Source organism: Mycobacterium paraterrae (assembly GCF_022430545.2).
In the GTDB taxonomy this organism is placed as follows: domain Bacteria; phylum Actinomycetota; class Actinomycetes; order Mycobacteriales; family Mycobacteriaceae; genus Mycobacterium; species Mycobacterium paraterrae.
This window is the reverse complement of the sequence record NZ_CP092488.2, coordinates 2104220-2219562: the sequence shown is the minus strand read 5'-3', so window position 1 is coordinate 2219562 and position 115343 is coordinate 2104220. Positions and strand designations below refer to the sequence as shown.

Genomic DNA, 115343 nt, shown 5'->3' with positions numbered 1-115343 from the left:
TGAGCGTCGGCCCGCCGGCGTCGACGAACGTCGCGACGTCGACACCCTGCCGATCGGCATACGCTGCAACCGCTTTGGCGCCCAAGTCGGTCGCGGGAGTCAGCCGCGGCAGCACCGACACGAATCGAATGCCCAGCCCGGCCCGCTGGGATTCGATCGCGGCGTAGTCGGCGATGAACTTGACCGCGGCCTTGGCGCCCGCGTAGCCGCCGCTGAGAGGTGAGCCGTTGATCGCGGCGCCGCTCGACATCGCGATCACCGAGCTGCCAGGCGCCAGCGGACGCCGCAACGCCACCCGGCTCCAGTGGAATGCCTGTGCGACATCGACGTTCCAGTTCTGGCTGAAGCTCTCCCACGTCTGGTCCTGCAACGGACGCATGGCCGGACTCGCTCCAGCGCACAGCACCAGAGTGCGCGGCCGGTGCTCGTCGATCAGCCGTTGGGCGACTTCGGGGTCGGCCGCGTCGGCGACGACCGCGGTGAAGCGCTCACCGAGTTCGCCGATGGGTGTCCGCCCGCGAGCGACGCCGACGACGTTCGCCCCGGCGCCGGTCAACGCGGTAGCGATCGCACGTCCGAATCCGCGGCTCACGCCCGTCACGACCGCCGTCGTCCCGGCTAGTGAATCGATCTGATTTCCAATGTGATTTGCCATAGTGCTTCGATACGGCGCGCGTCCGGAATTCATCGCTTCGTTACTGCTTCGCGTTCGCGAGCAGCGCCGCGTACAGGCGCTCGAGTGTTCTCGCTGGTCCGTCGTTCCAGCTTTCAGCCAACGGCGCAGTAAACGGATCGGGAAATATGTCCTCGTCGCCTTGTTCCAGTCCGTCAAAGATGGCTCGCGCCACAGCTTCCGGGGAGCTTTTCGCTATGTCGAGGCCCCGAGTCATGTCGGTGTCGACGGGCCCGGTCAGGACGGCGTGCACGCTGACGCCCCGTCCGGCGAGAAGAGCACGCAGCGACTGCGTCAGGTTGAACGCGGCTGCTTTCGAGAGCGAGTAGGCGGGAATGAGCGGCAAGGGAGCAAGCGCGTTCACCGACAGGTTGTTGACGACGGCTCCACCGGAACGAGTCAGCAGGGGCAGGAAGGCCTCGATCATCCGGTAGGGGCCATAGAGATTGACGGCAAGATGGCGTTCGAGGACGGAAAAATCAGTGAGGTCGTCATACAGCGCCAGTCCGGCGTTGTTGATCAGCACGTCGAGCGATTCGACTTCGTCGGCTGCGCTCTGAATCTGCGTCGCGCTGGTCACATCCAAGGCCAGCGGTTCGACCCGTTCATCTGGGTGGCTCAGGGGCGCGCGGGTGCCGACGTACACGCGCGTCGCGCCTCTTCTCAAGGCTTCCTCGACCAGCGCCCGCCCAATGCCGCGATTACCACCGGTGACCAAGACCGATTTGTCGGCGACTCTCACCATGCTGACGACCTCCTTCGATTGCATGCTCGAAGATGCCGGTGCACCACGAGCGCGGCACCACGTCCGCACCGATTGAGATACGTCGCACCGGCGCGATTCATCGCTGCGCGGCCGATGAATTCCCCTGGCGCGGTGTATCTGTACTGAAGTAGGTGTTCCACAGCGACAAGAAAGAAGCGATCGTGCCCGTCCAGGAGGACTTCATCGAACAGGCGGCGCCGTTTCGCGGCGAGCTGATCGCGCACTGCTATCGCATGCTCGGTTCGGCGCACGACGCCGAGGACCTCGTCCAAGAGACCTACCTGCGCGGGTGGCGTGGCTATTCCGAATTCGAGGGGCGGGCAGCGCTACGGACGTGGCTGTACCGAATCGCCACGACCGCCTGCCTGCGCGCACTCGAGAATCGCGCCCGCCGCGTGCTACCCGCCGGGCTGGGTGCCGGCTCGGAAGATCCGGATGTCGAACTCGACGGCCCGGGCGGCCACTACCAGTGGCTGGAGCCGCTGCCGGACCTGAAGACGCCGGAGAACACGGTGGGCGTGCGTCAGAGCGTGCGGCTGGCGATCGCCACGGCGCTGCAGGAGCTGCCCGCACGCCAGCGCGCGGTCCTGATTTTGCGCGACGTCGTCCAGTTCAGTGCCGCCGAGGTCGCGGAGCTTCTGGACACCACCCCGGCGTCGGTCAACAGCGCGCTGCAACGGGCGCGCGCCCGCCTCGCCGAGGTGGCGCCGAGCGAAGACGACGCGGGCGAGCCGGACGACGCCGAGCGTCGCCAGCTCCTCGACCGCTACTGCGCGGCCTTCGAAAACGCCGACCTCGCGGCTCTCACCGAACTGCTGCAGACCGACATCCGGCTCGAAATGCCGCCGCTATCAACCTGGTTCACCGGCCGTGACGCCGTCACCCGATTCCTGGCCCGGCGCGCCTTCGCCGAAGCCGGTGACGTGGTGCTCGTTCACACCTCCGCCAACGGGCAGCCCGCCGTCGCCGAATACCGCCGCGCCGCAGACGGTGTGCTGCGGGCGCACTCCATCCACGTCCTCACTCCGGGCGCTACGGGCATCGCGCGCATGGTGGTCTTTCTCGACCCGGCGCTGTTTGCAGTGTTCGATCTGCCGCCGACACGTTGACTGGCGTTTCGACGACGGGCGGCGAGTTATCTGCTTAGCTGAAGTGCCGGGGGCCGAGCGCGCATGAAGGAGTCAGTGTGTCTCTCGCAGAATTCCTTTCGCGGCGGGCGGTGGTGAGTACCGTCGCGGTCGCGGCGCTGCTCTCCTCCGCCGGGCAAGCGGCAGCCGACCCGTCGCCCCGACCACCCAACTGCTCGGCGGCCGACGTCGCCGGGGTCGCGGCGGGAGTCGCCTCGGCGTTGACGACCTACCTCTACACACACCCCGACGTGAATGGGTTCTACACCGGGCTCCAGGACCAGCCGAAGGACCAGATCGGCGGCCAAGTGCAGGACTATTTCAGCGCCAACCCGCAAGAAGAGGCGGACCTCGAAGCGATTCGGCAGCCGATGAAAGACATCCGCGAGCGCTGCCACTGGACACCGTTGCTCGGGCAGGGCGCCGCATGAAAATCTGGATCGCCGCGGCGGTGGCGCTGACAGCCGTCGCTTCCAGCTGCGTCGTTCCGGTGACCGGTGTGGCGAACGCCGATGTGTGCGCCAGCGTCGGCAGGCGCGTCTCGGTGAGCGGATGCACGAACCTCGCCGAGCCCCCGCCGCCGGGCGACTATGCGCCGCTGCCGGGGGATTTCCCGCCTCCTCCGCCGCCGCCGAACGTGAATGTCTGCGTCGGCGTCGGCCGTCGCATCCACGTCAGCGGCTGTACCTGACGAGTTTCGTCGCTCGGCTCGACTGTGGCCTAACACGTACGCTCGTCTACTAACGGGGGATGTCAGCGTTTATCCCCATTTCGTCGTATCGCCGCTTCAGCTCAGGCGGCATCGATCGACAACGTAGACGTTGCGAAGGGTGAGTCATGAGGGTGCCAGGTGTAACCGCCTTGGTCGGCGGTGTCGCCGGTGGAGCAGTACACGCGCTCCAAGCCGGGGTGCAGGGCGTAGCCACGACTACCAATGCAGTGCAGACGCTGACCGCTCCCGTGTTCGACACGGTGACCCACTCGACCGCACGCGTGCTGGGCTCCGGCCGGCCGAACGGCAAGGAGCGCGCTTCGGCGACCGTGCGCTGGCAGAGCGGACGACGAGTGCACCTCGACCTCGACCCGTTGCTCCCGTTCCCTCGCTGGCACGAGCACGCCGCGGTCGTCGAGAGCCCGGTGCGGGCCCTGCCTGGTGTCGCGGCTGCCCACGTCGAGGGTGCACTGGGCCGCCTGGTGGTGGAATTCGCGGAAGACGCCGACACCGACGTCGTGCTGGAAACCGTCCGTGACGTGGTGAACTCCGCGGCCTCCGAGCTCTCCGCGGCCGGGCGCGAGCCGCAGACTCGCGTCGCGCCGTTCGCCGACCCCGGCAACCCGCTGGCGGTTCTGGTGCCACTGGCCGCGCTGGCCTTCGACGCGCTGGCGGTCGGTGCCGCGGTCACCGGCTGGGTCGTCAAACTGCCCGCCGCGCCGAAGACGACCAGGGCCGCGGCGGCGCTCTTGAAGGACCAGCCGCGCGTTGTCGCGGTGCTCGAGTCGCGGCTCGGGCGAGTCGGCACCGACCTGACGCTCGCGGCGGCCAGCGCGGCGGCCAACGGCATGACCCAGGCGGTCGGCACACCACTGCTGAACGTGGTGGAACGCGTTCTGCAGATCTCCGAAGCGGAGGCGCACCGGCGACGCTGGCGCGACCGGGAACCACAGCTGGCCTCCCCCAACCGTCCACAGGCACCGGTCGTCCCCGTCATCTCCTCCGCTGGCGTAGCCAAAGCTCAGTCGCCACAACATAATTGGGCGGCAGCGGCCGCCGGTGAAGCATCGCACGTCGTCGTCGACGGATCGATCGACGCGGCCATCGACACCGCGAAAGGATCAATGGCCGGGCCGGTCGAGGAATACGTCGACTCGGCAGCCAACGGTTCGCTGATCGCGGCTGCCAGCGCGCTGGTCGCCGGCGGTGGTCCCGAGGATGCCGCGGGAGCGGTGCTGGCCGGGATTCCGAAGGCCGCGCACATGGGCCGACAGTCGTTCGCCGCGGTGCTGGGTCGCGGGCTTGCCGACGACGGGCAGATGATCCTCGACCCCGGCGCCCTGCGCCGCCTCGACCGCGTGAAGGTCGTCGTCATCGACGGCGCCGCACTGCGCGGTGACCACCGGGCGGTGCTGCATGCCCGCGGCGACGTCACCGGCTGGGACGACGACCGGGTTTACGAGGTCGCCGACGCGCTGCTGCACTCGGAGCAGCCGCCGGAACCCGACCCAGACGAACTGCCGGCCAACACCGCGCGGCTGCGCTGGCTGCGCGCCGAGGGTCCGTCGGCCGCCCCCGCTCAGGGGCTCGAGCACGCCGACCTGGTCGTCGACGGCGAGACGGTCGGTCATGTGCAGGTCGGGTGGGAGGTCGACCCGTTCGCAGTGCCGCTGCTGCAGATCGCCAACCGCACCGGCGCCCGTGTCGTGCTACGTCACGTGGCCGGCACCCAGGACTTGGCCGCAAGCGTCGCCGCCAGTCACCCCAGCGGCACGCCGCTGCTGAAACTGGTCCGCGACCTGCGGGCCGACCGCGGTCCGGTGCTGCTGATCACCGCGCTGCACCGCGACTTCGCCTCCACCGACACGCTGGCCGCGCTGGCCATCGCCGATGTCGGTGTCGCGCTCGACGACCCGAAGGCCGCCACGCCGTGGAGCGCCGACATCATCACCGGTACCGACCTGGCGGCCGCCGTGCGCATCCTGTCGGCGCTGCCGGCCGCACGGCAGGCCAGCGAGTCGTCGGTGAACCTCGCCAAAGGTGGTACGACGCTGGCCGGCCTGCTGCTGGTAACCGGCAACCCGCAGGGGCCCACCAATCCGGTGGCGATCCGCCGCTGGCTCAACCCGGTCAACGCCGCCGCAGCCAGCGCATTGGTGTCGGGGGCGTTCGCGGCGACCAGGGTGCTGCGCCAGCCTGACCCCACCCCGCAACCGCTGACCGCCTGGCACGCCCTGGACCCGGAGATCGTCTACGCCCGACTGGCCGGGCGGACCCGCCCGCTGGCCATCGAGCCGGGAATGGCCGGTTGGCGACGCGTGCTGTCCGATCTCTCCGACAGCCCGATGGTCTCGCCGTTGCGCGGCCCGGCTCGCGAGGCGGGCCGGCTGCTGGCCGCGACCCGGGCCGAGCTGTCGGATCCGCTGACCCCGATCCTGGCCGTGGGCGCCGCCGCCTCGGCGATCTTGGGCAGTAACGTCGACGCGCTGTTGGTCGGCGGCGTCATGGCGGTGAACGCGCTGATCGGCGGATCGCAGCGGCTACGCGCCGAGGCGGCCGCCGCCGAGTTGTTCGCCGAGCAGGAACAGTTCGCCCGCCGCGTCGTCATCCCGACCGTGGCGACGGCGCGACGCCGACTGGAGGCAGCCCGCAGCGCTGAACGCCTGGTCACCGTCAACGCCTCGGCGCTGCGACCCGGCGACGTCATCGACTTGGCCGCGCCCGACGTGGTGCCCGCCGACGCCCGCTTGCTGGTGGCCGAGGACCTCGAGGTCGACGAGTCACTGCTGACCGGTGAATCGGTGCCGGTCGACAAGCAGGTCGATCCGGTCGCGGCTGCCGACACCGAGCGGGCCAGCATGCTGTTCGAGGGCAGCACGATCGTGGCGGGGCATGCCCGGGCGATCGTGGTGGCCACCGGTGTGGGCACCGCCGCGCACCGGGCGATCTCCGCGGTCATCGACGTCGAGTCCTCGGCCGGCGTGCAGGCCCGGCTGCGGGAGTTGACCGCCAAGGTGTTGCCGCTGACCCTGGCCGGCGGCGCCGCGGTGTCGGGTTTGGCGCTGCTGCGACGGGCCACGCTGCGGCAGGCGGTGGCCGACGGGGTCGCGATCGCGGTGGCCGCCGTGCCGGAGGGTCTGCCGTTGGTGGCGACGCTGTCGCAGCTGGCCGCCGCGCAGCGGCTGTCGACGCGCGGCGTGCTGGTCCGCGCCCCCCGGACCATCGAGGCGCTGGGCCGCGTCGACACCGTCTGCTTCGACAAGACCGGCACGCTCACTGAGAACCGCCTGCGCCTGGTGCTGTCGGTGCCGGCCGCGACCAGCCCGCAGGGGCCGTTCCCCGGGGTGGCCGACCCGGAGGCCACCCGGGTGCTGCGGGCGGCCGCGCGTGCATCCTCGCAGCCGCATGAGGCGCAGGGCCATGCGCACGCGACCGACGAGGCGATCCTCAAGGCCGCCGAATCGTATGCCGGTAGCACCGATCCCGAATGGGATCTGCTCGCCGAGGTCCCGTTCGAGTCGAGCCGCGGCTTCGCGGCCTCGATCGGCACAGTGGATGGCGACCCGAAGCAGCCCGTGCTGATGCTGAAGGGAGCCCCGGAAGTCGTCTTGCCGCGCTGCACGTTCGCCGATCCGCAGTCCGACCTCGACCATGCGGAAGCGCTGGTGCACACCCTCGCCGAGCAGGGCTTGCGGGTGCTCGCAGTGGCGAAGCGCAGCTGGGACCGCGCAACCGACGACGACGCTACCGATGCCGACACGGTCGACGTGGCGGCCCAGGGCCTCGAATTGATCGGCTACGTCGGTCTGGCGGACACCGCGCGCCCGTCCGCGCGGCCCCTGATCGAGGCCCTGGTCGACGCGGACCGCGACGTGGTGCTGATCACCGGCGACCACCCGGTGACGGCCCGCGCTATCGCCCGTCAGCTCGGTTTGCCGGCCGACGCCCGGGTGATCACCGGCGCCGAACTCAACGGCCTCGACGAGGATGCCGCCGCGAAACTCGTCGCCGACGTGCAGGTGTTCGCCCGAGTCAGCCCGGAGCAAAAGGTACAGATTGTCGCGGCGTTGCAACGCAGTGGACGGGTGACCGCGATGGTCGGTGACGGGGCCAACGATGCCGCCGCGATCCGGATGGCCGATGTGGGTATCGGGGTCAGCGGCCGCGGTTCGTCGGCCGCCCGCGGCGCCGCCGACATCGTGCTGACCGACGACGATCTGACCGTCCTGCTGGACACCCTGGTCGAGGGCCGCGGCATGTGGGCCGGCGTGCGGGACGCGGTGACGATTTTGGTCGGCGGCAACGTCGGCGAGGTGCTGTTCACCATCATCGGGACCGCTCTCGGTAACGGCCGGGCCCCGGTCGGCACCCGGCAGCTGCTGCTGGTGAACTTGCTGACCGACATGTTCCCGGCGCTGGCCGTGGCCGTCACTCCGCAATTCGAAGAGCCCGACGCCGACGAGTACGAGACCGAAGAAGAGGCCGTCGAAGCCCGGCGCGCCTATCAGCGGTCGGTGCTGACCGGACCGACGCCGTCGCTGGACGTTCCGCTGATGCGCCAGATCATCACCCGCGGTGCCGTTACCGCCGTCGGCGCCACCTCGGCCTGGGCCATCGGACGCTGGACGCCGGGCACCCAAAGGCGAACCTCGACAATGGGATTGACCGCGCTGGTCACCACTCAACTGGCCCAGACGCTGCTCACCCGCCGCCACAGCCCGCTGGTGGTGGCGACGGCGCTGGGCAGTTCGGCGGTGCTGGTCGCCATCGTGCAGACACCGGTCGTGAGCCACTTCTTCGGTTGCACCCCGCTGGGGCCGGTTGCCTGGACAGGCGTCGCCGGAGCAACCGCGGGCGCCACGGCGCTGTCGGTGCTGGCGCCCAACTTCCTGGCGAAAACCGCTGGAATGGTCCAGCCTGAACTGGCGGAGGCCACCGCCGACGCCTAGACAGGTAGCGAATTCGCGTTTTGTCCAGACAACGGTGGGCACTCCCAGCAAGATCAACACGCAGAAGTGTTGGCGACAGGTAAAGGGAAGTCCGATGGCCGAGAAAAGTGCTAACCAGGCGAACAACCTCGCGCAGCTGTTTTGGCAGCGCGTCGACAAGTCGCGAGACCGCGAGGCGTTTCGCTTCCCCGAGAACGGCGACTGGACGTCGGTCACCTGGCAGCAGGCCGCCGAGCGAGTCGAAGCGCTGGCCGCGGGCCTGCTCTCGCTCGGCATCGAGCCCGAGGACCGGGTCGGCATCGCCTCGGCCACCCGGCTGGAGTGGATCCTCGCCGACCTGGCGATCCTGTGCGCCGGCGCCGCCACGACCACGGTCTACCCGAGCACCAACGCCGAGGACACCGGGTACATCTTGGCCGACTCCGGATCCAAGGTCGTGTTCGCCGAAGACGACACCCAGCTCGACAAGCTGACCGAGCGGCGAAGCGAACTGTCCAACCTGACCAAGGTCGTCCTGATCGACGGGACCTCCGACGACGACTGGGTGATCACCCTCGACGATCTGGCCGACCAGGGCGCGAAATACCTTGCCGAGCATGCTGACTGCCTGCAGAAGGTCGCCGACGAGATCAAGCCCGAGCAGCTTGCGACGTTGATCTACACGTCGGGGACCACCGGCAAGCCGAAAGGTGTTCGGCTACCGCACAAGTCGTGGGTTTACACCGGCGACGTGATCTCCGGTATGGGCCTGCTGGACGAGAACGATCTTCAGCTGCTGTGGCTGCCGCTGGCGCACGCCTTCGGCAAGGTGCTGATCGCCACCCAGGTGGCGTGTGGTTTCGCCACCGCGATCGACGGTCGCGTCGACAAGATCGTGGAGAACTGCGGGGTCGTCAAGCCGACCTTCATGGGCGCCGCGCCGCGCATCTTCGAGAAGGCCTACAACAAGATCATCACCCAGCAAAAGGGCGCCAAGGCCGTGCTGTTCGGGTGGGCGTTCGCGGTGGGCAAAGAGGTGGCCCGCCGGCGCCGCGAAGGCAAGTTCGTCTGGCCTCATCTGGTGTTGCAGCAGAAGCTGTTCGACGGCCTGGTGTTCGCCAAGATCCGCGACGTGTTCGGCGGTCGTATCCGGTTCTTCATCTCCGGCTCCGCGCCGCTGAACCGCGACGTGGCCGAATGGTTCGAGGCAGCCGGCGTGCTGGTGCTCGAGGGTTACGGGCTCACCGAGTCGTCCGGCGCGGGCTTTATCAACCGGCCCGACAACTACAAGCTCGGCACCGTGGGCTTGCCCTTCGAGGGCACCGAAGTTCGCATCAGCGACGCCGGCGAGGTGCAGTTCCGCAGCGACTGCGTGATGGCCGGCTATCACCACCTCGACGAGGCCACCGCCGACACACTGAAGGACGGCTGGCTGTCCACCGGCGACCAAGGCAAGCTGGACGACGACGGCTTCCTGTCAATCACCGGGCGGATCAAGGAGCTGTTCAAGCTGTCCAACGGCAAATACGTCGCACCGCCGGCAATCGAGGCGAAATTCGCGACGCTGTGCCCGTATGCCAGCCAGTTCATGGTGTTCGGTGAGGGCAAGAACTTCGCCGCCGCGCTGGTCACCCTTGACGAGGACTCCATCAGCGGCTGGGCGAAAGACCATGGGCTGGAAGACAAGTCGTACGAAGAGCTCACCAAGTCCGACGCAGTGCACGACATGATCGAAGAACACGTCAAGAAGCTCAACGCGAGCCTCAACCGGTGGGAGACGATCAAGAAGTGGGCGGTGCTCGACCACGACCTCTCCGTCGACGGAGGCCAGCTGACGCCGTCACTCAAGGTGAAACGCGGTGTGGTGGCGGAGCAGAACAAGGAAACCCTGGATGGCTTCTACTCCTGAGTCGGTCGCCTCGCAGTCGACGCAGGTGCCCGACGCCGCCAACGCGGCGCCGCCGGGACACCTGCTCCGGACCCTCGAGTGGCGCACCGGTCTGGAGTACGCGTCGGCGCGCCTGGCCATGCGGCGCATTGCGAGCTGGCAGCACGGAGACGGGCACCCGGTGCTGGTGCTGCCCGGATTCCTGGCAGGCCCGCTGTCGACCGATTTTCTGCGTAATGTGTTGCGCCGCTGGGATTATCGGGTCTACGACTGGGGCCTGGGCACCAACCTGGGTTACCGCGCCAGCATGAAGGAGTCACTGCCCGCGCGCCTGCATCACATTCGGGAGCGCAACGACGGGCGTCGGGTCAGCCTTGTCGGCTGGAGCGCCGGCGGGATCTACGCCCGAGAACTGGCCCGTGGGCTTCCCGACGACGTCCGGTCGGTGATCACGCTGGGCTCACCGTTTCGCGGCAACCACGAAGCCAGCACGGCCTGGCGGGTATGGCGGTTGCTCAACCGCGGGTCCGGGGCCACCGAATCGGTCTCCCAGCGGGCTCTCGACCGGCGCGCGCGACCGCTGTCGGTACCGACGACCTGTATCTACAGCAAGTCCGACGGAATCGTGGCGTGGCAGTGCTGCACGAGTGTGCCGGCTCCGCAGACCGAAAACATCGAGGTGCGCAGCAGCCACCTGGGCTACGGACACAACGTGCAGACTTTGTCGGTGATCGCCGACCGGCTCGCCCAACCGGAAGATGGCTGGCAGCCGTACCGGCACTGACCTACCGGTTAATTGCACGCTAAAACCGTTCGCAGCGAGGCGGATTGACGGGATGGCGATTGCCCGGTCGAGCGAGACTGCGCCATGATCGACGGCATGGCCGACACCGACTTCTCGCTGCTCGACGTGCCGCGACCGCACCCGGTTGACGAGCCGGAGGCCTACCTGCGCGCCGCCGTAGCCTGGCATTTCGGCGAGCAGACCGGGAGTGTTTTCTGGCTGCGCGCGGCCCGCAGCTTCGATTTCGACCCGCTCACCGACGTCAACACCTTCGCCGATCTGCGGCTGTTCCCGAATCTGTTGAGCGAGTTGCGCACCGAGCCGGTGGCGGACCTCATTCCCCGCGGGTATGGGTCGCCCCCTCCTGTGCCGCAGATTTTCGAGTCCGGTGGAACTACCGGTGCGCCCAAACGGACTGTCCAACTGCCGGATTGGTGCGCACAGGTAGTCCAGTGGCAGACCGAGGACTTCGCCGACGGCGGATTCCTGCGCGGTCAGGACTTCCTGTGCATGATGCCGAGCGGCCCCCACGGCGTCGGCTTTTTCTCCCGGCTGGTCTCCGAACGACTCGGGTCGGTATTCCATGGGATCGACTTGGATCCGCGCTGGGTCAAGAAGCTGGTGGCCCGCAACGCCGGCAGCGAGATGGACGGTTACGTCGACCATCTCGTCGAACAGGCCGTGCACGTGCTGACCACCCAGCGGGTCGGCAACCTGCACACCACCCCGCCGCTGCTCGAGGCGATGGCCCGCAACGACGACGTCGTCAACCTGCTGAACGAGAAGATCGGTTTCATCCTGCTCAGCGGTGCGCACGTCGACGTCGACACGCTCGACTTGCTCGCCAGCATCTTCCCTGACACCACGATCACGATGGCGTTCGGCAGCACGATGATCCTGTCGCAGGCCATCACCCGTCGCGTCGACGGCAACGGGCCGTTCGTGTTCCATCCGCGCAGCCCCTACGCGACGTTCTCGGTTGTCGACCCGGATACCGGTGAGCAGGTGCCCTACGGCCAACGCGGGCAGGTGATCATGAACCATGTCAGCAAGGGCATGTTCTTGCCGAACAATCTGGAACGCGACAGCGCCATCCGGCTGCCTGGACTCGACGGGCAGATCGGCGATTCGCTCAGCGAGGTCCGCCCCGTCGCCGCCTTCGAAGGTGAGCCCGTGATCGAAGGCGTTTACTGACATGGCGGGTGATACCGGCGATCTGATTGCGATCGACGCGCTCGGGCCGGACGGCGAATACCGCACCCGCGGCCGCGAGTCAGTCATCACCACCGACGGAGTCACGATCGCGGAGCTCGCTCTCGCGCCGCCGCTGTATGTGGCGCGCGCGATCACGGCTCAGCGCAAAGCCCGCCCTCTGCCGGCCCATGAGCGCCAGGCCGCGCTGGTCAAGGCCGCCGACGTGTTCACCAACGGCGTGATCGCCGGACTCGACTTCGACGCTTATACCGTTGCGGCCAGCCGCATTTCGGGCGTGCCGATATCAGTCACCGCTGCCGCCGCGCGAAGCGTCGCCGAGGGCGTGGCGTCCGCGTTCGCGGCGCTGGAACCGGCCCGGCCGTCGGGTGCCACGCTGGAATGGCGGGACGTCCGCTCAGGTGGCGCGGTCTGGGCCCGACGGGGAAACGTTTTCGCCGTACTCGCCTCCGGTAACGGCCCGGGCGTGCACGGGCTCTGGCCGCAGGCGCTGGCGCTGGGCTACCGGGTCGCGGTGCGCCCGTCGCGGCGTGAACCGCTCACCGCGCACCGCCTCGTCCATGCGTTGCGGCACAGCGGATTTCGGGCGCACGATGCTGTCTATTTGCCCACCGACCATCGCGGCGCCGACGAAATCATCAGGTCGGCCGACCTCGCAATGGTCTACGGCGGACAGGACGTGGTTGACAAGTACGCCGGCGACGCGACGGTGTTCGTCAACGGGCCGGGTCGGGCGAAGATCCTGATCACCGCCGACCAGGATTGGCACGATTACCTCGACGTGATCGTCGATTCGATCGCCGACCTAGGCGGGTTGGCCTGCGTCAACGCCACCGCGGTGCTCTACGAAGGCGATCCTGCCCCGCTGGCCGAGGCGATCGCCGAACGCTTGTCGACGATCGATCGCGACCTCTTACCGGTCCAGACCGTCGACGCCGCAACGGGTTTGGCGAGCGGCCTCACCGCGGTGGCCGCGGGCACCAAAGCATTGCTGGGCGCCGATCAGGTCGTCGACCCGCTCGGTGACGGCTACGCGGCGCTGCGTCCCGCGGTGCATCTGCTGGGGCAGCCGGACGTCTCCAGACTGAACGTCGAGTTGCCGTTTCCATGCGTGTGGGTAGCGCCGTGGTCGCGCGCCGACGGGATTGTGCCACTGCGACATTCGCTGGTGGTCAGTGCGATCACCGGTGACGACGACCTGGTCGAGGATCTGCTGACCGAGCCGACGATCGCCAACGTCTACGGCGGGCGGCATCCGACGCATTACACCGCACCGGAAATCCCGCACGACGGTTTCCTGGCGGATTTCGTGATGCGCACCAAGGGCATGATTCGCGACTAGCGGCGGCCGTAACGCTGGTAGAACTTCTCGACCCGGCCCTCGGTGTCGAGGGTCCGCTTGGCGCCCGTCCAGAACGGGTGCGAGTCGCTGGAGACCTCGACCACCACCAGCGGGTAAGTCTGCACACCGGTCGGGGTATCCCACTCGATCGTGCGTGAGCTGGTGATCGTCGAACGGGTGAGGAACCGCGCGCCGGTGTTGGCGTCCTGGAACACCACCGGCCGATAGTCGGGATGAATGCCGGGCTTCATTCAGGTTCTCCTTTGCCTTGACGGTGAGCCGAGAATTCGCCTGCCAAATCGGGCATTTCGTAACAAGGGTCCTGATGCCAGTCACCGAACGGATCGTCGTAGCCGCTCCACGAGTCCGGTTGTGCCAGTTCGTCGTCGGTGAGTAGCGCACCCTTCAGCGCCTCGGCGATCACGGACGGGTCGGCACCGCAGGCCAGGATCGTCATCGACGTGTGCCGGTCGCCGAATCGGTGCTCCCACATCAGATCCGCGAAGGCGCGCCGGTCCGGGTCGACGTACGCGACCTCCGACGAGGTCATGGCCGCCAACCACTTTCCCGCCGACGCGACCCGCAGCCCACCGCCGGCCGACTCCAGCCACATCACCTGATCGCCGCGGTTGGCCAGCCAGAGGCGTCCGCGGGCGCGGATCACACCGTCAAGCAGTGTGTCCACCGCGGCGTGCAAACGCTCCGGATGAAACGGGCGGCGGGCGCTGAACTCGAGGATCCTGATCGCGCCCTCCGCGGCCAGCGGGGGCAAGCCGGCCAACAGCGGCGCATGCGGCTGATCGCTGCGGCCGCGGCGCGAGTCGCCCTCGAGATGCGCGAGCGCCATCTCGACGCGTTCCACGCCGACGGTGATCCTTGCGCGGGGAGCCAGTCGTCGCAGGACCGCGAGGGTGGACGGGTCCGGGTGGTTCACCACCAGCAGGTCGGCAAACTCAGCCTGACCGACCACTACCTGCGCCACCGTGCGCCCGTCCGACAGTCCATCGTCGCCCAGCGCCTGCCCCAGCCAGTCAACGGCGTCGACACAGGTCACCACCCCGGCTATGACCACGTCGCGGGCGGCCGGGCCGTCGAAGAACCCGGGCCCCACCCGGACCCGGGTGTGGTTGATCGCCCAGCAGATCGGCTCGGGCTCCAGCCACGGCGCCAGCTGCACGACGATCCGCTCGACGTCGTCGCGACGGTGCATCTTTCGCAGCAGCACCAACAGGTCGTTGCGGATCGTGCAGGCCACGCAGCCGTGCGCCAACTCCAGCGGCTCCTCGGTGATCACCAGATCGCCGTCGCGCAACCTGGCGATCGTGCGGCGCACCACCTGGCCGTCGAATCGGTGCTCGACGACGACCGTTCCCGGTCGACGCAGCAGCGCGCCCGCCGCCGCGTCGGTTCCGTCCTGACCGACGACGAGAACCACCGGTGTCCGCATGACACTCCTTCTTGAAAACGATTTTCAATAATGTGGTTCACACGCTACAGTCCCACGCAGATCTTGTCGAAAATCATTTTCATTAAGGGAGGCTCGCATGTCCGCACGCTGCCAAGTCACCGGTCGGTCGGTGGGTTTTGGCAACGCGGTGTCACATTCACATCGGCGCACCCGACGCCGCTGGACGCCGAACATCCAAACCAAGACCTACTACCTGGCTTCGGAACGCCGACGAGTCACCTTGCGGGTCAGCGCCAAAGGCATCAAGGTGATCGACCGCGACGGCATCGACGCCGTTGTCGCGCGCCTGCGTCAGGCGGGTGAGCGGATCTGATGGCGCGCAACGAGATTCGCCCGGTCGTCAAACTGCGATCCTCCGCCGGTACCGGCTACACCTACGTCACCCGCAAAAACCGGCGCAACGACCCCGACCGGCTCGTGCTCAGAAAGTACGACCCGGAGATCCGCCGCCACGTCGATTTTCGCGAGGAACGCTGAATGGCAAAGAAATCCAAGATCGTCAAGGATGAGCAGCGGCGCGAGATCGTCGCGCGCTACGCCGAGCGACGAGCCGAGCTCAAGAAAATCATTCGTTCGACACACAGCACCTTCGAGCAACGCCTGGAGGCTCAGCGTGCGCTGGCCCGCCAGCCCCGCGACGCCAGCCCGGTACGGTTGCGAAACCGCGATGCGGTGGATGGACGTCCCCGAGGACACTTGCGCAAGTTCGGACTGTCGCGGGTCCGGGTGCGCGAAATGGCCCATGGGGGCCAACTTCCGGGTATCCGTAAAGCGAGCTGGTGATGGCCGGGAAGTCGAAGCGTAATCGTCGCACCACGCTGGCCGAGGCCAAGCCGGCGAAGAAGAACGTGTTGAAAGCACTGGGCGTGGAACGGGTGGACTATAAGGACACCGCACGGTTGCGGCTGTTCATCTCCGACCGTGGCAAGATCCGGTCCCGCCGCGTCACTGGTTTGACGGTGCAAGAGCAGCGGCAGATCGCGACGGCGATCAAGAACGCTCGTGAGATGGCGCTACTGCCGCCGAAATCGACCTGAGCGCGCTAATCACTCGAACTTTCGCGCGCTGCCGTCGATCGCGGCGCAATCTAGCAACGCTGCGCCTAGTCGACGTCGCCGATCATCTTCTCGTTGAAGGCGGGGTAGAGCTCGTCGTAGGCCCCGTCTCGCTCGGCGTACCGAAAACCCTTGGCGCGCTCCACGACAATCTCGTCGGCGTCGGGTTTGGTTTGCAACAGCATCATCGTTTCGGAGATGAAGTCGTCGAGCGGCATCCCGCGCGGGTCGAATCCGCGCGCGCCTTGCAGCGCGGTCTGCACCCGCGGCGGAATGATCTCGATGACCTGAACATCGCTGTCGCGCAGCTGAAAACGAAGCGACTGGGTATAGGAGTGCAACGCCGCCTTGCTGGCGCAGTAGGTCGGTGTCAAAGCGCTCGGCATGAACGCCAACCCCGATGTCACATTGAGGATGGCCGCGCGCGGTTTGCCGAGCAACGCATGCAGCAGTGCTGCGGTGAGCCGGATCGGACCGAGCAGGTTGACGTTGATCGTCTGCTCGGCCCGGCCGGGCCCACCGGTGACCAGATTCTCGACCCACTGGATGCCGGCGTTGTTGATCAGGACGTTGACGTCCGGATGGTGGTCCTTCAACTTGATGGCGAATTGCCTGATGTTGGCGGCGTCGCCCTGGTCCAGCGGCAGGTATTGGATGCCCGGGTTGGCCCGCGCAACCTCTTCGAGCGGTCCCGTACGGCGACCGGCGATCACGACCTCGTTGCCCAGCCGATGAAACGCCTCGGCCAGGCCGCGGCCGATGCCGGTACCCCCTCCGGTGACCAGAACGGTGTTACCCGTCAACTGCATGCTGTGAGTTCCTCTCGTCGTGTCCGATTACCTGCATCTTCGCGGTAGCGCAGCCGGGAGGCGACCACTGAAGCCAAGACGGCCGAAACGTGTCGGTTTCCTGATCTAGCCTGTAGCGGTGGCGCAGTTTCCGCGGACTCGCTACGCCAGCTGCAGCGAGGTCGACATCGCCTATCAGACACTGGGCGATGGGCCGACCGACGTGCTGGTACTGCCGGGCCCGTCTATCCCGATCGACACTATCGACGCCGAGCCGTCGATGTACCGCTTTCATCGGAGGCTGGCCTCCTTCAGCCGAGTCATTCGCCTCGATCAGCGCGGGGTCGGCATGTCGTCGCGCGTATCACAGGACGTCATCGGTCCCGAATTCTGGGCCAAGGACGCCATCGCGGTGATGGATGCGATCGGGTGCGAGCGTGCAACGGTGTTTGCTCCCGGGTTCGCCTCGATGACCGGGCTGATCCTGGCCGCCGACTATCCAGAACGGGTGAGCAACCTGGTGATCGTCAACGGCGCCGCCCGGACGCTGCGCGCCGACGACTACCCGATGGGATTCGAGATCGTCGAGGATCTGTACACGACAGTGGCAATGGAACCGGACGCTGTCGACCAGGGCTTCGACATGCTCGGCTTCATTGCGCCCAGCATGGTCGACAACCACGCATTCCGGTCCTGGTGGGACATGGCTGGCAACCGCGCGGCGCCACCAAGCATGGCCCGCGCCATCATCCTGACCGTCCGGCGGTCCGACGTCCGCGACACGCTGCCCCGCATCACCGCACCGACGCTGGTCGTGCACCGGACGGATTGCGACTTCTGCCCGGTCGACAACGGCCGGTACATCGCCGAACGCATCGCCGGGGCGCAGTTCGTCGAGCTGCCGGGAGCCGACGCGCTGTACTGGGTCGGCGACACCGCGCCGATGCTCGACGAGATCGAGGAGTTCGTCACCGGCGTGCGGGGCACCTACAGCGCCGAGCGGGTGCTGACCACGATCATGTTCACCGACATCGTCGGCTCGACTCAGCGGGCCGCGCAGCTCGGCGATGCCCGGTGGCGAGACCTGCTGGACAACCACGACACGATGGTGCGCCACGAGCTGGAAAGATTCGGCGGCTTCGAAGTGAACACCGCCGGCGACGGATTCGTCGCGTCCTTCCCCAGCCCGAGTGCCGCCATCGCCTGCGCCGACTCCTTGATCGAGGCGATTCGGGTGCTCGGCATCGAGATTCGGGTGGGCATCCACGCCGGCGAGGTCGAAGTGCGCGGCGACGACGTGGCCGGCATGGCGGTGCACATCGGCGCACGGGTCGCGGCGCTGGCCGGGCCCAGCGAGGTGCTGGTGTCGTCGACGGTTCGCGACATCGTCACCGGTTCGCGCTACCGATTCGCCGACCGCGGCGACCACGACCTCAAAGGTGTGCCCGGCCAGTGGCGGCTGTGCGCGCTCGAGCGTACGCGCGCGACCGTCACCCGCTAGTTCACAGCGAGTTCCCACCTGGCGTGGCTACGCTGGTCAGCATGCCGCCGCGACTGAATTTGTTCACTAATCGCCAGCGCGCCAACTCTTTTGGCGGAGCCGCAGAAAACTATGACGCCTACCGGCCCCGCTACCCGGATCAGTTGATCGAGGACGTGCTCGCACCCCGCGCGCACCGGGTTCTCGAGGCCGGTGCCGGAACCGGAATCGCCTCCATGCAGATGATCGAGCGGGGCGCCGACCTGCTGGCCGTCGAGCCCGACGCCCGAATGGCTGACGTCGCGAAGGCCAAGGGGATTCCCGTCGAACTTGCGTCGTTCGAAGAGTGGGACCCGGCTGGCCGCACCTTCGACCTGGTGGTGTTCGCGGCGTCGTTCCACTGGGTGGACCCGGCGCTGGCCTTGCCGAAGATCCGCACCATACTCAACGACGGCGGCAAGCTGGCGCTGATCTGGAACCGGCTGCGCCCCACACATCCCAGCCGCGCCGAATTCGAGGAGATCTACCGCGACTACATGGACCTCGAAACCCGCAGCGGCGACGGGAGTCCCGGCGAGGTCGTCGACTTGATCGCCGCACACGGTTTCACGGTGACCAAGCGGGAATACCCGCACGACCTGCACTACTCCGCTCAGCATTGGGTGGACATCGCCTTCACCTTCTCCAACCAGCTGCTGGTCCCCGAGGACAAGGCGGCCGAGCTACGGGCGCGGCTGATCGAAAGGATCGGCCCCGCAGGGGTATCGGTGGGCGGCGACGCCGTGGCTATTTTTGCGACACCGATCTGACTACACCGGGAGCGTTGTCCCGGTTTCCTTTTCACCGAACTCGAACACTTTGGCCGCCGTCTCGTAGTCGGCCGCCAGCGCCGATCGGCCGACCAGCACCGGGCCGCCCTTCAGCCCGAGCCGGCCGTCGACGCCCACATAGCTGCCTGGCGGAATCGGCTCACTGATGCAGTACAGCGTCGGCGCGGCGCCTTGCTCGATGTCGTTGCCGAACCGATGTGCCAACGCCGTGACCACGCGATGGAACCCCGCCATCATCGGTTTGTCCGAAACCTGCGACAAGTTCGACGACACCCAGCCCGGGTGGGTGAGTTGGGTGCTCACCGGCGAATGCGCCTCCCGCAGCCGATGATCGAGTTCGAGCCCCCACAGCATCACCGCGAGCTTCGAGCGCGCGTAAGCCGGATACGCGGCCCACTTGTGCGAGCGCAGGTGCATGTCGTCCAGGTGCAGCGTCGCCGACCGGTGTGCATCGGACCCGACGTTGATGATCTGCGAGCGCACTCGGGGCAGCAGCAGGTTGGTCAGCGCGAATGGACCCAAAAAGTTTGTGCCGAGCGTCATTTCGAAGCCGTCGACGGTATCGGTGCGATGCTGAACGACCGCTCCGGCATTGTTGATCAAGATGTCGACGTCGCCGTCGAATTGGTCGGGAAACGCCCGTACCGATGCGAGGTCGGCAAGATCGAGCTTGGCAATGGAGGTCGTGCCACCGATCTCGGCGGCCCGCTGTGCGCCCAACTGCGGGTTGCGAACGGCTAGGATCACGTGCGCACCCGCGCGGGCCAGCAGACGGGCGGTGCCGAGTCCGACGCCGTTGGTTGCCCCGGTCACGATGATGCGTTTGCCGGCCAGGTTGCCGAGACGGCTCGGCGACCACGATGTAGTCACCCGCTGACCCTAGCGTCTGCGACCTCGTGAGGTGGTGGCGATCGACAGCTCGGCGTGGGCTGCGCACGAACGCAGGACCCCTGCAGATTGCGGTAATCAATGCGTAAACCATTGCCTTACTCAATATTTCGTCAAGACGACCCTCCCGCCAGCATTGAGCAGGGCACTCGAACAGCTCGTCGACCCACCGGCCGAGTCCGACGTCAGACCGGCGGAGCGCCTTCGCGTACGCCGCCGTACATGCCCCGGCGCACGATCAGCGGCATGACCACGCGCTCGACGGGCCAGGACGGTATGCGGAACGCCTGACCGGTGGGCAGGAAGACTTCCAATCCGTCGGGCTGAATGCCGAGGACTGAGCCCCACCGTCGGCCGGGCGCCCGGTAGCTATGCAGCCGCCTCCCGGTCAGCGCGGCGTGGACGTTGCGCGCAACGAGGGCGTCGCCGCGGTTGCGGGCCGAGCTGCGCAGCGGGTCGGTAGCCGCGACATCTCCGGCGGCGAATACCGCCGGATGCCCCGGTGCCCGTAATTCGGGGGTGACGCGGACGAATCCGCCGTCGTCGAGCAATTCGCGTGGCAGCCATTCGGTGTTCGGTCGCACCCGCCCGATGGCCCAGAGCACCGCGTCCGCCGACGAGGCCGGCTGCCCGCTGCTCCAGTCGACGCCGCCGCTGGTGATTTCGTCGCCGGAGAACCCGTCGACCAGTGCGGCGCGGTGGCCAGGGTGCAGCCCCACCCCGAGCTCGGCCAACCGGCGGCTGATTCGCTGCCAGATCCGCGGGTGGTAGTCAGCCAGCGCCCGGTCGCCGGGAAAGTAGAGGTCGACTCGCTTGTCCGCCCAGGTGGTCGCGAGGTTGACCGCGCTGGTGACGGCTGCGGCGCCGCCACCGACGACAATCACCGACGCGGCGCTGGCGAGCCGCTCGTGGTCGGCGCGCAGACTGGCCGCTACTTCGGCGGCCGACTGCAGGGTCGGGCGGCGCCAAAAACCGTTGGTGACGCCGGTTGAAATGACCAGTGCGTCGTATCCCTCCACGAACGGGTTGCCGTCGCCGCCCTGTCCTGCCACGGTCTGCTCGGCCAGGTCCATACCGGTGAGTGCGCCTTGGATGATTCGGACCCGGTCGAGCCGCCGGAACCGGTCGAAGGAAATCCAATAGTCGCGGGCCCAGTCACGCGGTCGCGCCAGCCGGACGCCTACCTCCTGGCCGCTGACCAGGCCGGGCTTGACCGAGATGCCGACGACGTCGAAGTGCTTGGCGAGCCGCATCGCAGCCAGGATGCCCACATCGCCCAGTCCCGCGACGACGACCCGCTTGCGGCCCATAGCCGCGAACTGTAACAGGTTCTAGTTCAGGGCACTCAGCACTCGGGCCGGGCCCAAGGGGTGCTGTAGAAAGTTTCCGCCGACGTAATGGCCGTGAAGTCGCCGATATCGGAGACGTGCTGGCTACACTTCGGCGTGTGATGCCGCCCACCACGCCTTGGGGAAACGAATACGGGCAACTGCCGCAACGGCTCCGGATGGCCAGCCGTCTCGCCGGGCGTCGGCAAGCGCGACGACTCAGTCGTCGTTTCGCGCGCGTGGGTGTGAGCACATCGCCGGACCGCCTACGGCAAATGCTGGCCGGCTCCCCGGTCGCCCGTGCCGAGGTCACCGATTTCACGTTCGCGATGATCGCGACACAGTATCGGCGGGACCAGTTTCGGGCGCGGGTGCGGCGGATGAAGCGCCGCGGAACTCGCTCGCTGCTGTTCGTGGGCATGGTTCTGGTGACGCTCAATTTTTTGTTCTGCATGGCGTGGGCGCTATTCACTCTGACGCTCGAAACGTCGCCGCTCTGACGTGCGTGCCGCTTAGCTGAACTCCGCATTAATTGCGTTGCGATCGCAACCAGACCGGGAATAACTTCCCAGGCGTCGTGGTCGTGTCTGATCGCGACCACGGGAGGACTGGAGTTCATGAACGCGCCACACGGATCATCAGCCTTGCTGTCGAGGCCATCAGCTAGGCCGGCTGGCGTGGACTTCCAATTCGGCGCGGTGCTGGCGGTGCTGCTGGTGACCGGCTGGGTCGCCAATCATTTCGTCGCACTGATGCCGACGATCAGTGACCGCCAGCACCTGAGCATGGCGACGCTAGACGCGATCTTTGGCATCTACGCGGTGGGATTGCTGCCCGGGCTGCTGATCGGAGGCAAGGCATCGGATGTGTTCGGACGGCAGGCGGTGGCGCTGACGGGTTCGACGACCGCGGTGATCGGCACCGTAGCGATGCTGCTGTCCCAGCAGCCGGATGTGCTGTTGATCGGGCGCCTGGTCGTCGGGGCCGGTGTGGGTCTGGCGATGACGTCAGGCACCGCGTGGGCGTCAGACCTCCGCGGTACCGCGGGCGCGGCGACGGCCGGAGCTGTGCTCATCTCAGGCTTCGCGATCGGACCACTGGTTGGTGGCTTGATCGCGGGGGCCGCGCGACCCGGGGTCGAGCTGTCGTTCGCGTTAGCGGCGATTCTCGTTGTGATGGCGATGGCGATCACGATCGTGGCGACCAGACGGACAGCCGCGGTGCCGGCCACCACGTCGGGAGCGAAAGGCAATGTCGCACAAAGCCTCTCCGTTAGAAGAGCTCTGAGTTGGGCGATGCCGCTGGCACCGTGGGTGTTCGCGTCGGCCACCCTGGGATTCATCACGATCCCGTCGCGGGTTCACACCGAGCTCGCCGCACCCGTCGCCGCTGGGCTCGCCGCCCTCATCGTCAATGGAGCGAGCGGCATCATCCAGATCATCGCTCGGGCCGGCTCGTGGGGTCCGTGGGCAGGGACCGTAGGTGCGGGGCTGGCAGCGCTGGCGTATGCGCTGATCGCAGTAGCTCCGACCGCTATGACGCTGCCGCTGGCGCTGCCGCTGTTACTGATCTTGGGCTGCGCGTCCGGGCTTTCACTGCGTGAAGGCCTGATCGACTTGGAAGCCGCTGCACCGCAACATGTTCGAGGTGCGTTGACCGGTGTCTTCTACTCGACGACGTATATCGGCTTCGGCCTGCCGCTGCTGCTGACCACCGTCGGAATCGACGGATCGCACCTCATCCTCGCCGCGATGGCGGTGCTCGCGGCAAGCGTGGCCACCCTGCGGACGATGCGACTACGCCGAGACAGCCACCGGAAGCGCTGATTCCGGCCTCAGCGACCGGACGCCGGCGACCGGAGTGGGCCCATTGCCCATCACGCTCAGCCCGGCGAGTCGACGCCAGGAGCGGATCGCGTGGCGGGTGACATCGACCACCCGTGCGACGCCCGTATCAATGTTGGCCAGCCGGTGCGCGCGCAACGCGTTGCCGGTGACGGCATCCAAGGTGTTCCAATCGTCGGTCTCGACGAGCGACGTGGACTGGCAGGCGGCTCGCACCGCATACAATTCCGCGCCCTCGGCGGCCTCGCAGGCGGCACGCCCCGCCTTCGCCGCGCCGTCCCAGCTGACAATCGACGGCACGTCACCGGGCACGAAATTGCGGTGCAGCTCGGCGATCTCGGCGATGGCATCGGCGGCCGCGCCACGGGCGTAGCCGAGCACACCCCATGGCGGGCTGGTCAGCAGCTTCGTCACCCAAAGGTGCGTGATGGCGTCGGCGACCTCGGCGGTCCCGACGGTCAGCCAGCCGAGGTCGAGCACCAGCAGGCTGTTCTCCGGCGACAGATAACCGTCGGGTTCGGCAAGCATGTCGTTGCACAACTGCACGAACGACGCCAACGGCCGCGCCGATGTCGCCGGGAAGTCGGTGAGCTGCTCGTCGCCATTGATGTACGAAATCACGTTCATCGCACACCCTTTGCCCGATCCGGGCTGGTGCGATCCCCGCGCGAGTCGCATCGGGCTGGTAATGCGGTCGAGGTCCATCTGGGGTACTTCCTTCAGGGTTCTCGAGCGTAACGACCTAGGTCCTTGAGACCGCCAGCTTAAGCCAGGTCAGTCCGTCAGCGGCCCCGACACACGACGGACACGCTAGGGCTACAACTCGTCGGAGAAGTCGGCGGTGATCCAGCGGTCCGGCCGAATGGTGAACAGGATGCCTGGCTGATCCGCCATGCTTTGGACAAACGCTCGACCGCCTTCTTCGCCGAGGTAACGGATCGCGATGGCCTCGCGCACGTCCAGCGGGGCCGGCGTGACGGTGTCGACCACAGTGCCCTCGACGACCACGTACTGATACGGCGGCTCTTCGCGCTGCACCGCCAGGGTCACCGCGCCGGCCTGCTGGATAAGCCTGGTCTTGCGGGCGTTCACCCCGGTGTTGACCAAGATGTTTCCGCCGGGCGTGTAGCCGTACCACATCGGCACGCTGGCGGGCGGTCGCCCGTCGGCGGCGGCGACCGACAAGATCGCGACGTGCTTGTCGGCGAGAAATTGTTGACGCTGGGTTTCGCTAAAGGCAGCCATGGCCCAGTCCAACCAGTCCGTGCGCGGTACCTATTCCCCCAGCGCCAGGATCAGCTTGCCGGTGTTCTCGCCGCGGAACAGCTTGAGCAGCGTCTCGGGAAAGTCGGCTACATCGCCGTATTCGATCTGCTCGTGGGAACGCAGTTCGCCCCTCTTGAGCCATTTGGCTAGTTGCGCAACCCCTTCCGGGTACCGATGCGCGTAGTCGAAGATGACGAACCCGGTCATCGATGCGCGCGCGACCAACAGTTGCATGTAGTTCGCGGGTCCGCGCGGCGTGTCGTTGTACTGCGACACCGCCCCGCACAGCACGATCCGCGCCCCGCGAGCGAGCCGGTTCAGGGCGGCCTCGAGGGTGGCTCCGCCGACGTTGTCGAAGTAGACGTCCACTCCGTCGGGGGCGTGGACCTTGAGTTCTTTCCGTAGGTCGGCGGACTTGTAGTCGATCGCGGCGTCGAATCCGGCTTCTTCGACGAGCCATCGACGCTTCTCCTCGCCGCCGGCGATGCCGATCGCGCGACATCCTTTGATCCGGGCGATCTGCCCGACGATACTGCCGACCGATCCGGCCGCCCCCGACACCAATACGGTCTGCCCCGGCTCGGGCCTGCCGACGTCGAGCAGGCCGAAATAGGCGGTCAGCCCGCTGATGCCAAGGGCGCTGAGGTAAACCGGCGCCGGCGCCAGTGTGGTGTCGACCAGGTTGACATCGGTACCGTCGGACACGGCGTAGCGCTGGACTCCGAAAATGCCGGACACGTGCGCGCCGACCGGGAAGGCGGGGTGTCGGGATTCGACGACTCGGCCGACACCCAAAGCCCGCATCACCTCGCCGATTTCCACCGGCGGCACGTAACTTCGCCCCGCATTCATCCACGTGCGCATGGCGGGGTCGATTGAGAGGTAGCTGACCTGGACCACGAATTGTCCATCGTTCGCAACACGTTTGGGCTCTTCGACGATATCGAAGTCCGTTGCCTTCAGCGTCTCCTGGGGGCGCGCGGCAAGTCGGCATTGCACGTTGACGGTGGTCATAGGGCGGTCTCCTGAGGGGTTGGGATGGTACGAGCGATGTCCGCGGCGCAGGCCAGGGCGATGCGGCCGGCAGGGTCCTCGGCAGTCACAGGAATCACCGCAACGGTGTCGGCTCCGGCATCCAAGTAGGCCCGTATCCGATCGCCGACCTGTTCCGGCGTGCCCAAAGCGGCTAATTCACTGGCCAATTCGAGCGGGATCGTGCCCGCCAGCTCCGCCCGCCGGGCGCCCGCCCGGGCGCGCTCGACCAGCTCGGTGAATCCGAGGTCGCAGAACATCTCGCCATAACCTGGCGGGGCGAGGTAGACCGCGAGCTGACTCGCGAGTTGATGCAGTGCCGCCGCACCGGGCCGCACGGCGACCGGCACCCACGCCGTCACGTGCGGCGGCACCCGACCCGTCGCGGTGGCCCGCCGGTCCATCTGCTCTCGAATCCGTGCCACGCGTTGCGGTGATGCGAGATTCAGTACCAGCTCGTCGGCGCACTCGGCAGCGAGCCGCAGCATCGACGGACCGAATGCTCCGACGCCAATCGTGCAGTGCCGCAGGGGATTCCGTAGTCGGAAACCATGACTGCGGACATAGCGACCGTCGTAGTCGCCACGCTCGCCGCGCAGGATGGGGCGCAGGCACTCGATCGTCTCCCGCATCCTTCCGACACTGTGCGACCAGTCCCGGTCATGCCAGCCAGAAACGATAAAGGGACTTGAGGCGCCCAAGGCGATGTCAACCGGCACGCCGGTGACGCCGGCAACTGTGCTGGCGCCCAAAGCGATCGAGGCGGGCGTTCGCACGCTGATCGGCAGCGGTCCGATCCGCAGTCTCAGACCGGGGGCACGGGCGCCAATGGCGGTGGCCAGCGCGAAAGCGTCGAACGTCGCCATCTCGCCGATCCAGAGCCCGTCGAGTCCGGCCGCATGGACTGCTTCGGCGATCTCGAGTGCCTCCAGGTCGGGCCGGTCGAGCCAGAACGGCAGGACTGCCTCGATCGGAGATCTCACAGCATCGCCGCCTCGCTGGCCTGACCCAGTAGTATGCGGCCCGGCAGTTCCCGCGACGCCTCGTTCACCTGGAAGTGCGCGGTGGCGGTGAATGCGTCGCGCAGCCGTCGTTGCAGCGGTGCGCCGTCGTAGATGGCGCTGCCGCCCGCCAGGTCGTACATCGATCGCACGATGTCGGCCGAGACACGCGCCCCGTGCGTTGCGGCGAGTCGCAGGCGAGTGCGTACCGTCAACGGTATATGCGGCCCGGCTTCAGCTGCCGCCCAAGCGCTTTCGATGGCTTGGTAGTAGCCAGCCCGGGCGGCTTCGAGTGCCGAGTCGGCCGTGGCGACCGCCGATTGAATGGTGGATCGCTCGGCCAGTGTGCGGCTGGCGGCCACACCCTTCTTGGTCATGGCCAGCTCGACGAAGTCGTCGATCGCGGCCCGCGCGTTTCCCATCGCCGCCGCGGTGATGCATGCCGCGAAGAATCCGAACGGCGGGAATCGGTACAGCGGTCGGTCGATCACCGGGCCGTCGAAGATCGACAGCACGCGCTCGTCGGGGACGAACACGTCGTCGGCGACGGTGTCATGGCTGCCGGTACCGCGCAATCCGAGTGTGTGCCAGGTGTCGAGGATGTGCAGTTGCCCGGTCGGCAACGCGACCACAGCGGGCTTGTCGTCCAGGATGCAACCGGCGAACAACACGTCGGCGTGGGTGATCCCGCTGCAAAACGCCCACCGCCCCGAGACCACCACCCCGCCGGCCACGCGGTGCGCCCTACCCTGGGGCGCCCACACCCCGGCTGCCAGTCCGCGGCCGCCGCCGAACAACTCGGTACGGCTCGCGGGCGGCAGATAAGCGACGAGCAGGGTGCTGGTGATGCCGATCGACACGCACCATCCAGCCGACGCGTCGCCGCGCGCCACCTCCTCCGCACAGCGCAGCGCTGTTCCCGCCGGCAACTCCAGCGCATCGACCTCCTGCGGCGCCCCGGCCCGCAGCAGCCCCGAATCACGCAGCGCCTCAACCAATTCGGTCGGCAGCCGGCGCTCAGCGTCGATGCGTTCGGCCATCCCGCGGGCCAGGTCGGCGAGCTGGCGGGCGCGGGAAAGTACGGGCGCGGTCATGACGTCGGTGTCCATACGTCCTCGCTTTGCACAGGCGTCGTGGTGGTCCGGTCACGTTACCACTACCGGTTTATTTTTTGAACCGGTACATTGGGTGAACCATGGACTACCCGGATCTGTCCCATCGCTTCGAGGGGGAGTCCGTCGCGCGCACGCTCGAGATCGTCGGGGAACGCTGGACGCTGCTGATCCTGCGTGAAGCGTTCTTCGGCGTACGTCGGTTCGGCCAGTTGGCGCGCAACCTGCAGATTCCTCGCCCCACCTTGTCGGCCCGCCTGCGAACCCTTGTCGACAAGGGCCTGCTGGAAAAGGTCCGTTACGCAAGCGATCCCGACCGCCACGAATATCGGCTGACAGACCCTGGCCGCGACCTGTTCGCCGCGATCGTCGTGCTGATGCAGTGGGGCGATCAGCACTTGCCAGTCCCCCAGGGGCCGCCGATCGTGCTACACCACCAACCGTGCGACCAGACCGCCGTCCCGGTACTGGTCTGCGCGCACTGCCAACAAGAGATCACCGCGCATAACGTCACGCCTGAGCCGGGTCCCGGCTTCCGAACGCGCGAGTCGGCGGCTCGAAAGTAATCGTTGATCCATCGGGGAATTGAGCCGTCTCGCGACCCGTTGCTCCAGCAATGGTCGTGAACACAAGCCGGCACCATCGTGAGAAGACACTGCTCGGCGCATGAAATTCCTGCTGATCACGCTGATCACCCACGTCCCCGATCCGGTGTCGGGTGAGAAGAAGAGCCCGGCCGAGCGGTTTCGTGACGTCGTCGACAAAGCCGTCCTGGCCGAGAAGTTGGGCTTCGACGGCTTTGCGGTCGGCGAACGGCACGAGGATCCGTTCATCTCGTCCTCGCCGCCGGTTGTGCTCAGTCACATTGCCGCCCGTACCACGACTATCAGTTTGTTCACCGGTGTGACGACGCTGAGCCTGCTCGACCCGGTGCGCGCATTCGAGGACTACTCGACGCTCGACAACCTATCCGGCGGCCGTCTCGAGCTGATTATCGGCAAGGGCAACGGCGCCGCGCAGGCCGAGCTCTTCCACGTCACGACGAGCGACCAGTGGGAGCGCAATCGGGAAGGGTACGAGTTGTTCCGGTTGCTGTGGCACAGCGACGATGTGACGTGGGCGGGGAAGTTCCGACCGAACTTGGTGCACGCGAGGGCGCTTCCCCGTCCGCTGCAACCAGGCATCCGGATCTGGCACGGCAGCGCGACCAGTACCGACTCTGTCGACTTGGCAGCCCGCCATGGTGACCCGATCTTCTCGGCCAACGTGAGCAACCCGGTCGAACCGTATGCCGCTCTGGTGCGCCACTACCGGGAGCGGTGGGAGTTCTACGGTCACCGGCCGGAGGATGCACTGGTCGGCGCGGGAACGGCCGGCTTCTACGTCACCCGGACGTCGCAGGAGGCGGTGGCCGCCTACCGTCCGACGTTCGAGGCGCGACTGGCCTTAGCGCGCCGCGCCGGGATTCCGGTGGTGTTCGACTCCCTCGACGATTTCATTCAGCGGAGCTCCGCGCTGGTCGGTAGTCCCGAACAGGTCGTCGACAAGGTCGGCCGGTACCACGAGCACCTCGGTCACGAGGTGATGCACTTGAGCGCGGATGCGGACGGGTTCACAGCCGCTCAGCAACGTGAAAGCTTCGAGCTCTTCCAGTCGGACGTCGCACCCGTTCTGCGGCAACGCATTCCGAGCCGCCCACTCGTCGCGCAGCGAAATCGCGCGACCACCAGGCGAGACCAAGCGGCAAGCTAGAACCGAAATACGTTCACTTCCAGGCGAACACCGGCTGCTCGAACTCGTCGACCGGATCGTCGCGGCCATCAAGGCACAGCCAGCGAAGCTGCAGCAACACCGCACCTGTCGGCGCATGAATGAGGTCGTTGCCCAGCGGTATCTGGACGACGGGCCGCGAGCTCTCCGGAATCGATATGAATCGCGGTGAGTCTGAACGCCGCAACTGGTGGAGGCCTACCCGATAGACCGCCACCACTTCGTCGGGTGCCGGTTGCGGATTCAGTCGACCTCCACCCCAGATGACGACCGGGGTAATCACATATCCAGATCTGGTCGGATAATCGTCGAGCAATCCCAACACGTTGGCCTCGGCGAGCTTGATCCCGACCTCCTCGTCGAGTTCACGCAGTGCCGCCTCAACAACCGTCTCCCCCGGATCCAGACGCCCTCCCGGAAGCGCCCATTGCGCGGGGTGCGAGCTGAGTCGAGATGTCCTGCGGCACAGCAGGAATGCGGCGCCGCCCGACACGTCGACCATCCGGCCGTCGAGCGATTCCGGCATCGGGCGTCCCGCGATCCAGTCTTCGACGGGCGCAGGATCGATCCGGTCCTCCCCGACCTCCGAGTCCACCAACAGCACCGCGACGGCCGCGTGACGCTTCACCGGATCGTCCACGACGCGACGGTCGTGCCCGGCGAGCCGATCACGGATCTGCTCACGCAGCGCCTCGTCGTACGGGACCGTCATCGCTCGAGCCTAGGTCTTATTCGACTCGTGCGTAGTGACTTAACTAACTCCTTCCGCGATGTCCCCGCCACCCCCTGGCTAGGTATTGTTAGCTATATCTAGCGACCGGGTGGGTGCTTGTCCTGTCGGTCGAATGCAACGCGAGGCGGGCGTGACGACAACAACGCAGGTACCGACGACGCGTTCAACGGCGACCGTTCTGGTGGTGTCGACCGCCGCCTTCCTGGCAAGCCTTGACCTGTTCATCGTGAACATCGCTTTTCCCGACATCCGACAGGCCTTCGGCACCGCCGATCTCGGAGCGATGTCATGGGTGCTGAACGCCTACACCCTCGTCTTTGCCGCATTCATGAATCCGGCGGGCCGGCTGGGCGATCGGTACGGCCATCGCAGGATTTTCCTGGCTGGACTGGTGGTCTTCACGTCGGGCTCGGCCACTTGTGGCCTGGCGGGTTCGTTTCCCATGCTGGTCGCATCCCGCGCCGTGCAGGCCCTCGGTGCGGCGATGCTGATGCCGAGTTCGCCGCGCTTTTGTTGGCCGCGGTCCCCGCGTCCCGGCGGGCAGTCGCCGTCAGCACCTGGTCGGCCGTGGGTGCGACGGCTGCGGCGCTCGGACCGCCAGTTGGGGGGGCGCTGGTCCAGTTGTCCTGGCGCTGGATCTTTTTCGTCAACATCCCGGTGGGGCTGCTGGCCGTGGTGGCCGGGACCGTCGTGCTGTCCAGGGCCGCCGGAACCGGTACCGGTGTTCCAGACCTATTCGGCGCACTCAGTTTGGTGGTCGGTGTCGGGGCGCTGGTGTGGGCACTGATCGAGCTGCCGGTGGTCGGTCGCAGCACCAGCGCTATCACCGCGGCGGTAGTCGGCGCTGTCGGAGCAATGGCGCTGGCTGTGTGGCGTTCACTGCGCCATCCATCGCCGGCCGTCGACCTCGCCGCCGTGCGGGTGCTGCCGATGTGGTCGAGTTGCCTTGCGCTGCTGGTGTTTTCGGCAGCGCACGGGGCGATGTTGCTGAGCGGGGTCATGCTGCTCACCACCGTGTGGGGTATGCCGCCGGCGGCTGCCGGACTGTGCCTGGCGCCGGGTCCCGTCATGGTGGTCGTCGTCTCGCCGCTGGCCGGGCGACTAGTCGGCAAGATAGGTATCGGTTGGGTCGCCGCGGCGGGAGCAGGGCTTTACGCCACCGGGATCGGAATTTGGTTGTCCACCATCGGGACGACACCGCACTATCTGGCCGACTACTTTCCCGCTCAGTTATTCACCGGCGCCGGAGTGGGGTTGGTGTTGCCGAGCCTGTCGGCTGTCACCGGACTCGCCCTACCGGCCGACCGGTGGGGGGCCGGGTCGGCGGTCACGAATACCGCCAGACAGCTGGGCATGGTGTTGGGCACCACCGCGTTGACGATGCTTTACCAGCCCGGCGTCGACCTTGCCGCCGTCCGTCGCGGGTGGGTGTTCGTCGCCGCGGCGGCCGGCACCGCCGCGCTCATCGCCGCCGGATTGGCCGTCCGCTGGAAACCCGCAAGCGGCGAGTCACGACCGGCGCCCAGCTGATTTACTGGTGGGGATGGCCGATATCACCATGCTCATCCTCGACGACCACGACTGGTTTCGCGAACAGTTCGCCAAGCTCGACGAGCTGCAGGCGCAGACACCGGTCAATCGGCACGCGCTGATAAGGGTCTGGCGCCCGCTAGCGGACAAGCTCGACGTGCATGCCCTGATCGAGGAGAAAATCTTCTACCCGCAGCTGCTCAAACGCGGCGGTGACGACGCCGAGGGCGAGACGCTCGACGCGATCGGTGACCACAACGACATCCGCGACGGCGTGCGTGATGCGAACGCCGCAGAACTTGCGACCGATGAGTGGTGGGCGGCGGTCGGACGGACCAGGGTCGCCAACGACGATCACATGGCCGAAGAGGAGCGCGAAGGCCTGGCCGACTTCCGGCGTCACGCACCGATCGGGCTACGCGAGTCGCTCGGGGCTCAGTACCGGGAGTTCATGGCCGAGCATCCCACGACGCGAGGACTGCCGATCGTCGACCGCGATCCGCAGGGCTACGTGCAGGAGCATCAGGCGGACTCGCGAGCGGCGCGCACCGACTTCTCGCTCGGCATCGGCAGCCTCAAGGGGGAATAGCCTATCGAGCGACACCGAACTCGCCTGTGCCGCCGACTGTTTCGTGGCGCACCTTCAGTTGTTTGAGGGTGGCGCCTGTGGTTGGTAGGGGGTGTACCACCACCATTGGGCGCGTTCGCCCAGTGGTCCGGGGTAGGCCGGGACGTCGGGTGGGGGTTGTGTGGGTGTGTGGGCTAGTGCGGCTCCGCTGAGCGGGTGGCCGTCTTCGTCGGTGACGGTGAGGTTGGTGGCGGGTCCGGTCAGGGTGATGCCGCCCTGGTGGTGTAGGCGGTGGTGATAGGGGCAGACCAGGACCAGGTTGTCCAACTCGGTGGGGCCGCCGTCTTCCCAGTGCTGAAGGTGGTGGGCGTGCAGGCCGCGGGTGGCCCCGCAGCCGGGAACCACGCAGGCCCGGTCGCGGCGCTCCAGCGCGCGGCGCAGCCGCCGGTTGATCACCCGGGTCGACCGCCCGGCGCCGATGGGTTGGCCGGCGCGTTCGAACCACACCTCACACGTGGGCGTGTCATTCCATCTGTGTAAGTCCGGGGTGGTCCAAGATCGGACCGCCGTTGGGGCGGACAGAAGGAGTGTTTTGTGACGAAGACCACGCAGTCGTCGGCTGAGGAGAAGTCGGCGGCGCGGCGGCTGGCCGAGACGTTTTCGGCGGAGACGCTGGATTCGCTGATCAAGGATGCGGTGAAGTCGGGCACTCCGATCGACGGCGCGGACGGTTTGCTCAATGAGTTGACTAAGGCGGTGCTGGAGCGCTCGCTGCAGACCGAGATGACTCATCATCTGGGCTATGAGTCCGGGGATCTGGCCGGGCGCGGGTCGGGCAATTCGCGCAACGGGTTCAGCTCGAAGACGGTGTCCACGGTCAACGGTCCAGTGGATATCTCCGTGCCGCGCGACCGCAACGGATCGTTCGAGCCGGCGATCGTGCCCAAGAAGACCCGCCGACTCAATAACATCAATTCCGTTGTGTTGTCGCTGTATTCGCGCGGGATGACCACCCGCGACATTGAAGCCCATCTGCAGGAGGTGTACGGGGCTGCCGTGTCGCGCGAGCTGATCTCTAATGTCACCGACGTCGTGGTCGATGAGATCAAGGCCTGGCAGTCCCGCCCGCTCGATGAGGTCTATCCCATCCTCTACATCGACGGGCTGCGGTTGCGCATCAAGGACAACGGGGTGGTCACGACCAAGGTGGCCTATCTGGCCATCGGGGTGGATCTGGAGGGCCGCAAACACGCCCTGGGGGTCTGGATCCAAGACTCCGAGGGCGCCAAATTCTGGCAGAAAGTCGTCATCGACCTGCGCAACCGCGGGGTGCGCGACATCCTGATCGCCTGCTGCGACGGGCTGACCGGGCTGCCTGATGCGATCCGCTCGACCTTTCCCGACACCGTGGTGCAGACCTGCGTGGTGCACGTCATCCGCAACGCCATGCGCTTCGTGTCCTACAAGGACCGCAAGAAGGTCGCGACCTCGATGCGCGCGATCTATGGCGCGTCGACCACCGAGGCCGCCGAGCTCGCGCTCAAAGAGTTCGACACCGCCTACGGGGCCCAATATCCTGGGGCAATCGACGTTTGGCGCAACGCCTGGCCAGAGTTCGTGCCGTTCCTGGATTATCCGGTGGAGCTGCGCAAGATCGTTTACACCACCAACGCCATCGAGTCGATCAACTTCCAGCTGCGCAAGATCACCAAAAACCGCGGCCATTTCCCCGACAAGGACGCCGCGATGAAGTTGCTGTATCTCGGATTGCGCAACATCTCCAGCGACAGAGGAGGATTCTCGGGCACCGGAACGTACAACTGGACTGTGGCATTGAACACACTCGCCAGACTGTTCCCGGGACGAATTCCGTTGTGTTAGACTACAATTCGTAGTCAAATCACCTCTGACTTACACAAAATTCGTGACAGGCTCTCACACGTCGCATCACAGCTCAGATACTGGCGTTCGGCGTCGGTCAGCAGCGGACCCAGATGCAGGCCGCCAACCTGCTGGTCGACATCGACGTGCACCACCACCGTGGTGTGCGCGCCATGCGGGCGACGCGCAGCCTCAACGTCCCAGCCGGATTCGACCAGCGCCATGAACGCCTCCAGGGTGCCCGGCAGCGGCGGGCGGTCCCCGACCCCACCCGCACCGCCGCCGTGGTCTTGCTTCCACTGCGCGACCAGCGCATCGCGATGCGAAGCCAAAGCCGCATCGAATTTCGCGGCGTCGTCGTGCGGGAGTTTGATCCGCCACCAGCTGAACCGTTCATCACCGCCGCGGCTGATCGAGGGCTGCGGCGGCGGCCCGGGCTCGGGTTCGGGGCGCGGCTCCAAACTCACCGCGGTCCGCAACTGGCTGACCGTCGCCACCGCCGCCAACTGCGCATAGTGCGCATCCGAACCCGCACCGGCGCGGCCAGCGATCACCCCGACCTGATCCAACGACAACCGGCCCTCCCGCAAACCCGCAACACAGCCGGGAAACTCCTCCAGTCGCCCCGCCACCGCAGCAATCGTGTGCGCATTAGCTGATGACGAGCCCAGCTTCCAGGCCAGCAACGCCGCCACCGACCGCGCACCCGTGGCCCCCCACAACTGATCGCCGTCGATCTCCGCGGCGATCTGCACAATCCGCCCATCGATCGCATTGCGCTGACCGGCGAGCTCCGACAACTCCGCAAACAACACCTCGAGGCGCTCGCCACGGCTCACCTCAGGTGACGGCGCGACCACAGACATGACGCCATCATCACACCGAGCACCGACAAATTCCGGCCGCACAAAACGAATCGTGCGGCCCGGGTTACCCCGGACCGCACGATGGTGAGTAGTAGTTACCTAGCCGGATCAGGCGTGGCCGCAGCCGACGCCAAACAGGCAACCGCCGGGCTGACCATTCGGACCGGCGTTCTGGCCGCCGAATCCACAACCGACGCCAGCCACACAGCCTTGGCCGCCGGGTCCGCCGCCTGGACCACTGTCCTGACCTCCGGATCCGCAGGGTCCTCCGTTGGGGGCACATCCGCTGCCGCCCGGGTCCAGCTTGTAAATGACGTGGGCAGGAGCGGCGCCGGCCCCACCCACACTCGCATCGGCCGCAGCGAGAGGCATGACTGCCATCGCCGCGGCGACTGCTCCACCGACAACGACCGATTTCATAACACTGAATTTGGACATGTTAGGCGGCCTACCCTTTGCACAGATGTACAAAACATCGAGTTTCAGTCGTGGTGATTCACGATGTTGACGACGTTGCCGTCGGGTGCCCGGACGAAGAAGCGACGAGGTCCCCATGGCTCGTCCGTCAGCGGATGAACGATTTCGTAGCCGCGCGCCCGCGCCTCGGCGAACGCGGCGTCGATGTCGTCGGTACAGACCGAGATGACCGAGTCCTCCGCAGCGGTGAGGTCTGTCGTGACCAGCTGCAGCCTCGCCTCGGCGTCCGGCGACGAGTACCGGGCTACCCAGCCCAGGTTGAACTCTTCTGTCGGCAGCCCGAGGAAATCGGTGTAGAAGCTCTTCGCGGAGGCGATGTCCGCGACGCGCAAATTCGCGAAGATCTTTGTCGCGCGCATGGTCAACTCGGCAGCGAAGCGCCACGATAGTCACCGAAGGACCACAGGTTGCCCTCGGGATCGCGCACCACGAATTCAGTTGCGCCGTAATCTGTTTCGGATAACGTACGGACAACGTCAGCTCGATGCGCGCGAACGCGCTCGAACAGCGCCGCCGGGTCGCCCGTCACGATGTATGCGCCGGCCGTGCCGGGCTCGCGACACCATATGGCCCCCGGCTTGTAACTGCCGAGCATGATGCCGCCGCTTCCTTCGGGCCAGAGCAGTTGGGCGTGGTCGACCGAGTCACCCTCTCCGTAACGGGCGGCAAGGATCATGCCGAAGGTGTCAACGTAGTAGTCGATGAGTCTGGGCGCGTCGTGCGCCTGCAACGTCGGCCACACGGTCGGGTTATTAGAGGTCATGCTCACAGTCTGTGCGGGGTCGGTGCCCGCCGTCTTGAATGTTTCGGAACTCTTCGGCGATCCACCGACCGGGCGACGCTCCGGCGAACCGGGCGAACTCACGCGTCAGGTGGGCTTGGTCGCTGTAGCCCGTGCTCGCGGCGACTGCGGCGAGATCGACCGTCGCATGGCGCCGCCGCACCGAATCGGCGATCCGCGCCGTCGCCCGCTCGAATCGCATCAGCATCGCGACCGTCTTAGGCGAACGGCCGACCTCCCGGTGAAACAACGTGGTCAGGTGCCTGGCAGAGACACCGACCCGGTCAGCCAACGTCCCCACCGCTACACGTCCGCCACTGAGCTGCAACAGGTGCCACGCCTGCGCCACCTCAGGACGCACTGCGGGGTCGTCCCGCCACCCGGTCGCGAGATACTCGGCGATCCCGCCGAATGCCTCGTCCCAACTCCTCGCCTCGCTGATCCGCTGTTGTAGTCGAGTGCCGTCGCGCCCCAATATCGCCGTTGCGTCCCATGCGCCGGCGCTCAATTCCGCGCTGGGCGCTCCGAACAGTGAGCGAGCCGCGAGCGGATGCACCGCAATCTGCACGCCGGTCTGGCCCCGCCGTTGCCGCACATACGCCGGCTTGACGTGCAAACCACTCAGCAACAGCGGATTCGGCCGCGCGGTCGAAAGGGCCTCGGCCGTTTCGGCCGCCTCCACTCCGTCGTCGAGGCTGACGATGAACGTGAGCGTCGACGACGGCATGCCGCGGTGCAGTGCGCCGGGGTTCTGCATGGAGCGGTAGCCGACCATCGACGTCACGCCAGGCGCGATGCGGGGCGGCGCGGTAGCGAAGTCCCAGACCCGTTCGGACACGGCCTCCACGCTAGCCGCGCTGCCGACGATTAACGTGGCGATATGACTCGCAGCCCGGTGCCCTGTCAATGGACAGCTGAAACTGCCCGTGGGCGGACATGAGAACTGCCCGTAGGTGGCCAATAAGAACTGCCCAGTGGCGGACACGAATCTGCCCATTAGGGTGTGTCCGCCACCGGTGGTTGAGGCCGTTGTCAGCTCAAGGGTTTGACTCCCTTCCCGTGCAGGGCTTGGGCCAGCCGCACGGAGTCTCCGCTGGTCTGGCACAGGTGCGCGTGATGCAGCAGCCGGTCCACGGTGGCAGTCGCCAACGTCTTGGGCATCAGCTCATCGAAACCACTGGGGTGCAGGTTCGATGAGATCGCCACCGAGCGCCGTTCATAGGCGGCCTCGACGATGCGGTAGAGCCCTTCAGCGGCATCGGCACCGACGGGCAACAGTCCAACGTCGTCAATCACCACGAGCTCGGCACGCACGATCTTGGCCACGGCCTTGCCCAACGAATCGTCAGCGCGGTGCGCCCGAACCAGGACCCCGATCTGCTCGAGGGTGAACCACGCCACCGGCATCCCGGCTTCGATGACCTTCTGCCCCAACGCTTCGAGGAAGAACGTCTTGCCGGTGCCAGCGGGCCCGCAGACCACCAGGTTCTCCCGACGACCCACCCACTCCAGGGTCTGTAGCGCCTGCTGGGTCGGTAACGGGATCGACGACGCATTGGGGTCCCACACGTCGAATGTCTTCCCGGTCGGGAAGCCGGCGGCTTTGCGGCGGGCGGCCAGCATGGACCGGGCCCGGCCGGCGGACTCCTCGGTCAGCAGCGCTTTGATCACCTCGGTGGGGTCCCAGCGTTGAGCTCGGGCAGTGGCCAGCACGTCGGCGGCGATCGCGCGGGCGTGCGGCAACCGCAGCCCACGCATCAGCGCTTCGACGTCGGCGGGTAGCGACGCGGTGGTCGTGGTGGTAGTCACGCGATGCCTGCCTCGTCAGCGTCGATAACGTTGCGGCCGAATAAGTTCCACCCACTGGTTCCTTGCGCCAGGGAGGTGTCTTCGTCGGCGCCGCGGCGAGTGGTGTCCATGCCCTTGCTGGCGAGGATGGAATCAAGGTCACCGGTGGCGAAGCGACCGTGCACGCCAGCATGCCCGAGCGCCCAGTCGACATCGGCGCGGCCGGTTAACGCCGACAGTTCCACCGCGTGGGCCATCTTCTGCAGGATCCGTTCGGTGCCGACGGCGGCGGCTTCTTTGAGCCACACCGCCGCACCCGGCCCCAGCGCCAGGAAGGTCTGCTCACTGACAGTGCGGGCCCGCACCCGGTAATCACCGGGCACCTTGTCCCGATGCTCAGGGAAGTGGTCATCGTTGATGGCGGGACTACCGGGGGCGGCGCGGCGATGCCGCGCCACCTCCACCGGGCCGCCGCCATCAAGAGCGCAGATCACCACCTCATCGGTGCCGTCGTGGTCACGGATCCACACTGTCTGGCCCAGAAGAGTTGCGGGCAGCGAGTATTGGCAGTGGTCGAAGGTGACCATCGGGGTGTTGTCGGGAACCCGGCGGGTCACCCCCAACGCGGCGGTGTGGGGCAGGTCAGGAACCGCGTGCAGGGCCGGGCGTTCCTGAATGAGCATCTCGGCCGGCCGGCGTCCCGTGATCCGGTGCACGCGGGCGTTGATCTCGGTGGTGAAACCGGCGCATGCGGCTTCGACGTCGGCGAACGAGTCGTACTGCGGCAGGAGGTTGGTCTCAGTAGGCACGATGTCGGCTTTGGCGAGCTTCACCGCGTTCTCCACCCCACCCTTGGTGGCTGGGTCGGCGGGTTCACACGTCAGCACCGAAAGGCCGTAGTAGCGGCCGAAGGTGACCGCGGCCCGGTTGCGGACCGGAACTCCGGCGATGTGTCCAGTGGTGACGGTCTTCTCGTTGTCGGTGAGCAGGTAGGTCGGAGCACCACCGACGATGCGAAAGATGCGGTCCAGGCCGGCGAAGACACTGGGTGCGGTGCGGTCCCGCAAAGCCACCACGACGCGGTAGCGGCTCCACGCCAGCCACGCCACGAGCAGCACGATCTTGCGGCCGGCGACAAGGGGGCCGTCGGCGAAGTCGTACTGTAGCCACAGTCCTGGCTCGGTGATCCAGGGCCGGTGCACGCGTGTATTGCCAAGGCGCCATTGCGCTTTGATCTCCGCCAACGAACGGCGGGTGGTGCGGTCGGTGCCGGTGTAGCCCAACGCCACCAGCTTGTCGTGGGCTTTGTCGCCGCGGATCTTGCCCTTCGAATCAGCGACCCAGGTTTCCAGCAGGTCGCGCCAATCATCGATCATCCGGGCCCGCCGCGTGGCCGGGGGCAGCCCAGCGTTGCGATCCTCGACCGCTTTCTTCACGGTGTGGTGCGAGCACCCACACAGCTCGGCCGCGGCGCGGTAGGACCCGGTCAGGTCGTAGGCATTGAGTATTTCCATGAGTTCTCCGTCAGACTTCAAGTAGGTCTCTCCTGGGGTTGTCGGGTCGACTAGGCATCGACATCGAAACCGCAGGAGAGGCCGCCCCAGCGCAGACGCGCCGAACGACATCAAGTAGGTCTGGGCAGATTCATGGCCGCCTGCGGGCACTTTCGTATCCGCCGGTGGGCAGTTCTTATTGGCCGCGAACGGGCACTTTCATGTCCGCCAGTGGGCAGTTTTTCATGTCCGCCGACAGTGCCCGGCGGAGTGGTGCACAAGCTTCCGGACGACCTGCGTACAGCGCTTCTGACCAATCCGACGGCACTGGCCGCATGGAAAGACATCACGCCGTTGGCGCGCAACGAGTTCATCTGCTGGGTGGACGACGCCAAGCAGGAAAAGACCCGGGAGCGTCGGATCCACCGAACCCAGGAAGAACTCGAAGAGGGCATGCGCCGGCCGTGTTGCTGGCCGGGCTGCAAGCACCGCGAGCGCAACGGCAAGGCCTGACTCAAGTCCTTTACGACCATCCGAATTAGTACTACGCTGCGTGGTACTACACACGATAGTAGATGCTCGGCTGATCGCAGAGCTGCGGCTTCAGCCGTGAGGGGATGGTTGCCATGGACCTCCGACCGGCAGACACCGTATTGCGCGCGGGCCATGAAATCGACGCGAGATACCACCCCTCCGCGAGCGTGCGACGCGCCCTCAACAAGGTCTTCCCCACGCACTGGTCGTTCCTGCTCGGTGAAATCGCCCTGTACAGCTTCGTTGTCTTGCTGATCACCGGCGTCTACCTGACGCTGTTCTTCGATCCGTCGATGACAGACGTCACCTACCACGGGGTGTATCAGCCGTTGCGCGGCGTCCCGATGTCACGCGCTTACGAGTCGGCGCTCAACATCTCCTTCGAGGTGCGCGGCGGCTTGTTCGTCCGCCAGGTTCATCATTGGGCCGCGCTGCTGTTCGCCGCCTCGATCATGGTCCACCTGGCGCGGGTCTTCTTCACCGGCGCCTTCCGCCGCCCGCGCGAAGCCAATTGGGTGATCGGCTCGCTGCTGCTGATCCTGGCCATGTTCGAGGGTTACTTCGGCTACTCGTTGCCCGACGACCTGCTGTCCGGAATCGGTCTGCGCTGCGCTCTGTCGTCGATCATGCTGGGATTCCCCGTGATTGGCACTTGGCTTCATTGGGCCTTTTTCGGCGGCGACTTTCCCGGCACCACGCTGATTCCGCGGCTGTACGCGCTCCACGTATTGGTTCTACCGGCGATCATCCTCGCGCTGATCGGAGCGCACCTGCTGATGGTGTGGTTCCAGAAGCACACTCAGTTTGCCGGTCCGAGACGCACAGAACACAACGTCGTCGGCGTGCGCGTCATGCCGGTCTTCGCGGTGAAATCCGGGGCCTTCTTTGCGCTGACCACCGCCGTACTCGGCTTGACGGGCGGGGTGTTGCAGATCAATCCGATCTGGAACCTGGGGCCTTACAAGCCCTCTCAGGTGTCAGCGGGCTCTCAGCCCGACTTCTACATGATGTGGACCGAAGGCCTGCAGCGATTGTGGCCGGCGTGGGAGATCTACCTCGGTCATCACACGGTGCCCGCCGCCGTCGGGGCTGCGATGATCATGGGCATCGTGTTCGTGCTGTTGATCTTCTATCCGTTCCTGGAGAGACGTTTTAGCGGCGACCACGCTCATCACAACCTGCTTCAACGTCCGCGCGACGTGCCGGTGCGCACCGCCATCGGTGCGATGGCTATTGCGTTCTACTCGATCCTGACCCTCGGAGCGATGAACGACGTCATTGCGCTGAAGTTCCACATCTCGCTCAACGCGACGACCTGGATCGGACGGATCGGGATGGTCGTGTTGCCGGTGACCGTCTACTTCGTCACCTACCGGTGGTGCATCGGCCTACAGCGCAGCGACCGAGCAATCCTTCGGCACGGCATCGAGACCGGCATCATCACACGCCTGCCGCACGGCGCCTACATCGAGATACACCAGCCACTGGGCCCACTTCCACTGGAATATCGAGGCGCGCCGGTGCCGACCACGATGAACAAGCTCGGCTCCGGCGGCTCACCCGGGTCCGGCAGCTTCCTACACGCGGATCCCGCCGACCAGGACGCCGCGCTCACCGAGGCCCGTCACGCCCAGGAGCGCAGAGTGCTCAGCGCATTGCGAAGTAGCTAGCGGCGTGCCCACTCGTCGGCGAGCAGGCGGTAGGAATGCACCCGATCGCGGTGATCGTGGGTAATCGTGGTGATGATGAGCTCGTCTGCCTCCGTCGCGTCGCGTAAACGCTCGAGCTGATCGGCCACTTTGCTTGCGGTTCCGACGAATTGAGTATCCACGCGATCAGCCACCAGCTGCCGATCCGATTCGCTCCAGGGGTGCCGCCGCGTTTCAGCCGGCGTCGGGAACGGGATGGCGCCTTCACCGGTCCGGATGCTGCGTACCCATAACCCATAGCCGGTCGCCAGTTCACGGGCAGTAGCCTCGTCATCCGCCACCACGACGTCGGCCGAGACCGCGACGTAGGGCCGGTCGAGTTCGGCCGACGGTCTGAACGCGGCCCGGTAGCCGTCAGCGGCCTCGAGAACGGTCGCGGGAGCGACGTGGTAATTGGCGGCGAATCGTAATCCCCTGTGGCCGGCCACGATCGCGCTCTCGCCGCCGCTGCTGCCCAGAATCCAGACCTGAAGGTCGGCGCCCGCTCCAGGCACGACGTGGGCCTCGAGACCGTCCGCCGACTGATACTTGTCGGCGATCAGCGCCAGCACGTCGTCGACTTGTTCGGTGTAGTCCTGCGATTCGGCACCGGGTAACTGCAGCAGCGCCTTGTGTAAGCCGAAACGCGGGGAGCTCAGCAACGGTCGGATGTCGAACCGCGGCGGTATCCGCAATCCATTTGCGGTGTGGCCGTTGGTCACCGGCCGAGGCGACGTCGGTGCGGTCGTCGCCGGTTCACGCGGCTTGCCTCCCGAGCGTCCCAAGCCGAGGTCGAACCGTCCCGGATACAGCGCGTCGAGCAGCCCGAATTCCTCCACGGTCGACAGCGCGGTGCGGTGGCCCATCTGCACGGCTCCCGAGCCGAGCCGGATGGTCGAGGTGTGGCTCGCGGTCAAAGCGAGCACGACGGCGGGCGACGTGCCGGCGACACCCGGATTGAGATGATGCTCGGCGAACCAATAGCGGCTGTACCCAAGGCTTTCGGCGTGCTGAGCCAGGTCGATGCTGTTGTGCAGCGCTGCAGTGGCATTGGATCCCGAGGAGATCGGAACGAGGTCCAAAACCCCTAAGTGTGTCGTCGCCACGGCTACGACGCCACCTCGGTCGCGGTGTCCGAGCCGCGATGCGCGCCCGGTGTCGGCACCGGAGCAAGGCCGAGGTGGTCGCGCAAGGTGGTGCCCGCGTAGTCCGCCCGGAAGACGCCGCGCTCTTGTAGCAACGGCACGACCTGGTCGACGAACGGGTCAAGCCCGCCCGGGGTGATGTGTGGGACGAGGATGAAGCCGTCGCTGGCGTCGGCCTGTACGAAATCGTTGATAGTCGTCGCGATGGTCTGCGCTGACCCAATGAAAGATTGGCGCCCGAGGACTTCGATGATCAGCTCGCGGGTGGTCAGGTTTTCAGCTTCCGCCTTGGCTCGCCATTCGTTGGCGATCGCGAGCGAATCCTTGAACATGCGCACGCTGGCCCGCCCCCGAGAAATGGTGTTCTCGCCTTCCAGAGGGTCGATGCTGGGCAGTGGGCCATCGGGATCGTGATCGGAGAGGTCGCGATTCCACAGCTGTTCCAGGAATTTGATCGCCGTCTGCGGCGACACCTGCGCCAGGCGTACTTCGTGAGCCAAGTCCTCGGCTTCGGCATCGGTGTCACCGATGACGAACGATGCTGCGGGCAAGATGAGCAGCTCGTCGCGGCGGCGGCCGTAGCGCACCAGACGGCCTTTGACGTCTTGGTAGAAGGCTTGTCCGGCTTGCAAGGTGCTGTGCCGGGAGAAGATGGCATCGGCCGAGGACGCCGCGAAGTCTCTGCCCTGGTCGGAGTCGCCCGCCTGGAAGATCACGGGCCGCCCCTGCGGACTCCTGGGCACGTTGAACCGGCCGTGGATGTCGAAGTGATCGTCGTGGTGCTCGAATTCGCCGGCGTGGGGGGTGCTCAGAAAGGTGCCGGAGTCTTTGTCGGCCACAATCTCGTCACCGCGCCACGAGTCGAACAGCTCCTGCGCGGTCCGCAAGAACGTCCGGGCCCGCTCGTAGCGCTGGTCTTCGGCCAAGAATCCACCGCGGCGAAAGTTCTCGCCGGTGAATGCATCCCACGACGTCACGACGTTCCACGCCGCACGGCCGCCCGAAAGATGGTCCAGCGAGGCGAATTGGCGTGCGACTTCGTACGGCTCGTTGAAGGTTGAGTTGATCGTGCCGGTCAGGCCGAGACGGTCAGTCACCGCTGCCAGTGCGGCCAGCACGGTGAAAGTGTCGGGTCGCCCGACCACGTCGAGGTCGTAGATACGGCCGTTCTGTTCGCGCAGCCGCAACCCTTCGGCGAGAAACAGGAAGTCGAATTTGCCGCGTTCGGCGGTCTGCGCGAACCGGGAAAAAGAACTGAAGTCGATGTGGCTGCCGGCGGCGGGATCGCTCCATACGGTCGTGTTGTTCACACCGGGGAAGTGCGCCGCGAGATGAATTTGCTTGACGGGCTTGCTCATTGGAGTAGATCTTTCATCGACGGGTCACGTGAGTGCGTAACGATTGACGGGCCGGGGCAGGCCCAGCAGTCCACGCAATGTGTCGGCCTGGTACCCCGCGCGGAACAGGCCGCGCCGTTGCAGTTCCGGCACCAACCCGTCGGTGATCTGGAGCAGGTCATGCGGAAGCGAGGCCGGTCGCAGCCGGAATCCGGTCAGGCCCGCCTCCTGCCATTGCTGCAGCAGATCGGCCAACTCAGCCGGTGTGCCGACGAAAATGTGTGCATCACTGCGGTATTCAGCGCCAGCCAGTTCGTCGAGCCGGCGCTGTCGCGATCGGGCAGACGCGGCATCCGCGTCCAAGAACACCACCACGTCGCCGAAGAGGTGGACGGTATCGCCTTCTCGTCCGGCGGCACGCCTTAGCCCCTCGACTTCGACAGCAATGTCCGCGGCCTGGGCGGCGTCGTGCGGCGTCACGTATCCGACGTCGGCCTTCGACGCGATGAGCCGATAACCGTTGGTGTCGTGACCGAGCGACGCCACGATCGGCTGGCCCTGCGGCGGACGCGGGGTGATCGACGGTCCCTTGACCGAAAACCACCGGCCTTCGAAATCGATGTAGTGCAGCTTGTCGCGGTCGATGAAACGTCCGGTGGCGACGTCACGAATCTCGGCGTCGTCTTCCCAGCTGTCCCACAGCCGGCGCAGCACCTCGACGAAATCTGCCGTCTCCGCGAAGTATTCGTCAATCTGTCGCTGCAGTTCCGGGTTCGCGCTGACGTCGCCCGACAGTCGTGGCAACCGGCGCCGCCCGAAGTGGTCGGCCACGTCGGGACGTGCCGATATCTGCACACGCACACCGGCACGCCCACTGCTGACGTAGTCGAGCGTCGCGATCGACTTGGACACATGAAAGGGTTCGGTATGGGTCACCGTCGCAGTGGGAATGACCCCGATTCCGTTGGTCCGCGGCGCGATTCGCGCTGCGATGAGCACGGCATCCAATCGTCCGCGCACGCGATCTGTCCGATCGTCGGGAGCGTGTGGGTCATCCGACTGCATTCCGAGCGAATCCTCGAAGGTGACGAAGTCGAGCAGCCCGCGCTCGGCCTGCGCGACGAGGTCTGCCCAGTAGCCCGCGTCGAACAACGCGCGCGGCCGAGCATCGATTTCGCGCCAGGCCGCCGGATGCCAACCGGCACCATCCAGCGCCACGGCCAGGTGGATGGGTGTCGACGAATCTGCCATCCGCGTCCGCCTTTCTTACGGATCGAATTCCTCAATCAGCAACACGGGCGGTGCGCTCATTCCGGCGCGAGCCCGCACGCGCGTGGGCAACTCTCCTGATCAAAACTCTCATGACGCGACTCGGCCCGGGTTGACGTGCGCATTCACCTCGCGGGATATCAGCAGTCGGAGCCCAGATGAGTCTTGAAATCACCGGGATTGGAAGCGGGGCCCGACGACAATTGATCCACTCCGGCACGACATGATGACGGAGTGACCACCGAAATCCGCGTGCTCGTCAGCGACGACGACCTCGTGGCCGCGGCGAACGTGTTCCGCACCGCCATGATCGGGTTCCCCCGTCTGGCCGACCTTGCCGCGGGCCAGATCGCTCAACTCCTCGAACCCGGACGCACCATCGGCGCATTCGTCGACGGGCAACTGGTCGGCACCGCCGATGCCGTAACCAGCCACCTCACCCTGCCGGGCGGCAACATCGTCAGCCACGCCGCCGTAACGCACGTCGGAGTGTTGCCGTCGTTCACCCGTCGAGGCGTCGCCACCGATCTCATGCGTCACCAATTGCATGACTTCGCGGCGCGCGGCGAGGCGGTCGCGACGCTGAGGGCGTCCGAAGCGACCATCTACGAGCGGTACGGCTACGGAGTGGCGAGCATGTCGCGGACCGTCGAGGTACACACGGCCCGCGCCGCGCTACGTCCCAACATCCCGGCGGGCGAGCAGGTCCGACTTCTGGAACCCGGCGACGTCTGGGATACGCTGCCGCGGATCTACACCGACAACCGGCCGGCACGGCCGGGAACCATCGACCGGCCCGACGTGTGGTGGAAGAGCGCCCGGCTGCGCACCGAATCTGGTTCCGGCCCTTGGTACGTCGCGGTGCACGGCACGCCGGGATCAGAGACCGGATTCGTCCGCTATCGCCCGACCGACATCGACACGTGGTTCGTCAGCGACCAGCGGACCATCGTAGTGGAAGACTTCTTCGCACCCGACCGGGATTCCTACCTCGGTCTGCTGCGCTTTCTTCTCGGGCTCGACTTGATCGACCGCGTGGTGTTCTGGATGCTTCCGGTCGACGACCCGCTGCCGTGGCTGCTGGTCGATCGGCGGGCAGCGAAGGTGACCGCCACCAATGACGAAACGTGGCTACGCATCGTCGACGTTCAAAAGACGTTGGCTGCAAGGCGATACGTGGATGCCGATGCGGTCACCATCGCCGTCGACGACCCACTGTTGCCGGTCAATTCGCTCACCGTGACGGTGAGCGGCGATGGTGCCGAACCTACCGACCGGCCTCCGCAATTGCATGTCGGGGTGGCGGGACTCGCCGCGGTCTTGCTCGGCGGCGCGACATGGCACAGCCTGGCGATCGCCGGCTTGGTCCGCGCCGAGGGCCCGGCCCAACTGGCGGCCGCCGATCGACTGTTCGCGGCGCACCCGGCCCCGCACGCCGGCTTCTTCTTCTAGCGGTTGTCGGTCACTTCAACCCGAGCAGATCGGCAAGCTGGGCCGCCGAATACTGGCCTGGCCCAGCGTGAGTGCGGACCGTTTCGCGTGCCAGACGCGCCACGGTGCTGTTCAGCGGGGCGGCGATCCCGTGTTGATGCGCGATCCGGACGATTTCACCGTTGAAGTAGTCGGTCTCGACGTCGCCGGTGTTGCGACTCAGCGATTGCCACGTGGAGTTGCCGGCCCCGGTGTCCACACCGGGCACCGGCCGTGGCGTCGGCCCGTCGACCCGCGCCGCGGTGGAAACCTCGAAAGAGACGAAATCGATTCCCGCGTCACGCAATACCGCTTCCGCTTCGGCCTGCAGCGCAGCTACGATCCGGCCGAGGTCACCGTCTTGCGAAGCCAGCGCCCCCACCGCGTTACCCAGATTGCTGATCAGTTTGTTGTACTTCCAGGGAGCGATGTCGTCGACGACGTTGATCCGGACTCCTGCTGACGTCCATGCCGCGTTCACGTCCTGCAGGACGTCGTCATCGGAGTCGGAACTGAGGCCGACTGGCCAGCGCCCCACGTGAAACTGGCCGACGACCGGCCACGACCGGACAATGACCTCACCCGCGGTCAAATGCACGGCGGGCAGCCAGACACAGACACCGTACACCCGCCGGAAATAACGCAGCGATTTGTCCTCGGCCACAACGCCGTTCAGTGCGGTCAGCGCCGGCAGCAGCTCGCCGGCGGTGCCCAGGACTCCCTCCGGGCCGTGGACCGGTTGGTCGACCCACTGTTGCAGCGCCACGTCCAGTTGCTGGGTCTTGGTGGTGAACACGAGCACGTCGTCAGGAGTCAGCCGCACCTCGGCGGCGTCGGACACCGCAGCAACCGGGGTCTGGAACGTACCGTCGGGTGTGCGAAGGGTCAGGCCGTTGGCCGCCAGCGTCTCGGCGTGCGGCCCACGGGCGACCAGCACAGTCGCTACGCCGGCCCGCGTCAACACTCCGCCGACAGTGCCGCCGATTGCACCCGCCCCGACGATCACATAGCGTCGGCCGGAACTCATTGGGCGAGTTTACTTATGCGGACCGCCGGGCCGGTCTCAGACCAAGTAGTAGTAATGCTTGCGGTCTCCGTTGGTGGCGATCGCCTCCGTCGGCACCTTGTCGCCGGATTCGTCGAACCCCCGCAGGGCGTGCGCGTAGCGGACGGCCTTCAGCGTCGCCGAGAACTCCTCCTCCTCCTCGGGGAACACGCGGTCAGACGGGAACCACTTGTCGAAGCCGACGTTGGTAAGCAGCGTCCACAGGTCGTCTTGCACGCCGGCCAGCAACACCACGACGCCGCGGTCGGTCTCGTCGCGCACGAACTTGTCGATCCGCTGGATCACGACCGCGTCCGGGTGGCGGACCCGCTTGACGCGCAGCACAAGGTATTTGATGTCGTCGTTTTTGATCCGCGCCGCGAGGTCGTCGAGGTAGCGCTCGAGTTCGGGTGCGGCACCGAAGAACAGCTCGCCCTCGAAGTCGTAGATCAGCGTCGACGGATCGGCGGGATCTCCCGGCACTCGCTCGCGGACGACCCGCTCGGGCGCTACCACGAGTTCCCTGGCCTTCAGCTTGGCCGCCCGCGGCACGAACAACAGGATCGACAGCGCGACGCCGAGCAGCACTGCCGTGTCCAGGTCGACGAATATTCCGGTGAGCGCCGTGATCAACACCAGACCGGCGTCGTAACGGGATGCCTTGATGGCGTAGCTGAGCCGCTTGATGTCGATCAGGCGGGCGGCGGTGATCAGCAGCAGGCCGGCCAGCGCGGCCCGGGGCATGTAGTGCAGCAGCGGCGCGAACAGCAGCACGATGACCGCCACACCGATGGATGCGATCACCCCGGAAAATCGCGTCACCGCGCCGGCCTGGTAGTTGATCGGCGAACGGGTCACCGAGCCCGAGCCGGGCACAGCCTGGAAGAAGCCGCCGGTCAGGTTGCCGAGACCCTCGGCGAGGATCTGTCGGTTGTAGTCGATCTTCTGTCCACTCTCGTAGGCGATCGCTTTGGCGATCGAGAGCGCTTCGAGCAGACCGATGAACGCGATAGCCAAGGCGCCCGGGGCCAGTTGACCGACCTCGCCGAGTTGCACCGAGGGGATATGCGCGTGCGGCAGGCTCTGCGGAATCTTCGCCGTCAGCGTGATCGCGGTTTTGCCAGTGTGGTCTTCGGTCGCCCAGCCGGCCGCATAGGCAATAAGCGCAGCGAAGATCAACGTTGCCAGAAGGTCGATTTGGGGCAGGCCAAAGCGTTTCACCAACCGCCGCAATACAACCGCAAGCACGATGGTTGCCACGGCGACGATCAGCGCGCGGTAGTTGTACGCCTCACCATGGAACAGCGTGAGGTAGGTCCGTTTCAGCACTGACTGCCGGCCGTTGCCCTGGTCCTTGACGCCCAGCGCATTGCCCAACTGGCCCAAAGCGATCAGGACGGCGGCGGACAAGATGAAGCCGAGGATCACCGATTCGGAGATGTAGCGGGTCAGATCACCGAGTTTGAACACCGCGATCAGGATCTGGAAGGTGCCGACCAGAACGCCCAGCAAGAACAACGCCTCGAACAACCTCGTCCGGTTCTCCGGGTCGATGAACGCCAGCGTGCTGAACACCAGCAGCGAAATCGCGCTTGTCGGGCCGTTCACCAGGTGCGCCGACGACTGGAAAACCGAGGCGACAAAGGTCACCACGATTGCCGAGTACACACCGAATTTCGGGTCGACGCCGGCCACCAATGCGTACGTGATGCCCTGGGGCAGCGAGACGGCCGCGACGGTCAACCCGGCGATCAGGTCTCTGCGCGCCTTGGTTCCGTCGTAATTCAGGTTTTTCAGATTGTCGATCAGGCTCAGGCTCATGGAGTCGTCTTTCGGGTGTGTGCCGACGCGACCCGGGCCGGAGCCGAAGAGACCACGTCGTAGATGCCGTTACTGCCGAAGAATTTCTCCTGCGCGTCGTACCAGCTCTTGGCCACCGCGGTGATCGGAAAGAGGTTGATCGCGGGCAGCCGGTCCTTGTGCTTGGCCAAGATCTCCGGCTTGAGCGGGCGGTAGCCGTATTTCGCGACGGTCTCCTGCGCGGCATCGGTGTACAGATACTCCAGATACGCCTTGGCGTAGGACGCCATCTTCTTGTCCTTGAGGTTTGCATCGACCCACGCGACCGCGGGTTCGGCGAGGATGCTGGTTGGCGGGTAGACGATCTCGAACTCGTCTTTGTTCTCCGCCACCTCTCGCAGCGCCTCGTTCTCCCATGTCAGATGGACGTCACCAATCTTTTCCACCGAGTAGGAGATCGCGGCGCTGCGGGCGCCCGGGTCGGCGACCTTGACGTGGCTCAGTAGCGCTCTCAAGTAATCGGAGGCCTCTTGTTCACTGCCGCCGCGCGTCGTGACCGACCCCCAGGCGGCCAGAACGCTCAGCTTCCCGTTGCCGGACGTCCGCGGATCAGGGTTGACGATCTCGACGTCATCCTTGATCAAGTCCGGCCAGTCGTGGATACCGAGCGGGTTGTCCTTGTGGACGACGAACACGATCGTCGACGTGTAGGGGACCGAGTGATTCGGCAGTCGCTTCTGCCAGTCGGGGGCTATCAGTCCGCGTTTGCGAAGGGCGTCGACATCACTCGGCAACGCGAGCGAGACCACATCGGCTTTCTCGTGACCCTTGATGACTTCCGATGCCTGCCGACCCGAACCGCCATGGGACTGCTTGACTTCCACCGTCACCCCGGTCCGCCGCCTGAAATCGTCGACGAATGTCTTGTCGAGCGCCGCGTAGAGCTCACGGGTGGGGTCGTAGGAGACGTTGAGGATCTGGTTCGGGAAGGTGTCGTGACGCGCGTTGTGAAACCAGATCAGGCCGGCGGCCACGACGATGGCGCTCAGGCCGAGGACGTTCAGCGGCGCCACCGAGGAGAGCGCCCTGCGCCACCGCGGAGGTTGATGGATGGGTTCTGTCATTGCCGTTTCCCTTACCGGTAACCGGAAGTCGTCAAAAGTTGCCGGCCGTCGGCGACTGGATTGGGCGAGCGTAGCCATTACGCCCGGTCACCACAGCCGTGTAAATCAGCCTGATTGCAACGGAATGCGGGACAAAACGTTTGCCATCGCGGTCCGGGCTCTGCCCGAAAGCACCGCCTAGTGAGACCGCCGCCGAGCCAACAGGTGGCGGACCGGTCGCAACTGCTGGTCGTCGCGACCGGGCGCCCACAACCCGATCAGCACAGCGCTGACCGCAACGAGGATGGCGAGGACCAGCAGCGACGAATGCATGGCGTCGATGAAGGCCGTCTTGCTGGCTGCCGCCAGTCGAGCCCCGACGGGACCGAGTCGCCGCGACACTTCCAGCGCTTGCTCGAGTGACGTCGATGCGGCGTCGCCCACCGGTTTCGGAAAGCCAGTCAGGTTGGGTGCCAGCGCTTTCGAGTAATGGCCGGCCAACATCGACCCGGCCAGCGCGATGCCGAGCGCGGCACCGATCTCGCGGCTGGCGTCGTTGACCGCCGATGCCACACCCTGCTTGTCGTCAGGGGCGGTGGTCATGATGACCGATGTCGTCGGCGCTGTGCACAGCCCAATGCCGATACTCATCACCAACATCGGCCACGCCGCGCGCCAGTAGGGCGACCCCACCTTGATGCCGAGCATGCACAAACAACCGGTTGCGATCAGCAGGAGCCCACTGACGACAACAGCGCGCAGGCCGAGTCGGGGCAGATACCAGAAGGACAGCACCGAAAGCACCAGCATCGGGCCGATGACCGGGCTGAGCGCCAGTGCGGTCTTATTGGGGCTGTAACCCAGGATCATCTGCATGTACTGCATGAGCAGGAACAAGAACCCGAACATCGACAAGAAGAACACAGTGATGGTGGCGGCGCCGGTGGCGAATGCGGGTACCGCGAACAGGCGCACATCCAACAGGGGAAAGCGTTGGCGCACTTCGACGAAGCCGAATGCCACGCTCAATAACAAGCCGACGGTGATGCTGACGACTACCAACGGATGGGTCCACCCGTGCGCAGGTGCCTCGAGGATGCCGAACACGAGTGTCGCCACCGCTCCCCCGATGACCGCCGCGCCGCGCCAGTCGAGCGGATGGGTGTCCGTCTCGCGTGAGCTTGCGATGGTCAGGGCCAACAGGAAGATCGCCGCCGCCGCACCGGCAAACGCCCAGAAGATCGAGTGCCAAGACCAAAAGTTCAGCAGGGCACCGGATCCGAGCATCCCGATGACGGCTCCCGACCCGGCGACACCGGCCCAGATGCCTACCGCCTTATTGCGCTGGTCCTTGGGGTGCGCTGCGGTGATCAACGACAACGTCGCGGGCATGATCAGCGCCGCGCCTCCGCCGGCGACGCCACGGGAGACGATGACGACCAGAGGATCGGACGTCACCGCGGCGACCAATGACGCGGCGCCGAAGACGGCCAGGCCGACCAGCATCGCGCCGCGCCGGCCGAACCGGTCTCCGATTGCACCGGCCGGCAACAGCAGGCAGGCCAACACCAGGGTGTAGCAGTCCACGATCCAGGTGAGTTGGGTTTGACTCGCCCCAGTGGCGATCGCAATGTCGGGCAGCGCGGTATTCAGGGCCACCATCGAGGCGATCACCAGCAGCACACCGAAGCACGCCACGGTCAGCAGCCAGAGTCGGGCCCGCGGTGTCAGGCCGGCGAGTGCGAAGTCACTGCCGGGATGCGGGTCGACCAACGCCTCGACCAAACGAACGCCCTCCGCCCATTGCGTTGCGAGATTGACAGCCCCCTGGGAAACGAGACTATCAGTCTCGTTTGACACCGGCCAGCCGCTCAGGCCGGGGCCGGCCCGACCAAGCCGACAGCGTCTTCGCCGGTATCGTCAATCTGCTCGCGCAGTGAGGTCAGACCTGGTTGAAGCCGCCGTCGGCATCGACCGTCGACCCGGTGATGAAGCTGGATAGCTCGCTCGCCAGAAACACTGCGGCGTTGGCGATTTCGATGGGCTCGGCGAATCGACCGAGTGGAATCGTCGAGATGCGACCGGCCCGAAACTCGTCGATGCTCACGTTGGGGTTGGTCTGGGCGGCCAGGTTATCGCTACCCGGGGTCGCGGTCGAACCCGGGACGAGCACGTTCACCCGGATGCCCCGATCGGCAAGTTCGTTGGCCCAGGCGCGGGCGAGCGATCGCACGGCCGCCTTCGACGCGGCGTAGACACTCAGTCCCGGCCGCCCGCGGTCGGCGGTGGTGGAGCCGATCAGGATCACCGAGGCACCATCGTTCAACAGCGGCAGCGCCTTCTGCACGGTGTACACCACGCCCTTGACGTTGGTGGTCAGCACCGTGTCGAGGTCGTCGTCGCTGATGTCGCCCAGCCGGGCGACCCTCGTCAACCCGGCATTCGCCACCACGACATCGAGGCGGTTTCCGGCAGCGGCGACCTGCGCATAGAGCCGGTCAAGGTCGCCGGGTACGCCTACGTCTGCGGGTATCGCAACCGCGCGCGGCCCCAATCGCTCTGCCGCAGACTGCAGTTCGGGCTGTCTACGCGCGGTGATGAAGACCCGCTCGGCGCCCTCGGCGATGAATCGCTCGGCGGCGGCCAGGCCGATGCCGGAGTTGGCACCGGTGACGACGGCAGTCTTGTGGTCGAGCAGTCCCATCGGGTAATAGCCTTCAGTTTTGCCCGTGAGAGTGCAAGTAGCGACATCCGTTCTCGCGAAACGGCTAGCCAGCCGCACTCTCGCTGTCGAGAAGTGCCGATCAGGCGACAAGCCGTTTGGGCGTGTCCACGATCGAGTAGTCACTGGCATCGCCAGCGACCGCCCGGCTGCGCTCGCCGCTGACGCTCACCGGAATGTCACCCGCGAGAGTGATGCGGCGCATTGCGCGGTGCTGTGTGCCGTAATCGGAGACTGCGTAGTGCTGTGTCGCGCGGTTGTCCCACATCGCGACGTCGCCGGGCTCCCAGCTCCACCGAATCGTGTTCTCCAACCAAGTGATCCGGTCTTGGAAGATGCGGAAGAGCGCTTGGGACTCCGAGCCGTTGACCCCCAGAATCGCTTTGACGAAATTGCCGAGCAGCAGAGAACGTTCGCCCGTCTCCGGGTGCACCCTTACCACCGGATGATGGGTCTCGTAGTGAGTCGAGTGAAACTCGTTCGCGTATTTCAGGATGGCCTCGGGGTCGGCTTCCAGCGCCGCCAGCTTCGCGGGATCGACTTGTGCGTAGTCGAAAGCGTTGTTGTGCATCGCCCACAGGTTGTCTGCCAGCTGTTGCAGTGGCGGCGGCAACTGCTGATATGCGGACACAGTGGACGCCCACGTCGTGGTGCCGCCATATGCCGGCAATTCGACGGCTCGCAGGATCGACGCTTTCGGCGGCCGATCGACGAACGTGACATCGGTGTGCCATTGGTTGGCGCCACCGCCGCCGATGGAGTCCAGTCGCATCACGCGGCTGCCGTCGAATTTCAACGTCGGATGCGGGGTCGTGGGGACGCCCAGGCTCTCGGCGAAGGCGTACTGCGAGTCATCGTCGAGGTGCGTCTGGCCGCGGAAGAACACCACCTTGTGGGTGAGCAGCGCCGCGTTGACGGCGTCCGCGGTCTCGGCGTCGAGTTCGCCAAGGCGTATCCCGTCGATGCGGGCCCCGATGTTCTCGCCCAGTTTCACCACACGAAGCTCACTGCTCACGACTGCTCCCTTTCGACATTTCCGGTGTAGGCGGCTGTCTACATCGATCGTTGTCCGTTAACGTACACAGATGGCTACAGCGCATGCAACGGTTTCACCCACGACGAAGCCAATGGGTAAGGACGAGGTAAGCGCCGCGGTTCTGCAGGCAGCGGCCGAGCTGTTCGCGGAGAAAGGGCCGGCGGCCACGTCTATTCGCGAAGTCGCGACCCGCGCCGGGGTCAACCACGGCCTTCTGCACCGGCACTTCGGCAGTAAGCGCCAACTCCTTGCCGCGACGCTGCAAAACCTCGCCGACTCCGCCGCAAGCCTGCGTGAGTCCGGTGCCCCGGAGGCGGAGATCGAGGCCGCCTATGAAACTCAGGCGCGCGTGATGGTGCGCTCGATGCTCGACGGCTTTCCCGTCGAGGAGTTGCAGCAGCGCTTTCCCGGCATGCAAGCCTTCCTCGAGCAAGTGCAGGCCCATCACGACGACGACCGGACGGCGCGGTTGCTGGCCGCGCACGGGATGGCCCTGCAGGTCGGCTGGGGCCTGATGGGGCCGACCCTGCGGGTCGCCTTCGGATTGCAGGATCTCAACGACACCCAGATCCGGGCCGCCATCACCGACCAGATCGCGAAAATCGTTGCAGCGGAGTAATACCTGCCAACGAACAGACCCCTCTGTCTAGTCGTGCTAATTTGATGGTCATGCGGACCCCTCATGCCACGGCCGCTTCGGGTGCGGTTGACATGCCGAGGACGGCGCGCCCGGCCGACCGTCTGCTCGCGGCGGCGACGGACCTGTTTGGCAAGTACGGAATCAGGGCGGTCGGCATCGACCGCATCCTCCGCGAGGCGGACTGCGCGAAAGCGAGCCTCTACAGCACGTTTGGTTCCAAGGACGCCCTGGTCATCGCGTACCTGAGAGAACTAGATCTCGCCGACCGGAACCGGTTCGCTCAGGCAATCGAAAGTGTCGATGATCCCGTCGCGAAGGTGCTGACGTTCTTCGATCTCGCGCACGCCAAGGGTTTACGGCACAACTTTCCCGGTTGCCTTTACACCAGCGCGGCGTCCGAATTCCCCGGTGTGCGTTTCCAACCCATCGACGAGCACCGCCAGTGGGTCCGGTCCACCTTGAGCGGTCTGCTCAGGGCCGCCGGCACCCCGCGGCCCGCGTCCTTGGCCCGTGAGATCCAGCTGCTGTACGACGGCGCCTTGGTCGCTTCCAAAGTGGAGCAGTCGCCTGCGCCAATTCGATTCGGGCGAGGCCTCGCCGAGAACGCCATCGCTCGCGCACTCGACGCCCAGTCCTGAGCCGCGTTCGGATCACCGCGATTCGAACGCGGGCGATCTCGCCGGCGCGGTGCACGTCGACCGCCCCTCCGCAACGAGCGGTCTCCGGCCGACGGGAAAGGCGCTGCTCACGCTCATGCGTAGCCACATGCCCCCCTTTTTTTGCCTAGTCGTTAGGCCGGTTCGCGTCCAAGCAGGTCGCGCCTCACGGTATAGACAGAGTGGTCTGTCTATGTCAACGTGTGGGCATCATCGTCGTACATCAAGGAGTCAGCATTCATGACCACCTTCTCTGGCCAAGCCCTCACGATCGACGCCGCGGGGCTGGACCGGCTCTCCTGTAACGCCAAGGCCGACCCAGCGACCGGGAAAAAGACACTTCGGGCAAAGACAGTGTGCGGGTCCAACTTTCGTAACCTGACCTATGTCCGTGACTTGGCGCCGATGCTCGTCGGTGAGCCACCTGCGCTACTGGGTGACGACGCGGCACCAAACCCGTCGGAAACCGTTCTCGCGGCGCTGGGTTCGTGCATCGCGGTCGGATTGCTGGCCAATGCCACGCATCGGGGTGTCGCGCTGACCAAGATCGAAGTGAGCATGGAGGGTGACATCGACATCTCGGCCGTCTGGGGAGTCGGCGACACCCCCGACGACAAGGTTCCGGGGTTCACCGCGGTACGCAGCCAGGTGGTGCTGGCCGGAGATGCCGATCCCGCCGTGCTACAGGAAATTCACGACAACGCGATCCACTGGTCGCCCGTGGTCAACACGTTGCGTCGGCCGGCATCGGTCGACAGCACGCTCACCGTCGAATAGCCAGGGTGCAGATGACCACCGAACTCGACCGCGCATTCAGCGAGACGGCTGCCGCCGTCCCGGCCGATGTCGCAGACCACATTGCCCGCCGCGCAACGGTGTTAGACGAAGGTGCCGACAACACCCGCGAGAACCTCGGGCTGCTCGCCCAGCACGGGCTACTCGGATTGGGTGCTCCCGCCAACCGCGGCGGCGCACTGCCGGCGATGGCGGCGGTGATCGCCGAGATCGCGGGCCACTGCCTGTCGACCGCGTTTTCGGCCTGGGCGCATCGCATGACGCTCGAGTACCTGACCGCGGCGGCAACGCCGTGGTCGATCGATGCTGCCGCCGGCCTGACCGGTAGCGCCGCGTTGGGCGTCACCGGCATGGCGTCGGCCTTCAAGGACGCCGCAGGGTGCGGGTCCATCGAACTGGTAGCGACACCGACCGACGGCGGTTACCGGCTCACCGGTGCTCTGCGCTGGGCCAGCAACCTCTACCCCGATTCGGTGATGGTCACGGCCGCGCGCACCGAAGGCGACGAAAAACTGGTCGTCGCACTGCCACTCGCCGCCGACGGCGTGACTGTCGGCAATCACTTCGAACTGCTGGCATTGGGTAGTACCGCGTCGTCGTCGGTCAAGCTCGACGACGTCTATGTCGGAGAAGCGCAGATCCTCACCCGCGATATCGGACCTTTCCTGGACCGCGTTCGGCCGACATTTCTGGTGCTGCAGTCGGCGATGTGCGTCGGGTTGGCGCGCCGGTGCCTCGACGAGGTTGCACCCAGTCTCACCGGTGTGAACGCAGCCTTCAGGTCTGAGTTCGACTCGTTGACAACACAACTCGCCTCCGCACAAGCCCAGACAGAAGCTCTGGCAGACGCTGTCGGCAGCGCGACGCCGACCAAGCGCGAACTGTTGACGCTGCGGCTGGCCGCGGCGGATACCGTCAGCGCTGCGGCCGCTTTGGAGATCCGGACTGCCGGCGGGAAGGGCTACGCGCGGCGTACCGACGCGAGCCGCCGATTCCGGGAAGCCGCGTTCATCCCCGTCCAATCACCGTCAGAGGCCCAGCTTCGCTGGGAACTGCACACCGGCAGCTGACCTACCGCATCAGGAGAATCGCTGTGTCCGTCCCAACCCTCGCCGTCGATGGTGCCCAGAATCATCCCGCAACGATCGACTCGCCAGCGGTCCGCGATCCGCTAGAGCTGTTCAGCGTCGGCGAGATGACCGCTCGGGTAGCCGAGATCGCCGTCGAAAAGGCAGCTCATCCAGTGAGTTTCCTCGTCCGCTCGCTGGTCGGCGGCGCGATGGTGTCGTTTGGCGTGCTGCTGTCCTTGGTGGTCAGCACCGGTGTCTCGGCGTCGGGTATCGCGAGCTTGCTGATGGGTTTGGCATTTGGCATGTCGTTTGCCTTGATCCTGGTGTCTGGTATGTCGCTGATCACCGCCGATATGGCCGCCGGCGCCATCGCGCTTCTCCAACGGCGGATGAACCCGCTCGGCTATCTTCGCCTACTGCTGATCGGATTGATCGGAAACTGCGCAGGCGCATTGACTTTCGTCGCTGTCTGCGCGGCAGCCGGTGGCCCCTACCTCGGCTCGTTCGCGCAGCGCGCGGCCGTCGTGGCGACTGCGAAGACCTCGCAGCCAACCTTGACCGCGATTCTGCTCGCGGTGGTCTGCACCTGGTTTTTGCAGACATCGATGTGCCTGTTCTTCAAAGCCCGAACCGATGTCGCGCGAATGGGATTCGCGTTTTACGGACCGTTCGCCTTCGTCATCGGCGCCACCCAACACGTCATCGCCAATGTCGGCTTCCTGGGACTACCCTTGCTGCTGTCGGTGTTTCACCCTGACGCACCACACACGTCGCTGACATGGGGATTCGGTCCGCATGGACTGCTGGCCAATCTCGCGATCACCACCGTGGGAAATCTGATCGGCGGCACGCTGTTCGTCGCGGTCCCCTTCCAGCTTGTCGCCAGGCTCCAGGAGAACGGGCGCTGAGTCACCCGACGTTGCGCACCGCCGCCGCGACCGCCCGCGGGCCCCGGACCGCGCCTTCCCCGGGTTCCGATGTAGGTCTGTGACCTGACTGTGGCCGGCACGTGCCCGTTACTGGGTTAGGTTTACCACTCGGTTGATCGACAGCCATCCTGACGGCACAGGGCTGAGAACCGATGACGGGCAAGGAGTTTTATGGACTTCGAGGGTGACCACACCCGTAACCTCATGTCGCTCGCTCACCAAGCGTTGCGGTGCGACGACGCCGACAAGGGAACACTCTGCGCCGCCGCGATCAGGGTGATCGACAACCCGCCTCGCGACGGCATTCTGCGCAGTCTGGCCGATCATGTCTGCCAGGCCGTCTTCGACTGGGCCTGCTTCGATGGCTCTACGGCGCGCCTGGAGGGTGTCGTGAAGGGCTATGAGACCGCGGCTCGCGCGCTTGAGGCTCTTCAAGTGGAAGAGCGTCTCAACACGTACTGAGCGAAAGGCTCCGCGGCTGAGTTGCCTAGCCGAACATCGAATACCGGGCGAGCTCGGCGGCGAGGCTCGGTTCCCCGAGCATCCGACGCAGAAAAACGTCGATGTGCGCGACCACCGCGGCCGCATAGCTGGGCGCAGCGTCGAATTCATGGTTGCATTCGGCGAATGTCACGAGCTCGCAGATCACGCCCAGCCGACTGAGCTCGTCCGCCAAACGCCTGGAGTTGATCGGCGTGATCAAGATGTCTGCGGTTCCGTGAACCAGCATGGTCGGCGGGAAATCCACGTCGACGAGGGCCAGCGGGCTGATGGCGGCAGCCTCCGCCGCGCTGCACGGAGCCCCTAATAGATCGGCGGCTGGGATCGCCCCGTCGCTGCGCTGTCTGGGGACGATGGCGGCGAGATCCATTCCGGCGGGACCGATTCGGAGTATCGGTGGATCCTCGGCCTGAAAGCTCACCGGCGCGTAGCAGTCGATCACTGCCGCGACCGAGAGCGGCATAGTCGCATCATCCCCAGCGTGGTCAAGCCTCCGGTCCGCGCGAGTCGCCGCCGCCATCAACGCGATGTGTCCACCGGCGCTGTGTCCCCACAGCACGATCGAGTCGGGGTGGATGTCCAACTGGTCGGCATGACCGACAACCCACCGCAGGGCCGACCGGACATCGGTGACGGGGGCCGGCCATGCCGCCTGGCCGAGCAAGCGGTACTGCACCTGCACCACGGTGTATCCGTGCGCAGCGAGGGCGGCCGAGCGGAAATCCAACATGGCCGGCGCCCCGACGCGCCACGCCCCGCCGTGCAGATGCAGCACCGCCGTCTGCCGGTTCGACCCGGTCGGCCGGAATACCCGCACACTAAGCGGGCCGGTGGGCCGATCGGCGTAGACGAACTCCTCGACGGTCACCTGAGCACGGTAACCGTTAGCCCAAAACGGCTGTCAGGTAACCGGAGCCGGCGCCGAAGGACGCCAACTCGTCGTTCGGCACCTCGAAACCATTGATGGCATAGGCCTGCTCGGTGGTACGCACATCGGTGTGCCACCCGCGCGCGCCGAGGTAGTCGGCGGCAGGGTTGCGGTCGCCGGTGTAGAAGAGCTCGGCCAGGTTGATGTCGGAGCCGAGGCGCTGTGACCTCTCGGTGAGTCGCTCGGCCCAGTCTGCCGGCACGTGTCGCATGTCCATGTGCTCGGTGGCGATCCGGCTACCCGGCGCCGAGAGCGCTGCGATGTTGTCGAACAGCCGGTCCTGCGCCTCCGGCGGCAGGTAGACCAGCAATCCCTCCGCACTCCAGGCCGTCGGCTGTGTCGGATCGAACCCGGCCGCGACCAGTGCCGCTGGCCAGTCCTCGCGCAAATCTATTGCGACAGCGATCCGTTGGGCGGTTGGCTCGGCTCCGAGGCCAGCCAGTGTCCGCGTCTTGAATGCGATGACCTGTGGCTGGTCGATCTCGAAGACCTGGGTGCCGGCCGGCCACGGTAGCCGGTAAGCGCGGGTGTCCAGGCCCGAGGCCAGGATCACGGCCTGTCGGATACCGGATTCACTTGCCCGCAGGAAGAATTCGTCGAAGTAGCGGGTCCGCACGGCAATCTGCTCGTTCATGGCGCGGCGGTTGAGTAAGGGATCGTCGCCATGGTCGATCTCGCCGTCGATGAGCTTGACGAACGTGTCGATGCCGACCGCACGCACCAGCGGGTCGGCAAAAGGGTCGTTCAACAACGCGTCAGGGTTCTGCGACGCCATCGCGCGCGACGCAGCAACGGCGGTTGCGGTGGCGCCGACGCTGGACGCCAGGTCCCAGGTGTCTTTGTCGCTACGAGCCATATCGCTAAGCCTTTCTGCGCAGTGCTAATTAGTTAGTTGATTTAACTATAGCACGCAGGATGAGGCCGCAAGCAAAAGTTAGTCTAGCTCGGCATATGCCGCATGCAGGGTGTCGAGGCGCCGCAGAGTCTCCTCGCGAGGCTGGGTCGGCAGCTCGACCGTGACGTGCTTGATGCCCAGATCGCGGTACCCGGCCAGGAGTTCCGCGGTTACCTTCCCGACGTGGGAGGCGATCACTGGCACGTCGGGGCCGGCGAGATCGCGAAGCTTCCCGAGGTCGCCGGCCAGCGCGTCGGCGGACGGGCTCAGCGAGAGCCAGCCGGCGCCGAATTCCGCGATGCGGGGAAAGTTTGCCTCTCCCCCACCGAAGTAGAGCGGGGTGTATGGCTTTGTCAGCGGCTTCGGCCAGCTGTAGATGGGATCGAAATCGACGTATTTGCCGTGGAATTCGGCCTCGTCCTTGGTCCAGATGTCGATCATCGCCCGGATCCGCTCATCCATCACGCGACCGCGCACCTTCGGGTCGACGCCGTGATGGGCGATCTCTTCACGCAGCCAACCCACGCCGACACCGAATAGGAACCGGCCCTGCGACACCAGGTCGAGCGAGGCCACCTCTTTGGCCGTCAGGATGGGGTCGCGCTGCGTGACCAGTGATATCCCGGTGCCCAATAGCAGCGACTCGGTAGCGACCGCAGCCGCCGTCAGCGAGACGAACGGATCGAGTGTGCGGTAATACTGCGGCGGGATCGGGCCGCCCATCGGGTACGGGGTCTGGGTGTTGACCGGAATGTGCGTGTGCTCGGTGACGAACAGCGACCCGAAGCCGCGCGCCTCCAAGGCCACCGCGAGGTCGACCGGCCCGATGCCGGTGTCGTTGAGAAATGTGAACACGCCAAACCGCATCTGCGTTTCCTTCCGATCCCGACCGAAATGACCGGAGCAGTCCAACCGTCGGCACGGTCGGGGTTATTCCGGTGCCCGGCCGCCACGCAGTAGCCTCAGCCGTGTGGTGAACCGCGACCATGGCGATGTCGGTGACGCTCCCTCGGTGCCGCCGCCGCTGCAGCCGGTGAGCATCCCCGCTCAGCCGTCCGCCGCCGAACAGGCCCGCACCATCGCGGCAGCCGCCAACGCGGCGACGCTGGCTACCTTGACCGTCGACGGTGATCCGTGGGCGTCGCTGGTGGCGTACGGGCTGCTGGGCGGAGCCCCCGTGCTGTGCGTGTCGAACCTCGCCGAGCACGGCCGCAACCTGGCCCACGACCCGCGGGCCAGCGTGTCGATCGTGACGGCGAGCAACGACGCCGACCCGCTGGCCACGGGCCGAATCACCCTGGCCGGCGCCGTCACGGCTCCGCTGGACGGCGACCGCGCGGCTGCCCGCACGGCCTACATGGATGCGGTGCCTTCGGCGCGGTTCTACATTGACTACAGCGACTTCACGCTCTGGGTGCTGCGAGTCGAGCGGGTCCGCTGGGTTGGCGGATACGGCCGAATGGACTCGGCCACCGGCGCGGATTACCTCGCCGCGGAGCCGGATCCGGTGACGCCGGCAGCGGCACGCGCCATCGCCCATCTCAACGCCGACCACGCCGATGCCCTGGTGGCGATGGCCCGGGCGTTCGGTGGCTATCCCGACACCGAGGAGTCGGTGTGTACGGGTATCGACCGCTACGGCCTCGACTTGCGGGTGCATACCCGCCGCGGCATCGCCTACACTCGGGTCGGCTTTCCCGAACGGTTGACGTCGGCTGACCAATTGCGTTCGGTCACAGCTGAGTTGGCACACGCAGCCAACGGCTCGGCCTGACTATTTTGCTGCGACAACCGCAAAACGAACGCCCAGTCCGTGGCCGGCGGCATCGAGATCCAACGGGTAGGCTTGCAGGTGCTCGAGCTTCTCCGACACGTCGTCGGCGTCGATGTCGACCAATACCGACCATGACACCCCGCGGGCGTGTTCGCCGATGACAGACACCCGCCAACCGGTCGGCCCGTCGTTGTAGGCGCGCGCCTTGACGGGTACGACACCGCGTGGACCCAGGGCTGGGCGAACGTCTGCCGGGTTCATTGCGGGAACGAAGACACTGCCATCCCCGGCCGCTGGCTCGACAATCACTGCATAGCAACGTGATTCGTGGCGGATATACGTGGCGAAGTCCAACACCGTCTTGGTGCCGTCGAGGAGTTCGGCCACCTCGCCGGCGGCGAGGTCAGCGTAGACGGCGCGGCCCGGACGCGACTGCGCGTCGAGGACCACAGTGAAGGCGGCGCCGGCACCGTCGGGGTCGGCGTCAACGGTGATTGACGCAGCCCGCTCCCCCTGCGCCGCCGCCGTCGCCGCATCGACATCGATCAGCCAGGTATGTGCCGGCGCCAGGGTTCCGTCGTCGTCGTGATATAGCGCAGCGAACCGGCGGACGGCGTCGCGACCGCGCCGATAGTTGATCAGCCTCAGCAGTCGCATGCCTGGCATATCCAGTCCCGCAACCTGATCGGGCTGGATGTCGTGCGACCAGAACCAGAAGCGTGGGGCGCTACGCACGCAGGTAGTCCAGCTCCGCGCTGCGGCAGCGATAGGCGCGAAATGATCCGATCACGCCGCGCGCTGACGAAGCGTGGGTCAACGCGAAGCTTGAGCGGCGCCGCGCCGAGCCTTATCTTTGGCATGCGCCGAGCAGCAATGGCTGATGTCTCGGTGATATTGGTCGCAGCATTGATGCGAACAGTAATTCGACGCGACGGAGTCCCAATCCGGATGGGACAGGTCACGCCACCGGTCGTTCGGATCGAAGGTGTGGCCGCAATGCACGCACGTTTTGACCTTGGCCATGCAGGTCAGAGTACCCGCGGCGGCCCTGAATCGCTTCGGTTTCAGACAAATCGGCATCGCACGAAAACGCTTGAGAATTCGATACTTTGCACAACTAACTTGTCGGCCACGCTCCGTGGTGCCGCCGGCGAATCATCGAAAAGGGACGCACACTAAATCGGTTGTCGCACAGAATTTTTGCGTGCCGGCTACCGTGCGACGCCGACAGCCGGTGCGACGCCGTCGAACTGGCGCGCCCAGCGACGTGACATCAAGACGACATGCTCCGCCGGAATGAACTCGGCCGCTACGGCGTTCGGCTAGCGGTGGCGAGCACGGCGATTTGTCTTAATATCAGCCCATCGAGCATTCCTGAGCGGGGGACACGGCGTTGACGATTCTCAAGCGGGCATGGGTTCCGCTGGTGGTGGTCGTAGCTTTGATCATCGGCGGCGTGGCGGTCATGCGACTCAACGGCGTCTTCCCGGGACCCGGCCTACCCAAGCCCGACCCGCGGGATGCGACGCCGCCCTACGCCACGAAGACCGCCATCTACGAAATCCTGGGACCGCCAGGGACTACCGGCGTCGTCAACTGGATGGATGCGGAGTCGCTACCGCAGAAAGCCAATTTCACCACGCTGCCGTGGTCGAAGACGATCACCGCCGCGATGCCGGGTATTTTCGCCTACGTCATCGCCCAGGGTGACGGCCCTTCCATCGGGTGCCGGATCACCGTCGACGGCAAGTTGGTCGACCAACAGCACGTCGACACCCGTGACGCTCAGGTTTCCTGCTTGGACAAGTCCGCGTGACCAACGGCCCCAGCGACAGCAGCAACAGCAGCGACACCAGCGACACCGACCGAATCCCCGTCGCCGAACGCGGTGCAGCCGAGCGCAAACCACGCATAGCCCGTACCATCCGCGTCCTGGCACTGCCGATCCTCGTGGTCTGGGTGCTGCTTGCGGTCGGTCTCAATGTCTTCGTGCCGCAGTTGGAGAAAGTGGCCGAGGAGATCTCGGTGCCACTGTCGCCGACCGATGCGCCGTCGGTGACCGGCATGAAGCACATCGGCGAGAAGTTCAAGGAGTACGACTCCGACAACCTCGTCCTGGTGACCCTGGTCGGTGACAAACCGCTCGGCCCCGACGCGCACCGGTTCTACGACGACTTGGTCAAAAAGATCCAGGCTGACCACGAACACGTCGAGCATGCGCTGAACTTCTGGGGACAGCGATTCACGTCCTCGGGTGTCGAGAGCTACGACCACAAGGCCGCCTACGTTCAGGTCAACCTCAAAGGCGATCAGGGTGGGGCGGTCGGCGACGAATCCGTTGCCGCGGTGCGCAAGATCGTCGCGGACGCGAAGCCGCCGGCGGGCGTTAAGGCCTTCGTCGCCGGTCAGGGAGCACTGACTGCCGACGTCATCGTTGTCGGTGACAAGAGCCTGGCCAAGATCACGCTGATCACGGTCGTGATCATCGCGCTCATGCTGATGTTCGTGTACCGGTCCATCAGCACCGTTTTGCTGACGATGTTCGTCCTCTTCATTGGGCTGCTGTCAGGCCGCGGCGTGGTGTCGCTGCTGGGCGAAACCGGCATCATGGGGTTGTCGACATTCGCGGTGAACCTGCTGACCTCACTAGCAATCGCGGCGGGTACCGATTACGCGATTTTCATGGTCGGCCGCTATCAGGAGGCCCGCGAACGCGGCTTTGACCGCGAAGCCGCCTACTACGACACCTTCGCCGGTGTCAGCAAGGTGGTCCTGGGCTCCGGTCTGACTATCGTCGGGGCGCTGGCCTGCCTGAAGTTCACCCGGCTGCCCTACTTCAGTTCGCTGGCGTTCCCGTGTGCGATAGGACTGCTGGTGGTGGTGGCGGCCGGCGTCACGCTGACGCCCGCGCTCATCGTAGTCGCCAGTGGCTTCGGTCTTCTGGACCCCAAGCGCAAGTTCAACTACACCCGCTGGCGCCGCCTGGCGACGGCCATCGTGCGGTGGCCCGCGCCCATCCTTGCCATCTCCGTCATTCTGGCGATCGTCGGCGCCCTGGGTTTGGCGGGCTTCACCCCGCGCTACAACGACCTTTACTACCTGCCGCACAGCGCCGCCTCGGTGCAGGCCTACGACGCGGCCGATCGACACTTCACCCAGGCCCGCCTGAACCCGGACCTGCTGATGATCGAATCAGACCACGACCTGCGTAATCCCCGAGACATGCTGGTGCTCGACAAGGTCGCCGGCGCGATCTTCCGAGTGCCGGGCATCGAACGGGTACAGAGCATCACCAGGCCACTCGGCCCGCCGATCGAAGACGGATCCATACCGTTCCAGCTCAGCGTGCAGAGCGCGCCGATTCGCGACAACCTCAGTTATCTGAAGGCCCGCGTCGGCGACATCAAAAAGATCACCGGTTTCCTCGACACTCAGATCTCCCTGCTGGAGCGCCAGTACGCGATTACCCAGAAGCTCGCGAACGCGACGGACGACAGCGCGAAGACCACGGCGGAGACCGCCGCCATCACCGACGAAATCCGGGACCACATCGCCGATTTCGACGACTTCTGGCGGCCGATCCGCAGCTACTTCTACTGGGAGAAGCACTGCTACGACATCCCGATCTGCTTGTCGCTGCGCAGCCTGTTCGATGCCCTGGACGGGTTTGACCAACTCGCCGAGAAGTTTCACGCCCTCACCGGCGACCTCAACCACACGGCTGCTGCCACCCGCGAACTGCTGGCGATCATTCCCGAGAACATCGCCGTCTCCAAGGCGATCCGGGATACCACGCTGACCATCTATAGCTCGTTCGACAGCCTGATCGACCAGTTCGACCGGCTCACCGACACCAATGCCGTGATGGGTAAGTCGTTCAACGACGCTCGGGTGGAAAGCCTGTTTTACCTGCCGCCCGAGATCTTCTCGAACTCCGATTTCCAGTTCGGGTTGAGCCTGATGGTGTCGCCCGACGGAAAGGCCGCGCGCTTCATCATCACTCACGCCGTGGATCCGGCGACCGCGGAAGGCATCAAGTCCGTCGAGCAAGAGCGCAACGCGGCCAAGGAGGCGCTGAAGCTCACCTCGCTCGAGAACGCCGACATCTACCTCGGCGGCACCGCCGCAACATTCCACGACATCGCTACTGGCGCCTGGTACGACCTGCTGATCGCCGCGGTGGCGTCGATCGTGCTGATCTTCATCATCATGGTGATCGTCACCCGCGCTCTTGTCGCCGCGGGAGTCATCGTCGGCACGATCGTGCTGTCGCTGGGCGCGGCGTTCGGATTCTCGACGCTGATCTGGCAACACTTGGGACACTTCCAGTTACACTGGGTGGCAACGGAATTCGCATTGATCGTGCTCCTAGCGGTGGGTTCCGACTACAACCTGATGCTGGTATCCCGAATCGAGGAAGAGATCGGTGCCGGCCTGAACACCGGGCTCATCCGCGGCGTGGGTGTGACGGGCCCCGTGGTGTCCGCGGCCGGTGTGGTGTTCGCCGTCACGATGGCCGCGATGCTCTCCAGCGATCTGCGGGCGATCGGTCAGTTCGGGTCCACGATCGGTATCGGTCTGATGTTCGACACGTTCGTCGTTCGTACGCTGATCACGCCGTCGATCATGACCTTGATGGGGCGCTGGTTCTGGTGGCCCAAGCGCGTCCGGGTCCGCCCGGCTAGCCAGATGCTGAGGTCAGTCGGGCCGCGCCCGCTGGTCCGCGCCCTGCTGTACCAGCCACGGCAGACCGATTCAACGGCCTAGCAACAGGTTTGGCGGCGCATAACGAGTTGCAAGGCGGCATCGATGGCAAAACCTCGATACGACCATCTGTGGCCGCTGGTGCATGCGGAGCGTGCGGCGCTGGCAGACGATCTTGCCGACCTCACCGAGGAACAATGGGAACAGCGCAGCCTCTGCGAGGACTGGACGGTCGAGGAGGTCGTCGCGCACCTCACCGCCACGGCGAGCCTGAACCAGTGGAAGTGGTTGCGCAGCATGCTTGCTGCCCGCTTTCGTCCCGCCGTACACAATCGACGACGGTTGGCCGAACACCTGGGCACCGACCCCGCCGAAACCCTCGACCGTTTTCGCGCCATCGTCGACAGCACCACGTCGCCGTCCGGCCACATCCCGGCCTACCTGGGTGAAGTGGTGGTGCACGCCCAAGACATTCGCCAACCGCTGGGACTGACACGCACCCCCAGCGTGGACGCATTGACACCGGTCGCCGAATTCTTCGCTCGTCGCAACTTCACGGTTCCCAGCAGCAGTCGGGTCGCGGACCTCCAGTTGCGGGCCGATGACGGGCCGTTCGTCGGCGGCCGGGGCGCACTGGTGACGGGATCGACCCTGGCGCTGGTGATGAGCATGGCCGGTCGGCCACAGTACGTCGACGAGTTGGACGGCCCCGGCGTGCAACTTCTCCGCACCCGGCTTCGCCCGGTAACGCGACCGGCTCGACGGCGAAAGCGGAGTTGAACGCCAAGCCGTGAACCCGATGGGACATGCTTGACCGATGGACCAGTACACCCACAATGGTTTGACCTTCGACGTGCGCGATGCCGGGCCCGCTGACGGCCCGGTCGTTGTACTGCTGCACGGCTTCCCCCAGCACAACGACAGCTGGGACGCCGTCATCGACCGGCTCACCGGGCAGGGCTATCGCTGTCTGGCGCCCAATCAGCGCGGTTACTCGCCGGGGGCCCGCCCGCTGCGCCGCCGGGATTACCGCATCCCCGAACTTGTCGGCGACCTCGGCGCGCTGATCGACGCCAGCGGCGCCTCGCAGGTGCACCTGGTCGGACACGACTGGGGAGCCGCGGTGGCGTGGGCGGCCGCCGCGGAGATGCCGGGACGGCTGAAGACCGTCGCGCCGATCTCCGTTCCGCACCCGGCCGCGTTCCTCAAATCGTTCCTCAACAGTCGACAGGGTCTCGCGTCGTACTACATGTACCTGTTCCAGTTGCCGCGGCTACCGGAGTGGACACTGTTGCAAGGCAACGGCAGCTTCATGGCAAAAGCGCTGCGGCAGGGCGGGCAGACGCGCGAGGTGGCCGAGCGCGATGTACGGGCCATGCTCGAACCTGGAGCCCTCACCGCGGCGCTCAACTGGTATCGCGCCATGCCGCTGTCGAGTCCACGATCAATCAACCAAAAGGTCTCTGTGCCAACGCTTTACGTCTGGAGCGACCAGGACATCGCCCTGATGCCCAAGGCGGCCCACAACACCGGACGTTACGTGACCGGCGAATATCGCTTCGAGATCATGCCCGGTGTCTCACACTGGATCCCCGATGAGGAGCCCGACAAGCTGGCCGACCTCCTACTCGAATGGTTCGCCGCTCACTGACCTATCCGAGATCGACCGTCGCTGAGCACTTTCTCGATCTCCGTCCAGGTCTGCTCGACGATCTTCGACGCCGGCTGCAACTCGGTGATCCGAGCGGACACCTGGCCGGTGTTCGCGACGCTTGCCTCCATGTCGCCGTCGAAATAGAGATCGGTGATTCGCCCGAGCAGTTGTATCCCCGGCTCGGCCGCGGCGACCCGCGAGGCGAGGCCGGTTCGCAGCACCCGCATCGTCGGGTTGCCCGGCAGATCCAGCATCACGGTGCCGTCATCGCCGGCCGCGACGATCTCGTTCTTGAAGTTGGCGTGTACGCGGGCCTCGTGGCTGGCGAGCATCCGAGTGCCCATCTGCACCCCCTCCGCTCCGAGGACGACGGCGGCCGCCGCGGACCGGGCGTCGCAGATCCCGCCGGCCGCAATAATCGGAAGGTCCACCCGATCCGCGACGAGCGGCAGCAACACCATCGTCGACGCGCCCAGCGCCGACTTGAACCCGCCGCCCTCCACACCCTCGACCACCAGCGCGTCGACGCCCGCGTCCCTGGCCTTCAAGGCGCCCTTCAGCGATCCGATGACGTGGATGACCGTCATCCCGGCGTCGTGGAGCCGCGCGGTGAACAGCGCGGGATCACCGGCAGAGGTGAAGACGTGGCGGACCTCAGCGGCGACGAGCTCGTCGACGATCGACGGGTCGCGCTTCCAACCCTGAATCATCAAGTTCGCCCCGACGGGCCGGTACGTCAACCCGCGCACCCTGCGCAGATCGGCGCGGCCCTCGGGGGTCAGGGTCTCGATCACACCCAGGCCACCGCCGTCGGACACGGCGGCTGCCAATTCCGCCCGCGCGATGTAGGTCATCGGCGCCTGGACGACGGGGTATTGCACGCCCAGCAATGATTGGATGCGATTGGTCACGCCTTGGATCATGCCTGGATTCGATCGCGGGGCGTACCCCTGGCCGCCGACGCAAATCCGCACGTTAGTGTCGTTTGGTCGGCTTCCGCGAACAGGCCGGCAGAAAAGTTGGACACTTCATGACCGCACCACCCGAAACGTCGGCGCTCGAGGAGCGAATCGGCCATCACTACACGATGGACGGCACCTACCTGGTCGGCCGCGAGAAGCTACGCGAGTACGCCCGGGCGGTGCAGGACTATCACCCCGCCCACTGGGACGTCGACGCCGCGACGAAACTGGGCTACCCCGACCTGATCGCGCCGCTGACCTTCACCTCCACGCCCGGCATGACCTGCAACCGACGCATGTTCGAGCAGATTGTGGTCGGCTACGACACCTACATGCAGACCGAGGAACTCTTCGAGCAGCACCGGCCGATCGTGGCCGGTGACGAACTGACGGTGGACGTCGAGCTGACATCCGTGCGCCGGATGGCCGGCCGCGACTTGATCACCGTGACCAACACCTTCACCGACGCGGCCGGGGAGCGGGTCCACACCCTGCACACCACTGTCGTCGGCGTCACGGCCGCGGACGTCGATCCGGCGATCAAGACGGCCGTGCAGAACGCAATGATGCACGACGTCGACATCTTCGGAATCGGTGACGACCACTACCACAAGACCGTCCGCCCCGCGGGCGAGGTTCGCATCGCCGACGGCGGTCTGACCCGGACGCCGGGCACGGCAGCGTTCGAGGACGTCAACGTCGGCGACGAACTGCCCGTCCACCACGCCCGCCTGACCCGCGGCGACTTGGTCAACTACGCCGGCGTGGCCGGTGACGCCAACCCCATTCACTGGGACGAAGACATCGCCAAGCTGGCCAACCTGCCCGACGTGATCGCCCACGGAATGCTCACCATGGGCTTGGGTGCTGCGTACGCGTCGTCCTGGACCGGTGATCCCGGGGCGGTCACGCGCTACGCAGTGCGGCTCTCGGCACCCGCGATCGTGTCGGCGCGCGAAGGCTGCGACATCGAATTCGGCGGCAAGATCAAGTCTTTGGACCCCGAAACCCGTTCCGGTGTCGTGATCGTCACCGCCAAGTCCGGCGGGAAGAAGATCTTCGGTATGGCGACGATCGGCGTCCGCTTCAGCTGATCGGTTCGCGATGACTCGACGCAAGCTGCTACTCGTCGCGGCGTGCGCGCTCGTCGTCGTCATCGGCGGATGGGAACTGACGCACGTCCGTCCGTCCGGGCCGGCTCAGCCGACAGCACGCGGAGTCGACGCGTCGGCATGCCCGATCGCCACCCTGCCTCCTGAGGTGACCGACACCGTCAGACGCATCCACGCGGGTGGCCCATTCCCCTTCCCGCGCAGCGACGGCGAGGTGTTCGCCAACCACGAAGGGCATCTGCCGACGCAGCGGCGCGGGTACTACCACGAGTACACCGTCATCACTCCCCGCGCCCGAGACCGGTCGATGCGTCGCATCGTCACGGGCGGAACGCCGCTGGCACATCCTGCCCAGTACTTCTACACCGGCGACCATTACGAGTCCTTCTGTCTGATCACCGACGCGGGAGGCGCGCCGTGACGCGCGGATCCGCCGACGGCGACCCGGTGGTCTATCGGATCGACGGACGAAAAATCAAGTCGCTCAACGACTTCTATCGCGAGATCGGCGCAGCGGTCAACGGACGTGGCGGATACTTCGGGCGTAACCTCGACGCGCTGGCTGATTGCTTGCGGGGCGGATTCGGCACCCCCGAGCACCGACCGTACGAATTCGAATGGCAGCACAGTGCGCTGTCGCGGCGCTACCTGGACGAGGTCACGCGCGACGGGCGGCCCCTGCTCGATGTGATCAGGCGCGTGTTCGACGAAGCCGGTGTGCGGCTGCGCCTGACGTGAATCCGTTTACGTGCACAGCGTGGGGGCGTCGCACACATTCCCGGGGCAGTAGGTCTTGTGGGCGGCGTCGACCATCGTTCCGACGTCGAGCAATGTGACACCTCGTTTGTTGAGGTGGTCGTGGATGTCGTCCGCGATCGTCTGCGGCTGCCAGCCCCAGGTGAGGTCGTAGCAGATCAGGTGAGCTTCACCGATGAGCGCCTCTTCCGTGCTGGGCGGCCACGTCAGGCCGACGGCGCGCAGCTGCGCGAGATACGCGTCGTCTTGGGGAGTGTTGGCGCCCGCTATTCCGGCGCTACCGACCAAGGCAGCCCCGGCGAGTACGGAGATGGAGAGTTTGGTGAGCCAGCGACGTGAGGTCATTTGTTCGCTTTCTTGGAGAAATGACGCGGATCTATGGCGGGCGTTGATGTGCAGACTATGTGTGGATTATGGACGGCGGCGCCTCAACTCGCGCGCGGTTCACCGCCTATTCACCTTCGAGTGCGGCCCGCAAAACCGTTCCGACTGCGTTCATTCCGGACAAGACTGTGTCGCGGATATCGTCGCGTCCGGCATCCCAATTCGCGATCACCGCGTAGGAGAAGCACGCCGCACCCCGCGCGACGAACCCCACGTCTGCCCTGACCCCCGGATCTGACCCAGTTTTGTTGCTGAGAAAGGTATTTCGATCGGGGGATGTATGCGCCAACGGATCCAGGCCCCATGCCGACGCAACCATCGACAGGTCGACTCCCGTTGCCAGCCAGGCATTTACCTGTTCGGAAACCGCAGTGGAGATCAATGCACCGCGCGACAGCCTGCTCATCACACCGGACAACTCCGATGCTGACCCGGTCGACAAGGTGGCCGGGTGGTTCGGGCCTCGGTCGTCTCGCACGAAGTCCAGCAACGCGGTATGAGTCAGGCCGAGGGATCGGGCAAGCTCGACCACTCTGTGCAGACCCACGCGTTCGAGCAGGACATTGGTGGCAGTATTGTCGCTGACGCTGGCGATCAGCACGCAGAGGTCGTCGATGGCCAACTCGTCAACGTGCAGGTGTTGCCAGATGCCCGAATCGGCGACCGTCAGCTCCGGCTTTCTCGTCAGAACGCCGGTACCGTCGAGTTCGCCGGTCACGCGTTGCCGCGCAACTTCGACGAGCAGCAGGAGCTTACCGACGCTTGCCGTCTTCAGCGCATGATCGCCGCTCCAGCAGGCTATTTCGTGACCTGCGGCGTCTCGGATGGACACCGCCCAGTCGATGCCGGCACGGGTACTCAGCGCTTCGTCAATCGATGACTGGAGCACGCACAGCCCCTGGACGGTGAGGAGAAAGTCGGTCGTCGTCGAGGGTAACCCGTGGCGCGGCGTTCCGTGGCTAGGTGTCGCGCAGGAACAGGGCTGCGAGAAGTGCGGCGATTCCGGCACAGGCGAGGATCGTCGCAGCGACCGCCGGCCATCCCCGCGTGTCGAAGGCGACGCCACCCAACCACCCGACGGCGCTGGACCCGCCGTAGTAGAAGAGGTTGTACAGAGACGACGCCTGCGCCTTACCGACCGGCGCGGCCTGGCCCGTCCACCCCGCCGCGGTCGAATGCGCCCCGAAGAAACCGGCGGTCGCGACCACCAGGCCAGCTAGGACCGCGATCACGTTGTCACTCAGGGTCATTCCAATGCCCAGCATCATGATCGACACCGACACCAGAAGCACCCGTCTGCGGCCGTACCGAGTCGCCTCCGCGCCCGCCCGTGACGATGCCCAGGTGCCGGCCAGATAGGCCAGGAACATCAGGCTCACCACTGACGGCGCCAGATGAAACGGCGCGCGTGTCAAGTAGAACCCGAGAAAGTTGTAGAGCGCAACGAATCCACCCATCAGCAGAAAGCCTTCGGCGAACAGCACCAGCTGGCGTGGTGTGCGCAGGTTTTCGGCAAGCCGATGACCAAGACCCCCTTCGGGATTCGCGTCATCACGCAACACCGGCGTGAACCCGCGCGGCTCGGGCGCAAGCCGGACGAAACCCATCGCCGCCACCCCGCAGATCACCGCGACGGTGAATACTCCGACACGCCAGCCGGCCACCTCGGCGATCGGGCTGGACACGATGCGTCCCAGTAAGCCGCCGATCGTGGTGCCGCCGACGAACGTGCCGGCCGCCCGCGCAGCGTGCACCGGATCGACTTCCTCGGTCAGATAAGCCACTGCGATCGCGGGCACGCCGCCAACCATCAGCCCCTCTACGAAGCGTCCCGCGAGGAGCAACGAAAACGTCGGGGCGAACGGCACCATCATTCCCACCAGGGTGGCCACCGTCACCGAAATCGAGATCGCCTTCACCCGGCCGATTCGATCGGCCAGCGCCGACCATGGGATGACCCCGATCGCCAGGCCCACGGTCGACGCCGAGACCACCAGAGCGGCATTGGCGGCGCCCACACCCAAGTCGGCCGAGATCAGCGGCAATACGGCTTGCGGTGAGTACAGCTGTGCGAAGGTGGCCACTCCCGCGCAGGCCAGCGCGGCGAGCAGCCGACCGTAGGCAGCCGAGCCACGGGTGTGCCCCACCCAGTCGTCATCGAGGGGTTGCTCGGCGGCCACACCCTGACCGTAGGAACGTTTCGCGCGGTATGTCCACCGGGTGCGCTATGGCATCGCTCACCCAGCGGTGAACAGCGTTGAGGAACAACGCGATTGAACGTGACGGCTCAGCCGGTCGGCGCCGGGCTGGGCGGCGTACCGCCGAGCGCGGTGGCCACCGAGGGATAAATGTCCAGAAGGTCATGGATTCCCAGCAGCTGCATGGGCTTGGCCGTCACCGGGCCATGAGCCACAACTCGGAACGAGATCGCCAGTTCTTCGCTTTTGCGGCCGGCTTCCATCAGGACACTCATCCCGGCTGTGGCCAGAAAGGTGACGCCGCTTAGATCCACAATCAACGCCTCTGGTCGTCGACGAAGGACCGTCCGAATCCGCTCGGTCAGAATCGGGGCGGCGGACATATCCATGATCCCCTCGGCGGCCAACACCACCGTGTGGCCGTCATCATGCTCTGACAGTCGCAGCGCCGATGCCGTGTTCATCGGCAATCCCCGGCGGCGGCTAAACGCCCCGTCGCGCGTGCTCGTGGTTGCGTCGTTGCAACGGTCCACCTGCGCTCCTACTGCCTCAGTGGGATGGCCGATCTAGGACATCCGACTCAAGTTCCCGCTGCGAGCGCGGTTCAATCCGAAAGCACCTGGGGTGACGGTGCCACCGTGGCTTCGCTCGCCTCGGCGACCACCGGGCGATGACGCCGAACGCGACGGACGACGACCACCACGACGGCAATCCCGCACAATGCAACTACGGGCCAGAACAACGTCTGCAGCAACCAGATGCGGCGTTGCGCTCTCGCGACTTGACGTGATGCGTGGCGCACCCGAGCCAGGTTTTCCATGGCCGCCTCCCGGTTCGTGGTTTCAGTGCCGCTGTCGCACGTCCGGACAGGATGTACCCATGCCAGCCGCCCGGGAACCAACGAATCAGCCCTGAGGCGCCCGTCGGAGGATGCCGACCACGTCGATGTGCCGGGATGATGGGGACGTGAGTCTGCACATGGGTCTGGTGTTACTGCTGGCAGCCGTCGGCGTGATCGTGGCGGTCGATCGCATCGCGGCTCGCACCGGACTGCCCAGCGCGGCGCTGCTGGCTATGGGCGGCATCGCTTACGCCTTCCTGCCGGGACCCAACATTGCGCTGAAGCCCGAGCCCGCGCTGTACTGCATATTGCCGCCGCTGCTCTACTACGCCGCCCTGGAAGCCTCGCTCGTCGAAATCCGGCGCAACCTGCGCACCGTGATCAGCCTGTCGGTCGTTTTGGTATTGCTGACCGCGTGTTCGGTCGGTGTCGTGTTCTCCCTACTTGTCGGGGGCGCCACGTTTGCGGTGGGCACGGCCCTCGGTGCGGCGGTGGCGCCACCCGATCCGGTCGCGGCACTCGCCGTCGCCCGCAAGGTCGGCCTGCCGTCGAACATCATCACGCTCATCGAGGGCGAGGGTCTGCTCAACGACGCGACGGCGCTGACCACGCTGTCGGTGGCCATCGCCGCGGCCAGCGGCGGCGGGTTCTCGGCGCCATCGGCCGTGGGAAAGTTTCTGCTCGCCGCGGTAGGCGGCCTCGCGGTCGGGGTAACGATCGCGGCGGCCCGGCGCCTGATCAGCCGGTGGACGCCTGACATTTTGACTGCCAACGCGGTCTCGCTTGCCACACCGTTCGTGGCCTACCTCGCTGCCGAGCAGATCTCAGCGTCCGGTGTGCTCGCGGTGGTGGTGTGCGGGTTGATTGTCGGACACGATCTGCCCCGATCGGAGTCCGGTGCGAGTCGGTTACAGACACGGGCGGTCTGGCGTCTGACCAACTTCCTGCTCGAGGGGTTCGTGTTTTTGCTCATCGGCCAGCAACTGCCGCGGATCCTGCAGGGACTGAGCAGGTATCCGACCACCACCGTTGTCTCGGCGGTCGGCGGCACTCTCGCCGTGGTGCTGCTGCTGCGACCGATCTGGCTGCTGGTCACGCAGCTGCTGCCGCAGCCGTTGCACTCCCGGCTCGGGGAAGTCTCGGGCGCTGAGCCCGACGAGATGACGGCCTCCGTCCCGAGCCGGCTGGCCCGCGACCGCGGCTCCCAACGACTCAGCGTGCGTGAGGTGTTCGTGCTGAGCTGGGCCGGCACCCGCGGTGTGGTGAGCCTGGCCGCGATCTTCACGGTGCCGCTGGTGACAGAGGGCGGTGCGCCGTTCCCGGCGCGGGACCTCCTGCTGTTCTGCACGTTGGTGGTGGTGTTGGTGACGTTGATCGGGCAGGGTCTCACCTTTGCGCCCTTGGCGCAGGCCTTGGGTATTCGCGTCAAACCCGCCGACGAGTCACGGCTTCGCAAGCTGGCTGGCATTGCCGCAATCCGTGCCGCGATCGAACGGCTGGACGCGCTCACCCAGCAGAGCGACGACGAGATCGATCGGCAGGCCGCCGACAGCGTGCGCAAGCAATTGTCGACGCGACTCAAAACGCGCCAACAACAGCTCGACGTGCTCGACGTCACCGACACCGACGACGTCCCCGCGTTCCCCAACGACGACGCGCTTCTCGAGATGCGCCGCGCGGCGATCGACGCCCAGCGCGAGGAGTTGGTGCGTTGGCGCGATGCGGGCATGCTGCCCGACACCGGACTGCGCGCTTTGCAGCGTGCGCTGGATCATGAAGAGGGCATGCTGGCGTTCAGCCGGCCATGATCGGTCAATCCCTGGCGCGGAGTGAGCATCAAGGCAATCCTGGAGGGATGCCCACGCGAATACTGAACGTCGTCAGCAACGTCTCTCACTACGAAGACCCCTCCGAGCCGACCGGGTTGTGGCTCTCGGAGTTGACCCATGCGTATCACGTCTTCGCCGAAGCCGGTTATCAGCAGACGATCATCAGCCCGAAAGGCGGCGCGTCCCCGCTAGAGCCGCGCTCGTTGAAGTTCCCGAATTACAACCGAAGCGCGAAGGCCTGGCGGAAAAACGACCAGAAAATGATGCTGCTGCACCGCACCACGCCGGCGGATCAGGTCGACGCGGCGGATTTCGACGCGATCTACTTCACCGGCGGTCACGCCGTGATGTTCGACTTCCCCGATAGCCCTGCGCTACAAGCTCTTACCCGAGAGATCTTCGAGCGCGGCGGAGTCGTGTCTTCCGTGTGCCACGGCTACTGCGGCCTGCTCAACACGACGCTGTCCAACGGCGAGCTTCTGGTCGCCGGCCGCAAGCTCACCGGGTTCGCCTGGTCGGAAGAGGTCTTGGCGCGGGTGAACAAGCTAGTGCCCTACAACGCCGAGGCGGAGGTCAAGAAGCGTGGCGCCCGATATGGAAAGGGCTTGGTCCCCTTTGCGCCACACGTCGTCGTCGACGGACGGCTGGTGACCGGACAGAATCCCGCGTCGGCCAAAGCGACGGCCAAGAAGGTCGTCGCGGTACTGGAAGGCTGACCTGTCAGGAGCTCCCGCTAAATACCGATGTATACCGCCTTGGTATTGAAGTAGGCCTCGATGCCTTTGCGGCCGCGCTCGCCGCCCCACCCCGACTGCTTGTGCCCGCTGATCGGCATCGAGGGATCGGCCGCAAGGGCGGAGTTCACCCAAATCTGGCCTGCGCGAAGCTCGTTCACCACGCGATGTGCACGGGCCAGGTTCTCGGTCCAGATGGAGCCGGCGAGGCCGTAGTGCGTGTCGTTGGCAGCCGCGATCACCTCGTCCTCCTCGTCGAACGGGATCACACAGCCGACGGGTCCGAAGATCTCCTCCTTGATCAGTCGCATGTCGGGCGTGGTGTTGGTGACGATGGTCGCCTCGTAGAAATAGCCCTTGCGGTCCATCGGCTTGCCGCCGGTGATCACCTTCGCGCCACCGGCCACGCCGTCGTCGACGATGCCGGCGACTCGGGTGCGCTGCTTGTCACTGATGAGGGGGCCCAACACGGAGTTGGGGTCTTCACTGCCACCCATCGGGAGCATCTGGGCGAAGGCGGCGAGGCCCTCGACGACCTGGTCGTAAATGGCGCGCTGAACGTAGATGCGAGACGTACACGAGCAGTTCTGTCCCGAGCCGGCAAGCAATCCCATGCCGGCGCCCATGATCGCTTTGTCGAGGTTGGCGTCGTCGAACATGATCAGCGGCGACTTGCCGCCGAGTTCGAGTGTCAGTCGCTTCAGGTTTCCCGCGGCGGCCTGGACGATCAGGCGGCCGACCTCCGTCGATCCGGTGAACGAGATCTTGTCGACGTCAGGATGCGCGGTCAGCGCCGCGCCGGTGGTCTCGCCGTAGCCGGTGATGACGTTGAGCACCCCGTCGGGCAGGCCTGCCTCGCGGAAGATTTCTTCCAGCTTCAGGGCGGTCAGAGGAGTTTCCTCGGCGGGTTTGAGCACGGCGCTGCAGCCCGCGGCGAGGGCGGGCGCAACCTTGAGCATCGCCACGAAGAAGGGGCCGTTCCACGGGATGATCAGGCCGACGACGCCGACAGGCTCGAGCTGAGTGAAGGTGTGGTAGGTCTCCCAGGTTCCGAGCAGTCCGTCGGACACCAGGTTCGCCGACTCACCGTGGATCTTGCCGACCCAGCCGGCGTAGTACTTCAGCATGTCGACCGACACCGGGATGATGTGCTTCGCCGCTTGGGAGTTCATGCCGTTGTCTTGCGCTTCGAGAGCGGCAAGTTCCTCGGCGCGCTCCTCGATGATGCGCGCGGCGCGAAACAACACGTTCGCGCGGTGGGTGGCCGGCGCCTTCCGCCACACGCCGGACTCGAAGGTCTCACGAGCGCGGGCGACGGCCGCGTCGACAGCCGCTTGGTCGGAGTCGGGCACCTCCGCGATCTGCTCTTCCGTGGACGGGTTGAAGACCGCAATGGTGTTGGTCAATGTCGTGCATCCTCTCGCGGAGACCGTGATCCGGCAAAACTACTCTATTAATTTAGAGTAGTTTTGCTTGGGCCAAAAGAGTGGTGCAATTAATGGCACCACCGTCTCATTCAGCGGAGGTCGACAGGGCTCGGCGGCAGTGTGTTCGTGCGCGAGATCGAATACTTACGACGCCAGTGACGTTCGACAGTCGGCCCGTTCGCGATCACTGACCGGTGCGAACGAGTCCGGGTCGGCATGCTCCCAATCCACCCGCCACGATGCCGGAACGTGGTGCAGGAGTGACCCGGGCTCGAGCCACTCGTAAAGCTCCGCATACGAACGCTGGTCGTTGGGTGTCACGCGTTTGCGCAGCAGGTGCGGATTGAGCTGCGAGGGATGCGCGACTCCCATCGACGCCATCAACCGCATCGCTTGATCGACCGTCGCCCGCTGATACCGATAGACCCGCTCGCTCTTGTCGGGAACATCGAGCGCACGCGCCCGGCGCGGATCCTGAGTCGCGACGCCGACCGGACAGTGATTGGTATGGCACCTCTGGGACTGGATACACCCGGTGGCCATCATCATCGCGCGAGCCGAATTGGTGTAATCCGCACCCTGGATCAGGCGTTTGACGATGTCGTTTCCGGTGGCGACCTTTCCGCTCGCACCGATCCGTATCTGATTCCGCAAGCCCGTCCCCACCAAGGCGTTGTGCACCACCATCAACCCGTCGGTCAACGGAAGTCCAACGTGGTCTTCGTATTCCAGTGGTGCCGCGGCGGTGCCGCCTTCGGCGCCGTCGACCGTGATGAAGTCGGGAACCGTTCCCTCGTCGAGCATGGCCTTGCACAGCGCCAAGACGTCGGCCCGCGAACCGACACACAACTTGATACCGATCGGTTTGCCGTCGGTCAGCTCACGCAACCGCACCACGAACCTCATCAATTCGCGAGGTGTGCCGAATGCCGAATGCGAGGACGGGCTCACGCACTTTTCGCCGGCCGGGACGCCGCGATAAGCCGCAATCTCCTTGCTCACCTTCGCGGCTGGGAGCACACCGCCGAAGCCGGGTTTGGCGCCCTGGCTGAGTTTGATCGAGATGGCCTTGACGGCTTCGTGTGCCGCCTTCTCCGCGAATTGGTCCGGGTCGAACGTGCCGTCGCTCTTGCGCGCGCCGAAGTAGCCCGATCCCAGTTCCCAGATCACGTCGGCGCCGCCGAGATGGTACGGAGTCAGGCCGCCTTCCCCGGTGTCGTGGGCGAAATGACCTTTGCGCGCGCCGTTGTTCAGTGCGCGCAGGGCATTACCGGACAGCGAGCCGAAACTCATCGAGGAGATGTTCATCAGCGCGATGTAGTACGGCCGTTTACAGTCCGGGCCGCCAATACGCACGCGGAACGGCTCCGGGTGCGGCTCGACGGGCGCTATCGAGTGGACCAGGTATTCATAGCCTGGGTAACCGATGTCGCGCTCGGTGCCGTAGGACTGTTCGGCGGCGGTGCCCTTCGCGCGCTGATAGATCAGCGACCGGACGTCGCGATCGAATGGCCGACCGTCGACGTTGCGTTCGATGAAATATTGCTCCAATTCGGGGCGAATGGCCTCCAGCAGGTAACGCATGTGGCCGAGCACTGGATAGTTGCGCAACACCGAGTGCTTTCGCTGCGCGAGGTCGTAGACCCCGATCACAGCGAGCAGAGTGATCAACGCGGCGGGAGCGGCGAAGCCGAGCGAGTGCGCGACCGCGAGGTAGTCCAAGGCGGCCGCCAGCAGCAGTGCACATCCAATGGCGGCAAAGCGAATCATGGGGTGTAGGTCTCCGCACAACAGAATCGGGGTCGTCGGGGCAGGCGGCGCCGTGCCGTGGGCCAGGCGAGGCCCGCGGCGGCAGATTCAGTCCGCGATCAGTGGTTGCGCAGCGTCGTGACGAGTTGCTGCTTGTTGAGGCGGGAATATCCGCTGATGCCTAGCTCTTTGGCGCGATGCTTCAAATCGCTCACCTTCCAGTCCTCGTAGGAACCGGACTTTCCGCCCTTGCGGCCCACCGACGACTTGCCGCGGGCAGCCGCCGCATTGGAAATCCGCGCGGCCTTCTCCTGCGAATTTCCTTGTTTGCGCAGATCCCGGTACATCTTCTCGTCTTTGATCGATGAATTGGGCATATCGCAACCTCCTGCTTTGGGTACCAGGCAGGATGCCCCGGTTGCCGGTGGCTAAACCGCGCCGGCCGGTGCCGACGATCGAAGTTCAGGCGAAGCGGTTGCCGTTCAACGGTTCTCGTCGGGCCGAGGAAAGCTGTCGGTGACCGCGCAACCCGCGGCGGCTATCCGCTTGTTGACGCGTTCGGCATCTTCGAGGGACGGCAGGTCGTCAACGAGTTTGGTGATCGCCACCTGCACGTCTGCTCTATCGATGGGCGAGGCTCCCGTGACCATCAACGTGCCGGCCACCAGCGACACTTCGTCGTCGGACAGCCGGCGCCGACATAGGGCGAGCAGGGGCACATAGCCCCTTTCGACGCCCCTTTCGACAATGCCGATGGGATAGCCGGCCCGGAGAAAACCCACGATCGGTGCCAGCAGTCTGGTCATCAACATGATTCACCGCCTTGCCGGGAAGTCGTCCCGGGTTGTGCTTGCTGCCCTGGTCGCTGAAGGCAATTGAGGTCAGGGTTGACGCTCTGTGTCCGTGAACTCGAGGCGCTCGGCCTCGACCAGCTCGGCGGCGACCGTGAATAGCGGAGTGTTCGAAGATTGCGAGAGGCGCTTCAACAGTTCGAACGCCTGCGCGGCATCGATTCTGAACCGCTCCATGATCATGCCCTTGGCCTGCCCGATGATGTCGCGCGATTGCAAGGCTTGGTGGAATTGGTGGTCTCTTCGGACCGGCGTCCACGCCATCGCGGTGTAGGCGGCGTAGCTCAGCGCTACTTCGGTAATGCCGACGTCGAACGCGCTCGGCTTCTCGGCGTAGATGTTCAGAGCGCTGACGCCCGGCGAGTCGGACACCAGTGCCATGCTGAGGACAGATCGGATAGGTGTGCGTTCCACTACCGCGCGACTGTATGTCGGCCAGCGCGGATCATTCGCGATGTCGTCGACCCGGACCACGTCGTCGTTTTTCGCCGCCGACAAGCAAGGCCCCGCTCCGCATTCCGCCTGGATCTCGTCCAGCACGGCGGGGAACGGACCAGTGCATGTTTCGGTCGAGATCCTTCCGCGTACCGCAAGGGTGATGCCGGCGTGTTGCGCTGACGGGAGGAAGCGGACAGCTCCGGCGGCCAGGTCGTCGAGAACCTCCTTGACAACGAGTTTCTGACGCTGCTGCAGACCGCGGACGAACTCGGACATCTCGAGATCGAGCCGCGGCGCAAAATCGCTGTTCATTTGGGTTCCTTCCCGCGCAGCGCTGTGCTGAGCCGCATAAAACCGCGGGTGTTGGCTACCCGGCCTGTCGCCCACTACGCGCCGAAGCGAACGCTCTTCGTTTTACGGACATCCGGCGGCGACGCCGATACGTCGCTCGTCCGTACGACCGCTCTAGGTGAACCGCTGGAGCAACCCACCGACCTTGGCGGCCAGGGAGGCTGCGCCGCGCGCCGGTGTCAGGAGTAGACGGATGCTGCTCGGCATGGCCTCGCTCAACATCTTCACCGCGACCGCGACGGCACGGAGGACGGTCCGGCGAAACAGCCACGTGTGGTATTCAGCGCTGAACTCTTCAGCTGGTATCTGACAGGCGTTCAGGACCTGGGCGGCTTGCGCTACGGGCACGACCGGGCACGACGTGTCCCCCATCGCAGCGGTGTACGCGTCGCGGAATCCTTTGGTGTCCTTCTCATTCGCCTGGTTGTGTTCGTCGACTGCGACCTGTTCCGCCACGTGTACGAGCTCTTCTCCGGCGATGAGTCGTTGCAGACCGCCGGCGACCCACGTGGCGGTCGTCGGAAGACTCGGCGGCAACTCGACGGTCCCGTCCAGGAACGCCATCTCCTCACGGGTCGGTCGAGATTCGCTGGGCAGCAACGGTTCCCAGACACCCAGCGGTGCGGGGCACCCGGCAATCTGCTCTAGTTGCTGACGCAGCTTTCGTGTGAACGACGCGGGGTCGCCGGATTCGGTGGCAAGCTGATGGAGCCGCTGCGGGTCGAGCAGCACATGCACCAGCCATCCCGCACCGTCCAGCCGTCCCCACATCCAGTCGTTCGCCCGCCACGAGGCTTTATAGAACGCGCCAAAGTGGTGCATCTTGAGGCCGGTGAGTTTCTTGGCGGCGGCATCCCGCGGGTCCAGAGCGGTACCTGTGTCGGAGCTCATCTGGATCAGTTCGAGCGCCTGATCCGCCAACACGCCGTCGGGCTGTATCGCGTATCGCGCGACCTGCAGGTCGAAGAGTCGGGCAGCCACTAGGTCCACCGAATTCTTCCCGTCGGGGCCAGTGAGGTAACCGAGTAGATCCTCAACAAACCCGTCAGTCCCCGGGGACGCACCGTCACCTGATGGCGCCACGAGCCGGCTCATGGCGATCACCACTTCGGCGAGCTGAGCCCAGGGCTCCCGCTCCGGTTGGATCTTCATGCTGGCTTTTGCCAGCGCCTGGGCAACTGAACTCGAACGGGCCTTCAGCGTGGTGAGTTCGGGCGCGACAGGGACCTGCGGGCCGACCCCGAATCCTCGAATCAACGTGTCGTCCGCGGTATCGCGCTGCGGCATCGCTTCGGCCACCCGTTCGCGGAGTCTGCCGAGTTCTTCCTTCTGTTGCGCGGACAATGTCAGACGGTAGGTTCGGCGGAGGATGGCAAGGACGGTCGCACGTCCTTCGTCGAGCGTTTCTCGGCCGGCGGCATTCATTCCGCGATAGTCACCAATCGCGGGCAGGTCGGGCTGCACGGCGTCTTCGGCGGCAGCCTTGGCTGTTTTACAGGCCTCGCGCGCAGCCGAGCCGAAGCCGAGCGGGCTTCCGTCGGAAGCCAATCGGCCGGCGGGCACCCGTTCCATCACCTCGTCGGAAGCGACGCGGGCGATATCGTCGGTGCGTCGATCCCGATAGCGCGAGTAGAACGGCAAACCAAGCCGCTCCATCGACATGCCCATCACGGCCAGCTGTCGCCTGACGTCGTTTCGGGCTCGCACCTGCTGGTTGTGCGCCGAGATGGCGGCCAGATCGGCCGAGATGCTCTGCGCCATAACGGCTCCCACGTCGGCGCCCAATGTCGCGAACAGGCCCGGCGGATCTGTCAGCGGCGGCTTCTCGGCTTCAGTCACGGTCGGCACCACAAACGCCAGCACACGCCGCACCTCGCGATCGGCGGGACGGTCGAATACCGCCTGCAGCGCTTGCCCGAGCGGCCGGTTGGCCAGCAGACCGCCGTCCGCCACGAATTGCGACGTGACGTTTCCCGTCATGAAGGGGCGCATGTCGGGGTGAGCCGAATCGGGTGTGGTGCCGATGGGGACGAAGCCGGCTTCGAACGCCAGCGGAAATGAGGCGCTGCAGCGCGCCGCGAGCGCAAGCGCGGGAACGTTGGCGGGGGTCAATTGCTCGTCGGTGAAGCTGAACAGCCCGTGGTGGTCGACATCGTTGACGGCCACGCCGTACTCGTCGCGAAAGACGCTGGGCTTGCCTTCGAGCAAGGTCGTGGTGATGAACACGCGTGTCGGATCGTGAGCGCTCGCAATGTTGTTGGGCGCCGAAGCGGCGAGCTTTTCCAGCCCGGCGCGAAGGCCGTCCAGTAAGGCCTTATCGCCGTAGAGGAGCGATGTCATCGGCGGCCCATCCGCGGGGTTCCGCAGTAGGCCGCCGAGCGATCCCTCCTCGAACCACAGTTGGCGCAAGCCATCAAGGTCGAGGCGTTGGACGTTGGCGAGGCCGAGAATGACAGCGTTGATACCGCCGGCGCTCGTCCCCGAGATGACGTCAAGGCTGCAGTCGATGTTGAGCAACTCCAATAGCTTTGCGTACAGATCACGCACCCGGCGACCTTGTTCGGTGGTGTCTGCGACGACTTCACCGCGTCGCAGACGGCTCGCGGCGAGCAGCAGATTCATCTCCCGCGCCATCCCACCCATCCAGACCGCCAAGCTGACGCCGCCGGTGAACGTCGCCGCCAGCCGTAGCTCTGCCTGGGGTTGCGCCGTGGGGGAACCGCCGGATTGGGGAGCACTCATGCCGGCGCTCCTACGCACTCGCCTTGGCGAACATGGCTTCGCTCTGCACGAGCCGGCGCCGGGTGCGGGCGAGCTTGCCGGACTTCATCTTTTTGCGCCAATCCGGAAAGTCGTCACCGAACTGCTGATGCTCGGCGCCAGCCGACTCATAGATGACGTAACCGCCCTTGAGGATGCTGAACGGGGCATGGAGTTTTCCGAGCTTGTCGTATTGCGCGGTGGTGCGATCCGACAGCGGGTCGAACCAGGCTGGTGTCACGAAGTTGGCAACCGACACGCCGTTGACTGCGTAGGTCGGTGCCTCGACCGGGTCGCACACCTCGAAGCTGTATGCCTTGCCGCGTCCGTCGTTGGCCCACAGATTGCAGTTGGGGTCGATGTACATTTCGAGCACTTCGTGCGACAGCACGCTAGAGACACTCCAGTCCCCCGTCGTCGCTTTTCCGCCGTTCTCGAGTTCCGGCTGAGCGGCGACGACACCCCAAAGTTTGCCGCCCTGATCTTCGGTGTGAAAACCGAGCACACCCTTGGGTTGGTCTTTGATGGTGTCGACCAAGGCGATGCCATGGGCGGCCACCGGCACGTCTTTGGGGTCGGTGTAGAAGATGACCGCCGCGGGCGCCCGATCCCACAGCGGGGCAACGTCTAACCGGACCTGGGCGGCAATCGCCTGGGTCATGATGGCGGCGTCTTGGTCCGACACCATCGTCGACTGGTTGAGAATCGCGATCAACATAATCCGCTCCCGTTATTGAGGGCCCGACTCGTCGACGGGCTGTCAACATCGTCGGCCGCGGCTCCAGAAAATGCGTGAGTAGTGCGCTACTCAATTTCAGTCCGGGACCGCACGCCCCCGCGTTTCGGACGGTGGAAAAGCGGGTACCAGGGCTGTTCCTCCACGGGCGCTCAGTCGCAGCCGTCCGTCGTCGCGGACATCGAAGGAAAGAGAGAGAGCGCCATGGGCCACTACGACCCCGCACTGTCATACGACGAAATGCTGCAGGTCTTCAAGTCTTCGCTGGGGCAAGCGCTGTCAGGCAATCTGCTGCCGCACGATTCATCGATCTTCAATGTGACGGTGATTCTCGCCTTGCTCGATGTCGCCAACGCTGCGCGCTTGGGCCGGCCCACCGAGAGCCTCGTCACTCGCGCCACTGAGGCGTTCGCGGTGTTCGCCGCGGACTTCGCGGTGGACGACGAAACGACTCAAACGTGGAACGGGGCGGCACGGTCGCGCGCGGTGCCGTCGCTGAAGATCGCCAACTGACTGCAGAGCTCATGCCACGGCGGGGAATCGTGAATCCCGCCGACGCCCCATGTTCACGCAGACCGACTCCAGCGCGGCAACATCGTCAACAGTAGTCACATTGTTAACATCGCGCGATGCAGGATTCGTCGGTGATATCCCGGCGGGAGGCGCTGCGCTACGCCGCCACCCTGTCGGCGTTGGCCGGACTGGGTGTGGCATCGATGAGTTCCGGCACCCCCACCGCCGCGGCGGCCGCTCCCACGCTGATCGACTTCGCCATGCGCCAAATCCCGGCTCAGGACATCCGGGCCGCCGGGCACTCCGGTGTGGTCAACTACGTCTCGCTCTCGCGCCCCGGCTCGTCCTTCGGCGCCAAGCCCATCACCCGTCCCTACGCCCAATCGCTCACCGCCGCTGGGTTGGTGATCGTCAGCAACTACCAGTACGGCAAGCCGGGCGGGTCGGCGCCGTCTGACTTCCTGCGCGGTTTCAGCGGCGGTGTGTCCGACGCCCACACCGCGTGGCAACTACATTCGGCGGCCGGTGGTGGACAGAGCGCACCCATCTTCTTCACCGTCGACGACGACATCAACCGGGACACGTGGAACAACGTTGCGCTGCAATGGTTTCGCGGAATCAACTCAGTGCTCGGGGTTCAACGCACCGGTGTCTACGGGGGCATCAACGTGTGCCAATGGGCAGCCGCCGACGGGGTGATCGGGAATTCGCGCACGCCCGGCAAGCGGTGGGCGTGGCAGACCCGGTCCTGGTCTCATGGTCAAGTCGATCCCGCCGCGGTGTTGTACCAACGGATCGTCAGCACCGCCTCGACCCCCGGGCCGATCGTGGGCGGGGAGGAAGTCGACGTCAACGACGTCCTGGCCCAGGACTGCGGTCAGTGGAACCTCCATCCGTGAGGTTCTGACCGGCCCGGGATGGTGAAATCCGAGAACGCGATGACGAGTCGGGCTAGAGACAGTGCCGTTGTCTGCGGCGCAAGTATGGCCGGATTGCTTGCCGCGGCCGTGCTGTCAGATTTCTACGGCTCTGTCACGGTGGTCGAACGAGATGTGTTGCCTGAAGCGGCCGTTCAGCGCAAAGGAGTGTCGCAGGGCCGGCACTTGCACGCGCTGTTGACTCGCGGCTCTGTCGTGTTGGCGCAGTTGCTTCCCGGGCTGCTCGAAGATCTAGAGGCGTGCGGTGCGAAGGTGGTCGACGGGACGGATCCGTCGGTGATCTCGGCGCGAGTCTTCGGCCACGAGCTGAGCCGCTCCGGGCAATTCGCCGACCCGGACGCGCTGGTTACTCACCTAGCCAGCCGACCGCTGTTGGAAGCTCGGGTGCGTCGACGGGTGCGCGCTATTCCCAATGTGGCCTTCCTAGAGGGCCATGACGTGGTCGAGCCAATCCTCGGTGATGCGAACCGCGTCACCGGAGTTCGAACGGTCGACCGCGCGGATGGCCGAAAACGGCTATTGGAGGCCAGTTTGGTAGTCGACGCGATGGGACGTTCCGCCCGCACACCGGCATTCCTCGAATCGAGCGGTTACGGCAGGCCGCCGGAGCAGAAATACCCGGTGGACCTGACCTACTCGACCCAATTCCTCCATTACCCGACGGTGCCCTTGCCGAGAAAATGGTCATCACCGGGCCAACGATTGAAAATTCAACGGGCGCAGGTGTTTTGGCCTACGAGAACGGGACGGTGTGCCTGACTCTCATGGGCATAGCCGGATATCAGCCACCGGCCCATTTCCCGGACATGCTCGCACTGGCGGACGTATTGCTTCCAACTACGACGGTGGCCGCATTACGGACGGGCGAGCCACTCGGAGAGGTGGCAGCCGCGCACTACCCCACCAGCGTGTGGCGCCGTTACGACAAGGTGAAGCGATTCCCGATGGGATTGATCGTCATTGGTGATGCGGTGTGCAGCTTCAATCCGGTTTACGGCCAAGGCATGACATCGGCTGCGCTGCAAGCGAAAGTGTTGCGCGACTGTTTGGCAGATTGCCATACAGACGACCCGGGGGAACGGTATTTCCGCGGTGCCGCCATGAAGCTCGGTCCGATCTGGAGAGCCAACCGCGTCATTGACTTCGCGATCAGACCCGTGGATGGCTGGCGCGCTGTCCCGCAACGGCTGTTGAACTCGTGCCTGGAACAGGTGGTGATCGCCGCCGCCGGCGACACCGCGCTGACCGAGGCCTTCTTACGCACCCAGGCGATGACCGACTCGTCATTGCGGCTGCTGCGGCCGTCGATGCTGATGCGCGTCATCAGGAGTAGCCGTCGCGGCATGTGTTTCTCCTATGTCAAGCCGCTGCCGGTTGGCAAGGCTGAGTTCGGTGTTGCTGGTCGGTGTGGAGGCGGCCGAAGACGACGCGGGCGAGGCGGCGTTTGAGGCAGCGCAGGGCTTCGGGATTGGAGTCGCCTGCGGCTAATCGATGACGGTAGTAGGTCTGTCCGAGGCCCTCGAGGCGGATTTGGGTGACGGCGATGCGGTGCAGGGCGGCATTGAGTTGTCGGTTGCCGGAGCGGGTCATGCGGACTCGACCGGCGGTGTTGCCCGACCACACTGGTACCGGGGCCACCCCGGCATGCCGTGCGAAGGCGGCCTCGCTTTTGAACCGGGTCACTCCTGCCGTCTCACCGACGAGCTTGGCCGCGGTCAACTCCCCGCACCCGGGCATCGCCAACAGTGTCGGGGCAATCGCGCGCACTCGCGCACCGATCCGCTTGGCCAGCGCGTCGATCGCTTCGGTCAGCCGGTCGATGTCGGCGAGCTCATCGCGGGCCAGCTCGGCGACTAGACCGGGAACGGTCGTCAACCAGGCGCCCAACAGCAGGCGATGTTTAGCGCGATCCAACGACCCAGGACGGGGGGCGCGCTCGGGATCAAGTTCATGAACTCGCCAGCGCAACCGGTTGATCGTTGCAGTCCGTTGTGCCACAAGAACTTCCCGGCGATCCACCAGCAGCTTCAGCTCGCGGGACACCTCATCATGGGACGCTACCGGCAGATCGGGTTCACGCAGGAATCCCCGCGCAACTGCGAGCGCATCGATCGGGTCAGACTTGCCCCGGGTCCGTGCCGACGCACGGGTTTGGGCCATTAACTTCGGTGGTACTCGCACCACCTTTTGGCCAGAACCCAGCAAGTCGCGTTCCAGGCGCGCTGACAAATGCCGGCAATCCTCGATTGCCCACACCACCTCGGCGCCAAAGCGTTCCCGGGCCCACATCACCGCCTCAGCATGCCCGGCAGTGACCGCTCTGACAGTCTTCTCGCCGAGCTTGCGCCCCACCTCGTCGACAGCAACAAAGGTATGGGTGTGCTTGTGAACATCGGCTCCAACAACAACCATAGGGGTTGCCTCCTTCACTGTGAGGTGACGGTTGGGCCGGTCGGCGGACAAACCTCAGTGGGGGCGGTGCCACGCTCCTATCAAGTCACGCCGGCCGGTCCTTCACACCCGGTGCCGGCAAAACGCATGAACGCCAACCGAAGGCGGCAGGCAGGCTATGAGCCAGACACCAGGTGATCAGGATCCAACCACCGCAACCTCCTGCGGCACCTCACCCTGACACTGACGGCAAGCTAGCCCGCCCGCCACCCGGGATGTCGATTCCTTGTCGGTCAGTACGATGGCATAGCGAACGTGGAGGCCAGAACCGCCGACACCGCTGGGCTGGGTCCGGTGAGTCGCTATCTCTGATCGGAGGTGAAGATGACTGCCGGGGCCGATGTCCGCAGCATCAACTCGTTGCCCCGCGTCGGCGTGCGCGGGTTGTTGGGCGACCGCGGGCGCTTCTTCCGGCCGCTGGGACAACAGTCGCCGCTGCGTAGCATCGGCGAGCGGTTTCTGATCGACCTCCCGCTGGGCCCCAAGATGGTCGTCACCTCATCCCCGGACGACGCCAAAGCCGTGTTTGCCGATCGGGACGGGGCTCTCTCCTTCGGGGAGCTCATGAAGCGGTTCTCGCCGCACGAAAAGCTGTTCGGCAGCGATGCGTTCATCTTCCTCGACGGCGAAGCCCACATGGAAGAGAAGCGCAAGGTTGCGCCACCGCTACACGGTAAGGCCCTCAAGTCCTACGAGCAGGCCATGACCGATATCGTCCTGCGCCGGCTACCGGACTGGCCGCTCGGCGAACGTGTCGAGTTCTGCGACATCGGCGGCCAACTGTCGCTCGACGTGATGATGACGGTGATCTTCGGCGTGTCAAAGCCCGAGCGGATGCGGCGCCTGGAGAAGGCGATGCTTGCGCACTGCGCGGCCACTGAAAGCCCGGCTTTTCTCGGCGTCGGGATGATCACGATGGCGGTACGCGGCAATTGGGTGGCCATACCGTCGATCGCTCGTACGGCCGCCGCGGTGGATGCGATCGTCCTCGAGGAAATCGCGGAGCGGCGACACAGCGGGGCCCGGCCTGACGACTGCCTGACGCTGTTCCTCGAGATCAACCAACACGACGAGCACCCGCGTGACGACGCGTTTTTGGCACGATCGATGCGCGGCCTGATGCTGGCCGGATACGCCGCCACCGCAGTGACGTTGGGATGGGTGGCCGAGTTGCTCGTGCACCAACCCGAAACCCTTGCCGCTCTCGAGGACAGCATCGATCGGGGCGAGGACGCCTACCTCGACGCCGTTATCGCCGAGTCGATGCGTCTGCGCCCGGCATTGCCCATCACCGGGCGCCGCGCACTACGGGACTTCGACCTCAACGGGCTGCGCATTCCACGCGGTGCGTACATCATTCTGGCGATCATGGCGATGCACGAACGCGACGATCTTCATCCCGACCCCCTGGCTTTTCGACCGGAGCGCTTCGTCAATACGCGGCCTGGCGCCAACACCTGGCTGCCGTTTGGCGGCGGCGTGTACCGCTGTGTCGGCGCCGAGTTCGTCCTGTTCGAGGCACGGGTGCTACTGCGGACCTTGCTGCAGCACCGCCGGCTGAGCGCCGTCGACAGCGGACCGGGTGGTCGCCCGAGTCGTAAACACCCGCTGCCTGTTCCCACCAACGGCGCGCCCGTGGTGCTGTCCAGCCACCATCGGACAGGCACACCATCGCGGGAGAACGTTGCGATATGAGCGTTCCGGCCACGTTCATCCATTTAAGGGGGCGACGGCTCGGAAGCTCCTGACGAATACACCGTCCATGGCAGGCCCTATTCCCGGCATCGGCGCAGCTGATTGTTCGGATAGCGCTATCTGCTACTTGCGATGCATAGATTTCGCGGCGCGACGCCGTTGTCAGCAAATAAGATTCCCTCATTGGACTGGAGAGCAAGTGCCAGGCGAATTGCGCTGTCCCCGCATCGGGGAATTGCAACGCGGAACGCGCCGTTACACAAGCTCGTGCGGCGATATCGCCGCCAGTTCATGGTCGAGACCCGGGCTCGGCGTCAGCAGTGAACGCCGAAAGGAATGCGATTGACCAACCGCACATTCCTGGATCTCGTGCGGCAAAGAACCGAGACTTACCACGAAAAAGCCGCGTTCGACTACTGCCGCTTTTCTGCCGCTGGCGAAGAACATAGCCAACTCACATTCGGTGAACTCGACGCCCGCGCCCGGGCAACTGCCGCCGCTTTGCAGAAAATGGGCGCGACAGGTGAACGCGCGTTGGTGTTATGCCCGTCGGGACTCGACTTCATCGTCGGGTTCTTCGGCTGCCTCTACGCCGGGGTGGTTCCGGTGCCGGTACACCCGCCCGCCAGGACGCGGGTGATCGGCCGGGTTGCGTCGATCGTGCACGATACCGATGCGCGCTTCACCGTCACGACCACCGAGACCGAGGGCCGGTTCCGGGACGCCATCGACGACATGGCCGACGGGCAGGCCATGCAGTGGTGCGCCGTGGATGACGTCGCGGCTAGCGCCGCCGACTGGGTGGCACCGCACATCGAGCCCGATGACACGGCGATGTTGCAATACACTTCGGGGTCCACGGGTTCGCCCAAAGGCGTTGTGGTTACTCACCGCAACCTGCTGAGCAACGTGGAGGCGATTCGCACCGCGTGGGGTGGCGGCACCGACCGGGCCAAGGGCGTGTTCTGGTTGCCGCTGCACCACGACATGGGATTGATCGGCGGGATCCTCACCTCGATCTACGTCGGGGCCACGTCCTACTTCATGCCACCCGAGGCGTTCATCGAGCGGCCGATGCGCTGGCTGGAAGCCATCGCCAAGCATGGCGGCACGATCACCGCCGCACCCAATTTCGCATACCAGCTGTGTGTTGACCTCAGCACACCCGAAGAACGGGCTGCGCTCGATCTATCCACGATGGCAACCGCGATGTGCGGCGCAGAGCCGATCCGCGCCGCCACACTGCAGCGGTTCACCGAGGCTTTCGCGCCGGCCGGCTTCCGGCCTGAAGGGTTCGCTCCCGTCTACGGCATGGCCGAATCCACCCTGCTGGTCTCGGGAAAGGCGGAACAGGTCCGAACCGCGCCCGTGGTGCGGCATGTGGACAGCGAAGCGCTACGGGATCACCGCATCGTTCCGGTCACCTCCGAATTCTCCGACGCCACATCGTTTGTGGCCTGCGGCCAAACTCAGCCCGGCCATGAAGCTGTTGTTGTCGATCCCGCCACCGGCCGGGCCTGCGCGGCCAACCAGGTCGGTGAGATATGGCTGGCCGGCGGTAGCGTCGCCAACGGCTACTGGGCGAAGCCGGCCGAAACATCCGAGACCTTCGACGCTCATCTCTCAGACACCAAACGCGGGCCCTATCTACGCACCGGGGATCTCGGCTTCCAGCTGGACGGCGAGCTGTTCATCTCGGGCCGCCTGAAAGACCTCATCGTCATTCGCGGGCGCAATCACTATCCCGAAGACATCGAAGCCACCGTCCAGGACAGCCACGACGCGTTGCTGCGCGGACGGGGGGCAGCCTTTTCGATCACGCGAGATTCGGATTCCACCGAACAACTCGTCATCGTGCAAGAGGTCGACCGCTACCGCGCCGGTGACATCGACACCGACGAGGTGCTCCACGCCATCCGAACCGCAGTGGCTACGCACCATGAAATCCGCCCGCACGCAGTGATTCTCACCGAACCGTCGACCATTCCCACGACGTCGAGCGGGAAGATCCGGCGCAACCGGTCACGGGAACGTTTCCTCGGCGGTGAACTCACAGCGATCGCGCACTGGGAGGCGACCGCGGCGGATGCACCGCGCCCGCCGGTCACAGATCCAGAGCCAGCGCACGCCGGGCCGGAGGCCGCCGAGTTGGCCGCCTGGCTGGCGACGCAGCTCGCCACACTGCTCGACCTCTCGCCGGCCGACATCGACACATCGCTGCCGTTCGCGCATTTCGGGCTCGACTCGGTGCACGCGGTCAGGCTGACTGCGGTGCTGGCAGAGCATGTGGGACAAGAGCTTTCACCTACCTTGCCTTACGAATATCCGACGATCGACGCGCTGTGCGCCCACTTGACCGCGGGTGTGAACGCAACACCGGAAGCGTCCGAAGCGGTTCCGGTCCGCGCCGACGAACCGATCGCCATCATCGGCATCGGCTGCCGGTTCCCGGGCGCCGACGGCCCGTCAGCGTTCTGGGAGTTGCTCACCGAAGGCCGGGACGCTGTCGCTGCCATCCCGTCGAGCCGCTGGACTCCGGGCCCGGACGATGTCGGCAGGGGCGGATTCCTCGAGCACGTCGACGAATTCGACGCGAAGTTTTTCAACATCTCGCCCCGCGAGGCGACCCGCATCGACCCCCAGCAACGCCTGCTGCTCGAGGTGGCCTGGGAAGCGCTGCAAGACGCCGGCCAGCCGGCGGAGCAGTTGTCCGGTACCCGCACCGGCGTGTTCGTCGGCGTCTCGACCTACGACTACGGAAGCTTGCAGTTCGGCCGGCCCGACCTGATCGACGCGTACAGCGGCACGGGGGGCGCCCTCAGCATCGCGGCGAACCGGCTGTCCTATGCACTGGATCTGCAGGGGCCCAGCATGGCGATTGACACAGCCTGCTCGTCGTCGCTGGTCGCCGTGCACCTGGCCTGCCGCAGCCTCCGCGACGGCGAGTCGACGTTGGCCATCGTCGGTGGCGTGAACGTGATCCTCTCCCCCGCTCTAGGCCTCAACTTCAGCAAGGCCACGCTGATGGCAGCCGACGGGCGCTGCAAGACATTCGACGCGGCGGCCGACGGATATGTGCGAGGCGAAGGCGCCGGCGTGGTCATCTTGAAGCCGCTGAGTCAGGCGCTCGATGACGGCGACCAGATTTATGCGGTGGTGCGCGGCAGCGCCACCAACCACGACGGCCGGACCAACGGCCTGACGGCACCCAGTCGGCAGGCCCAGGAAGCGGTGCTGACCGACGCCTACCGGGACGCCGGGCTGTCGCCCAGCAGCGTTCAGTACGTCGAGGCCCACGGCACCGGAACGGCGTTGGGCGACACGATCGAAGCCAACGCGCTCGGTTCCGTCTTGGCCGAGGGGCGCGCGCCGGACGACCGTTGCCTGATCGGGTCGGTGAAAACCAACATTGGGCATCTCGAGGCGGCGGCCGGAATGGCCGGCCTGATCAAGACGGCATTGGCGTTGCGACACCGCGAGATTCCCGCGAGTCTGCACTTTCGTCAACCCAATCCGCACATCCCGTTCGAGCAACTCGCGCTCAAGGTGGTCGATGCTCATAGGCCGTGGCCGCTGAACCGGCGCGCGGTCGCGGGGGTCAGCTCGTTCGGCTTCGGCGGCACCAACGCTCACGTCGTCATGACCGAGGCACCCGAAGTCCGGGCCCGGCAATCGCATACGGCACACGGCGTCCAGCTGCTGCCGCTGTCGGCGCGGTCACCAGAGGCCCTGACCGCCTTGGCAAGTCGTTACGAGCAGGTCCTGCAGGCGGGGACGGCGGCGACCGACCTGTGCTACACCGCCAGCGCACATCGTGACCACCACGACTACCGACTGGCCGTGGTCGGTCGCGATGCCGGCGAGCTGGCCGACTCGCTTGGCGCCTTCCGGCAGGGCGAGACCAGGCCAGGCCTGAGCGTCGGACATCGACGCCCCGGCCCGGGTGTCGTGTTCGTCTTCTCGGGGCAAGGATCCCAATGGCGCGGCATGGGGCGGCAACTGCACGCCGAAGAGCACGCCTTCCGCGACGCGTTGGCCGAATGCGACGCCGCGATGCGCCCTTACGGCATCGCATCAGTGATCGACGCTTTGCTGGCCGGCGACGACCTCGACGACATCAGCGTGATCCAACCGGCGATTTTCGCCGTGCAGGTCGCGCTGGCGGCGCTGTGGCGGTCCTGGGGCGTGCAGCCCGCCGCGGTGGTCGGGCACAGCATGGGCGAGGTGGCCGCCGCCCATGTGGCGGGCGCGCTGAGCCTCGACGACGCGGCGCGGGTGATCTGCGCTCGAGCCCGGCTGTTGCGGGGAGCGGCGCGCGGCGGCGCGATGATCTCCGCGGAGCTGTCCCGCGCCGAAGCGGACGAGCTGATCGTTGGTTACGAGAGCCGCGTTGCGGTCGCGGCCAGTAACTCGGCTCGCTCGACAGTGCTCTCGGGCGACTCGAATGTGTTGTCGGAGTTGATGTCCGAGATTACCCGACGAGACCGGTTCTGCCGGTGGGTCGATGTCGACGTGGCCTCGCACAGCCCCCGGATGAATGTGCTGCGCGGCGACCTGGCTGCGGCACTCACCGGGCTTCGCCCTTCGGCGCCCACGACGCCGATGTACTCGACGGTGACCGGTGAACCGGTCGACGACATCCCGCTGGACGCCGCCTATTGGGTGGAGAACCTGTGCTCGCAGGTGCGCTTTTCGACAGCCGCACGGCAGCTGTTCGAGCGCGGCCACGAAGTGTTCCTCGAAGTCAGCCCACACCCGGTTCTGTTGAGCGCGTTGCGCGAAGACGCCGAACACATGGATCGTGCGTGCGCGCTGGTGCCGTCGCTGCGCCGCGACGAGGGTGGGCGCGACACCGCACTGGCCTCGCTCGGCGCCCTGTACGCCAGCGGACAGTCGGTGGCGTGGGACCGGCTGTATCCGCAGGGCGGCCGAATCATCTCTGCGCCGACGTATCCGTGGCAACGCCAGCGGTACTGGCTGGACGCTCCTGATTCCGATTCCGGGACTGTCGTCGGCACCGCGTCGCCGTGGCGTGGGCCGATTCACGTGTCGGCACAGCCGAGCACCGTCCTGTGCGAAATCGAGGTCGGAACCGAACTTTTCCCGGCGTTGAGTGATCACCGCGTGCAGGGTTCGGCCGTCGTCCCGGGGGCCATGCTTCTCGAGTTGGCCATCGCCGGGACCACGCAGGCCCTGGGTGCGCGCCGACTGATGCCGCGCGACGTCGCTTTCCATCGATCGCTGGTGCTCGACGACGGGCAGCCGCGGACGGTGCAACTGAGCCTCCGGGGTGCACGCTCAGACTCGGTCATGTTCGAGCTTCACGGCGTCGATCAGACCGCGACGCTGTTGGCGAGTGGCGTGATGGCCAGCAACGAATCGGTCGGCCACGTCGAAACGCGCGCGCCTGCCGACATCCAGAGTCGTTGCCCGGAAGCAATTTCCGCGCCGGCGTTCTACAGTCGGCTCGCGCAGCACGGGCTGCAATACGGGCCGGCCTTCCAGAAGGTGGCGGGCGTCTGGCGCCGCGACGGCGAGGCGATCGCCCGGTTGGTGCCGGGCAGTGCCGGTGACGTCGACGCGGCCGTGCTGGACGGCAGTTTCCAAGTGCTCGCTGCCACCCTTCCCACCAGCAACGGGCATCTCCACGACACGTATGTGCCGGTCGGTGTGACCAACCTGGACCTGCGCGGGCCGCTCTCAGACGGCGCGTGGTGCCATGCGGAGCTTCGCAACGGCGTCGGGACAGACGAATTGAGTGGCGATGTGGCGCTCCTCGACCGCGGCGGGAAAGTCGTCGCAGCGGTGCAGGGCCTACGCCTGCGGCGGATTCCTCAGGCGGCGCCGGCCGCTGACCGGACCACCGTACCCGGGGACCTGTTCGTTCCGCACTGGTATAGCGCCAAACGTGTTCCAGGGAAACAGGATTCAACCGGTGCCGGACGTTGGATACTCTTCGGCGACGACGACACCACGACCGCGGCCACGCGGACGGTCCTCGAACAGCGTTCCCAGAGCTGTGTCGTCGTCCAACCGGGAGCCGACTTCACCCGCCTCGCGCCGAACCTTTACCAGGTCAATCCTGCTCAGCCGCAACACTTCCGATGGCTGCTCGACGACGTGCGTGGGCCACTGCACGGCATCGTGCACCTGTGGAGCCCGGCGGATTCGTCGGAGCCCGACTACTTGCTCGGCCCGACCAGCGTGCTTCACCTGGTGCAGGCGCTGACGGTGACCTCCGGATCGCAATCACCACGCCTCTGGCTCGTGACACGAGGAGCCCAACCGGTCGAGGCGGCTACCGACGTCGTGTCCGTCGCCCAGGCTCCGCTGTGGGGTATGGGCCGCAGCATCGATCACGAACATCCGGAGTTGCGCTGCTCGCGGATCGATCTGCCTGTTGACGAAAAGCCGGAGAGCATAGCGGCTTTCGTCGACGAATTGCTGGCCGACGCCGACGATACCGACCTCGCGTTCCGCGGCGCGCGACGCTACGTCGCTCGGCTGACGCCGTTTGACGCGGAGCCGCCGGCCGCCAGCCGCGCACCCGGAGCGGCCTTCCGGATGGAATACCCGCGCCCCGGCGTTCTCGACGACATCGACACCCGAGCGATCGTGCGCCGGGCTCCGGGCGTCGGTGAGGTGGAGATCGAGGTCCACGCAACCGGGTTGAACTTCATCGACGTGATGCGCGCGCTCGGCGTCTACCCCGGCCAGCAGGACGGACCGACACAGGTCGGTGTCGAATGCGCCGGCATCGTGACCGCCGCCGGAGCCGGGGTCGACAACGTACGCGTCGGGGACTCCGTCATCGCCTTAGCGGGCGACGGTGTCGGCTCCCATGTCACCACCGCCGCCAGCCTGGTCGCGCACAAGCCGATCGAGCTCAGCTTCGACCAAGCCGCCACCATCCCGATCGCGTATCTCACGGCCTACTACGCGCTGCACGAGCAGGCCCGGCTGCGCCGGGGCGAGCGAGTGCTCATCCACTCGGCCGCCGGCGGCGTGGGACTGGCCGCCGTCGAAGTGGCTCGCTGGCTGAACGCGACGGTAGTAGCCACCGCCGGCACGTCCGAGAAGCGTGACTACCTGCACGGGCTGGGAATTCCTCACGTATTCGATTCGCGTTCATTGAGTTTCGCTGACGAGGTGCTGGCCGCGACCGGTGGCGAGGGCGTCGACGTCGTGCTGAACTCGTTGTCCGGCGAGGCGATTCCCCGCAGCCTCGAAGCCCTGGGCCCCTACGGCCGCTTCCTGGAAATCAGCAAGACCGACATCTACGGGCACAGTCACCTGCCGATGTGGCATCTGCGAAACAACGCCGCCTACATCGTGATCGACCTCGCCCAGCTGATTGCCGATCGGCCCGCCTATGTGGGTGCACTGTTGCGCGACATCGTCGCGCACGTCGAGCAGGGCGCATTCCGCCCACTTCCGGTCAGGAAGTTCCCGGCAACCGACACCGCCGCCGCGTTGCGAACTCTCGGGCAGGGCAAGCAGATCGGCAAAATCGCCGTGACGGTGGACCCGAGCGCGACGGTTCGTCCCGACGAGCAGCCGGCATCGCTCGCGGCCGATGCCTCCTATTTGATCACCGGCGGGCTCGGCGGCCTCGGCCTGGCTACCGCGTCCTGGATGGTCGGACACGGCGCCAGGCATCTTGTGCTAGTCGGACGCAGCCCAGCATCCGACGCGGCGCAACACTCGATCGACGAGTTGCGCAGCAACGGCAGCGAGGTGGTCTACGCGCGTGCAGACGTCACGCAGGCCGACCAGCTGGCCTCGGTTCTCGACTCGATCCGCGCCACCATGCCTCCGCTGCGCGGCGTCGTTCACGCCGCCGGCGTGCTGGACGACGGCATCATGGCCCGCCTGGACGGCGCGCGGATGCGCCATGTCATGGCACCTAAACTCGACGGCGCCTGGAACCTGCACACGCTCACCCGCGATGCTGCGCTGGACTTCTTCGTGCTGTTCTCCTCCGCCGCAGCCGTTCTGGGGTCGCCCGGGCAGGCCCACTACGCCGCGGGCAACGCCTTCCTGGATGCACTGGCCTGGCATCGACGTTCGCAGGGCAAGCCGGCGCTGAGCATCAACTGGGGTCCGTGGGCCGAGGTCGGCCTGGTCAATAGGCCAGAACAACAGCTAAACCTGCAGCGGCACGGCATGATTCCGATTCCGGTGGACGACGGAGTGCGGACGCTGTCGAGACTGATCCGGTCGTCCGCCACCCAGGTCGCCGTCCTTCGGATGGATCCCTCGTTGACCACAGACGTGCTCGGGACACCTGCCGCCACCGATGTTGCGCCGGCCGCCGACAACCTGCGCGATGCGCTGTTACACGCCGACGAGGACGAGCGCCGGCGCCGACTCGAGTCCTACCTGCGCGATCAAGCCGCCGGAAAGCTGGGGCTGGCACCAGCTCACGTGGATGTCGAATCACCGCTGCACCAACTCGGTGTCGACTCGCTCGTCGCGGTCGAGCTGCGGGCCCAGATCGAACGTGACCTGGGCGTCGTCGTGCCTGTCGTCCGACTGCTGGACGGCCCAAGCGTCACCGGGATAGCCGAATGGTTGGCCCACCAATTGTCGGGCGCTGCGCCGCAACCCGCCGTCGCAACGGCTCCGAAGCGAGTTGCCGACGGACACAATGGCTCTGCCGCAGAGTGGATGGATGTCCTGGGACGCCTGCCCGACATCTCCGACGACGACGTCGACGCGCTGCTTCGCGACGTCCTCGCCGCAAAGGAGGGCCAGGATGACCGATGACATCGCCGCACTGTCACCCGAAGAGAAGCGGGTGTTGCTCGCGCGGTTACTGATGGAGAAGGCCGAAGCGTCGGCCTCGGCGCATCCGCTGTCGCATGGCCAACGGTCGCTGTGGTTCCTGCATCAGCTGGCGCCCGGAAGCCCCGCCTACACGATCACCTATGCCGGCCTGATCCGCGGCGAGCTCGACGTGGCCGCCCTGGAGGCGGCCGCCCAAGCGCTCGTGGACCGGCACGAGATTCTGCGGACCACCTACACGACGCGCGATGGTCAACCGGTTCAGCTGGTCCATCCCCGTTTGCCGGTGCGCGTCAACCGCATCGAGTTGCCACCGGAAGAGGCGCGGCGCTGGCTGCGACGCGAGGCCGACCGTCCGTTCGATCTGCGCACGGGTCCGGTGGTGCGGTTCAACCTGATCGCCCAGGGACCGGGCGAGCACCTGCTCGTGTTGACGCTGCATCACATGGCGGTGGACATGTGGTCGATCGACCTCATCCTCGACGAGCTTCGCCAGTTGTATGCCGCGCAGCACGGCTCGCCGCCCCCGCCGCCGGTGGCCATGCGGTACGTCGACTACGCCCGCGATCACACCTTGGCCATCGAAGGAGCCGAGGGCGAGCGGCTGTGGCGGTATTGGCGCGGGCAGCTGGCCGGTGAGACGCCGACGCTTCGGCTGCCCGCCGACCGGCCGCGTGGCGCGGTTCAGACCTACCGTGGCGCCGTCCATCGCTTCACCATCGACCGCGCTCTGACGTTGCAGCTCAAAGAGATTGGTCGCAACGCCGGTGCGACCCCGTACATGACGCTGTTCGCGGCGTACGCCACGCTGCTGCACCGCTACAGCGGTCAGGACGATCTGCTGATCGGCTCACCGTTCGGCTGCCGTGACCATCCTGGACTTGCCAGCCTGGTGGGCTACATCGCCAACCCCGTCGTGCTGCGACCCGACCTCAGCGGGGATCCTAGCTTCATCTCGTTGTTGGGACGCGTCAAATCCGTCGTTCTGGAAGCCTTGGAGCACCAAGACTTTCCGTTCTCCGTGCTCGTCGAAAGACTCGATCCCGTCCGCGACCTGAGCCGTACGCCGCTATTCCAGGTCTCGTTCGCCTGGGAGCAGACCCGGCGTTTCCAAGAGGGTGCGGCGTCCGAAGCGGGCACGCTGGACTTGGCGACCGTTCACATCGGTCAAGGCGGTGCGCCGCTGGACCTGATGCTGCTGATGGGCGAACAGGACGGCGAATTGCTGTGCGCCCTGCAATACAGCACCGACCTTTTCGACGACGCGACGATCGAACGGATGGCCGAGCATTTCACGACGTTGCTCACGGGCATCGCCGCCGCGCCGGACGCCAAGCTGTCACAGCTGCCGGTCCGCACCGAAGCGGAGCGGTTACGGCAGGCAGCGTGGAATGAGACTGTGGTCCGCTTCGACGCTGCCCGAAGCCTGCCCGACATGGTGAGCGAGGTGGCCAAGCGCAGCCCGACAGACGTCGCGGTCACATTCGGCGAACGTGAGCTGACCTACGCCGAACTCGACCGACGGGCCGACCTTGTCGCGGATCACCTGCAGGCGTTAGGCGTCGAGCCGGACAACGTCGTCGTGGTTCTGCTGGACCGCAGTGAAGATCTCGTCGTGGCGCTGCTCGGTGTCGCGAAGTCCGGTGCGGCTTTCATGCCGCTCGACCCAGGGCAGCCGGCGAATCGCGTCGCTGCGATGATCGCGGCATCGAAAGCGTCCGCGGTAGTGACGCACCAGCGAAACTCAAGCGTTATCAGCGGCTTTGAGGGGCAGCGCCTCGTCCTGGACCGGTTACCGGAGACGCCCGCCGTCCACGCGCGACCCGTCACACCGTCGAACGGGTTGGCCTACGTCGTTCACACCTCGGGCTCGACCGGCGTACCGAAAAGGGTGTTCAACACCCACGTGGGGTTCCGTAATCTGCTGCTCTGGATGCAGTCGACGTACCGCCTGACCGCCGACGATCGCTTCCTGCATCACACCCCGGTGACCTTCGACGCGTCGCTTGCGGAGATCTTCTTGCCGCTGATCGTCGGCGCGCAGCTGGTGGTCGCCAAACCCGACGGCCACCGCGATGCGGCGTACCTGGTGCGGACGATCGCCGAGCGGAGCATCACCCAGATTGTGCACGTCGTTCCCTCGATGTTGCAGTCCTGGCTCGCCGAACCCGATTTCCGCGAGTGCGTGACGCTGCGCCGCGTCACGTGCGGCGGCGAGGCCCTGCCCTACGACCTTGCCCAGCGTTTCCTGAACACCTCCGCGGCCGAATTGTGGAACGAGTACGGCCCGGCCGAATCCGCCGTCACCGCTACCTATGCGCACTGCAAGCGCGGTGCGCCCGGGCCGTCGATCCCGATCGGGCGACCGATTTCCAACGTCCAGATCCATCTGCTCGACGCCCACCTGCAGCCGGTACCGGTCGGGGTGCCCGGAGAGCTTTACATCGGCGGGGCCGGCGTCGGCCGCGGCTACGACGCTCAACCCGGCCTGACCGCCACCAGGTTCGTCGCCGACCCATTCGCCGCCCAACCGGGCCAAATGCTCTACCGCACAGGCGATCTGGCGCGTTACCGGTCCGACGGGAACATCGAATACCTCGGGCGCGCCGACAACCAGGTCGAAATCCGGGGTGTCCGAATCGAACCCGGGGAGATCGAGGCCGCACTCGTCAGGCATCCCGAAGTGACGGAGGCCGTCGTGGTCGCCGCGACCGATGAGCGCGGCCACACCCAGTTGACCGCCCACGTCGCGGCCAGCACCGAATCCGGCCCGGCCACCGGGCAGCTGCGGCGTTTCCTCCTGGAGTGGCTGCCCGCGGCCATGCTGCCATCCCATTTCATCGTGACGCACGAACTACCGCGCACCGCTGGGGGCAAAGTCGACCGTAAGGCACTCGCCGACTCCGCCTCGGGCACAAGGGAACGCGCACGAGAGTTCGTCGCCGCCCGCAACCGGACAGAAGAGATTCTGGCCGCGATCTGGTGCACGGTGCTCGGCGTCGAACGGGTCGGCGTGCACGACGACTTCTTCGCGCTCGGCGGCTCGTCGACGCACAGCCTGGAGGTCGCGGTGCGCGCGCAGGCCGCCGGGATGCCGCTCAAGCCGGAGTCGGTGTTCTTGTTCGGCACGATCGCCGAACTCGCCGAGGAATACGGGCAGACCGTCGAGGGCAATGTCACCGGACCGACCGCTGTCGAGGCGCACGATGTCAGGCCCGAAACACAGGCGCGGCCGATGCCAGCGCCCGAGCGGCCGACCCGCAACACCGTGATCGAAAGTATCGGCACCTACTTGCCTTTCAAAGAAGTGTCCACCGCAGATTTGCTCGCCGGTTGCGTCAACGACGTCGGCATACCGCTGGAAAAGCTGACCGGCATCAAGCGTCGACGAGTCGCCGCCGAGGGTGAATTCTCCATCGACCTCGCTCGCCAAGCCGTCGCCGACTGCATGTCCCGGTCGAGCTACCGGCCGGCGGAGATCGAGCTATTGATCTCGTGCAGCATCTCCCGGTACGACGGACCCGACCAGAAGTTCGTCTTCGAGCCCAGCACCGCGGCGCGGTTACGAGATCTGTGTGGTCTCGACAACGCGCTGGCTTTCGACATCACCAACGCGTGCGCCGGCATGTTCACCGGGATTGCGATCGCCGATGCGTTCCTGCAGACCGGGTTGGTCGGGCGAGCACTGGTGGTGAGCGGCGAATACATCACTCACATCAGCGAAACCGCGCAGCGAGAGATCGAGGGTCCGATGGATCCGCGCCTGGCCTGCCTGACGGTCGGGGATGCTGGTGCCGCAGTGCTTCTCGAACGGGGACCTAACGATCGCGCCGGCTTCCACGACATCGACATCGCCACGCTCAGCCGCTACGCCCCGATGTGCATTGGGAAAGCGACCGGCGGAGCCGGCGGCGGCGCGATCATGACCGTCGACTCGATCGCCGCGACCGCGATCGCGGTGAAAGCAGCGGTGCCGTACGTGGCCGCGGTGATGCGCCGCCACGGTTGGCGGCCCGAGCATTCCGACCACATCGTGATGCACCAGACATCGGAGTCGTCACTCAACGACGCCGTCGGCGCGGTGAACCGGATGTTCGGCGAAGGATCCGCCAATCCGGGAAACACCATCTACAACCTTGCCGAGCGCGGGAATACCGCTAGCACAACTCATTTCGTGGCTCTCAAGGACCACATCCTGAGTAATCGAATCCGTTCAGGTGACAACGCGGTGTTCGGCATCAGCGGCTCCGGGCAGACCGTCGGCGCCGCGCTGTACACCTTCGACGATCTGCCCGACCGGATGCGGCGCGGTTCCGACGAACGCCGCGGCGACACACCGCACGACGGCGCGACTACCGAACCGCCCCCGCCGCCCGCGGTCGGTATCGCCGGAGTCGGCACGATCCCCGCCGGTCCGACCGGGTCGCGCGGCTCGGTGGAACTGGCGACCCAGGCCGCCGCGCAATGCCTCGATCGGACCGGCTTCGACCGCGACCAGTTGGGGGTGATCATCCATGCCGGTGTGTATCGCGAGGAGTTCATCAGCGAACCGGCCATCGCGGCGCTTGTCGCCGGCGAACTCGGGGTGAACGACGACATTCGATCCCCCGACGGTCCGAAGACCCTGGCCTTCGATGTGTTCAATGGCGCGGTCGGGTTCCTCAACGCCTGCCAAGTCGCCGTTCAGATGATCGGCGCGGGAAAGACCGCACACGCGATGGTCACCGCCTCGGAGATCGAGAACAACGCCGGCAGCGACGCGCATCCCGCATACGGCCTGAGTGAATCGGGATCGGCGGTTATCCTGTCACCGACCAACGACGACAAGGGTTTCGGTCGGTTCGTGTTCCGCCACCATCCTGACTATGCCGACGCGCTCACCACCTACACCCGCCACACCGATGGCCGCACCTGGCTCGAAATCGAGCGAGACCCGGACCTGGCCGCTCTTTACCTGGACACCATCGCGAATGCCGTCGGTGAGTTGCTCAAGCTCGAAGCGATCGCCCCGGCCGACATCGCGGCCGTGTTCCCACCGCATCTGTCGCAACGCGACCGTGAGGAACTGGCCACCCGATTGGGCATCGCCGCTTCGCTTTTCGTCGTTCCCCCCACCGACACCGACCCGTTCTCGTCGTCGGTGCCGCTGGGACTGCAGCACGCGTGGCAGCACGGGATGGTCGGCTCTGGAGACGTCGGATTGATCGTCAGCGTCGGCTCCGGGCTTCAGGTCGGCTGCACGACCTATCGCTTCTGACGGCGGCTAGTCGTCACGCAACTGCGACGCCAAACCGGCCTGGGTGGTCTGCCAGGCGGGACCGACCGCCGCCAGCACCGCCGACAGAACGGCAAGGATCGCGTAACCGAGAGCCTCGGACGCCGGAAAGATCAGCGGGACAACAGCTCCCACGTCGACGATCGCGGCGCGCGCCACGACCCCGATGATCGCGATGGACACCATGGCCCCCAGGATCGCGCCCGTCGCGCTCGCGATGACGGCCTCGATGGTGGTCACCGCGAAGACGGTGGCCGGGGTGGCGCCCAATGCCTGGATCAGCGCGACCTCGCGGCGACGCCGGATTCCCAGCAGCAACAGCGTCGAGGACACCGAGATGAAGGCGATCGCGAGCAGACCGTATTTCAACGTGTTCAGCGGTGCGAGGAAACGGGATTCACCGGCGACCACCGAGGACCGGTATCCGTCGGCATCGACCACCGTCAGCGGCTGATCGAAGCGACTGGCGCGAATCTCGTCGTCGATGCGTCTCAGGTCGGCACCCGCGGCCGGCTTGATGAAAACCAGCCCGGCCGGCTGCGGACCGAAGATCTGTTCGGCGAGCGGATAGGACATCTGAATTCGGCGCCCGCCGACTTCAGGGGTGGCCACGATCGTTCCGACGACGATCCGGCGCGCCTTGGGTCCGCTGCCGAGCAGCATCGTGTCGCCTACCCGGACGCCGGTTTCGCGGGCCAGAATGCCGCCGATGACAAGTTGATTCGCCTCGATGCTTCGTCTCGGCGAGGGCCCGGCAAGCGCGTGATAGGAGAAGGTCGGCCGATCCTCGGCTCGTACGTAGGCCAACTCTCCGTTCGCCAGGGTGATCTCGACTTCAGCCATCCGCTCCACGCCGGCGACGCCGGGTAGCGCGTTCAGTTTCGACATGGTGTCCGGGGAGAACTTCGCGTCCGTCGATCCCCAGTCGGTGAACCGGGTGGTGGTGAGCACGAGGCGATCGCTCGCCTGCCTTTTCGCGACGGTGTCGACTCCGTCGTTGATGGCGATCAAGAATCCGGACAGCAATGTCGCGACCGCTACCGGCACCGCGACGGCACCGGCGATCGCGACCATTCGCGACTGATCGGCCCGTAGACCGGTGAACGCGATCGCCACCGCCGCGCTGCGGACGCGTTCGGGCCGAAGTCGGATGAGATCCAACACTTCTGGGCCCACGTAGGCCGCAGCCAGCAGCAGACCCACGATGGCGACGACCACGCTGACGTTGGCAACACTGGCCTGCCACGGCGCCAACCCGCCCGACCATGTCGCCCACCAGACGGCGATGACACCGGTGACACCGATGGCCAGCAGGGCCACCACCTTGCGCCATGCGCCGGTTGACTGGTTGTCCTCAACTGCGGCCCGACCCGAAAGCTCAGTGGCGATCGGGGTTTTCGACGCCGCGCGACTGGGCAGCAGCGCCGCGAGCACGGCCAGCAGGACCCCGATTCCCAGCGCCGCCACGACGACTCCCCCACCGACCACGACGGGCACGTTGACCCCGACGAACTGCTGGGTCAACTCGCTGGCGCTGGCGACGACCGGGTGGGCGATGACGATTCCCAGCAGAATGCCGATGACCGAGCCGGAAGCCCCCAACAGTGCGGCTTCTGCGAGGAACCCGCCGAACGTCATCAGCGGCGTGGCGCCCAGCGCCGCCGCGATGGCGACTTCGCGCCGGCGTTCTTGAATCGACAAGCGGGTGAGTTGGGCGATCAGAATCACCCCCACCCCGATCGCGATCAGAGCGAAGATCGCCAGCAGTGGAAACAAGATGACGTTCACGTTGAATCCCGCCGCCGGATCGTTGCAAGTCAGCACCCGGTAGCCCGGCCCGAGTGCATCGACCGCCTTGGCGACAGCCGCTTGGACTGCGGTCGCATCGGCGTGCTCGGCCAGCGTGAGGTAGACGGTGTCCACCCGGTCGCCTCGCGCGAACTGCGATTTGGCCGCGCTGAGCGGTAGTACGACGACGCGGCCGTTGTTGACGTCGTCCAGCTGCGGGATCTGCGCGAGGCCCGCTATCGAAAGCTGACCGACGTCGGTCGCCAGCGCCGGGGACTTCCCCAGCGAATGGCCGAACACGGTCGACGTCGCCATCACTTGCGGCTCTTTCTGGTTCGAGCCACACACCTTCGGGTCGATGATCCAGCGCGCCGCGCAGTCGATTCCCAATGCCAGCACGACCGTGTCGCGGTCGCCGTCGCGCACTTGGGTCGCCGCACGGACGACGGGGGCGAGCACCGCGACGCCAGGGACCTTGCCGGCCGCGCCGAGCACCGCCGGTCCGATCCCCCCTTGGGTGGCGGAGCCGACGATACGCAGCGGCGCCGGACCGGCGATCCGGTAGCCGACATCGTCGATCGCGGTACGCACACTGTTGGTCTCGATCATGACCGCCACGACGATGGCCACTCCGCCGCCGAGTGACAGCGCCGCCAGCAGCGCGCGAAGCGTGTGCCGCCGAATCGCGCGAAGGTTGATCAGCCGCAGGACGCTGGCGGCCGCGGCTAGTGCGGGGCGCGCCATGCAGCACCGCCGTGTCGAATTTGCTTGTTGTCGCTTTCGATGCGGCCGTCGAGCAGCGAGACCAACCGAGGAGCCTCGTCGGCGATCGCTCGATCGTGGGTGACCATCACGATGGTCTGGCCCGCCGCGTTGAGGTTGTAAAGCGCTTCCATCACCCGGCGGCCGTTTTTCGTGTCGAGGTTGCCGGTGGGTTCGTCGGCAAGCACGACCTGCGGGGCCATGAACAACGCGCGCGCGATCGCGACGCGCTGTTGCTCGCCACCCGACAACTCGGCCGGCACCCGCCTGGCCATCCCGGCCAAGCCGAATTGGTCGAGCAACGCGATGGCCCGGTCGTATTGGGCGCGACCAGATTCGCCGGCCAGCAGGCTCGGCAGCATGACGTTCTCGGCGACCGACAAACCGGCGAGCAGGTTGAACGACTGGAAGACGTAGCCGATCCGGCGGCCACGAACACCGGCCCGTTCCCGTGCCGACAACCGGGCGACGCTCGCACCGTTCACCAGGACTTCGCCGCTCGTCGGCGGTTCGAGCAATCCGAGGATGCTCAGCAACGTCGACTTCCCAGAGCCAGACGGCCCGACCATCGCGACGAATTCGCCGGCGTGGATCCGCAGATTGATGTCCTCGATGATCGGGATGGTCGTCGTGCCCGACCCGAACGATTTACCCAGCCCGCGGGCTTCCAGGACGACCGGCCGGGTGTCCTGCACTGGCAATGCCGCTTCGGGGTCAGGGCCGTGTCCGTTGAGGAATGCGGTGGACGACGCAAAAAGTGGCGAACGAGCGGCGGTCACGTCGGGCGGCGTTGCTGTCGCCGGCTGCTCGGGCGCGGTGACGGGAAGCGTCGTCACCGCGGCCAGGGCGGGCATGATCAACGGGATGTCGACGCCGGAGCCGACCACGAACACGCCCTGCGGGCCGCCCTCCATGGCGCCGGCGCCTTTGACGATTTCGGTCAGTGCCGCCACCGCTTCGTCGTCGTCGTGCGGGAGAAACCGGCGGCGCAGGTCGACCACCAACCCGTCGGCGGTACCGACGACCGCCAGCGTCGCCACGTCCGGCTCGATGCACAGCAGCGCCGTGCTCTCGTAACCGGCCGACTCGCCAGCCGCGCGAGCCAACGCGACCGCGGAGGACGCCAACGACGACGCATTCGCCGACGCGAGCGCAGCGCCTCGGGCCGAACCCACCGAAGGCTGCTCCGGTGTGGTGATCGGAAGTGACGTCGCCGCAGCTAAATCCGGCATGATCAGTGGGACGTCGACACCGGAACCGAGCAAGAACAGCCCCTGCGGGCCGCCGTCCGTCGCCTCTAGACCTCGGGCGATCTCCACAAGCGCGGTCAGCGCCGCGGCGTCGTCACTCGGCAGGAAACGCCGCCGCACTTCCGCGACCGAGTCACCGTGGGTGCTCAGCACCGCTGAGGTCGCCGAGTCCGGCTCGATGCACAGCAGCGCGATGTCGGTGTATCCGGCGGCGCGACCTTCGGTGCGGGCCAACTCGATCGCCGACGCCGTCAACAGCTCGGTGTTCGCCGACGCCAGCGCGGCGCCGCGGGCCAGTGCGGTCTCGGGCTGGTCGGGCGCGGTCACCGGAAGAGACGTCGCCTCGACCAGGGCAGGCATGATCAGTGGGACGTCGACACCGGAGCCGACCACGAACACCCCCTGCGGTCCGGCCTCCATCGCTTCCGCATCGTTGACCATCTCCACGAGTGCCGCGACCGCTTCTCCGTCGTCCTCCGGCAAAAACCGCCGCCGCACCTCCACGACCGTTCCGTCCTCGGCGCTGACCACCGCAAGCGTCGCGACGTCGGGCTCGATGCACAGCAGCGCGGTGTGGTCGTAGGCCGCAGACTCACCGGCGGCACGGGCCAGCGCGATCGCGGAGTGGAACGGCGACACCAGCAGCACGTTGTCGATTCGGCGCGTAGCCAGTCCCTCACGCAAAGCCGTCGCCGCGGCCACATCGAGCCAGGTGACTCCCGTGGACGTCACCCGATAACCAGCGCTGGCCGCCGTCTCACGGGTGATCAGAATGGTGGCGATGATCTGCTCGGTCGCGGTGCCGGATGGCAGGTCGGCGCCGTGTGCGATGCCGAAATTGCCCTGGTTGACCGCGACTCCGTCCGCCTTCGCGCCCGCCACCAGCACGGTGCGGACAGAGGTTGGCGTCATGGAGACACCGAGCACCGCGTCCGACACGACTACAACAATAGGTTTTGCGAGAAGTGATTCGCGCGCGCCCGGCGCGACGTCCTGGCTACCTCGGCCGAGCGCGTAATTCGTCGTAGGCTCTGCGCCCTCGGGTAAATGTCACCGGGTCGCCGCCCTGATCGGGGTGGTGGCGGGCGGCGAAAGTGCGCCAGGCTCGCCGAAGGTCACTGTCGTCGAACGGCTCGGACAGACCGAGAATCTCTGCGGGATCGGTTGGCGGAGCCGGTAACTCGGGCACCTTCAGTGTCGGCTTCGTGCCTTCGGATTGTCGTTGCGCCCGATCCGTCGGCGCGGAAGCAGTCCTTTGTGACGGCGCCGCCTTCTTGGCCGCCTTCTTCGGCGCGGCCTTCTTCCCCGGTACCTTCTTGGCCGCCGCCTTCTTCGCGGGCGGCTTCTTGGCCGCCTTCTTCGGCGCGGCCTTCTTCCCCGGTACCTTCTTGGCGGCCTTTTTCGCCGGCGCCTTCTTTGCCGGCGCCTTCTTGGCGGCCTTCTTCGCCGCCGCCTTCTTTGCCGGCGCCTTCTTCGCGACCTTTTTCGCCGCCGCCTTCTTCGCGACTGCTTTAGTCGCGGGGGTCAAACGACGGACCACTTCGCTACCGCTCACACCCGTGTCTTTCTATCCGGGGCCCAACCAGCTCACTTGCCCTCTGTCGGCCCGAGTGATCTCAAAGCTATTGCAACGCAACGACATCAGTGGCTAACGGGCCTTCGCCCCCGATCACCAGATACCGGGCCACTGCTTGGTGGCGCGCCGATTGAGCCTATGCGCCAGCGAAATATGCGACTCGGGCGGCGGCGGTCCCAACGTGACCATGACAGCTCCTCAACCGTCAGCCGGCCGGCGGTGCAGCGGGCGGCGGAGGAAGCTCAGCCGGCCCAGGTCGAGGTCCCGCCGCGGGACCGTCCGGAGGGGGCGGTGGGCATGCGTCCCACAGGGCGTGCGGAGGAGCGGGGTGCCAATGCGGCGGAGGAGGTGGAGGCGGGCCCCACCCGGGCGCCGGCTGACTGGACCACGCCCCCGGTGGCGGCGGCGGTCCCCAAGGCCCTGGGCCCGGGGCGAAGAACCGGGCAAGCACGCCGACCAGAATCGCGCCCAGGACCAGTCCGACGACGGCCGCACCGACGGCCACGCCGACCGGGTTGCGGTGCACGATCGACGGTCTCGCGACAGCCACCGGGTGCGGCTCTGGTAGCTGCGGTTCGGGCTCGCCGGTCAGGGTTTGGCCCGCCTGCCTGCCCGTTCGGGGCTCGAATTGATCGTCGCTCATGATGCCTCCAGTAAACGGTTGCGAATGTCTTCCTCTGGACGTGACGCTAAGGAGCGAGGCTGAAGCCAATCTGAAGAGCGCGCAGTTCGTCGATTTCTTCAGGTGCGCTTCAGACAGGGACGCCGCGGGCGATGAGAATGGGGCGATGACGACAGCTGGCGGCCCGCAACATTCGTTGCGGCACCGCGGTGCGGTGCGTCAATCGCAGGCCACTCGGGTATTGATCGTCGAGGATTCCGAGGCGATCCGGGAGATGGTCAGCGAGGCACTGACCGATGCCGGATACCTCGTGTCGGCTCAGCCGGATGGGGCCGAGTTGGAAACTGTCTTGGACGGCTTTCGTCCCGATCTGGTCGTACTGGACGTGATGTTGCCCGGCAGGGACGGTTTCGCGTTGATCGACGTCGTCCGTGATTGGGGTGAAGCGGCCATCGTGTTACTCACAGCTCGAGATGGGCTGCCGGACCGGGTGCGCGGATTGGACGGTGGCGCAGACGATTACGTGGTCAAACCGTTCGAGCTGGCCGAGTTGCTGTCGCGTATAGGTGCGGTGTTGCGTCGGCTCGGCCGACAGCCCTCGGTCGTTCAATACGGCGATCTGGCGCTCGACGTGGACGCCGGAGTGATTGCCCGTGCGGGGCGCCGGCTGGACCTGACGGCCACCGAATTACGCCTGCTCACCTTCTTGGTCGAGCAACGAGGTCGCATCGTCAGCGCCAGCCAGATCCTGACGGCAGTGTGGGGGTATGACGCCTACGACGCCAACTTGGTCCACGTCCACATCAGTGCGCTGCGTCGCAAACTTGAAGCGCATGGCCCTCGCATCCTGCACACCGTGCGCGGGATCGGGTATCGGATGACGCCGCATCGATCGTGACCGACCGCGCCGCGCCGAACCCGCCAACCCCCACCCCGTCGCTTCACCGGCGGGTCAGCGTGATCGTGCTGGCCGTGTTGACCGTTCTGCTGCTGGTGCTCGGCGTGACGATCGATGCGCTGGTGGGCGCCCAGGCCCGCCGCGATCGCCACGACCGGCTGATGGCGAGTGCGTCGCGCGCCGACGCGTTGGCTGCCGTCCACACACCGCCCGGCCAGCTGGTCGCACAGTTGGGCGGCGGTGGCATCAGGGCGCTGCTGGTGACCGCGGACGGCGCCACGTACGGCGACCACGCCATCCGGCCGGAGACCACGACGGGCCCGATCGTCCCGCCGCCGCCACCAGCGCCACCACCGCCCCCGCCGTGGGGACCTCCGCCACCGCCTCCCCCGCCGCCGCGACCGGATGCCACCGCGACGGTCATCGTGCACCCGCTGAAGACCGGTGGGCGCGTCATTCTGGTTGCGGATACCACTCCGACCACCGCGTTGATCCGCCGGCTGCGTGAAGTCATGCTCACCGCCGGGTTGATCACGCTGGCGATAGCGGGTGCGCTGTCCAGCGCGGTGGCGCGGGCCGCGCTGCGCCCGCTGGACCGCCTCACGACGCTCGCCCGGACTATTACCGGCGGTGATCGTGGCGAGCGTCTGCGCCCGGACCGCCCCGACACCGAACTCGGCCGCGCCGCAGCCGCTTTCGACGAGATGCTGGACGCGTTGGAGGCGTCCGAGCGACGCGCGCAGCATTCGGCCTCGGTGGCCCAGCACGCGGAAGCCACCACTCGTCAGTTCATCGCAGATGCTGCCCACGAACTCCGCACACCAATCAGCGGCATCCGCGTGGCCGCCGAGCAACTGCACAACTTCGCCGTCCAGCACAACGACGACCCTCAGGCCCAGAGCCAGTACCGGCGCGCAGCGCTGTTGCTCGCTGAGTCCCGCCGTGCCAGTCGTCTCATTTCGGACATGCTCGATCTGACCCGCATCGACGCCGGTCTGGCGTTGGATCTCGTCGCAATGGACCTCGTGGCGACCGCCGACGCCGAATGTGAACGCGCGGCCATGTTGTCGCCTGGCTTGCTCATCACGCGCACCGGAGACGGCGCCGTCCCGGTTCGGGCCGATCCCACGCGGCTTGCGCAGATACTGTCCAACCTCGTCGACAACGCCCGCCGACACACCCCGCCCGGGGGATCGATCGTCGTCGACGTCACGGCTGACAACGGTGCGGACGTAGCGAAGCTCACGGTTACTGACTCGGGTCCAGGAATTCCGGATGCCGAACGCGATCGGATCTTCGAACGACTTGTCCGCCTGGACGCTGCGCGGGACGCCGATCGCGGTGGAGCAGGGCTGGGACTGTCGATCGCGCGCGCGCTCGCAAGAGCCCACCACGGCGACCTCGTCTGCGTCCCTCATCACGGTGGCGCGCGGTTTGTTCTGAGCCTTCCGGTGGAGCCGCGGATAGGGAACCAGCTAACTTCAGACTGAGTTCAGGATGGTCGCTGACAATTACCGCGACATGGATTGACGTGATACCGCTCGGGGTAACTGCAGAGCGCCGTGACGGCTTTGCCGGCGCGGCATCGTGAGCGGTCGATGTACTAGCGTTACCGCTCGGCGATCGACTGACGCGCCCGCCGAGTACCCGGACACTACGCGCGACAGGAGTGTGATCGTCTGAGCACGGCGATTGCGGAGCTGATCTCGGCTGCCCTACTGGCGATGGTTCTGGTGGTGGCGGTGATCCGTCCTTTCGGTGGATCCGAGGCCTGCGTGGCGGTCCCCGCGGCGCTACTGGTGATGGGCATCGGAGCGGTGTCGTTACCCGACGCCCGCAGCGAGCTGGCCGAGTTGGCCCCGGTGGTCGGGTTCTTGGCCGCAGTGTTGGTGCTCTCCCAAATGTGTTCCGCAGAAGGTCTTTTCGACTGGTGTGGAATGTGGATAGCCCGCGCCGCGAAAGGCCGATCCGATCGATTGCTGGTCGGGGTGTTCGTGGCAGCGTCGTTGGTCACAGTCGTCTTCAGCCTCGACGCCACGGTGGTGTTGATGACGCCGGTCGTGTCGATCACCGCGGCGCGTCTGCACGTGCGTGCTCGCCCGCATCTGTATGCCTGCGGCCACCTGTCCAACACCGCGTCGCTACTGCTGCCGGTATCGAATCTGACGAATCTGTTGGCGCTGGGCGCCAGTGGATTGACCTTCACCCGGTTCGCCGTTTTGATGGGGCTGCCGTGGCTGGCCGCGATTGTCGTCGAGTTCCTGTTGTTTCGAGTCTTTTTCGCGTCCGACTTGACCGCTGCTCAACCTGCCGACGCCCACGACGTGGAACCCGAGCTGCAGACGCCACGGGTAGCACTCGTCACCGTCGCCGCCACCCTGGTTGGATTCGTCGTCACGTCGGCGGTCGGCGTCAGTCCCGCGTGGGCTGCGGCCGCGGGAGCGGTGGTACTGGCCGCTCATGCCGTGGCGCGACGCAAAACCGACGTCCGTGGCATCCTGCGATCTGTAGACGTGCCGTTTCTGGTATTCGTCCTTGCGCTCGCCGTGGTGGT

At 66.0% G+C, this 115343-nt stretch carries 99 protein-coding genes and 3 pseudogenes (2 of these 102 running past the window's edge); 50 read left to right on the top strand and 52 right to left on the bottom strand.

Annotated features, from left to right (window positions below; all coding sequences use genetic code 11):
- Positions 1-655, bottom strand: partial view of an SDR family NAD(P)-dependent oxidoreductase gene (locus tag MKK62_RS10610; protein WP_240261116.1) — the 5' portion only. Its footprint begins 98 nt before the window's first position; only the first 655 of its 753 coding nucleotides appear in the window; the start codon lies at positions 653-655; the stop codon falls past the left edge of the window.
- A 40-nt stretch (positions 656-695) separates the two neighbouring features.
- The gene (locus MKK62_RS10605) at positions 696-1418 is read right to left on the bottom strand and encodes an SDR family NAD(P)-dependent oxidoreductase (protein ID WP_240261117.1); all 723 of its coding nucleotides are present in this window, start codon (positions 1416-1418) and stop codon (positions 696-698) included.
- Positions 1419-1600: 182 nt separating this feature from the next.
- Between MKK62_RS10605 and MKK62_RS10600 the strand changes: the two genes are divergently transcribed.
- From MKK62_RS10600 to MKK62_RS10565, 8 genes are all read left to right on the top strand, one after another.
- The gene (locus MKK62_RS10600; RefSeq protein ID WP_240264214.1) at positions 1601-2548 is read left to right on the top strand and encodes a sigma-70 family RNA polymerase sigma factor; all 948 of its coding nucleotides are present in this window, start codon (positions 1601-1603) and stop codon (positions 2546-2548) included.
- 77 nt (positions 2549-2625) lie between these two features.
- A complete protein-coding gene (locus tag MKK62_RS10595; RefSeq protein WP_240261118.1) occupies positions 2626-2997 on the top strand; it encodes a hemophore-related protein in 372 nt (123 codons plus the stop codon).
- Positions 2994-3257 carry a hypothetical protein gene (locus tag MKK62_RS10590; protein WP_240261119.1) on the top strand — a complete coding sequence of 88 codons (264 nt, stop codon included), beginning with the start codon at positions 2994-2996 and terminating at the stop codon, positions 3255-3257. The genes MKK62_RS10595 and MKK62_RS10590 overlap by 4 nt, the downstream gene beginning before the upstream one ends.
- Before the next feature lie 146 nt (positions 3258-3403).
- Positions 3404-8227, top strand: coding sequence for a cation-translocating P-type ATPase (locus MKK62_RS10585; protein WP_240261120.1), 4824 nt, complete (start codon positions 3404-3406; stop codon positions 8225-8227).
- Between the two features lie 94 nt (positions 8228-8321).
- On the top strand, positions 8322-10115 hold the full coding sequence (locus MKK62_RS10580) for an AMP-dependent synthetase/ligase (RefSeq protein WP_240261121.1): 1794 nt from the start codon (positions 8322-8324) through the stop codon (positions 10113-10115).
- Entirely contained in the window at positions 10099-10878 is a 780-nt protein-coding gene (locus MKK62_RS10575; RefSeq protein ID WP_240261122.1) for an esterase/lipase family protein, read from the top strand. The genes MKK62_RS10580 and MKK62_RS10575 overlap by 17 nt, the downstream gene beginning before the upstream one ends.
- Before the next feature lie 96 nt (positions 10879-10974).
- On the top strand, positions 10975-12072 hold the full coding sequence (locus MKK62_RS10570; protein ID WP_240261123.1) for an acyl-CoA synthetase family protein: 1098 nt from the start codon (positions 10975-10977) through the stop codon (positions 12070-12072).
- A gap of 22 nt (positions 12073-12094) precedes the next feature.
- On the top strand, positions 12095-13432 hold the full coding sequence (locus tag MKK62_RS10565; protein WP_240264215.1) for an aldehyde dehydrogenase family protein: 1338 nt from the start codon (positions 12095-12097) through the stop codon (positions 13430-13432).
- On the opposite strand, the gene MKK62_RS10560 is transcribed toward MKK62_RS10565, so the two are convergent.
- Both MKK62_RS10560 and mrf read right to left on the bottom strand, forming a co-directional pair.
- A complete protein-coding gene (locus MKK62_RS10560; protein ID WP_240261124.1) occupies positions 13429-13683 on the bottom strand; it encodes a type B 50S ribosomal protein L31 in 255 nt (84 codons plus the stop codon). The two genes, MKK62_RS10565 and MKK62_RS10560, sit on opposite strands and share 4 nt — an antisense overlap.
- Positions 13680-14879 carry a ribosome hibernation factor-recruiting GTPase MRF gene (gene mrf, locus MKK62_RS10555; RefSeq protein WP_240261125.1) on the bottom strand — a complete coding sequence of 400 codons (1200 nt, stop codon included), beginning with the start codon at positions 14877-14879 and terminating at the stop codon, positions 13680-13682. The genes MKK62_RS10560 and mrf overlap by 4 nt, the downstream gene beginning before the upstream one ends.
- A 97-nt stretch (positions 14880-14976) precedes the next feature.
- On the opposite strand from mrf, the gene rpmB reads away from it, so the two are divergent.
- Genes rpmB through rpsR form a run of 4 tightly spaced genes read left to right on the top strand, consistent with a single transcriptional unit; the run spans position 14977 to position 15937 of the window.
- Positions 14977-15213, top strand: coding sequence for a 50S ribosomal protein L28 (rpmB, locus tag MKK62_RS10550; protein ID WP_240261126.1), 237 nt, complete (start codon positions 14977-14979; stop codon positions 15211-15213).
- Positions 15213-15377, top strand: a complete 165-nt coding sequence (gene rpmG, locus MKK62_RS10545) for a 50S ribosomal protein L33 (protein WP_240261127.1) — start codon at positions 15213-15215, stop codon at positions 15375-15377. The genes rpmB and rpmG overlap by 1 nt, the downstream gene beginning before the upstream one ends.
- On the top strand, positions 15378-15683 hold the full coding sequence (gene rpsN / locus MKK62_RS10540; RefSeq protein WP_240261128.1) for a 30S ribosomal protein S14: 306 nt from the start codon (positions 15378-15380) through the stop codon (positions 15681-15683). It begins immediately after the preceding gene.
- Positions 15683-15937, top strand: coding sequence for a 30S ribosomal protein S18 (gene rpsR / locus MKK62_RS10535; protein ID WP_240261129.1), 255 nt, complete (start codon positions 15683-15685; stop codon positions 15935-15937). The genes rpsN and rpsR overlap by 1 nt, the downstream gene beginning before the upstream one ends.
- A 65-nt stretch (positions 15938-16002) precedes the next feature.
- On the opposite strand, the gene MKK62_RS10530 is transcribed toward rpsR, so the two are convergent.
- A complete protein-coding gene (locus tag MKK62_RS10530; RefSeq protein WP_240261130.1) occupies positions 16003-16764 on the bottom strand; it encodes an SDR family oxidoreductase in 762 nt (253 codons plus the stop codon).
- Between the two features lie 118 nt (positions 16765-16882).
- Here MKK62_RS10530 and MKK62_RS10525 point away from each other — a divergent pair, with 118 nt between their 5' ends.
- Positions 16883-18244, top strand: a complete 1362-nt coding sequence (locus MKK62_RS10525; RefSeq protein WP_240261131.1) for a bifunctional lipase/adenylate cyclase LipJ — start codon at positions 16883-16885, stop codon at positions 18242-18244.
- Positions 18245-18285: 41 nt separating this feature from the next.
- Positions 18286-19032 (top strand): class I SAM-dependent DNA methyltransferase, encoded by a 747-nt coding sequence (locus MKK62_RS10520; protein ID WP_240261132.1) that lies wholly within the window; start codon positions 18286-18288, stop codon positions 19030-19032.
- On the opposite strand, the gene MKK62_RS10515 is transcribed toward MKK62_RS10520, so the two are convergent.
- Positions 19033-19923 carry an SDR family NAD(P)-dependent oxidoreductase gene (locus MKK62_RS10515; RefSeq protein ID WP_240261133.1) on the bottom strand — a complete coding sequence of 297 codons (891 nt, stop codon included), beginning with the start codon at positions 19921-19923 and terminating at the stop codon, positions 19033-19035.
- Between the two features lie 203 nt (positions 19924-20126).
- A complete protein-coding gene (locus tag MKK62_RS10510) occupies positions 20127-21251 on the bottom strand; it encodes an FAD-dependent oxidoreductase (protein ID WP_240261134.1) in 1125 nt (374 codons plus the stop codon).
- Between the two features lie 140 nt (positions 21252-21391).
- Here MKK62_RS10510 and MKK62_RS10505 point away from each other — a divergent pair, with 140 nt between their 5' ends.
- Positions 21392-21769 carry a hypothetical protein gene (locus tag MKK62_RS10505; RefSeq protein WP_240264216.1) on the top strand — a complete coding sequence of 126 codons (378 nt, stop codon included), beginning with the start codon at positions 21392-21394 and terminating at the stop codon, positions 21767-21769.
- A 177-nt stretch (positions 21770-21946) separates the two neighbouring features.
- Entirely contained in the window at positions 21947-23095 is a 1149-nt protein-coding gene (locus MKK62_RS10500) for an MFS transporter (protein WP_240261135.1), read from the top strand.
- On the opposite strand, the gene MKK62_RS10495 is transcribed toward MKK62_RS10500, so the two are convergent.
- From MKK62_RS10495 to MKK62_RS10475, 5 genes are all read right to left on the bottom strand, one after another.
- Complete coding sequence (locus MKK62_RS10495) at positions 23066-23740, bottom strand: hypothetical protein (protein ID WP_240261136.1); 675 nt, start codon at positions 23738-23740, stop codon at positions 23066-23068. The genes MKK62_RS10500 and MKK62_RS10495 overlap by 30 nt on opposite strands.
- A 189-nt stretch (positions 23741-23929) precedes the next feature.
- Complete coding sequence (locus tag MKK62_RS10490; RefSeq protein WP_240261137.1) at positions 23930-24358, bottom strand: pyridoxamine 5'-phosphate oxidase family protein; 429 nt, start codon at positions 24356-24358, stop codon at positions 23930-23932.
- Between the two features lie 30 nt (positions 24359-24388).
- A complete protein-coding gene (locus MKK62_RS10485; protein ID WP_240261138.1) occupies positions 24389-25393 on the bottom strand; it encodes an NADP-dependent oxidoreductase in 1005 nt (334 codons plus the stop codon).
- Positions 25390-26394 carry an LLM class F420-dependent oxidoreductase gene (locus MKK62_RS10480; RefSeq protein ID WP_240261139.1) on the bottom strand — a complete coding sequence of 335 codons (1005 nt, stop codon included), beginning with the start codon at positions 26392-26394 and terminating at the stop codon, positions 25390-25392. The genes MKK62_RS10485 and MKK62_RS10480 overlap by 4 nt, the downstream gene beginning before the upstream one ends.
- The gene (locus MKK62_RS10475; RefSeq protein ID WP_240261140.1) at positions 26391-27521 is read right to left on the bottom strand and encodes an acyl-CoA dehydrogenase family protein; all 1131 of its coding nucleotides are present in this window, start codon (positions 27519-27521) and stop codon (positions 26391-26393) included. The genes MKK62_RS10480 and MKK62_RS10475 overlap by 4 nt, the downstream gene beginning before the upstream one ends.
- Positions 27522-27607: 86 nt before the next feature.
- On the opposite strand from MKK62_RS10475, the gene MKK62_RS10470 reads away from it, so the two are divergent.
- Both MKK62_RS10470 and MKK62_RS10465 read left to right on the top strand, forming a co-directional pair.
- Complete coding sequence (locus MKK62_RS10470) at positions 27608-28090, top strand: winged helix-turn-helix transcriptional regulator (RefSeq protein ID WP_240261141.1); 483 nt, start codon at positions 27608-27610, stop codon at positions 28088-28090.
- Positions 28091-28190: 100 nt separating this feature from the next.
- Entirely contained in the window at positions 28191-29276 is a 1086-nt protein-coding gene (locus MKK62_RS10465; protein ID WP_240261142.1) for an LLM class flavin-dependent oxidoreductase, read from the top strand.
- 13 nt (positions 29277-29289) lie between these two features.
- Here MKK62_RS10465 and MKK62_RS10460 read toward each other — a convergent pair whose 3' ends face one another.
- The gene (locus tag MKK62_RS10460; protein ID WP_240261143.1) at positions 29290-30006 is read right to left on the bottom strand and encodes an NUDIX hydrolase; all 717 of its coding nucleotides are present in this window, start codon (positions 30004-30006) and stop codon (positions 29290-29292) included.
- A 133-nt stretch (positions 30007-30139) separates the two neighbouring features.
- Between MKK62_RS10460 and MKK62_RS10455 the strand changes: the two are divergent.
- Both MKK62_RS10455 and MKK62_RS10450 read left to right on the top strand, forming a co-directional pair.
- Positions 30140-31557 (top strand): annotated as a pseudogene (locus MKK62_RS10455) (MFS transporter).
- 13 nt (positions 31558-31570) lie between these two features.
- A complete protein-coding gene (locus MKK62_RS10450; protein ID WP_240261144.1) occupies positions 31571-32146 on the top strand; it encodes a hemerythrin domain-containing protein in 576 nt (191 codons plus the stop codon).
- A gap of 54 nt (positions 32147-32200) precedes the next feature.
- Here the strand turns inward: MKK62_RS10450 and MKK62_RS10445 are convergent.
- Positions 32201-32641, bottom strand: a pseudogene (locus tag MKK62_RS10445) (HNH endonuclease signature motif containing protein); the annotation flags it as partial.
- A 129-nt stretch (positions 32642-32770) separates the two neighbouring features.
- Between MKK62_RS10445 and MKK62_RS10440 the strand changes: the two are divergent.
- Complete coding sequence (locus tag MKK62_RS10440) at positions 32771-34006, top strand: IS256 family transposase (protein WP_046187329.1); 1236 nt, start codon at positions 32771-32773, stop codon at positions 34004-34006.
- Positions 34007-34056: 50 nt separating this feature from the next.
- Here MKK62_RS10440 and MKK62_RS10435 read toward each other — a convergent pair.
- The 7 genes and pseudogenes from MKK62_RS10435 to istA all read right to left on the bottom strand — a co-directional run.
- A pseudogene (locus MKK62_RS10435) lies at positions 34057-34872 on the bottom strand (DUF222 domain-containing protein); the annotation flags it as partial.
- Positions 34873-34980: 108 nt separating this feature from the next.
- On the bottom strand, positions 34981-35292 hold the full coding sequence (locus MKK62_RS10430; protein ID WP_240261145.1) for a PE-PGRS family protein: 312 nt from the start codon (positions 35290-35292) through the stop codon (positions 34981-34983).
- Between the two features lie 62 nt (positions 35293-35354).
- Positions 35355-35708: a VOC family protein gene (locus MKK62_RS10425; RefSeq protein ID WP_240261146.1), complete on the bottom strand. Its 354-nt coding sequence runs from the start codon at positions 35706-35708 to the stop codon at positions 35355-35357.
- A gap of 2 nt (positions 35709-35710) precedes the next feature.
- Positions 35711-36112 carry a VOC family protein gene (locus MKK62_RS10420; protein ID WP_240261147.1) on the bottom strand — a complete coding sequence of 134 codons (402 nt, stop codon included), beginning with the start codon at positions 36110-36112 and terminating at the stop codon, positions 35711-35713.
- The gene (locus tag MKK62_RS10415) at positions 36102-36905 is read right to left on the bottom strand and encodes a helix-turn-helix domain-containing protein (protein WP_240264217.1); all 804 of its coding nucleotides are present in this window, start codon (positions 36903-36905) and stop codon (positions 36102-36104) included. Before MKK62_RS10415 ends, MKK62_RS10420 begins: the two co-directional genes overlap by 11 nt.
- A 257-nt stretch (positions 36906-37162) precedes the next feature.
- Positions 37163-37888 carry an ATP-binding protein gene (locus MKK62_RS10410; RefSeq protein WP_240263800.1) on the bottom strand — a complete coding sequence of 242 codons (726 nt, stop codon included), beginning with the start codon at positions 37886-37888 and terminating at the stop codon, positions 37163-37165.
- A 47-nt stretch (positions 37889-37935) separates the two neighbouring features.
- A complete protein-coding gene (istA, locus tag MKK62_RS10405; protein ID WP_240258325.1) occupies positions 37936-39453 on the bottom strand; it encodes an IS21 family transposase in 1518 nt (505 codons plus the stop codon).
- Between the two features lie 216 nt (positions 39454-39669).
- On the opposite strand from istA, the gene MKK62_RS10400 reads away from it, so the two are divergent.
- Both MKK62_RS10400 and qcrB read left to right on the top strand, forming a co-directional pair.
- Entirely contained in the window at positions 39670-39924 is a 255-nt protein-coding gene (locus tag MKK62_RS10400) for a YdeI/OmpD-associated family protein (RefSeq protein ID WP_240264218.1), read from the top strand.
- Between the two features lie 113 nt (positions 39925-40037).
- On the top strand, positions 40038-41615 hold the full coding sequence (gene qcrB, locus MKK62_RS10395; RefSeq protein WP_240261148.1) for a cytochrome bc1 complex cytochrome b subunit: 1578 nt from the start codon (positions 40038-40040) through the stop codon (positions 41613-41615).
- Here the strand turns inward: qcrB and MKK62_RS10390 are convergent.
- The 3 genes from MKK62_RS10390 to MKK62_RS10380 are packed head-to-tail and all read right to left on the bottom strand — an operon-like array spanning position 41612 to position 45366.
- Positions 41612-42739, bottom strand: coding sequence for an LLM class flavin-dependent oxidoreductase (locus tag MKK62_RS10390; RefSeq protein WP_240261149.1), 1128 nt, complete (start codon positions 42737-42739; stop codon positions 41612-41614). The genes qcrB and MKK62_RS10390 overlap by 4 nt on opposite strands.
- Positions 42740-42741: 2 nt before the next feature.
- A complete protein-coding gene (locus MKK62_RS10385; protein ID WP_240261150.1) occupies positions 42742-44136 on the bottom strand; it encodes an NtaA/DmoA family FMN-dependent monooxygenase in 1395 nt (464 codons plus the stop codon).
- Between the two features lie 24 nt (positions 44137-44160).
- On the bottom strand, positions 44161-45366 hold the full coding sequence (locus MKK62_RS10380; protein ID WP_240261151.1) for an LLM class flavin-dependent oxidoreductase: 1206 nt from the start codon (positions 45364-45366) through the stop codon (positions 44161-44163).
- 252 nt (positions 45367-45618) lie between these two features.
- Here MKK62_RS10380 and MKK62_RS10375 point away from each other — a divergent pair, with 252 nt between their 5' ends.
- Positions 45619-46836, top strand: coding sequence for a GNAT family N-acetyltransferase (locus tag MKK62_RS10375; protein WP_240261152.1), 1218 nt, complete (start codon positions 45619-45621; stop codon positions 46834-46836).
- Positions 46837-46846: 10 nt separating this feature from the next.
- Here MKK62_RS10375 and MKK62_RS10370 read toward each other — a convergent pair whose 3' ends face one another.
- The 6 genes from MKK62_RS10370 to MKK62_RS10345 form a co-directional block, all read right to left on the bottom strand.
- Positions 46847-47881, bottom strand: coding sequence for a ketopantoate reductase family protein (locus MKK62_RS10370; protein ID WP_240261153.1), 1035 nt, complete (start codon positions 47879-47881; stop codon positions 46847-46849).
- A 36-nt stretch (positions 47882-47917) separates the two neighbouring features.
- Positions 47918-49720 (bottom strand): SulP family inorganic anion transporter, encoded by a 1803-nt coding sequence (locus MKK62_RS10365; protein ID WP_240261154.1) that lies wholly within the window; start codon positions 49718-49720, stop codon positions 47918-47920.
- Positions 49717-50823, bottom strand: a complete 1107-nt coding sequence (locus MKK62_RS10360; protein ID WP_240261155.1) for a sulfate ABC transporter substrate-binding protein — start codon at positions 50821-50823, stop codon at positions 49717-49719. The genes MKK62_RS10365 and MKK62_RS10360 overlap by 4 nt, the downstream gene beginning before the upstream one ends.
- Positions 50824-51000: 177 nt before the next feature.
- A complete protein-coding gene (locus MKK62_RS10355; RefSeq protein WP_240261156.1) occupies positions 51001-52587 on the bottom strand; it encodes an MFS transporter in 1587 nt (528 codons plus the stop codon).
- Positions 52588-52744: 157 nt separating this feature from the next.
- On the bottom strand, positions 52745-53506 hold the full coding sequence (locus tag MKK62_RS10350; protein ID WP_240261157.1) for an SDR family NAD(P)-dependent oxidoreductase: 762 nt from the start codon (positions 53504-53506) through the stop codon (positions 52745-52747).
- A 100-nt stretch (positions 53507-53606) separates the two neighbouring features.
- The gene (locus MKK62_RS10345; protein ID WP_240261158.1) at positions 53607-54539 is read right to left on the bottom strand and encodes a TauD/TfdA dioxygenase family protein; all 933 of its coding nucleotides are present in this window, start codon (positions 54537-54539) and stop codon (positions 53607-53609) included.
- 70 nt (positions 54540-54609) lie between these two features.
- On the opposite strand from MKK62_RS10345, the gene MKK62_RS10340 reads away from it, so the two are divergent.
- The 6 genes from MKK62_RS10340 to MKK62_RS10315 all read left to right on the top strand — a co-directional run bounded on the left by MKK62_RS10340 (position 54610) and on the right by MKK62_RS10315 (position 59112).
- On the top strand, positions 54610-55179 hold the full coding sequence (locus tag MKK62_RS10340) for a TetR/AcrR family transcriptional regulator (RefSeq protein ID WP_434085049.1): 570 nt from the start codon (positions 54610-54612) through the stop codon (positions 55177-55179).
- A gap of 50 nt (positions 55180-55229) precedes the next feature.
- Positions 55230-55838 carry a TetR/AcrR family transcriptional regulator gene (locus MKK62_RS10335; protein ID WP_240261159.1) on the top strand — a complete coding sequence of 203 codons (609 nt, stop codon included), beginning with the start codon at positions 55230-55232 and terminating at the stop codon, positions 55836-55838.
- 258 nt (positions 55839-56096) lie between these two features.
- Entirely contained in the window at positions 56097-56633 is a 537-nt protein-coding gene (locus MKK62_RS10330) for an OsmC family protein (RefSeq protein WP_240261160.1), read from the top strand.
- 11 nt (positions 56634-56644) lie between these two features.
- Complete coding sequence (locus MKK62_RS10325) at positions 56645-57721, top strand: acyl-CoA dehydrogenase family protein (RefSeq protein ID WP_240261161.1); 1077 nt, start codon at positions 56645-56647, stop codon at positions 57719-57721.
- Positions 57722-57744: 23 nt separating this feature from the next.
- On the top strand, positions 57745-58629 hold the full coding sequence (locus tag MKK62_RS10320) for a formate/nitrite transporter family protein (protein ID WP_240261162.1): 885 nt from the start codon (positions 57745-57747) through the stop codon (positions 58627-58629).
- 192 nt (positions 58630-58821) lie between these two features.
- Positions 58822-59112 carry a hypothetical protein gene (locus tag MKK62_RS10315; protein ID WP_240261163.1) on the top strand — a complete coding sequence of 97 codons (291 nt, stop codon included), beginning with the start codon at positions 58822-58824 and terminating at the stop codon, positions 59110-59112.
- A 25-nt stretch (positions 59113-59137) separates the two neighbouring features.
- On the opposite strand, the gene MKK62_RS10310 is transcribed toward MKK62_RS10315, so the two are convergent.
- The 3 genes from MKK62_RS10310 to MKK62_RS10300 form a co-directional block, all read right to left on the bottom strand.
- Positions 59138-60019 carry an alpha/beta hydrolase gene (locus MKK62_RS10310; RefSeq protein ID WP_240261164.1) on the bottom strand — a complete coding sequence of 294 codons (882 nt, stop codon included), beginning with the start codon at positions 60017-60019 and terminating at the stop codon, positions 59138-59140.
- Between the two features lie 16 nt (positions 60020-60035).
- A complete protein-coding gene (locus tag MKK62_RS10305; protein ID WP_240261165.1) occupies positions 60036-60935 on the bottom strand; it encodes a class I SAM-dependent methyltransferase in 900 nt (299 codons plus the stop codon).
- Between the two features lie 78 nt (positions 60936-61013).
- A complete protein-coding gene (locus MKK62_RS10300; protein WP_240261166.1) occupies positions 61014-61841 on the bottom strand; it encodes an LLM class F420-dependent oxidoreductase in 828 nt (275 codons plus the stop codon).
- 103 nt (positions 61842-61944) lie between these two features.
- Between MKK62_RS10300 and MKK62_RS10295 the strand changes: the two genes are divergently transcribed.
- Complete coding sequence (locus MKK62_RS10295) at positions 61945-62748, top strand: HugZ family pyridoxamine 5'-phosphate oxidase (RefSeq protein WP_240261167.1); 804 nt, start codon at positions 61945-61947, stop codon at positions 62746-62748.
- Here the strand turns inward: MKK62_RS10295 and MKK62_RS10290 are convergent, their stop codons facing one another.
- The gene (locus MKK62_RS10290; RefSeq protein WP_240261168.1) at positions 62749-63483 is read right to left on the bottom strand and encodes a hypothetical protein; all 735 of its coding nucleotides are present in this window, start codon (positions 63481-63483) and stop codon (positions 62749-62751) included.
- A gap of 658 nt (positions 63484-64141) precedes the next feature.
- Between MKK62_RS10290 and MKK62_RS10285 the strand changes: the two genes are divergently transcribed.
- Genes MKK62_RS10285 through MKK62_RS10270 form a run of 4 tightly spaced genes read left to right on the top strand, consistent with a single transcriptional unit; the run spans position 64142 to position 69103 of the window.
- On the top strand, positions 64142-64564 hold the full coding sequence (locus MKK62_RS10285; protein ID WP_240261169.1) for an MmpS family transport accessory protein: 423 nt from the start codon (positions 64142-64144) through the stop codon (positions 64562-64564).
- Positions 64561-67515: an MMPL/RND family transporter gene (locus MKK62_RS10280; RefSeq protein WP_286670895.1), complete on the top strand. Its 2955-nt coding sequence runs from the start codon at positions 64561-64563 to the stop codon at positions 67513-67515. The genes MKK62_RS10285 and MKK62_RS10280 overlap by 4 nt, the downstream gene beginning before the upstream one ends.
- A 42-nt stretch (positions 67516-67557) precedes the next feature.
- Entirely contained in the window at positions 67558-68232 is a 675-nt protein-coding gene (locus MKK62_RS10275; protein ID WP_240261170.1) for a maleylpyruvate isomerase family mycothiol-dependent enzyme, read from the top strand.
- Positions 68233-68269: 37 nt separating this feature from the next.
- Positions 68270-69103, top strand: a complete 834-nt coding sequence (locus MKK62_RS10270; protein WP_240261171.1) for an alpha/beta fold hydrolase — start codon at positions 68270-68272, stop codon at positions 69101-69103.
- On the opposite strand, the gene MKK62_RS10265 is transcribed toward MKK62_RS10270, so the two are convergent.
- On the bottom strand, positions 69097-70017 hold the full coding sequence (locus tag MKK62_RS10265; protein WP_240261172.1) for an NAD(P)H-dependent flavin oxidoreductase: 921 nt from the start codon (positions 70015-70017) through the stop codon (positions 69097-69099). The two genes, MKK62_RS10270 and MKK62_RS10265, sit on opposite strands and share 7 nt — an antisense overlap.
- Positions 70018-70136: 119 nt before the next feature.
- Here MKK62_RS10265 and MKK62_RS10260 point away from each other — a divergent pair, with 119 nt between their 5' ends.
- The 3 genes from MKK62_RS10260 to MKK62_RS10250 are packed head-to-tail and all read left to right on the top strand — an operon-like array spanning position 70137 to position 71918.
- The gene (locus MKK62_RS10260) at positions 70137-71162 is read left to right on the top strand and encodes a fused (3R)-hydroxyacyl-ACP dehydratase subunits HadA/HadB (protein WP_240261173.1); all 1026 of its coding nucleotides are present in this window, start codon (positions 70137-70139) and stop codon (positions 71160-71162) included.
- A gap of 10 nt (positions 71163-71172) precedes the next feature.
- Entirely contained in the window at positions 71173-71601 is a 429-nt protein-coding gene (locus MKK62_RS10255) for a guanyl-specific ribonuclease (protein WP_240261174.1), read from the top strand.
- Positions 71602-71627: 26 nt separating this feature from the next.
- Positions 71628-71918, top strand: a complete 291-nt coding sequence (locus tag MKK62_RS10250) for a barstar family protein (RefSeq protein WP_434085081.1) — start codon at positions 71628-71630, stop codon at positions 71916-71918.
- Between the two features lie 6 nt (positions 71919-71924).
- On the opposite strand, the gene MKK62_RS10245 is transcribed toward MKK62_RS10250, so the two are convergent.
- The 5 genes from MKK62_RS10245 to MKK62_RS10225 all read right to left on the bottom strand — a co-directional run bounded on the left by MKK62_RS10245 (position 71925) and on the right by MKK62_RS10225 (position 75338).
- Complete coding sequence (locus tag MKK62_RS10245) at positions 71925-72281, bottom strand: DUF732 domain-containing protein (RefSeq protein WP_240261176.1); 357 nt, start codon at positions 72279-72281, stop codon at positions 71925-71927.
- Positions 72282-72387: 106 nt separating this feature from the next.
- Positions 72388-73209 carry a serine hydrolase gene (locus MKK62_RS10240; protein ID WP_240261177.1) on the bottom strand — a complete coding sequence of 274 codons (822 nt, stop codon included), beginning with the start codon at positions 73207-73209 and terminating at the stop codon, positions 72388-72390.
- A 70-nt stretch (positions 73210-73279) separates the two neighbouring features.
- The gene (locus tag MKK62_RS10235) at positions 73280-74500 is read right to left on the bottom strand and encodes an MFS transporter (protein WP_240261178.1); all 1221 of its coding nucleotides are present in this window, start codon (positions 74498-74500) and stop codon (positions 73280-73282) included.
- A gap of 107 nt (positions 74501-74607) precedes the next feature.
- On the bottom strand, positions 74608-74982 hold the full coding sequence (locus MKK62_RS10230; RefSeq protein ID WP_240261179.1) for an STAS domain-containing protein: 375 nt from the start codon (positions 74980-74982) through the stop codon (positions 74608-74610).
- A 140-nt stretch (positions 74983-75122) separates the two neighbouring features.
- The gene (locus tag MKK62_RS10225) at positions 75123-75338 is read right to left on the bottom strand and encodes a hypothetical protein (protein ID WP_240261180.1); all 216 of its coding nucleotides are present in this window, start codon (positions 75336-75338) and stop codon (positions 75123-75125) included.
- A gap of 158 nt (positions 75339-75496) precedes the next feature.
- On the opposite strand from MKK62_RS10225, the gene MKK62_RS10220 reads away from it, so the two are divergent.
- Complete coding sequence (locus MKK62_RS10220) at positions 75497-77167, top strand: cation:proton antiporter (protein ID WP_240264221.1); 1671 nt, start codon at positions 75497-75499, stop codon at positions 77165-77167.
- 47 nt (positions 77168-77214) lie between these two features.
- Positions 77215-77904, top strand: a complete 690-nt coding sequence (locus MKK62_RS10215) for a type 1 glutamine amidotransferase domain-containing protein (protein ID WP_240261181.1) — start codon at positions 77215-77217, stop codon at positions 77902-77904.
- 17 nt (positions 77905-77921) lie between these two features.
- Here the strand turns inward: MKK62_RS10215 and MKK62_RS10210 are convergent, their stop codons facing one another.
- The 7 genes from MKK62_RS10210 to MKK62_RS10180 form a co-directional block, all read right to left on the bottom strand.
- Positions 77922-79328 carry an aldehyde dehydrogenase family protein gene (locus MKK62_RS10210; RefSeq protein WP_240261182.1) on the bottom strand — a complete coding sequence of 469 codons (1407 nt, stop codon included), beginning with the start codon at positions 79326-79328 and terminating at the stop codon, positions 77922-77924.
- A gap of 165 nt (positions 79329-79493) precedes the next feature.
- Entirely contained in the window at positions 79494-81119 is a 1626-nt protein-coding gene (locus MKK62_RS10205; RefSeq protein WP_240261183.1) for an FMN-binding glutamate synthase family protein, read from the bottom strand.
- Between the two features lie 98 nt (positions 81120-81217).
- On the bottom strand, positions 81218-81475 hold the full coding sequence (locus MKK62_RS10200; RefSeq protein WP_240261184.1) for a DUF7218 family protein: 258 nt from the start codon (positions 81473-81475) through the stop codon (positions 81218-81220).
- 105 nt (positions 81476-81580) lie between these two features.
- On the bottom strand, positions 81581-81910 hold the full coding sequence (locus MKK62_RS10195) for a DUF3349 domain-containing protein (RefSeq protein ID WP_240261185.1): 330 nt from the start codon (positions 81908-81910) through the stop codon (positions 81581-81583).
- Between the two features lie 69 nt (positions 81911-81979).
- Positions 81980-82699, bottom strand: a complete 720-nt coding sequence (locus tag MKK62_RS10190; RefSeq protein ID WP_240261186.1) for a GAF and ANTAR domain-containing protein — start codon at positions 82697-82699, stop codon at positions 81980-81982.
- Between the two features lie 153 nt (positions 82700-82852).
- Positions 82853-85480 (bottom strand): patatin-like protein, encoded by a 2628-nt coding sequence (locus MKK62_RS10185; protein WP_240261187.1) that lies wholly within the window; start codon positions 85478-85480, stop codon positions 82853-82855.
- Positions 85481-85490: 10 nt separating this feature from the next.
- The gene (locus MKK62_RS10180) at positions 85491-86216 is read right to left on the bottom strand and encodes a hypothetical protein (protein WP_240261188.1); all 726 of its coding nucleotides are present in this window, start codon (positions 86214-86216) and stop codon (positions 85491-85493) included.
- A gap of 222 nt (positions 86217-86438) precedes the next feature.
- Here MKK62_RS10180 and MKK62_RS10175 point away from each other — a divergent pair, with 222 nt between their 5' ends.
- The 4 genes from MKK62_RS10175 (at position 86439) to MKK62_RS10160 (ending at position 89133) form a co-directional block, all read left to right on the top strand.
- Entirely contained in the window at positions 86439-86747 is a 309-nt protein-coding gene (locus MKK62_RS10175; protein ID WP_240261189.1) for a hypothetical protein, read from the top strand.
- Positions 86748-86863: 116 nt separating this feature from the next.
- The gene (locus MKK62_RS10170; RefSeq protein ID WP_240261190.1) at positions 86864-87646 is read left to right on the top strand and encodes a DUF1906 domain-containing protein; all 783 of its coding nucleotides are present in this window, start codon (positions 86864-86866) and stop codon (positions 87644-87646) included.
- Positions 87647-87730: 84 nt separating this feature from the next.
- Complete coding sequence (locus MKK62_RS10165; RefSeq protein WP_240261191.1) at positions 87731-88444, top strand: FAD-dependent monooxygenase family protein; 714 nt, start codon at positions 87731-87733, stop codon at positions 88442-88444.
- The gene (locus tag MKK62_RS10160) at positions 88366-89133 is read left to right on the top strand and encodes an FAD-dependent monooxygenase family protein (RefSeq protein WP_240261192.1); all 768 of its coding nucleotides are present in this window, start codon (positions 88366-88368) and stop codon (positions 89131-89133) included. Before MKK62_RS10165 ends, MKK62_RS10160 begins: the two co-directional genes overlap by 79 nt.
- Here MKK62_RS10160 and MKK62_RS10155 read toward each other — a convergent pair.
- Complete coding sequence (locus tag MKK62_RS10155; RefSeq protein WP_240258159.1) at positions 89045-90115, bottom strand: IS110 family RNA-guided transposase; 1071 nt, start codon at positions 90113-90115, stop codon at positions 89045-89047. The genes MKK62_RS10160 and MKK62_RS10155 overlap by 89 nt on opposite strands.
- A 345-nt stretch (positions 90116-90460) precedes the next feature.
- On the opposite strand from MKK62_RS10155, the gene MKK62_RS10150 reads away from it, so the two are divergent.
- The 3 genes from MKK62_RS10150 to MKK62_RS10140 all read left to right on the top strand — a co-directional run bounded on the left by MKK62_RS10150 (position 90461) and on the right by MKK62_RS10140 (position 105875).
- Positions 90461-91831, top strand: coding sequence for a cytochrome P450 (locus tag MKK62_RS10150; RefSeq protein ID WP_240261193.1), 1371 nt, complete (start codon positions 90461-90463; stop codon positions 91829-91831).
- Between the two features lie 342 nt (positions 91832-92173).
- Complete coding sequence (locus MKK62_RS10145) at positions 92174-100600, top strand: type I polyketide synthase (protein WP_240261194.1); 8427 nt, start codon at positions 92174-92176, stop codon at positions 100598-100600.
- Positions 100590-105875, top strand: coding sequence for a non-ribosomal peptide synthetase (locus tag MKK62_RS10140; RefSeq protein WP_240261195.1), 5286 nt, complete (start codon positions 100590-100592; stop codon positions 105873-105875). The genes MKK62_RS10145 and MKK62_RS10140 overlap by 11 nt, the downstream gene beginning before the upstream one ends.
- A gap of 6 nt (positions 105876-105881) precedes the next feature.
- Here the strand turns inward: MKK62_RS10140 and MKK62_RS10135 are convergent, their stop codons facing one another.
- From MKK62_RS10135 to MKK62_RS10120, 4 genes are all read right to left on the bottom strand, one after another.
- On the bottom strand, positions 105882-108425 hold the full coding sequence (locus MKK62_RS10135; RefSeq protein WP_240261196.1) for an ABC transporter permease: 2544 nt from the start codon (positions 108423-108425) through the stop codon (positions 105882-105884).
- Positions 108407-110632 (bottom strand): ABC transporter ATP-binding protein, encoded by a 2226-nt coding sequence (locus MKK62_RS10130; RefSeq protein WP_240261197.1) that lies wholly within the window; start codon positions 110630-110632, stop codon positions 108407-108409. The genes MKK62_RS10135 and MKK62_RS10130 overlap by 19 nt, the downstream gene beginning before the upstream one ends.
- A 58-nt stretch (positions 110633-110690) precedes the next feature.
- Entirely contained in the window at positions 110691-111248 is a 558-nt protein-coding gene (locus MKK62_RS10125; RefSeq protein WP_240261198.1) for a hypothetical protein, read from the bottom strand.
- Positions 111249-111474: 226 nt separating this feature from the next.
- On the bottom strand, positions 111475-111912 hold the full coding sequence (locus MKK62_RS10120) for a hypothetical protein (RefSeq protein ID WP_240261199.1): 438 nt from the start codon (positions 111910-111912) through the stop codon (positions 111475-111477).
- Positions 111913-112057: 145 nt separating this feature from the next.
- Between MKK62_RS10120 and MKK62_RS10115 the strand changes: the two genes are divergently transcribed.
- The 3 genes from MKK62_RS10115 to MKK62_RS10105 form a co-directional block, all read left to right on the top strand.
- Positions 112058-112789 carry a response regulator transcription factor gene (locus MKK62_RS10115; RefSeq protein ID WP_350355754.1) on the top strand — a complete coding sequence of 244 codons (732 nt, stop codon included), beginning with the start codon at positions 112058-112060 and terminating at the stop codon, positions 112787-112789.
- The gene (locus MKK62_RS10110; protein WP_240261200.1) at positions 112786-114279 is read left to right on the top strand and encodes a sensor histidine kinase; all 1494 of its coding nucleotides are present in this window, start codon (positions 112786-112788) and stop codon (positions 114277-114279) included. The genes MKK62_RS10115 and MKK62_RS10110 overlap by 4 nt, the downstream gene beginning before the upstream one ends.
- Positions 114280-114513: 234 nt before the next feature.
- Positions 114514-115343 carry the 5' portion of an SLC13 family permease gene (locus MKK62_RS10105; RefSeq protein WP_240261201.1) on the top strand. It continues 388 nt past the right edge of the window, so only the first 830 of its 1218 coding nucleotides appear in the window; its start codon is at positions 114514-114516; its stop codon lies beyond the right edge, outside the window.

Excerpts from the sequence above, each read along its gene's own strand:
- MKK62_RS10605 (WP_240261117.1), bottom strand. The coding sequence starts at position 1,418 with ATGGTGAGAGTCGCCGACAAATCGGTCTTGGTCACCGGTGGTAATCGC.
- MKK62_RS10590 (WP_240261119.1), top strand. The coding sequence starts at position 2,994 with ATGAAAATCTGGATCGCCGCGGCGGTGGCGCTGACAGCCGTCGCTTCC.
- MKK62_RS10585 (WP_240261120.1), top strand. The coding sequence starts at position 3,404 with ATGAGGGTGCCAGGTGTAACCGCCTTGGTCGGCGGTGTCGCCGGTGGA.
- MKK62_RS10580 (WP_240261121.1), top strand. The coding sequence starts at position 8,322 with ATGGCCGAGAAAAGTGCTAACCAGGCGAACAACCTCGCGCAGCTGTTT.
- MKK62_RS10575 (WP_240261122.1), top strand. The coding sequence starts at position 10,099 with ATGGCTTCTACTCCTGAGTCGGTCGCCTCGCAGTCGACGCAGGTGCCC.
- MKK62_RS10570 (WP_240261123.1), top strand. The coding sequence starts at position 10,975 with ATGGCCGACACCGACTTCTCGCTGCTCGACGTGCCGCGACCGCACCCG.
- MKK62_RS10560 (WP_240261124.1), bottom strand. The coding sequence starts at position 13,683 with ATGAAGCCCGGCATTCATCCCGACTATCGGCCGGTGGTGTTCCAGGAC.
- mrf (WP_240261125.1), bottom strand. The coding sequence starts at position 14,879 with ATGCGGACACCGGTGGTTCTCGTCGTCGGTCAGGACGGAACCGACGCG.
- rpmB (WP_240261126.1), top strand. The coding sequence starts at position 14,977 with ATGTCCGCACGCTGCCAAGTCACCGGTCGGTCGGTGGGTTTTGGCAAC.
- rpmG (WP_240261127.1), top strand. The coding sequence starts at position 15,213 with ATGGCGCGCAACGAGATTCGCCCGGTCGTCAAACTGCGATCCTCCGCC.
- rpsN (WP_240261128.1), top strand. The coding sequence starts at position 15,378 with ATGGCAAAGAAATCCAAGATCGTCAAGGATGAGCAGCGGCGCGAGATC.
- rpsR (WP_240261129.1), top strand. The coding sequence starts at position 15,683 with ATGGCCGGGAAGTCGAAGCGTAATCGTCGCACCACGCTGGCCGAGGCC.
- MKK62_RS10530 (WP_240261130.1), bottom strand. The coding sequence starts at position 16,764 with ATGCAGTTGACGGGTAACACCGTTCTGGTCACCGGAGGGGGTACCGGC.
- MKK62_RS10520 (WP_240261132.1), top strand. The coding sequence starts at position 18,286 with ATGCCGCCGCGACTGAATTTGTTCACTAATCGCCAGCGCGCCAACTCT.
- MKK62_RS10510 (WP_240261134.1), bottom strand. The coding sequence starts at position 21,251 with ATGGGCCGCAAGCGGGTCGTCGTCGCGGGACTGGGCGATGTGGGCATC.
- MKK62_RS10505 (WP_240264216.1), top strand. The coding sequence starts at position 21,392 with ATGCCGCCCACCACGCCTTGGGGAAACGAATACGGGCAACTGCCGCAA.
- MKK62_RS10495 (WP_240261136.1), bottom strand. The coding sequence starts at position 23,740 with ATGAACGTGATTTCGTACATCAATGGCGACGAGCAGCTCACCGACTTC.
- MKK62_RS10490 (WP_240261137.1), bottom strand. The coding sequence starts at position 24,358 with ATGGCTGCCTTTAGCGAAACCCAGCGTCAACAATTTCTCGCCGACAAG.
- MKK62_RS10485 (WP_240261138.1), bottom strand. The coding sequence starts at position 25,393 with ATGACCACCGTCAACGTGCAATGCCGACTTGCCGCGCGCCCCCAGGAG.
- MKK62_RS10475 (WP_240261140.1), bottom strand. The coding sequence starts at position 27,521 with ATGGACACCGACGTCATGACCGCGCCCGTACTTTCCCGCGCCCGCCAG.
- MKK62_RS10470 (WP_240261141.1), top strand. The coding sequence starts at position 27,608 with ATGGACTACCCGGATCTGTCCCATCGCTTCGAGGGGGAGTCCGTCGCG.
- MKK62_RS10465 (WP_240261142.1), top strand. The coding sequence starts at position 28,191 with ATGAAATTCCTGCTGATCACGCTGATCACCCACGTCCCCGATCCGGTG.
- MKK62_RS10460 (WP_240261143.1), bottom strand. The coding sequence starts at position 30,006 with ATGACGGTCCCGTACGACGAGGCGCTGCGTGAGCAGATCCGTGATCGG.
- MKK62_RS10450 (WP_240261144.1), top strand. The coding sequence starts at position 31,571 with ATGGCCGATATCACCATGCTCATCCTCGACGACCACGACTGGTTTCGC.
- MKK62_RS10430 (WP_240261145.1), bottom strand. The coding sequence starts at position 35,292 with ATGAAATCGGTCGTTGTCGGTGGAGCAGTCGCCGCGGCGATGGCAGTC.
- MKK62_RS10425 (WP_240261146.1), bottom strand. The coding sequence starts at position 35,708 with ATGCGCGCGACAAAGATCTTCGCGAATTTGCGCGTCGCGGACATCGCC.
- MKK62_RS10420 (WP_240261147.1), bottom strand. The coding sequence starts at position 36,112 with ATGACCTCTAATAACCCGACCGTGTGGCCGACGTTGCAGGCGCACGAC.
- MKK62_RS10415 (WP_240264217.1), bottom strand. The coding sequence starts at position 36,905 with ATGGTCGGCTACCGCTCCATGCAGAACCCCGGCGCACTGCACCGCGGC.
- MKK62_RS10410 (WP_240263800.1), bottom strand. The coding sequence starts at position 37,888 with ATGCGTGGGCTGCGGTTGCCGCACGCCCGCGCGATCGCCGCCGACGTG.
- qcrB (WP_240261148.1), top strand. The coding sequence starts at position 40,038 with ATGGACCTCCGACCGGCAGACACCGTATTGCGCGCGGGCCATGAAATC.
- MKK62_RS10385 (WP_240261150.1), bottom strand. The coding sequence starts at position 44,136 with ATGAGCAAGCCCGTCAAGCAAATTCATCTCGCGGCGCACTTCCCCGGT.
- MKK62_RS10380 (WP_240261151.1), bottom strand. The coding sequence starts at position 45,366 with ATGGCAGATTCGTCGACACCCATCCACCTGGCCGTGGCGCTGGATGGT.
- MKK62_RS10370 (WP_240261153.1), bottom strand. The coding sequence starts at position 47,881 with ATGAGTTCCGGCCGACGCTATGTGATCGTCGGGGCGGGTGCAATCGGC.
- MKK62_RS10365 (WP_240261154.1), bottom strand. The coding sequence starts at position 49,720 with ATGAGCCTGAGCCTGATCGACAATCTGAAAAACCTGAATTACGACGGA.
- MKK62_RS10360 (WP_240261155.1), bottom strand. The coding sequence starts at position 50,823 with ATGACAGAACCCATCCATCAACCTCCGCGGTGGCGCAGGGCGCTCTCC.
- MKK62_RS10350 (WP_240261157.1), bottom strand. The coding sequence starts at position 53,506 with ATGGGACTGCTCGACCACAAGACTGCCGTCGTCACCGGTGCCAACTCC.
- MKK62_RS10340 (WP_434085049.1), top strand. The coding sequence starts at position 54,610 with ATGGCTACAGCGCATGCAACGGTTTCACCCACGACGAAGCCAATGGGT.
- MKK62_RS10335 (WP_240261159.1), top strand. The coding sequence starts at position 55,230 with ATGCGGACCCCTCATGCCACGGCCGCTTCGGGTGCGGTTGACATGCCG.
- MKK62_RS10330 (WP_240261160.1), top strand. The coding sequence starts at position 56,097 with ATGACCACCTTCTCTGGCCAAGCCCTCACGATCGACGCCGCGGGGCTG.
- MKK62_RS10325 (WP_240261161.1), top strand. The coding sequence starts at position 56,645 with ATGACCACCGAACTCGACCGCGCATTCAGCGAGACGGCTGCCGCCGTC.
- MKK62_RS10315 (WP_240261163.1), top strand. The coding sequence starts at position 58,822 with ATGGACTTCGAGGGTGACCACACCCGTAACCTCATGTCGCTCGCTCAC.
- MKK62_RS10305 (WP_240261165.1), bottom strand. The coding sequence starts at position 60,935 with ATGGCTCGTAGCGACAAAGACACCTGGGACCTGGCGTCCAGCGTCGGC.
- MKK62_RS10300 (WP_240261166.1), bottom strand. The coding sequence starts at position 61,841 with ATGCGGTTTGGCGTGTTCACATTTCTCAACGACACCGGCATCGGGCCG.
- MKK62_RS10275 (WP_240261170.1), top strand. The coding sequence starts at position 67,558 with ATGGCAAAACCTCGATACGACCATCTGTGGCCGCTGGTGCATGCGGAG.
- MKK62_RS10270 (WP_240261171.1), top strand. The coding sequence starts at position 68,270 with ATGGACCAGTACACCCACAATGGTTTGACCTTCGACGTGCGCGATGCC.
- MKK62_RS10260 (WP_240261173.1), top strand. The coding sequence starts at position 70,137 with ATGACCGCACCACCCGAAACGTCGGCGCTCGAGGAGCGAATCGGCCAT.
- MKK62_RS10255 (WP_240261174.1), top strand. The coding sequence starts at position 71,173 with ATGACTCGACGCAAGCTGCTACTCGTCGCGGCGTGCGCGCTCGTCGTC.
- MKK62_RS10245 (WP_240261176.1), bottom strand. The coding sequence starts at position 72,281 with ATGACCTCACGTCGCTGGCTCACCAAACTCTCCATCTCCGTACTCGCC.
- MKK62_RS10230 (WP_240261179.1), bottom strand. The coding sequence starts at position 74,982 with ATGAACACGGCATCGGCGCTGCGACTGTCAGAGCATGATGACGGCCAC.
- MKK62_RS10225 (WP_240261180.1), bottom strand. The coding sequence starts at position 75,338 with ATGGAAAACCTGGCTCGGGTGCGCCACGCATCACGTCAAGTCGCGAGA.
- MKK62_RS10220 (WP_240264221.1), top strand. The coding sequence starts at position 75,497 with ATGGGTCTGGTGTTACTGCTGGCAGCCGTCGGCGTGATCGTGGCGGTC.
- MKK62_RS10215 (WP_240261181.1), top strand. The coding sequence starts at position 77,215 with ATGCCCACGCGAATACTGAACGTCGTCAGCAACGTCTCTCACTACGAA.
- MKK62_RS10205 (WP_240261183.1), bottom strand. The coding sequence starts at position 81,119 with ATGATTCGCTTTGCCGCCATTGGATGTGCACTGCTGCTGGCGGCCGCC.
- MKK62_RS10200 (WP_240261184.1), bottom strand. The coding sequence starts at position 81,475 with ATGCCCAATTCATCGATCAAAGACGAGAAGATGTACCGGGATCTGCGC.
- MKK62_RS10195 (WP_240261185.1), bottom strand. The coding sequence starts at position 81,910 with ATGTTGATGACCAGACTGCTGGCACCGATCGTGGGTTTTCTCCGGGCC.
- MKK62_RS10190 (WP_240261186.1), bottom strand. The coding sequence starts at position 82,699 with ATGAACAGCGATTTTGCGCCGCGGCTCGATCTCGAGATGTCCGAGTTC.
- MKK62_RS10185 (WP_240261187.1), bottom strand. The coding sequence starts at position 85,480 with ATGAGTGCTCCCCAATCCGGCGGTTCCCCCACGGCGCAACCCCAGGCA.
- MKK62_RS10180 (WP_240261188.1), bottom strand. The coding sequence starts at position 86,216 with ATGTTGATCGCGATTCTCAACCAGTCGACGATGGTGTCGGACCAAGAC.
- MKK62_RS10175 (WP_240261189.1), top strand. The coding sequence starts at position 86,439 with ATGGGCCACTACGACCCCGCACTGTCATACGACGAAATGCTGCAGGTC.
- MKK62_RS10170 (WP_240261190.1), top strand. The coding sequence starts at position 86,864 with ATGCAGGATTCGTCGGTGATATCCCGGCGGGAGGCGCTGCGCTACGCC.
- MKK62_RS10165 (WP_240261191.1), top strand. The coding sequence starts at position 87,731 with ATGGCCGGATTGCTTGCCGCGGCCGTGCTGTCAGATTTCTACGGCTCT.
- MKK62_RS10160 (WP_240261192.1), top strand. The coding sequence starts at position 88,366 with ATGGTCATCACCGGGCCAACGATTGAAAATTCAACGGGCGCAGGTGTT.
- MKK62_RS10150 (WP_240261193.1), top strand. The coding sequence starts at position 90,461 with ATGACTGCCGGGGCCGATGTCCGCAGCATCAACTCGTTGCCCCGCGTC.
- MKK62_RS10140 (WP_240261195.1), top strand. The coding sequence starts at position 100,590 with ATGACCGATGACATCGCCGCACTGTCACCCGAAGAGAAGCGGGTGTTG.
- MKK62_RS10135 (WP_240261196.1), bottom strand. The coding sequence starts at position 108,425 with ATGGCGCGCCCCGCACTAGCCGCGGCCGCCAGCGTCCTGCGGCTGATC.
- MKK62_RS10120 (WP_240261199.1), bottom strand. The coding sequence starts at position 111,912 with ATGAGCGACGATCAATTCGAGCCCCGAACGGGCAGGCAGGCGGGCCAA.
- MKK62_RS10115 (WP_350355754.1), top strand. The coding sequence starts at position 112,058 with ATGACGACAGCTGGCGGCCCGCAACATTCGTTGCGGCACCGCGGTGCG.